Annotated in this window: 104 protein-coding genes, 3 tRNA genes and 3 pseudogenes (2 of these 110 running past the window's edge); 49 read left to right on the top strand and 61 right to left on the bottom strand. The window is 69.2% G+C overall.

Annotation, left to right across the window (positions count from 1 at the left end; all coding sequences use genetic code 11):
* Nucleotides 1-655: the start of a glutamine synthetase family protein gene (locus tag QE416_RS07295; RefSeq protein ID WP_307314834.1), read on the bottom strand. 701 nt of this gene lie to the left of the window's left edge; only the first 655 of its 1,356 coding nucleotides appear in the window; it begins with the start codon at nucleotides 653-655; its stop codon lies beyond the left edge, outside the window.
* Nucleotides 656-801: 146 nt separating this feature from the next.
* On the opposite strand from QE416_RS07295, the gene QE416_RS07290 reads away from it, so the two are divergent.
* A complete protein-coding gene (locus QE416_RS07290) occupies nucleotides 802-2,460 on the top strand; it encodes an amino acid permease (RefSeq protein WP_307314832.1) in 1,659 nt (552 codons plus the stop codon).
* Here the strand turns inward: QE416_RS07290 and QE416_RS07285 are convergent.
* Both QE416_RS07285 and QE416_RS07280 read right to left on the bottom strand, forming a co-directional pair.
* The gene (locus tag QE416_RS07285) at nucleotides 2,394-3,068 is read right to left on the bottom strand and encodes a hypothetical protein (RefSeq protein ID WP_210072420.1); all 675 of its coding nucleotides are present in this window, start codon (nucleotides 3,066-3,068) and stop codon (nucleotides 2,394-2,396) included. The two genes, QE416_RS07290 and QE416_RS07285, sit on opposite strands and share 67 nt — an antisense overlap.
* 60 nt (nucleotides 3,069-3,128) lie before the next feature.
* On the bottom strand, nucleotides 3,129-3,638 hold the full coding sequence (locus tag QE416_RS07280) for an amino-acid N-acetyltransferase (RefSeq protein WP_307314829.1): 510 nt from the start codon (nucleotides 3,636-3,638) through the stop codon (nucleotides 3,129-3,131).
* 204 nt (nucleotides 3,639-3,842) lie between these two features.
* On the opposite strand from QE416_RS07280, the gene poxB reads away from it, so the two are divergent.
* Nucleotides 3,843-5,567 carry a ubiquinone-dependent pyruvate dehydrogenase gene (gene poxB / locus QE416_RS07275; protein ID WP_307314826.1) on the top strand — a complete coding sequence of 575 codons (1,725 nt, stop codon included), beginning with the start codon at nucleotides 3,843-3,845 and terminating at the stop codon, nucleotides 5,565-5,567.
* Between the two features lie 69 nt (nucleotides 5,568-5,636).
* Here the strand turns inward: poxB and QE416_RS07270 are convergent, their stop codons facing one another.
* Complete coding sequence (locus QE416_RS07270) at nucleotides 5,637-8,162, bottom strand: ATP-dependent Clp protease ATP-binding subunit (RefSeq protein WP_103206859.1); 2,526 nt, start codon at nucleotides 8,160-8,162, stop codon at nucleotides 5,637-5,639.
* A 190-nt stretch (nucleotides 8,163-8,352) separates the two neighbouring features.
* On the opposite strand from QE416_RS07270, the gene QE416_RS07265 reads away from it, so the two are divergent.
* Together QE416_RS07265 and QE416_RS07260 are read left to right on the top strand one after the other, a co-directional pair.
* Nucleotides 8,353-8,979, top strand: coding sequence for a hypothetical protein (locus tag QE416_RS07265; RefSeq protein WP_307314822.1), 627 nt, complete (start codon nucleotides 8,353-8,355; stop codon nucleotides 8,977-8,979).
* On the top strand, nucleotides 8,976-9,209 hold the full coding sequence (locus tag QE416_RS07260; protein ID WP_307314821.1) for a helix-turn-helix transcriptional regulator: 234 nt from the start codon (nucleotides 8,976-8,978) through the stop codon (nucleotides 9,207-9,209). Before QE416_RS07265 ends, QE416_RS07260 begins: the two co-directional genes overlap by 4 nt.
* 14 nt (nucleotides 9,210-9,223) lie before the next feature.
* On the opposite strand, the gene QE416_RS07255 is transcribed toward QE416_RS07260, so the two are convergent.
* The 3 genes from QE416_RS07255 to QE416_RS07245 form a co-directional block, all read right to left on the bottom strand.
* Nucleotides 9,224-9,940, bottom strand: coding sequence for a hypothetical protein (locus QE416_RS07255; RefSeq protein ID WP_307314819.1), 717 nt, complete (start codon nucleotides 9,938-9,940; stop codon nucleotides 9,224-9,226).
* A gap of 89 nt (nucleotides 9,941-10,029) precedes the next feature.
* Nucleotides 10,030-11,496 (bottom strand): cardiolipin synthase, encoded by a 1,467-nt coding sequence (cls, locus tag QE416_RS07250; protein WP_267789299.1) that lies wholly within the window; start codon nucleotides 11,494-11,496, stop codon nucleotides 10,030-10,032.
* Between the two features lie 64 nt (nucleotides 11,497-11,560).
* Complete coding sequence (locus tag QE416_RS07245) at nucleotides 11,561-11,758, bottom strand: hypothetical protein (protein ID WP_103206864.1); 198 nt, start codon at nucleotides 11,756-11,758, stop codon at nucleotides 11,561-11,563.
* 134 nt (nucleotides 11,759-11,892) lie between these two features.
* Here QE416_RS07245 and QE416_RS07240 point away from each other — a divergent pair, with 134 nt between their 5' ends.
* Nucleotides 11,893-13,056: a DUF4192 family protein gene (locus QE416_RS07240; RefSeq protein WP_307314817.1), complete on the top strand. Its 1,164-nt coding sequence runs from the start codon at nucleotides 11,893-11,895 to the stop codon at nucleotides 13,054-13,056.
* Here the strand turns inward: QE416_RS07240 and lysS are convergent.
* The 13 genes from lysS to tilS all read right to left on the bottom strand — a co-directional run bounded on the left by lysS (nucleotide 13,007) and on the right by tilS (nucleotide 24,919).
* Nucleotides 13,007-14,527, bottom strand: coding sequence for a lysine--tRNA ligase (gene lysS / locus QE416_RS07235; RefSeq protein ID WP_307314815.1), 1,521 nt, complete (start codon nucleotides 14,525-14,527; stop codon nucleotides 13,007-13,009). The two genes, QE416_RS07240 and lysS, sit on opposite strands and share 50 nt — an antisense overlap.
* A gap of 78 nt (nucleotides 14,528-14,605) precedes the next feature.
* Complete coding sequence (panC, locus tag QE416_RS07230; RefSeq protein WP_267789297.1) at nucleotides 14,606-15,460, bottom strand: pantoate--beta-alanine ligase; 855 nt, start codon at nucleotides 15,458-15,460, stop codon at nucleotides 14,606-14,608.
* Complete coding sequence (locus QE416_RS07225; protein WP_307314811.1) at nucleotides 15,457-16,179, bottom strand: DUF2520 domain-containing protein; 723 nt, start codon at nucleotides 16,177-16,179, stop codon at nucleotides 15,457-15,459. The genes panC and QE416_RS07225 overlap by 4 nt, the downstream gene beginning before the upstream one ends.
* Nucleotides 16,176-17,759, bottom strand: coding sequence for a PH domain-containing protein (locus tag QE416_RS07220; protein ID WP_267789295.1), 1,584 nt, complete (start codon nucleotides 17,757-17,759; stop codon nucleotides 16,176-16,178). The genes QE416_RS07225 and QE416_RS07220 overlap by 4 nt, the downstream gene beginning before the upstream one ends.
* Nucleotides 17,756-18,274: a PH domain-containing protein gene (locus QE416_RS07215; protein WP_307317882.1), complete on the bottom strand. Its 519-nt coding sequence runs from the start codon at nucleotides 18,272-18,274 to the stop codon at nucleotides 17,756-17,758. The genes QE416_RS07220 and QE416_RS07215 overlap by 4 nt, the downstream gene beginning before the upstream one ends.
* A 166-nt stretch (nucleotides 18,275-18,440) precedes the next feature.
* Nucleotides 18,441-18,926, bottom strand: a complete 486-nt coding sequence (locus QE416_RS07210) for a DUF3180 domain-containing protein (protein ID WP_307314808.1) — start codon at nucleotides 18,924-18,926, stop codon at nucleotides 18,441-18,443.
* Entirely contained in the window at nucleotides 18,923-19,450 is a 528-nt protein-coding gene (gene folK, locus QE416_RS07205) for a 2-amino-4-hydroxy-6-hydroxymethyldihydropteridine diphosphokinase (protein WP_307314805.1), read from the bottom strand. The genes QE416_RS07210 and folK overlap by 4 nt, the downstream gene beginning before the upstream one ends.
* Entirely contained in the window at nucleotides 19,447-19,812 is a 366-nt protein-coding gene (gene folB, locus QE416_RS07200; protein ID WP_307314804.1) for a dihydroneopterin aldolase, read from the bottom strand. The genes folK and folB overlap by 4 nt, the downstream gene beginning before the upstream one ends.
* Nucleotides 19,812-20,603, bottom strand: a complete 792-nt coding sequence (folP, locus tag QE416_RS07195; RefSeq protein WP_307314802.1) for a dihydropteroate synthase — start codon at nucleotides 20,601-20,603, stop codon at nucleotides 19,812-19,814. The genes folB and folP overlap by 1 nt, the downstream gene beginning before the upstream one ends.
* Nucleotides 20,600-21,187, bottom strand: coding sequence for a GTP cyclohydrolase I (gene folE / locus QE416_RS07190; RefSeq protein WP_267789291.1), 588 nt, complete (start codon nucleotides 21,185-21,187; stop codon nucleotides 20,600-20,602). Before folE ends, folP begins: the two co-directional genes overlap by 4 nt.
* Nucleotides 21,188-21,193: 6 nt before the next feature.
* Complete coding sequence (ftsH, locus tag QE416_RS07185) at nucleotides 21,194-23,197, bottom strand: ATP-dependent zinc metalloprotease FtsH (RefSeq protein WP_307314797.1); 2,004 nt, start codon at nucleotides 23,195-23,197, stop codon at nucleotides 21,194-21,196.
* Between the two features lie 148 nt (nucleotides 23,198-23,345).
* Nucleotides 23,346-23,897 carry a hypoxanthine phosphoribosyltransferase gene (hpt, locus tag QE416_RS07180; RefSeq protein ID WP_267789290.1) on the bottom strand — a complete coding sequence of 184 codons (552 nt, stop codon included), beginning with the start codon at nucleotides 23,895-23,897 and terminating at the stop codon, nucleotides 23,346-23,348.
* 23 nt (nucleotides 23,898-23,920) lie between these two features.
* Nucleotides 23,921-24,919 (bottom strand): tRNA lysidine(34) synthetase TilS, encoded by a 999-nt coding sequence (gene tilS / locus QE416_RS07175; protein WP_307314793.1) that lies wholly within the window; start codon nucleotides 24,917-24,919, stop codon nucleotides 23,921-23,923.
* 90 nt (nucleotides 24,920-25,009) lie between these two features.
* Here tilS and QE416_RS07170 point away from each other — a divergent pair, with 90 nt between their 5' ends.
* The gene (locus QE416_RS07170; protein ID WP_307314789.1) at nucleotides 25,010-25,543 is read left to right on the top strand and encodes an inorganic diphosphatase; all 534 of its coding nucleotides are present in this window, start codon (nucleotides 25,010-25,012) and stop codon (nucleotides 25,541-25,543) included.
* A gap of 63 nt (nucleotides 25,544-25,606) precedes the next feature.
* On the opposite strand, the gene QE416_RS07165 is transcribed toward QE416_RS07170, so the two are convergent.
* Nucleotides 25,607-27,049 (bottom strand): M23 family metallopeptidase, encoded by a 1,443-nt coding sequence (locus tag QE416_RS07165; protein ID WP_307314787.1) that lies wholly within the window; start codon nucleotides 27,047-27,049, stop codon nucleotides 25,607-25,609.
* 213 nt (nucleotides 27,050-27,262) lie between these two features.
* Between QE416_RS07165 and QE416_RS07160 the strand changes: the two genes are divergently transcribed.
* The 4 genes from QE416_RS07160 to QE416_RS07145 all read left to right on the top strand — a co-directional run bounded on the left by QE416_RS07160 (nucleotide 27,263) and on the right by QE416_RS07145 (nucleotide 28,522).
* A tRNA-Glu gene (locus QE416_RS07160) sits at nucleotides 27,263-27,335 on the top strand.
* Nucleotides 27,336-27,365: 30 nt separating this feature from the next.
* Nucleotides 27,366-27,439 (top strand) — tRNA-Asp (locus QE416_RS07155).
* A 64-nt stretch (nucleotides 27,440-27,503) separates the two neighbouring features.
* A tRNA-Phe gene (locus tag QE416_RS07150) sits at nucleotides 27,504-27,576 on the top strand.
* Nucleotides 27,577-27,955: 379 nt separating this feature from the next.
* Nucleotides 27,956-28,522 carry a hypothetical protein gene (locus QE416_RS07145; RefSeq protein ID WP_307314785.1) on the top strand — a complete coding sequence of 189 codons (567 nt, stop codon included), beginning with the start codon at nucleotides 27,956-27,958 and terminating at the stop codon, nucleotides 28,520-28,522.
* 36 nt (nucleotides 28,523-28,558) lie between these two features.
* Here the strand turns inward: QE416_RS07145 and QE416_RS07140 are convergent, their stop codons facing one another.
* The 10 genes from QE416_RS07140 to QE416_RS07095 form a co-directional block, all read right to left on the bottom strand.
* Nucleotides 28,559-29,077, bottom strand: coding sequence for a DUF1643 domain-containing protein (locus QE416_RS07140; RefSeq protein WP_307314782.1), 519 nt, complete (start codon nucleotides 29,075-29,077; stop codon nucleotides 28,559-28,561).
* A gap of 321 nt (nucleotides 29,078-29,398) precedes the next feature.
* Nucleotides 29,399-30,127: a hypothetical protein gene (locus tag QE416_RS07135; protein ID WP_307314780.1), complete on the bottom strand. Its 729-nt coding sequence runs from the start codon at nucleotides 30,125-30,127 to the stop codon at nucleotides 29,399-29,401.
* A 74-nt stretch (nucleotides 30,128-30,201) separates the two neighbouring features.
* Nucleotides 30,202-30,510 carry a hypothetical protein gene (locus tag QE416_RS07130; RefSeq protein ID WP_307314778.1) on the bottom strand — a complete coding sequence of 103 codons (309 nt, stop codon included), beginning with the start codon at nucleotides 30,508-30,510 and terminating at the stop codon, nucleotides 30,202-30,204.
* A gap of 1 nt (nucleotide 30,511) precedes the next feature.
* A complete protein-coding gene (locus QE416_RS07125) occupies nucleotides 30,512-31,123 on the bottom strand; it encodes a hypothetical protein (protein ID WP_307314776.1) in 612 nt (203 codons plus the stop codon).
* Entirely contained in the window at nucleotides 31,120-32,268 is a 1,149-nt protein-coding gene (locus tag QE416_RS07120) for a site-specific integrase (RefSeq protein ID WP_307314772.1), read from the bottom strand. The genes QE416_RS07125 and QE416_RS07120 overlap by 4 nt, the downstream gene beginning before the upstream one ends.
* Complete coding sequence (locus QE416_RS07115; RefSeq protein WP_307314770.1) at nucleotides 32,258-32,500, bottom strand: AlpA family transcriptional regulator; 243 nt, start codon at nucleotides 32,498-32,500, stop codon at nucleotides 32,258-32,260. The genes QE416_RS07120 and QE416_RS07115 overlap by 11 nt, the downstream gene beginning before the upstream one ends.
* Nucleotides 32,497-33,843 (bottom strand): replication initiator, encoded by a 1,347-nt coding sequence (locus tag QE416_RS07110; protein ID WP_307314768.1) that lies wholly within the window; start codon nucleotides 33,841-33,843, stop codon nucleotides 32,497-32,499. The genes QE416_RS07115 and QE416_RS07110 overlap by 4 nt, the downstream gene beginning before the upstream one ends.
* A 43-nt stretch (nucleotides 33,844-33,886) precedes the next feature.
* Nucleotides 33,887-34,132: a hypothetical protein gene (locus tag QE416_RS07105; protein ID WP_307314766.1), complete on the bottom strand. Its 246-nt coding sequence runs from the start codon at nucleotides 34,130-34,132 to the stop codon at nucleotides 33,887-33,889.
* A 180-nt stretch (nucleotides 34,133-34,312) separates the two neighbouring features.
* Nucleotides 34,313-35,731 (bottom strand): FtsK/SpoIIIE domain-containing protein, encoded by a 1,419-nt coding sequence (locus QE416_RS07100; RefSeq protein WP_307314764.1) that lies wholly within the window; start codon nucleotides 35,729-35,731, stop codon nucleotides 34,313-34,315.
* Nucleotides 35,731-36,129 carry a plasmid replication, integration and excision activator gene (locus tag QE416_RS07095; RefSeq protein WP_307314761.1) on the bottom strand — a complete coding sequence of 133 codons (399 nt, stop codon included), beginning with the start codon at nucleotides 36,127-36,129 and terminating at the stop codon, nucleotides 35,731-35,733. Before QE416_RS07095 ends, QE416_RS07100 begins: the two co-directional genes overlap by 1 nt.
* 870 nt (nucleotides 36,130-36,999) lie before the next feature.
* Between QE416_RS07095 and QE416_RS07090 the strand changes: the two genes are divergently transcribed.
* The gene (locus tag QE416_RS07090) at nucleotides 37,000-38,400 is read left to right on the top strand and encodes a hypothetical protein (protein WP_307314759.1); all 1,401 of its coding nucleotides are present in this window, start codon (nucleotides 37,000-37,002) and stop codon (nucleotides 38,398-38,400) included.
* Nucleotides 38,400-39,278, top strand: coding sequence for a DNA adenine methylase (locus tag QE416_RS07085; RefSeq protein ID WP_307314757.1), 879 nt, complete (start codon nucleotides 38,400-38,402; stop codon nucleotides 39,276-39,278). Before QE416_RS07090 ends, QE416_RS07085 begins: the two co-directional genes overlap by 1 nt.
* Before the next feature lie 50 nt (nucleotides 39,279-39,328).
* Here the strand turns inward: QE416_RS07085 and QE416_RS07080 are convergent, their stop codons facing one another.
* Both QE416_RS07080 and QE416_RS07075 read right to left on the bottom strand, forming a co-directional pair.
* On the bottom strand, nucleotides 39,329-39,697 hold the full coding sequence (locus QE416_RS07080) for a hypothetical protein (RefSeq protein ID WP_307314754.1): 369 nt from the start codon (nucleotides 39,695-39,697) through the stop codon (nucleotides 39,329-39,331).
* Complete coding sequence (locus tag QE416_RS07075; protein ID WP_307314753.1) at nucleotides 39,694-39,972, bottom strand: hypothetical protein; 279 nt, start codon at nucleotides 39,970-39,972, stop codon at nucleotides 39,694-39,696. Before QE416_RS07075 ends, QE416_RS07080 begins: the two co-directional genes overlap by 4 nt.
* Nucleotides 39,973-40,673: 701 nt before the next feature.
* Between QE416_RS07075 and QE416_RS07070 the strand changes: the two genes are divergently transcribed.
* The gene (locus tag QE416_RS07070) at nucleotides 40,674-42,680 is read left to right on the top strand and encodes an MDR family MFS transporter (RefSeq protein WP_307314752.1); all 2,007 of its coding nucleotides are present in this window, start codon (nucleotides 40,674-40,676) and stop codon (nucleotides 42,678-42,680) included.
* 73 nt (nucleotides 42,681-42,753) lie between these two features.
* On the opposite strand, the gene QE416_RS07065 is transcribed toward QE416_RS07070, so the two are convergent.
* The 3 genes from QE416_RS07065 to QE416_RS07055 form a co-directional block, all read right to left on the bottom strand.
* Nucleotides 42,754-44,337, bottom strand: a complete 1,584-nt coding sequence (locus QE416_RS07065; RefSeq protein ID WP_307314750.1) for an AMP-binding protein — start codon at nucleotides 44,335-44,337, stop codon at nucleotides 42,754-42,756.
* Between the two features lie 103 nt (nucleotides 44,338-44,440).
* Entirely contained in the window at nucleotides 44,441-45,634 is a 1,194-nt protein-coding gene (gene chrA, locus QE416_RS07060) for a chromate efflux transporter (RefSeq protein WP_307314748.1), read from the bottom strand.
* A gap of 41 nt (nucleotides 45,635-45,675) precedes the next feature.
* Nucleotides 45,676-46,632: a Gfo/Idh/MocA family protein gene (locus QE416_RS07055; protein WP_307314745.1), complete on the bottom strand. Its 957-nt coding sequence runs from the start codon at nucleotides 46,630-46,632 to the stop codon at nucleotides 45,676-45,678.
* Between the two features lie 105 nt (nucleotides 46,633-46,737).
* Here QE416_RS07055 and QE416_RS07050 point away from each other — a divergent pair, with 105 nt between their 5' ends.
* The 8 genes from QE416_RS07050 (at nucleotide 46,738) to QE416_RS07015 (ending at nucleotide 55,147) form a co-directional block, all read left to right on the top strand.
* Nucleotides 46,738-47,892 carry a polysaccharide deacetylase family protein gene (locus tag QE416_RS07050; protein ID WP_307314742.1) on the top strand — a complete coding sequence of 385 codons (1,155 nt, stop codon included), beginning with the start codon at nucleotides 46,738-46,740 and terminating at the stop codon, nucleotides 47,890-47,892.
* A 175-nt stretch (nucleotides 47,893-48,067) separates the two neighbouring features.
* Nucleotides 48,068-49,195 (top strand): glycosyltransferase family 2 protein, encoded by a 1,128-nt coding sequence (locus QE416_RS07045; protein WP_307314741.1) that lies wholly within the window; start codon nucleotides 48,068-48,070, stop codon nucleotides 49,193-49,195.
* A gap of 41 nt (nucleotides 49,196-49,236) precedes the next feature.
* Entirely contained in the window at nucleotides 49,237-49,494 is a 258-nt protein-coding gene (locus QE416_RS07040) for a glutaredoxin domain-containing protein (RefSeq protein WP_307314739.1), read from the top strand.
* Nucleotides 49,495-49,504: 10 nt separating this feature from the next.
* Entirely contained in the window at nucleotides 49,505-50,440 is a 936-nt protein-coding gene (locus tag QE416_RS07035) for a hypothetical protein (protein WP_307314737.1), read from the top strand.
* A gap of 22 nt (nucleotides 50,441-50,462) precedes the next feature.
* Complete coding sequence (locus QE416_RS07030) at nucleotides 50,463-51,716, top strand: kynureninase (RefSeq protein ID WP_307317880.1); 1,254 nt, start codon at nucleotides 50,463-50,465, stop codon at nucleotides 51,714-51,716.
* Between the two features lie 62 nt (nucleotides 51,717-51,778).
* Entirely contained in the window at nucleotides 51,779-53,527 is a 1,749-nt protein-coding gene (locus tag QE416_RS07025) for a sodium:proton antiporter (protein WP_210072447.1), read from the top strand.
* Between the two features lie 93 nt (nucleotides 53,528-53,620).
* Nucleotides 53,621-54,373, top strand: a complete 753-nt coding sequence (locus QE416_RS07020; protein WP_307314734.1) for an SDR family NAD(P)-dependent oxidoreductase — start codon at nucleotides 53,621-53,623, stop codon at nucleotides 54,371-54,373.
* Nucleotides 54,374-54,670: 297 nt separating this feature from the next.
* Nucleotides 54,671-55,147 carry a dehydrogenase gene (locus tag QE416_RS07015; protein WP_210072449.1) on the top strand — a complete coding sequence of 159 codons (477 nt, stop codon included), beginning with the start codon at nucleotides 54,671-54,673 and terminating at the stop codon, nucleotides 55,145-55,147.
* A 331-nt stretch (nucleotides 55,148-55,478) separates the two neighbouring features.
* Here QE416_RS07015 and QE416_RS07010 read toward each other — a convergent pair whose 3' ends face one another.
* The 7 genes from QE416_RS07010 to QE416_RS06980 form a co-directional block, all read right to left on the bottom strand.
* Nucleotides 55,479-57,026 (bottom strand): DEAD/DEAH box helicase, encoded by a 1,548-nt coding sequence (locus tag QE416_RS07010; protein WP_210072450.1) that lies wholly within the window; start codon nucleotides 57,024-57,026, stop codon nucleotides 55,479-55,481.
* Between the two features lie 217 nt (nucleotides 57,027-57,243).
* A complete protein-coding gene (locus tag QE416_RS07005) occupies nucleotides 57,244-57,819 on the bottom strand; it encodes a DNA-3-methyladenine glycosylase I (RefSeq protein ID WP_307314731.1) in 576 nt (191 codons plus the stop codon).
* Between the two features lie 97 nt (nucleotides 57,820-57,916).
* Nucleotides 57,917-60,019 (bottom strand): acyl-CoA dehydrogenase, encoded by a 2,103-nt coding sequence (locus QE416_RS07000; RefSeq protein WP_267789273.1) that lies wholly within the window; start codon nucleotides 60,017-60,019, stop codon nucleotides 57,917-57,919.
* A gap of 378 nt (nucleotides 60,020-60,397) precedes the next feature.
* Nucleotides 60,398-62,437 carry a DNA helicase RecQ gene (gene recQ, locus QE416_RS06995; RefSeq protein ID WP_307314726.1) on the bottom strand — a complete coding sequence of 680 codons (2,040 nt, stop codon included), beginning with the start codon at nucleotides 62,435-62,437 and terminating at the stop codon, nucleotides 60,398-60,400.
* Between the two features lie 95 nt (nucleotides 62,438-62,532).
* Nucleotides 62,533-66,537 carry a type VII secretion protein EccCa gene (eccCa, locus tag QE416_RS06990; RefSeq protein WP_267789271.1) on the bottom strand — a complete coding sequence of 1,335 codons (4,005 nt, stop codon included), beginning with the start codon at nucleotides 66,535-66,537 and terminating at the stop codon, nucleotides 62,533-62,535.
* Complete coding sequence (locus tag QE416_RS06985; protein ID WP_307314724.1) at nucleotides 66,534-67,541, bottom strand: RDD family protein; 1,008 nt, start codon at nucleotides 67,539-67,541, stop codon at nucleotides 66,534-66,536. The genes eccCa and QE416_RS06985 overlap by 4 nt, the downstream gene beginning before the upstream one ends.
* Entirely contained in the window at nucleotides 67,538-68,902 is a 1,365-nt protein-coding gene (locus QE416_RS06980) for a hypothetical protein (protein WP_307314722.1), read from the bottom strand. Before QE416_RS06980 ends, QE416_RS06985 begins: the two co-directional genes overlap by 4 nt.
* Before the next feature lie 291 nt (nucleotides 68,903-69,193).
* Between QE416_RS06980 and QE416_RS06975 the strand changes: the two genes are divergently transcribed.
* The 11 genes from QE416_RS06975 (at nucleotide 69,194) to QE416_RS06925 (ending at nucleotide 77,826) form a co-directional block, all read left to right on the top strand.
* A complete protein-coding gene (locus QE416_RS06975; protein WP_055831852.1) occupies nucleotides 69,194-69,505 on the top strand; it encodes a WXG100 family type VII secretion target in 312 nt (103 codons plus the stop codon).
* 29 nt (nucleotides 69,506-69,534) lie between these two features.
* On the top strand, nucleotides 69,535-69,822 hold the full coding sequence (locus tag QE416_RS06970) for a WXG100 family type VII secretion target (RefSeq protein WP_246078051.1): 288 nt from the start codon (nucleotides 69,535-69,537) through the stop codon (nucleotides 69,820-69,822).
* Between the two features lie 126 nt (nucleotides 69,823-69,948).
* Nucleotides 69,949-70,344, top strand: a complete 396-nt coding sequence (locus QE416_RS06965; RefSeq protein ID WP_267789255.1) for a hypothetical protein — start codon at nucleotides 69,949-69,951, stop codon at nucleotides 70,342-70,344.
* Nucleotides 70,341-71,645: a S8 family serine peptidase gene (locus QE416_RS06960; protein ID WP_307314719.1), complete on the top strand. Its 1,305-nt coding sequence runs from the start codon at nucleotides 70,341-70,343 to the stop codon at nucleotides 71,643-71,645. The genes QE416_RS06965 and QE416_RS06960 overlap by 4 nt, the downstream gene beginning before the upstream one ends.
* 356 nt (nucleotides 71,646-72,001) lie before the next feature.
* Entirely contained in the window at nucleotides 72,002-73,051 is a 1,050-nt protein-coding gene (locus QE416_RS06955) for a hypothetical protein (protein ID WP_307314717.1), read from the top strand.
* 45 nt (nucleotides 73,052-73,096) lie between these two features.
* A complete protein-coding gene (locus tag QE416_RS06950) occupies nucleotides 73,097-73,417 on the top strand; it encodes a WXG100 family type VII secretion target (RefSeq protein WP_074695998.1) in 321 nt (106 codons plus the stop codon).
* Nucleotides 73,414-73,701 carry a WXG100 family type VII secretion target gene (locus tag QE416_RS06945; protein ID WP_103206899.1) on the top strand — a complete coding sequence of 96 codons (288 nt, stop codon included), beginning with the start codon at nucleotides 73,414-73,416 and terminating at the stop codon, nucleotides 73,699-73,701. The genes QE416_RS06950 and QE416_RS06945 overlap by 4 nt, the downstream gene beginning before the upstream one ends.
* Nucleotides 73,702-73,778: 77 nt before the next feature.
* Nucleotides 73,779-75,113: a type VII secretion integral membrane protein EccD gene (eccD, locus tag QE416_RS06940; protein ID WP_267789250.1), complete on the top strand. Its 1,335-nt coding sequence runs from the start codon at nucleotides 73,779-73,781 to the stop codon at nucleotides 75,111-75,113.
* 3 nt (nucleotides 75,114-75,116) lie between these two features.
* Nucleotides 75,117-76,445, top strand: a complete 1,329-nt coding sequence (gene eccB, locus QE416_RS06935) for a type VII secretion protein EccB (protein ID WP_307314713.1) — start codon at nucleotides 75,117-75,119, stop codon at nucleotides 76,443-76,445.
* On the top strand, nucleotides 76,442-77,233 hold the full coding sequence (locus QE416_RS06930; protein WP_307314711.1) for a S8 family serine peptidase: 792 nt from the start codon (nucleotides 76,442-76,444) through the stop codon (nucleotides 77,231-77,233). Before eccB ends, QE416_RS06930 begins: the two co-directional genes overlap by 4 nt.
* The gene (locus QE416_RS06925) at nucleotides 77,167-77,826 is read left to right on the top strand and encodes a S8 family serine peptidase (RefSeq protein ID WP_307317878.1); all 660 of its coding nucleotides are present in this window, start codon (nucleotides 77,167-77,169) and stop codon (nucleotides 77,824-77,826) included. Before QE416_RS06930 ends, QE416_RS06925 begins: the two co-directional genes overlap by 67 nt.
* A gap of 17 nt (nucleotides 77,827-77,843) precedes the next feature.
* On the opposite strand, the gene QE416_RS06920 is transcribed toward QE416_RS06925, so the two are convergent.
* Complete coding sequence (locus tag QE416_RS06920; RefSeq protein WP_307317875.1) at nucleotides 77,844-79,100, bottom strand: FHA domain-containing protein; 1,257 nt, start codon at nucleotides 79,098-79,100, stop codon at nucleotides 77,844-77,846.
* A 185-nt stretch (nucleotides 79,101-79,285) separates the two neighbouring features.
* Nucleotides 79,286-79,480: a hypothetical protein gene (locus QE416_RS06915; RefSeq protein ID WP_210072464.1), complete on the bottom strand. Its 195-nt coding sequence runs from the start codon at nucleotides 79,478-79,480 to the stop codon at nucleotides 79,286-79,288.
* A gap of 25 nt (nucleotides 79,481-79,505) precedes the next feature.
* On the opposite strand from QE416_RS06915, the gene QE416_RS06910 reads away from it, so the two are divergent.
* The 3 genes from QE416_RS06910 to QE416_RS06900 all read left to right on the top strand — a co-directional run bounded on the left by QE416_RS06910 (nucleotide 79,506) and on the right by QE416_RS06900 (nucleotide 81,470).
* Complete coding sequence (locus QE416_RS06910; RefSeq protein WP_307314709.1) at nucleotides 79,506-80,027, top strand: CGNR zinc finger domain-containing protein; 522 nt, start codon at nucleotides 79,506-79,508, stop codon at nucleotides 80,025-80,027.
* An 85-nt stretch (nucleotides 80,028-80,112) separates the two neighbouring features.
* Nucleotides 80,113-80,451, top strand: coding sequence for a GNAT family N-acetyltransferase (locus tag QE416_RS06905; protein WP_210072466.1), 339 nt, complete (start codon nucleotides 80,113-80,115; stop codon nucleotides 80,449-80,451).
* The gene (locus tag QE416_RS06900) at nucleotides 80,448-81,470 is read left to right on the top strand and encodes a pirin family protein (RefSeq protein WP_307314706.1); all 1,023 of its coding nucleotides are present in this window, start codon (nucleotides 80,448-80,450) and stop codon (nucleotides 81,468-81,470) included. Before QE416_RS06905 ends, QE416_RS06900 begins: the two co-directional genes overlap by 4 nt.
* A gap of 58 nt (nucleotides 81,471-81,528) precedes the next feature.
* Here QE416_RS06900 and QE416_RS06895 read toward each other — a convergent pair whose 3' ends face one another.
* Nucleotides 81,529-85,101 (bottom strand): S8 family serine peptidase, encoded by a 3,573-nt coding sequence (locus QE416_RS06895; RefSeq protein ID WP_307314704.1) that lies wholly within the window; start codon nucleotides 85,099-85,101, stop codon nucleotides 81,529-81,531.
* 206 nt (nucleotides 85,102-85,307) lie between these two features.
* Here QE416_RS06895 and QE416_RS06890 point away from each other — a divergent pair, with 206 nt between their 5' ends.
* Together QE416_RS06890 and QE416_RS06885 are read left to right on the top strand one after the other, a co-directional pair.
* On the top strand, nucleotides 85,308-85,640 hold the full coding sequence (locus QE416_RS06890) for a hypothetical protein (RefSeq protein WP_307314700.1): 333 nt from the start codon (nucleotides 85,308-85,310) through the stop codon (nucleotides 85,638-85,640).
* A gap of 5 nt (nucleotides 85,641-85,645) precedes the next feature.
* Nucleotides 85,646-86,557 (top strand): LCP family protein, encoded by a 912-nt coding sequence (locus QE416_RS06885; RefSeq protein WP_307314698.1) that lies wholly within the window; start codon nucleotides 85,646-85,648, stop codon nucleotides 86,555-86,557.
* 1 nt (nucleotide 86,558) lies between these two features.
* Here QE416_RS06885 and QE416_RS06880 read toward each other — a convergent pair whose 3' ends face one another.
* Nucleotides 86,559-87,446: a M15 family metallopeptidase gene (locus QE416_RS06880; RefSeq protein WP_307314696.1), complete on the bottom strand. Its 888-nt coding sequence runs from the start codon at nucleotides 87,444-87,446 to the stop codon at nucleotides 86,559-86,561.
* 360 nt (nucleotides 87,447-87,806) lie between these two features.
* Between QE416_RS06880 and QE416_RS06875 the strand changes: the two genes are divergently transcribed.
* Nucleotides 87,807-89,942: an intein-containing Rv2578c family radical SAM protein gene (locus QE416_RS06875; RefSeq protein ID WP_307314694.1), complete on the top strand. Its 2,136-nt coding sequence runs from the start codon at nucleotides 87,807-87,809 to the stop codon at nucleotides 89,940-89,942.
* A 104-nt stretch (nucleotides 89,943-90,046) separates the two neighbouring features.
* Here the strand turns inward: QE416_RS06875 and QE416_RS06870 are convergent, their stop codons facing one another.
* Nucleotides 90,047-92,281, bottom strand: a complete 2,235-nt coding sequence (locus tag QE416_RS06870; protein ID WP_307314691.1) for a DEAD/DEAH box helicase — start codon at nucleotides 92,279-92,281, stop codon at nucleotides 90,047-90,049.
* A 388-nt stretch (nucleotides 92,282-92,669) separates the two neighbouring features.
* Between QE416_RS06870 and QE416_RS16490 the strand changes: the two are divergent.
* The 3 genes and pseudogenes from QE416_RS16490 to QE416_RS06860 form a co-directional block, all read left to right on the top strand.
* Nucleotides 92,670-93,303: pseudogene (locus QE416_RS16490) on the top strand (antibiotic biosynthesis monooxygenase).
* A complete protein-coding gene (locus tag QE416_RS16485) occupies nucleotides 93,300-94,205 on the top strand; it encodes an aldose 1-epimerase family protein (RefSeq protein ID WP_369358086.1) in 906 nt (301 codons plus the stop codon). Before QE416_RS16490 ends, QE416_RS16485 begins: the two are co-directional and overlap by 4 nt.
* A 241-nt stretch (nucleotides 94,206-94,446) precedes the next feature.
* Nucleotides 94,447-95,070 (top strand): annotated as a pseudogene (locus QE416_RS06860) (DUF998 domain-containing protein); the annotation flags it as partial.
* A 319-nt stretch (nucleotides 95,071-95,389) separates the two neighbouring features.
* Here QE416_RS06860 and QE416_RS06855 read toward each other — a convergent pair.
* The 6 genes from QE416_RS06855 to QE416_RS06830 form a co-directional block, all read right to left on the bottom strand.
* Nucleotides 95,390-98,551, bottom strand: a complete 3,162-nt coding sequence (locus tag QE416_RS06855; RefSeq protein ID WP_307314686.1) for an efflux RND transporter permease subunit — start codon at nucleotides 98,549-98,551, stop codon at nucleotides 95,390-95,392.
* An 84-nt stretch (nucleotides 98,552-98,635) separates the two neighbouring features.
* Nucleotides 98,636-99,001: a fluoride efflux transporter CrcB gene (gene crcB / locus QE416_RS06850; protein ID WP_307314683.1), complete on the bottom strand. Its 366-nt coding sequence runs from the start codon at nucleotides 98,999-99,001 to the stop codon at nucleotides 98,636-98,638.
* Nucleotides 98,998-99,360, bottom strand: coding sequence for a CrcB family protein (locus QE416_RS06845; protein ID WP_210072754.1), 363 nt, complete (start codon nucleotides 99,358-99,360; stop codon nucleotides 98,998-99,000). The genes crcB and QE416_RS06845 overlap by 4 nt, the downstream gene beginning before the upstream one ends.
* Before the next feature lie 37 nt (nucleotides 99,361-99,397).
* On the bottom strand, nucleotides 99,398-100,456 hold the full coding sequence (locus tag QE416_RS06840) for a hypothetical protein (RefSeq protein ID WP_307314681.1): 1,059 nt from the start codon (nucleotides 100,454-100,456) through the stop codon (nucleotides 99,398-99,400).
* Between the two features lie 73 nt (nucleotides 100,457-100,529).
* On the bottom strand, nucleotides 100,530-101,495 hold the full coding sequence (locus tag QE416_RS06835; protein ID WP_307314680.1) for a DNA topoisomerase IB: 966 nt from the start codon (nucleotides 101,493-101,495) through the stop codon (nucleotides 100,530-100,532).
* A gap of 4 nt (nucleotides 101,496-101,499) precedes the next feature.
* Entirely contained in the window at nucleotides 101,500-101,757 is a 258-nt protein-coding gene (locus QE416_RS06830) for a Rho termination factor N-terminal domain-containing protein (RefSeq protein WP_307314677.1), read from the bottom strand.
* A gap of 201 nt (nucleotides 101,758-101,958) precedes the next feature.
* Here QE416_RS06830 and QE416_RS06825 point away from each other — a divergent pair, with 201 nt between their 5' ends.
* The gene (locus QE416_RS06825) at nucleotides 101,959-102,804 is read left to right on the top strand and encodes a DUF4097 family beta strand repeat-containing protein (protein ID WP_210072483.1); all 846 of its coding nucleotides are present in this window, start codon (nucleotides 101,959-101,961) and stop codon (nucleotides 102,802-102,804) included.
* A pseudogene (locus tag QE416_RS06820) lies at nucleotides 102,804-103,410 on the top strand (PadR family transcriptional regulator). The gene QE416_RS06825 and the pseudogene QE416_RS06820 overlap by 1 nt, the downstream one beginning before the upstream one ends.
* 4 nt (nucleotides 103,411-103,414) lie before the next feature.
* On the opposite strand, the gene QE416_RS06815 reads toward QE416_RS06820, so the two are convergent.
* A complete protein-coding gene (locus QE416_RS06815; RefSeq protein ID WP_210072485.1) occupies nucleotides 103,415-103,930 on the bottom strand; it encodes a universal stress protein in 516 nt (171 codons plus the stop codon).
* A 163-nt stretch (nucleotides 103,931-104,093) separates the two neighbouring features.
* On the opposite strand from QE416_RS06815, the gene QE416_RS06810 reads away from it, so the two are divergent.
* The gene (locus tag QE416_RS06810) at nucleotides 104,094-104,276 is read left to right on the top strand and encodes a DUF3073 domain-containing protein (protein ID WP_056225789.1); all 183 of its coding nucleotides are present in this window, start codon (nucleotides 104,094-104,096) and stop codon (nucleotides 104,274-104,276) included.
* 131 nt (nucleotides 104,277-104,407) lie between these two features.
* Here QE416_RS06810 and QE416_RS06805 read toward each other — a convergent pair whose 3' ends face one another.
* The 3 genes from QE416_RS06805 to purM are packed head-to-tail and all read right to left on the bottom strand — an operon-like array spanning nucleotide 104,408 to nucleotide 108,249.
* Nucleotides 104,408-105,625 carry a CynX/NimT family MFS transporter gene (locus tag QE416_RS06805; RefSeq protein ID WP_307314672.1) on the bottom strand — a complete coding sequence of 406 codons (1,218 nt, stop codon included), beginning with the start codon at nucleotides 105,623-105,625 and terminating at the stop codon, nucleotides 104,408-104,410.
* Nucleotides 105,622-107,100 (bottom strand): amidophosphoribosyltransferase, encoded by a 1,479-nt coding sequence (gene purF, locus QE416_RS06800; RefSeq protein WP_307314669.1) that lies wholly within the window; start codon nucleotides 107,098-107,100, stop codon nucleotides 105,622-105,624. The genes QE416_RS06805 and purF overlap by 4 nt, the downstream gene beginning before the upstream one ends.
* 6 nt (nucleotides 107,101-107,106) lie before the next feature.
* Nucleotides 107,107-108,249 carry a phosphoribosylformylglycinamidine cyclo-ligase gene (purM, locus tag QE416_RS06795; protein WP_210072490.1) on the bottom strand — a complete coding sequence of 381 codons (1,143 nt, stop codon included), beginning with the start codon at nucleotides 108,247-108,249 and terminating at the stop codon, nucleotides 107,107-107,109.
* A gap of 92 nt (nucleotides 108,250-108,341) precedes the next feature.
* On the opposite strand from purM, the gene QE416_RS06790 reads away from it, so the two are divergent.
* Nucleotides 108,342-108,953: a zinc-binding alcohol dehydrogenase gene (locus QE416_RS06790; protein ID WP_267789187.1), complete on the top strand. Its 612-nt coding sequence runs from the start codon at nucleotides 108,342-108,344 to the stop codon at nucleotides 108,951-108,953.
* 15 nt (nucleotides 108,954-108,968) lie between these two features.
* Here QE416_RS06790 and QE416_RS06785 read toward each other — a convergent pair whose 3' ends face one another.
* On the bottom strand, nucleotides 108,969-109,109 hold the full coding sequence (locus QE416_RS06785; RefSeq protein ID WP_307314665.1) for a hypothetical protein: 141 nt from the start codon (nucleotides 109,107-109,109) through the stop codon (nucleotides 108,969-108,971).
* A gap of 475 nt (nucleotides 109,110-109,584) precedes the next feature.
* The gene (locus QE416_RS06780) at nucleotides 109,585-109,941 is read right to left on the bottom strand and encodes a sterol carrier family protein (protein WP_210072493.1); all 357 of its coding nucleotides are present in this window, start codon (nucleotides 109,939-109,941) and stop codon (nucleotides 109,585-109,587) included.
* Between the two features lie 193 nt (nucleotides 109,942-110,134).
* Here QE416_RS06780 and purD point away from each other — a divergent pair, with 193 nt between their 5' ends.
* Genes purD through QE416_RS06760 form a run of 4 tightly spaced genes read left to right on the top strand, consistent with a single transcriptional unit; the run spans nucleotide 110,135 to nucleotide 113,322 of the window.
* A complete protein-coding gene (purD, locus tag QE416_RS06775; RefSeq protein ID WP_307314662.1) occupies nucleotides 110,135-111,406 on the top strand; it encodes a phosphoribosylamine--glycine ligase in 1,272 nt (423 codons plus the stop codon).
* A gap of 31 nt (nucleotides 111,407-111,437) precedes the next feature.
* The gene (locus tag QE416_RS06770) at nucleotides 111,438-112,241 is read left to right on the top strand and encodes an alpha/beta fold hydrolase (protein ID WP_307314660.1); all 804 of its coding nucleotides are present in this window, start codon (nucleotides 111,438-111,440) and stop codon (nucleotides 112,239-112,241) included.
* Nucleotides 112,238-112,831 carry a class I SAM-dependent methyltransferase gene (locus tag QE416_RS06765; protein ID WP_307314657.1) on the top strand — a complete coding sequence of 198 codons (594 nt, stop codon included), beginning with the start codon at nucleotides 112,238-112,240 and terminating at the stop codon, nucleotides 112,829-112,831. Before QE416_RS06770 ends, QE416_RS06765 begins: the two co-directional genes overlap by 4 nt.
* Nucleotides 112,828-113,322: a GNAT family N-acetyltransferase gene (locus QE416_RS06760; RefSeq protein ID WP_307314654.1), complete on the top strand. Its 495-nt coding sequence runs from the start codon at nucleotides 112,828-112,830 to the stop codon at nucleotides 113,320-113,322. The genes QE416_RS06765 and QE416_RS06760 overlap by 4 nt, the downstream gene beginning before the upstream one ends.
* 22 nt (nucleotides 113,323-113,344) lie before the next feature.
* On the opposite strand, the gene QE416_RS06755 is transcribed toward QE416_RS06760, so the two are convergent.
* Nucleotides 113,345-114,596, bottom strand: the 3' portion of a protein-coding gene (locus QE416_RS06755; RefSeq protein WP_307314652.1) for an ATP-binding protein. 413 nt of this gene lie beyond the right edge of the window; 1,252 of the gene's 1,665 nt are visible here — the last part of the coding sequence; its start codon lies beyond the right edge, outside the window; the stop codon is at nucleotides 113,345-113,347.

The raw sequence follows: 114,596 nt of genomic DNA, 5'->3' as shown, positions 1-114,596 counted from the left end.
CGTAGCGGAACGCGATCTCCTGCTGGCCGAAGTTGCACTCGCCCTTCACGCCCTCGCAGTACATGCCCGCGCCGTCCATGCCGAGGCGGATGTCGCGCAGCAGGGGCTCGAGCCGCGTCGTGGCGAGCAGGTTGTAGTCGACGTTGTAGTCGGTGGAGGGGGTCAGTCCCGTGTAGCCCTTCGCCCAGGCGTCGCGGAACGAGTCGTCGAAGACGATGAACTCCAGCTCCGTCCCGGCGTAGGCGGTGAGTCCACGCTCGGCGAGACGAGCACGCTGGGCGTTCAGGATGCCACGGGGCGACTGCGCGACATGCGCGCGATCTGCCCACGCGAGGTCGGCGAAGACGAGCGCGGTTCCGGGCTGCCAAGGGATCGTCCGGAGGGTCTCGAGGTCGGGGACGAGCAGCATGTCGCCGTAGCCCTTCTCCCAGCTCGACATCGCGTACCCGTCGACGGTGTTCAGGTCGACATCGACCGAGAGCAGGTAGTTGCACGCCTCCGCGCCGTGGCCCCGCACCTCGTCGCGCCAGAAGCGCGCCGCGACGCGCTTGCCGACGAGCCGGCCCTGGGCGTCGGGGAAGGCCACGACGACGGTGTCGATCTCGCCCGCCTGGATCGCGGCATCCAATTCTTCGCTGCTGAGATTGCCCGCCATGGTCTCCCTCTCGCGGTGTCGACGTCTCCTCGTGCGAAGGACGTAACGAGGAACTTACACGTCAAAGGTAGACAGGTCGACCAATAGAAGGCCATGATTTCGGGCAAGGCGACCCCGAAGCCTGTCCGCATCCATCTGGAGGCCCCATGTCCACGTCGAGCAACTCCCGCAAAAAGGTCGCCGGAGCCACCTATACGGCCACCGATGCCTCGTACTTCGAAAAACGCACGCTGAAACGCTCGGCCGGCGTCTGGGGCCTGTGGGGTCTCGCCGTCGCCGCCGTCATCTCGGGCGACTTCTCGGGCTGGAACTTCGGTATCGGATTCGCTGGTTTCGGCGGCATGCTCATCGCGTTCGTCATTCTCGTGGTGATGTACTACGGCCTGACGTTCTCGATCGGCGAGATGGCCGCCGCCATGCCGCACACCGGCGGCGCCTACTCGTTCGCCCGGTCGGCGATGGGGCCGTGGGGCGGCCTGGCGACGGGGCTCGCCGAGACCATCGAGTACGTCGCCACGACCGCCGTCGTCGTCTACTTCTCGGGGCAGTACGCCGACTCGGCGCTTGAGCTGCTGACGGGGGTGAGCCTTCCCTCGTTCGTCTGGTGGATCATCCTGTACGCGCTGTTCATCGCCCTCAACGCCGCCGGCGCGAACATCTCCTTCGGTTTCGCGATCGTCGTGTCGATCATCTCGATCGGCATCATCGTGGTCTTCGGCGCGATGTCGCTTCTGACGGGCGCGTTCGACTGGAGCTCGCTCTGGAACATCGCCCCCACCGACGGCAACTCCGAGTTCCTGCCCTTCGGCGTCGGATCGATCCTGCTGGCGCTGCCCTTCGCGATGTGGTTCTTCCTGGGCATCGAGGAGCTCCCCCTCGCCGCCGAGGAATCCCACGACCCCGCTCGCGACATCCCCCGCGCCGGCCTCTGGGCCCGCGGCACGCTCATCGTCACCGGCCTCATCGTGCTGTTCCTGAACACCGGCGTACTCGGCGCCGACGCCACCGGCAGCTCGCTCGAACCCCTGCTCGACGGTTTCCGCGCGATGGTCGGAGACCAGGCCGCGGCCCTTCTCTCGCTGCTCGCTCTCGTCGGACTCCTGGCATCCCTGATGGGCATCATGTTCGCCTACGGGCGCAACATGTACTCGCTCTCGCGCGCCGGGTACTACCCGCGCTGGTTGTCGCTCACGGGCGCACGCAAGACACCCTGGGTCGCGCTGGTGTTCGGCGCCGTTCTCGGCTTCGTCGCACTCGTCGTCGTACAGGCGGCCGGCGGCGACACCAGCCCGGCGGGCGCGATCGTGCTGAACATCGCCGTGTGGGGCGCGGTGCTGGCGTACTTCCTGCAGATGGTGTCGTTCATCATCCTTCGACGCAAGTTCCCGAACGCGGTGCGGCCCTACAGAAGCCCCTGGGGTCTGTTCGGCGCCTACTCGGCGGCGATCATCGCCGCGGTCGTCTTCTTCGGCCTGCTGTTGAACCTCCGCGTATCTGCTCGCGATCGTGGCGATCATCGTGGTCTACGCCGTGATCTTCGTCGCCTTCGCGGTCTACGGTCGCCACCGCCTCGTCCTCTCCCCCGAGGAGGAGTACGCCCTGTCCGGCGGCCTGCACGGCGACCCGCAGGCGGAGGGCTACGACGCCATGCAGAACGAGGTGTTCGGCAAGAAGCCCGGCGCCTGAGCCGCGAACGCACGAGGGGCGGATGCCGACCGGCATCCGCCCCTCGTCCAGTTCAGCGCAGAATGAACGACGCCGTGCCCGACGACGGAATGCCGCCGATGGACACGCTCAGGTGGTAGGTCGCTCCCCCGCCGGGCGCGTAGGGCCGCTCTCCGCCGCACGAGTTCACCGAGGAGCGCGTACGGTCCCAGGTCAGCGGTGCGGAGCTGGTGACGACCTGGCCCGCGGCCAGCGTCACCTCCATGTCGCTCGGCTCGGCCTGGCAGTCCGTCGACCGCCACCACACGTCCGACCCGCTGGTCACGGTGAACGACTGCGCGCTCGTCCCGACGTTCATGGTGCAGGGGTTCGCGCTCGTGTTCGTGAGCTTGATCGACAGCTGAGGGTTCTCACCCTGGGCGTACTCGCTCTTGTCCGACAGTGCCGCGACGGTGATGTCGGATGCCGTGCACTCGACGGGCCCCGCGGGCGCGGTCGGAGTAGGCGAGACGGAGGGAGACGCCGAGGGGGCGCCGGACGCCACCGGCGCGGTCGTCGTCGCCGTGGCAACGGGAGCGCTCGCAGCGGGAGCAGGAGTCGCCTCGGCGGTGGGGGCGGCACGCCACGGGGGAGCCGCGACGAGCCACACGACGAGGCCGATCACCAGCAGGGCGAGGAGCCCTGCGGCGAGACGACGACGACGGTAGACCGCCGGGGACTGCCTCCGCCTACGGGGGGCATCGGTCATGGTTCCAGGGTAGGCGGCGCGGCTGTGCGCTCACGCCACGGCACGCTCAGGAGCGCAGGCTCACAGCTGCTTCAGCATCCGGGTGTTGCCCAGGGTGTTCGGCTTCACGTGCGCGAGGTCGAGGAACTCCGCGACACCCTCGTCGGGGCTGCGCACCAGCTGCGAGTACACGTCGGGGTCCACGACCTGCTCGCCGATCTCGGCGAAACCGCGACGGGTGAAGAAGCCGACCTCGAATGTGAGGCAGAACAGTCGCGAGACGCCGAGCTCGCGCGCGCGGTCCTCGAGAGTCTCGACGATGGCGCGACCCACGCCATGGTGCAGCCAGTCGTCGTGGACGATGAGCGTGCGGATCTCGGCGAGGTCCTCCCACATCACGTGCAGAGCGCCGCACCCGATGACCACGCCGTCCGCCTCTGCGACGACGAACTGCTGCACGGAGCCGTAGAGCACGACCAGGTCTTTGCCCAGCAGGATGCGCTTCTGCACGAACGGCTCGAGGAGCTCGTGGATGCGTCGGACGTCGGCGGTTCCGGCGGGGCGGACGACGAACGGCGCGGATGAGGTCATGGTCCCAGGGTACGCCGGTCGGGTCGGCGGTCCGCGAAGAAGCGGCGTCCACGCCGAGTGCGCAGCTGTGTGTTCGACGCATAGCCCGCTCAGAGGCGAGGCAGGGGAAAGCCTCGACGACGGGAGTAGCGTGGGCGATGGTGACGCGCGATCGTCACGAGCGGTCGCGCGATTCGTCCCCTTCTTCGATGAAAGGACTGCCTCGTGCCTACCGTTGCCGAGAACATCGTCTCCGCCCTCCGCCATCACGGCGTGCAGCGCATCTACGGCCTGCCCGGCGATTCCCTGAACGGCTTCACCGACGCGATCCGTCGAGATGGCGGAATCCGCTGGATGCACGTGCGGCATGAAGAGGCAGCGGCCTTCGCCGCCTCGGCCGAGGCGGAGCTGACGGGGGAGCTCACCGTCTGCGCGGGAAGCTGCGGGCCGGGCAACCTGCACCTCATCAACGGTCTCTACGACGCCAACCGCTCGCGCGTGCCGGTCCTCGCGATCGCCGCGCACATCCCCACCGCGGAGATCGGATCGACCTACTTCCAAGAGACGCACCCGCAGGAACTCTTCCGCGAGTGCTCGGTCTACGTCGAATACGTCGCCGACCCGGTGCAGATGCCGAGACTGCTCGAGATCGCCATGCGGGAGGCGATCGAGAAGCGCGGTGTCGCCGTGCTCGTCATCCCGGGCGACGTGCTGCTCGCCAAAGCGAAGAACGACCGCGTGGCGACCGTGTCGCGCGCGACTCCGCGCATCCTTCCGTCCGACGACGAACTGCGCCGCACCGCCGATGTCTTGAACGCCGCCGAGAAGGTGACGATTCTCGCCGGAGCCGGTGTCGCCGACGCCCACGACGAGGTCGTCGACCTGGCACGCCGCCTGCAGGCACCGATCGTGCACGCGCTGCGCGGCAAGGAGCACATCGAGTGGGACAACCCGTTCGACGTGGGGATGACCGGGCTTCTCGGCTTCTCGTCGGGGTACCGGGCGATGGAAGATGCCGATGTCGTCCTAATGCTGGGCACGGACTTCCCGTACCAGCAGTTCTACCCGAGTCGCGCGACGCACATCCAGGTCGACGTCCGAGGAGAACAGCTCGGACGCCGGCATTCCGTCGACATCGGACTCGTCGGCACGGTGCGCGACACCGCCCGCGCGCTCCTCCCGCTGCTGGCCGAGGGGCGATCGACGCGGCACGCCGACGACGCCCGTTCCCACTACCGGACCACGCGCGCGAAGCTCGACGACCTCGCGGTCCCCGCAGCCTCCGGCAAGCCGCTGCACCCGCAGTTCGTCGCGCGCACGCTCGACCGTTTCGCCGCCGATGACGCGGTCTTCATCCCCGATGTGGGATCTCCCGTGGTGTGGGCGGCGCGCTATCTCACGATGACGAAGGAGCGCCGTCTGATCGGATCGTTCGCGCACGGCACGATGGCGAACGCCGTCTCCCACGCGATCGGCGCGCAAGCCGCCTTCCCCGACCGCCAGATCGTCGCTCTCGCGGGCGACGGCGGGCTGGCGATGCTGCTCGGCGAGCTGATCACGATCGTCCAGAACGACCTTCCCGTGAAGATCGTCGTCTTCGACAACTCCTCGCTCAATTTCGTCGAGCTGGAGATGAAGGCGGCCGGGTTCGTCAACTACGGCACCGACCTGCGTAACCCCGACTTCGCGGCCGTCGCCGAAGCCATCGGCATCACGTCGTTCCGCGTCGACGAGTCCGCCGACCTCGAGACCTCGCTCGCCGCGGCCCTCGCGCACCCCGGCCCGGCGCTCGTGTCGGTGAGGACGGCTCGCCAGGAACTGTCGATGCCCCCGTCCGTGACTCTCGAACAGGCCAAGGGCTTCACGCTGTACGCGATCCGAACGGTCCTCTCCGGTCGCGGCGACGAGCTGATCGACCTCGCCGCGACGAACGCGCGCCAGCTGTTCTGACCAGCCGCGGCACACGACGACAAGGGGCCCGGATGCCATGGCATCCGGGCCCCTTCTTGTTCTACGCGATCAGCTGCCCGCGAGGGTGTCGGGGGTGGCGGCGATCTCTCCCGCCGTTCCGACGCCGATCGCGACCTTCTCGCCGCGCGGGCTGGTCTCGAACGAGAACTGACCGTTCTCGACGCCGACCTTCACGTGGTCGCCCGACTCGAGCTCGCCGTGCAGGATCTTCTCACTGAGCCGGTCCTCGACCTCGCGCTGCATGGCGCGGCGCAGGGGGCGAGCTCCGAGGGTCGGGTCGAAACCGATCTCGATGAGCTTGTCCTTCGCGTCGTCCGACAGCTCGACGGTCATGTCGCGATCGAGCAGCCGGTCGGCGAGGCGCTTCACGAACAGGCCGACGATCTGGCGGAGCTCGTCCTTGTTCAGCTGCGGGAAGACGATGACATCGTCGACACGGTTGAGGAACTCGGGCTTGAAGTGACGCTTGAGCTCCTCGTCGACCTTGCCCTTCATCCGCTCGTACGAGGTCTGCGCGCTGCCCTCGACCTGGAAGCCGACCGGGCCACCGGCGATCGCCGACGAACCGAGATTCGTCGTCATGATGATCACGGTGTTCTTGAAGTCGATGACGCGACCCTGACCATCGGTCAGACGACCCTCTTCGAGGATCTGCAGGAGCGAGTTGAAGATGTCCGGGTGGGCCTTCTCGATCTCGTCGAAGAGCACGACCGAGAAGGGCTTGCGACGCACCTTCTCGGTGAGCTGGCCGCCCTCTTCGAAGCCGACGAACCCGGGAGGGGCACCGAACAGACGCGAGACCGTGTGCTTCTCGCCGAACTCCGACATGTCGAGGGAGATCAACGCGCCCTCGTCGTCGAACAGGAACTCGGCGAGTGCCTTGGCGAGCTCGGTCTTTCCGACACCGGTGGGGCCGGCGAAGATGAACGAGCCCGAGGGGCGCTTCGGGTCCTTGAGACCCGCACGCTGACGACGGATCGTGCGCGAGAGGGCCGCGATCGCCTCTTCCTGGCCGATGACGCGCTGGTGCAGCGCCTTCTCCATGAACATGAGGCGGCTGGACTCTTCTTCGGTGAGCTTGAACACCGGGATGCCGGTCGCCTGCGCGAGGACCTCGGCGATCAGGCCCTCGTCGACCACCGCGTGGGAGGCGACGTCGCCCGAGCGCCACTGCTTCTCGAGACGCAGGCGCTCCGCGAGGAGCGACTTCTCCTCGTCGCGCAGCGCGGCGGCCTTCTCGAAGTCCTGGTCCTCGGAGGCCTGCTCCTTCTGCTCGCGGACCTTGGCGATCTTCTCGTCGAACTCGCGCAGCTCCGGCGGGCTCGACAGGATCGACAGACGAAGGCGGGCGCCGGCCTCGTCGATCAGGTCGATGGCCTTGTCAGGGAGGAACCGGTCGCTGATGTAGCGGTCGGCCAGGTTCGCCGCGGCGACGATGGCGCCGTCGGTGATCTGCACCTTGTGGTGCGCCTCGTAGCGGTCGCGCAGCCCCTTCAGGATGTTGATCGCGTGGGGCAGGCTCGGCTCGGCGACCTGGATCGGCTGGAAGCGGCGCTCGAGAGCGGCGTCCTTCTCGAAGTGCTTGCGGTACTCGTCGAGCGTGGTGGCACCGATGGTCTGGAGCTCACCGCGCGCGAGGAGCGGCTTGAGGATGGATGCCGCGTCGATCGCGCCCTCTGCGGCGCCCGCGCCCACGAGGGTGTGGATCTCGTCGATGAAGACGATGATGTCGCCGCGCGTGCGGATCTCTTTCGTGACCTTCTTCAGGCGCTCTTCGAAGTCGCCGCGGTAGCGCGACCCGGCGATGAGGGAGCCGAGGTCGAGCGAGTAGACCTGCTTGTCCTTCAGCGTCTCGGGGACATCGCCCTTGACGATGGCCTGCGCGAGTCCCTCGACGACGGCGGTCTTGCCGACGCCGGGCTCTCCGATGAGGACGGGGTTGTTCTTCGACCGGCGCGACAGGATCTGCATCACGCGCTCGATCTCCTTCTCGCGCCCGATGACGGGGTCGAGCTTGTTGTCGCGCGCAGCCTGCGTGAGGTTGCGTCCGAACTGGTCGAGCACGGCCGACCCGCCCTGGGCCGCGCCCTGGGTCTGCTCGCCGGCACCCGAGGCGACGCCCGCGGGCTCCTTGCCCTGGTAGCCCGAGAGCAACTGGATGACCTGCTGGCGCACCTTGTTCAGGTCGGCACCGAGCTTGACGAGGACCTGGGCGGCGACGCCCTCACCCTCGCGGATGAGACCGAGCAGGATGTGCTCGGTTCCGATGTAGTTGTGGCCGAGCTGGAGCGCTTCGCGCAACGACAGCTCGAGGACCTTCTTCGCACGGGGCGTGAAGGGGATGTGGCCGGTCGGCTGCTGCTGACCCTGGCCGATGATGTCCTGCACCTGCTCGCGGACGGCATCGAGCGAGATGCCCAGCGACTCCAGCGCCTTGGCAGCCACACCCTCACCCTCGTGGATGAGGCCCAGAAGGATGTGCTCCGTGCCGATGTAGTTGTGGTTCAACATCTTCGCCTCTTCTTGGGCGAGCACGACCACACGACGAGCACGATCGGTGAATCTTTCGAACATCCTCAGTCCCTCCAAAAATGGGCTGACAGGCACGCCTCCGCGCGCCGTACATCGAGAGTAACCAGCGGCCGGATGCCAGAGCCCCGTGTTCGCCGTGGGCATACCGCCTCGCCGGTCGGGGTTGCAAAACCCATCGACAGTCGATACCTTATCGAACATCGATAATAACGATCATCGATAAGGAGTCTCCGTGACACCCACGCGTACACAGCCGCGCATCCTCTCGCGCGGCGACACCATCGGCTTCACCCTCTTCCTCATCGGCGGTGTCGCCATCGCCGTGTCCGCCGTCGTGCAGACGATCATCGACCTCGCGAGCGTCCTGCCGAATCGCGACATCACACTGCTCGCGCCGTTCGTCGCGACCGAGGCACAGGCCCCGCTCGGTCCTGGCGGATCGCCGGTGACCGTTCAGCTGGACTCCGCCTCGGTGACGGTGGCGTCGCTGCAGCCCGCATCTCTCGCCGCGCTCGTCATCAGCCACGTCCTGTTCGCCGTCGCGATGGTGACGGTGGTCGCCCTGCTGCTCGTACTGTGCTTCGGCATCCTGCGCGGCCGCATCTTCTCGCGCGCGCACACCGTGCTCGTGACCACCGCGGGCCTCGTCGCCCTCGCGGGGATGTATCTCGTGCCGTTCTTCCACAACATGGCCGTCAACGGCGCCCTCGCGCGAGTGTCCGACGGCACGTACGACCGTGCCGTCGTGGGAACGGTCGACGTCTTCACGATCTTCGCCGTCGCTTTCGTCGTCGCCCTCGCCGGCACCGTCTTCGCGGTCGGCGACCGCCTCCAGCGCGACACCGAAGGCCTCGTATGACCCCGGCCGCCACGGAGGACGGGCCCACCGGCATCCACTGTCGCCTCGATGAACTCCTCGAGGCGCGGGGCATGACGTTGACGCGACTCAGCGAGCTCGTCGGGGTGTCGGTGGTCAACCTGTCGGTGCTGAAGAACGACCGTGCCCGCGCGATCCGTTACTCGACGCTGTCCGCGATCTGCCGCGTGCTGGAGTGCGAGGTCGGCGACCTCCTCGTCGTGGAGCGCTGACGCCCCCGCCGCGGTCAGCGCGTGCCGAGTACGGGGACGGGCGCGCTCACATCGACGCCACCGCCGGAGAGCACGAGCGACACCGCGCCCGAGCCGGCCTCGCGGCCGATGTCGGCGAGCGTCACGCGCGGTGCGATGTCCATGGTGCAGATCTGATCTGCCGGCGGCGTCGCGAACTGCACGGCGACATCGCCGCCGGCGGCGGTGATCGTCTCGACGGAGGGGACGCACGTGGAGCTGCCGTAGGTGACGATCGCGACCAGCGAGTCGTTCACCCAGCCCGCGGAGGGCGAGAATTCGCTCGGGGCCGCGGGCGTGGTCGCAAGCCCCGCGAGGCTCGCCTCGCCCTGCGCCGCACCCGTCACGGCGACGGCGAGGTCCTTGGCGGGGTCGACACCCGCGGGCAGCGCGACCAGCGTGGCCCGCGGAGCCATGTCGCGCGTGCACTCCTGCTGAGAGGACTCGGCGAGCTGCACCGTGATCGCGGCTCCGGCGACGCTCGGCTGGCCGCTGACGACTGGCGGGCACGAGGAGCTTCCGTTCGTGACCACGGCGATCGACCGGCCGCCGTCGACCCACGCGGCCCCGATCTCGGCGGACGGCGTCGCGCTCGTGGTATCCGGGCTGGGGGACACTCCCCCCGACATCGAGGGCGATGACGCGCCCGTGGCGCATCCGGCGAGAGCACCGGCGACGACGAAACCGGCGCCGATCATTGCGATCAGGGTCAAGCGGGGACGTGACATGAGAACCTCCGGGGGCGAGTTCTGCCCCATGATGTCGGAGAATCCTGGATGCCGGCGGCGAACGCCGCGGCGCGTCACTGCAGGGCAGAGGTGAGGCGGGCCAGGTTGTCGAGGATCGTCGAGCGCAACGGCTGGCGGCGCCACTCCTCGATCGTCAGCTGCCGGCTGAGGGTGCGGTAGGCGTCCTCGACGTCGCGCATGTCGCGGACGAACTCCTCGCCGCGCACGAGCAGCGACACCTCGAGATTCAGACCGAACGATCGCATGTCCATGTTGCTGGAACCGATGACGGCGACCTCGTCGTCGATCGTGACGCTCTTGCTGTGCAGGATGTAGGGCTTGCGGTACATCCAGATCGTGACGCCCGCGTGCAGCAGAGCCTCGTAGTAGCTGCGCTGGGCGTGGTAGACCATCGCCTGATCGCCCTCTTCCGAGACGAAGAGCTCGACGTGCACGCCGCGCTGGCACGCGGTCGTGATCGCGAGCAGCAGCGCTTCGTCGGGGACGAAGTAGGGGCTGACGATGATGATGCGTTCTTTCGCGGCGAACAGCAGGCCGAGGAACAGCTTGAGGTTGTTCTGGAAATCGAATCCGGGGCCCGAGGGCACGACCTGACAGTCGAGATCGCCCGGGCCCGACGTCACGCTGAACAGATCGATCTCGTCGCGGAGGGTCTCGTCGGTCTCGCTGTACCAGTCGGAGAGGAACACCGCGTTGATGCTCGCGACGACGGGGCCCTCGACGCGGACCATCAGGTCCACCCAGTGCAGACCGCGGCGGATGTTCTTTCGCAGGTTGTACGACGAGTCGGTGACGTTCTGCGAACCCATGTAGGCGACATCGCCGTCGATCACGAGGAGTTTGCGGTGATTACGCAGGTCGGGACGCTGATATCGGCCGCGCAGCGGTTGGACGGGCAGCATGAGGTGCCAGTGAGCGCCCATCGCATCGAGGCGTCGAAGCGTCTGCCGGTAGAACGGCTTGCCACGGTTCGCCCAGTGATCCAGCAGGACGCGCACGACGACGCCGCGCTGCGCGGCCTCTTCGAGGGCGCGGAAGAAGTTGTCGGTCGAGTCGTCGGTCTGCAGGATGTAGAACTCGACATGCACGTAACGCTGCGCCTGCCGGATGGCCTCGGCCATGGCATCCAGGCTCTGCTGGTAGTCGGCGATCAGGGTGGCGGCGTTGTCTCCTGCGATCGGCATGGCCCCCAGATTGCGGTTGAGCTGAACGAGCGCGCGGAACCACTGGGGGGCGTTGGGGCGGAGGGTGCCGAACTCGAGCGAAGCGCTCGTGTCGTGGATGTACTCATTGATCGCCGCCTGCTTGCGACGGCGCTTTCGCGGCAGCCGCGGGTTGCCGATGAGCAGGAAGAGGAAGACCCCGACGAAGGGGATGAAGTAGATCGCGAGCAGCCAGGCCATCGCGGCGGTGGGCCGCCGGTTGCGCGGAACGATGATGATCGCGGCGATGCGCACCACCAGGTCGACGACGAAGAGCGTGATGACGAGCCAGCTCGCGTCGAACGTGGCGTTGAGCACGGGTCCTCCTGCACGGGTTGTGGACCCAGCGTAGCGACGGCCTCCGACAGGGGCCGCCGGGTTGTCAGGCCGCGGGCCCCTCGCCCGTGCGCGCGACGGGGGGAAGACCGCGCTTGGCACGCTCCTCCGCTTCGATGCGCGCGTAGGCCTTGCGCTCGGTGCGATCCATCCGGATGACGTTGCGGAGGATGAAGAAGAAGACCACCGACACCACGAGGGTCGGCAGGATCGCCCACAGCATCGCAGTCCAGGTCTCGTCCATGGCTTCGAGGATACCCGCGCTGCCTGAGCGCGCGGTCTCAAGGGACTCCTCCCCAGGCCGCTGATGCGCGGATTCATCCACGATCGAGCTATTCCGCACGGCGGGAGGGTGACCGTTTTGGCCACCCTCGAGGCATGACACCCGCCGTCGTCCCCGTCACTTCGTCCGCCTCGTTCCTCGCCCTCGTCCCACGCCTGCTCGAATGCACCCCGCGCCAGAGCCTCGTCCTCGTGCCGTTCGCCGAGTCCCGCTCGCTCGGCGCGATGCGCGTCGATCTCCCCCCGACCGACCGGTCCGTCTCGGATGAGAGCATCGCCTCGACGGTCATCGGCATGGCGTGCAAGGTCGCGCGAACCGATGCCGTGGCGATCGTCGTCTACGCCGACGGCGCGCTCGCCGACCTCGCGGACCTGCCGCACCGCGCACTCGTCGATGCAGCCATCGCCCGGGCCGACATCTGCGGGCTCCGTGTCATCGACGCCCTCGTCGTCGGCGCGGACGGCTGGAAGAGCTACCTGTCGCCCTCGTCAGCGGTGCCACACCCGCTGAGCGAGCTCACCGCGCCGCCGCTGGGCGAACCCGAGTTTCCGTGCGACGACGACCAGTTCGCCGCGGCGGGTCTCCCGCAGGTCGATCCCGCCGTCTCCCGCGGCATGCTCGCCGTGCTGCGGAAGATCGAGCGCGTACTCGGCGGCGCGCACGAGCGGCGAGGGCTCCCCCTGTTGAAACGTGCCGCCACAGCCGACCCGGCCGCAGCGTTCATCGCGGATCCACCTGTGCTTCTCGAGGACGCTCTGGCCTGCGCACCCTCCGACCTCGACGCCGCACAGCTCGCCGCGGTCGCCTTCTGCCTCGCCCGCCCTTCGCTGCGCGACGTGGCGCTCTTGCAGTGGGCGGCCGACCTCGCCACGGGTGACGCCGTTCTCCACGCGCAAACGGCGTTCCACCGCGGGAAGCCGTTCCCCGACGACCTCGCTCGGCCGATGTGGGGAGAGGGAGCTCACCCCGACCCCGATCGTCTTCGCCGCGCCCTCGAGCTCTGCCGGTTCGTGGCCGCAGCCCTCCCCCAGGAGCGTCGCACGGGTGCCCTGTCGGCGTGCGCCTGGCTCGCATGGGCGCGGGGAAGAGGCTCCCACGCCGCCACCTACGCCGAGACGGCACTCGAGATCGACGCGGACCACGGTCTGAGCGCGATCATGCTCGACATCATCGACGCCGGGCGCCTCCCGGAGTGGGTCTTCGAGCGTCCTACTTCACCAGCGGGAACAGGATCGTCTCCCGGATTCCCAACCCGGTGATCGCCATGAGCAGACGGTCGATTCCCATGCCCATGCCGCCGGTGGGGGGCATACCGTGCTCGAGGGCACGCAAGAACTCCTCGTCGATGGGCATCGCTTCGACGTCGCCCCGAGCGGCCAGCTTCGCCTGCTCGGTGAAGCGGTGACGCTGGATCACGGGGTCGACGAGCTCGGAGTACCCGGTCGCGAGCTCGAAGCCGCGCACGTAGAGATCCCATTTCTCGACGACGCCCGCGATCGAGCGGTGCTCGCGCACGAGGGGGCTGGTGTCGACGGGGAAGTCCATGACGAAGGTCGGCCGTGTCAGGCCGCCCTTCACGAAGTGCTCCCACAGCTCTTCGACCCACTTGCCGTGGGTGTCCTGGGGCGGGGCGTCGACGCCGGCCTCGCCGCCGAGTGCGCGCAGCTCGTCGAGCGAGGTCTCGGGGGTGATCTCACGACCGGACGCCGCCGACAGCGATTCGTACATCGAGATGCGGTCCCACTCGCCGCCCAGGTCGTACTCGGTGCCGTCTGCCCACGTGACGGTGGTCGACCCCGCCACGGCGACGGCGGCGTCCTGGATCAGGGTCTGGGTCAGGTCGGCGATGCCGTTGTAGTCGGTGTAGGCCTGGTACGCCTCGAGCATCGCGAACTCGGGGCTGTGCGTCGTGTCGGCACCTTCGTTGCGGAAGTTGCGGTTGATCTCGTAGACCCGGTCGATGCCGCCCACGACGGCGCGCTTGAGGTAGAGCTCGGGCGCGATGCGCAAGAACAGCTCGGTGTCGAAGGCGTTCGAGTGCGTCGTGAACGGACGGGCGCTCGCACCGCCGTGCTGCACCTGCAGCATCGGGGTCTCGACCTCGACGAAGTCACGCTCGGTGAAGGTGCGACGCAGGCTCGCGTTCACCTTGGCACGGGCCAGGACCGTCTCGCGGGCGCGGTCGCGCACGATCAGGTCGAGGAAGCGGCTGCGAACGCGGCTCTCCTCGCTGAGCTCCGTGTGGAGGTTCGGCAGGGGCAGCACAGCCTTGGCGGCGATCGTCCACTCGGCGACCATGATCGACAGCTCGCCCCGGCGGCTCGAGATGACCTCACCCGAGACGAAGACGTGGTCGCCGAGATCGACGAGCTCCTTCCACGCCTGGAGCGACTCCTCCCCCACGTTCGCGAGCGAGATCATGGCCTGGATGCGGCTTCCGTCGCCGGACTGCAAAGACGCGAAGCAGAGCTTGCCCGTGTTACGGCTGAACACCACGCGGCCGGCGACCCCGGCCGTCTCGCCCGTCTCGGCGCCGGCTTCGAGATCGCCGAAACGCGCGCGCAGCTCGGGGATCGTCGTGGTGACGGGGACGACGACCGGATACGGACCGCCCGCGGCGTCGACACGTTCCGCGAGCAGGCGCTCGCGCTTGGCCAGGCGCACCGCCTTCTGTTCGAAGACCTCGTCTTCGGTCGGTTCGGCAGCGTCGTTCGCGGGCGCGTCGGTCATCAGGGAGGCTCCTCGGGGTCTCCCCCAGTCTATTCGTCGTCCCCGACCGCCCCGGAGTCGCGACCGGGGCGACCGCCGTCAGCGCAGCGAGATCTCGGCGTTGTCGATGAATCGGTGGCCGCCCACGGTGGCGGCGATGAGGGCGAACGCGCGACCGCGGTGCCCGTCGTCCACGGGCAGGAAGGTCTCGGGATCGACCACGCTCAGGTATTCCAGGGTGATGCGTTGCTCGCCCATCAGCGACGACTGAGCCGCCGCGATGCACGCATCGACCCCGAGATCGGAGTTCGATGCCGCCGCCTCGAGGGCGCGCGGAAGAGCCGCGGCCGCGCGCCGATCGGCCGCATCGAGCAGCGCCACACGGCTCGACACGGGCAGGCCGTCGTCGGTCCGCACGGTCGGCACCGTCGCGATGTCGATCGAGAAGTCGAGATCGCGCACCATCCGACGCACGAGGAAGATGCGCTGCAGATCGCGCTCGCCGTACACCGCGACGTCGGGGCGCACGAGGTGGAAGAGCTTCGCTTCGACGGTAAGGACCCCGTCGAAGTAGAACGGGCGCACGCGACCCTCGTAACGCAGACCGATATCGCCCGCCGAGACGCGCGTCGTGGCCGTCCCCGCCGGGAGGAACACCTCGATCGTGGGAGCGAAGACGACATCCACGCCCAGGTCGGCGAGAACCCGCGCGTCGGATTCCGGCGAGCGGGGATAAGCCGCCGTGTCGTCGGCCGTGCGGAAGCGCAGAGGATTGACGAAGGTCGACACCACGACCACGTCGGCGAGGTCGCGGGCTTCGCGGATCAGGTCGACGTGACCGTCGTGCAGAGCACCGAGGGTCGATACCAGGGCGACGCTCGGGCCGGCGTCCGATCGATCTGCGCCTCGGATCTGTCCGAGTCGGGTGCGCAGATCCTCGAGGGTGCGGATCATCCGTCGATCGTAGCGGTGCCGTCGAGGTCGTCGCGGCGCCCGCCCTCGACCAGAGCCTGGTCGACGCTCGATCGGACGAGCGCGGACAGGTACGCGCCGGGATTCTCGACCCCGATGCGATCCAAGAGCGCCGACGACTGGCGCACGATCGAACGCGAGAACTCCGTCGCCGTCGCGATGGCCTCGGCGTACGTCGCCCGATCGTCCTCGGCGACCAAGACCGGTTCGCACCCGAGCTCGACCGCGAGCGCTTGCGCGATCGGCAGCACCGGAGCGGGGGCCGTGACGGCGGCATACGACTGGGCGAGTTGGCGCAGATCGATCGACGACACTCCCGTGAAGACCATGGCGGGATGGATGGCCAGCGGAATCGCACCGCTACGGGCGGCGGGATCCAGCACCCGCGACCCGTACGCGGCGTCGGTGTGCAGGACCAGCTGGCCGGGCTGCCAGGCGCCGACCTCAGCGAGACCCGAGACCAGACCCGGAAGCTGGTCGTGCGGCACCGCCACGACCACGAGCTCGCTGCGTCGCGCGACCTCGTCGGCCGTGAGCACCGGGAGTCCCGGCAGGATCGCCTCGACGCGGTCGTCGTCGGAGCCCGACGTGATCCCCGTCAGGGCGTGGCCCGCTCCCGCCAATGCCGCCGCGATGACCGGCCCGACGCGTCCGGCCCCGATCACCCCGACGCCGAGGCGTCCGTCACGACCGGGGCTCATCCGGCCCACCGGTGGGTGCGGTCGATCGCCGCCGCATCGACGCCGGCTCGAGCCGTCCGCTCGAACAGCCCCAGGGCGTCGTCGCGGTCGAGAACACCGACCGACGTCTGCACGGTGCCGGCGATCACGTGGGCGATGAGGGTGGCTGTCCCCGTGGCGCGCGCGAGCGGCCCCTGGTGCAAGCCGATCGACTGCAGTCGAGCGAGGGGGACGATGCTCAGCGAACGCCACACCCACCCGCGACGCATCAGCAACGCGTCGGTGGTCAGCAGCGCTCCGTTACGGCGCCAGGACAGCGGGCGCAGCCACCGAGCGCGTCTCGGGGTCGTCACGTACGGGTCGTCATCCACCGGACCCAGGATGCCGTCACGGAACACGAGTGTCCATTCGTCGGCCGACAGGCCGGGGGCGAGGATCCGCAGGACGCGCTCGACATCGGCGCGCGTTCCGATCGGGAGCACCGCCGCCAGCTGATCGTTGCTCGTGTCGGTCGAGGCCCGCCCCGAGAGACGGTTCACCGAGATCGCCCACCATCCGAACGGACGCCACATCAGGGGCTGTCGCACCTCGATCGCGTGCACGCGGCCGGGCGGCACGACCTCCGAGACCGTCGTGAACAGACCGAACGTCACGCGGACGCCGTCGGGGGTCGGGGCGATGGAGTACCGCAGCCCCTGGGCGATCGACCGCACGTAGTACGCGCCGAAGGCAAGGAACATCGGAACGATCGTGAACAGCAGCCACAGCGTCGACACCGACGCGGCCACGACGATCCCGACGACGAAGGCGATGAGGATGAGGCTCGATCCACTCAGAACACGGGATGCCACGAGCCGGCCGAACGGAATACGCACGATGCTCTCCGGCTCGGCGTCGGAGAGGTCCTCCCCGTCGACGATCCCCTGCAGGCCAGATCCCACGGCCTCGGCCGCCTGCCGAGCGAGGGACGAGCGTCCACCGGGTTCTGCTCGCGCTTCGGCGAGACGCCGCCCCGACGCAAGGCGGAGGATGTCGCCGCGGATGGCCTCGGCATCCTTGCCCGAGAGGTACTCCAGCTTGACGTTGGCATCGAGGCCTGCGCCGACCACCTCGAGCTTCGCGAGCCCCAGGAGACGGGCGACCATCGGACGCGTCAGGTTGACCCCCTGCACGCGGTCCAGCGGAGCGCGCCGGTGTGTGCGGAACAGCACGCCCGAGCGCACCTCGACGTCGTCCTCGCCGATGCGCAGGGTGTGGAACCGCCAGGACAGCCGGAACAGCACCAGCAGCACGATGAGCACGACGAGAGCCGCAGCCGCCGCGATGAGGATCAGATTGTTCGCGAGGAGGAAATCGACCGGGTCGGGGGGAAGCTCCCCCGGGGGCAGATCGGTGAAGACCGGGAAGATCCACTCGACGAGACGTTCCCGCAGGTTCGCCACGATGACGCCCACGAGCACAAGAAGGGTGAGCCCACCGCGCAACAACGGCGTCAGAGGGTGGAGCCGATGCCACTCCCCGTCGCTGTACGGCGACCGGACGATCGTCCGTTGCCGAGGCTGCGACTCCGGGGGCGAGCCCGCCGTGTCCGGATCGGTCACAGCCCGGTCCGGCGGGTCTCGGCGACGGCCACGAGCGTGTCGCGCAGCTGTTCGGCCGCCTCCTGGGTGAGCCCGGGGATGGTTACGCCCGTTGACGCCGCAGCGGTGACGAGCTTCAGCTGGGCGATGCCGAAGCCCCGGTCGAGGGGGCCGTGGGTGATGTCGACGAGCTGCATGCGGCCGTACGGCACCGCCACCACCCGCTGCCACAAGATTCCTCGACGGAACACGAGGTCGTCGCGACGCAGTTGATAGCCGAAGGAGCGCGCCTGACGCGGCGTGATGACGAGCCCGATGACGGTGACGAGCAGAACCACTCCCGCCGGAATCCACTGCCACATGAATCCCGTGAGCACCTGCACGACGACGGCGGCAGCCAGCACCAGGACGAACACCGCCCCCTGCGAGATCAGCTGCACCCGCACGTACGCGCGGGCCAGCTGATGCCACGTGCCCTCTCCGAGGGGCAGGCGACGCTCCGAGCGCGGTTCGAGGATGCGATCGTACGTGCCCACGCCGAGGACGGCCTCGTCGGCCGCTGGATCGCCCTCGGCGGGTCGTCGAGCGTCGGCGGGGCGAGCGTCGGCCGGGCGAGCGTCGGAGGGGTCCGCATCCGCACGAGGAGCACGAGATCGCTCGGCCGCGACCCCCTCCGAGACCCCCGCCTGCGTCTGCGGAACGTCAGATCCCCACGGGTCCTGCGGGGGTGTTCCCTGGGGCGTCGTCATCGTCGTCCTTCCGGATGGTGCAGAGCTGCTCGGCCACGAGTCCCGCGACGACGAGGATGACGGCGCAAACGAGTGTCGCGATGATCGATCCCATCGAGCCTACCGAGGGCACCACGGGCCGACTCACCAGGAACGCGAGCAGACCGCCCGCGAATCCCGCCGCGGCTGCCCCGAGGATCGACGACGCTTTCGCCAGCATCGCGATCCGCAGGGCGTGGAACGGATCGATCCGACGGGGGCTCCGCCCGCGCGTCGACCGATAGACCGGCACGGCGAGGACCACGATCACGGCACCGAGCAGGGCGAGGATCGTGGGCAAGCTCGCCGCGGGAGCGAACGTCGAACGCCCCATGGCGGTGAGCGAGGTGTCGAGCAAGAACCCCACGACCAGCCCGACGATGACGGCGATCGTGAGGATGCCGGCGCCCGTGCGCTTCATGCGACTCCTCCGCTCAGCTTCTCGAGCAGATCGGCGACGCGTCCGCGGCCGGGGAGCTCGGCATCCGGATCCACGTCGAGCCACGGCGCGAGCACGAACTCCCGCTCGTGCGCGCGAGGGTGCGGGACGACGAGGTCGTCGCGGTCGATGCGTTCGTCGCCGTAGGCGATCAGGTCGAGATCGAGGGTCCGGTCGCCCCAGCGCTCCCGCCGGACGCGGCCGTGCCGCGCCTCGATCCGGTGCAGCGACGCGAGCAGCTCGCCCGGCGACAGACGCGTCTCGAGGACGGCCACCGCGTTCAGATACCGAGGCGCGTGCTCGTCCTCGCCCCGGAGCGTCACGGCCACCGTCTCGATCGGAGCAGAGACGCGCACGTGCGTGGTGAGGGGCAACCGCCGCAGTTCGTCGACAGCCGCCGCGAGGGTCTCCTGTCGCTGCCCGAGATTGGCTCCGAGCGCGACGACCGCGTGCACGGGCGTGGGACGCGGAGCTCCGTCGATCCCGTGCGCCAACCGCACGTTCACGATCGGGACCTCGAGATGGTCACGGCCACATCACCGAAGGCGACGGTGATGGGCGCCTGCGGCTTGTGGACGGTGATCGTGACGGCATCCACCCGCTGGTCGGCGAGAACCGCGTCCGCCAAACGCTGGGCCAGCGTCTCGAGCAGGTCGACCGGATCGCCCTCGACGATCTCGACGAGCCGCTCGGCGAGCTCGCCGTAGTGCACCGTGTCGGCGACGTCGTCGGTCTCCGCCGCCCGTCGCAGCGACAGGGAGAGCGTCGCGTCGACCACGAACTCCTGCCCGTCGCGCTTCTCGTCGGGGTAGACCCCGTGGTGGCCCACGGCGCGCACCCCCGTCAGTGTGATCCGATCGGCATCCATCAGGCCTCCCAAGCGTGGGCGACGGCGAGCGCGTCGCGGGTGGTCGGCACATCGTGCACGCGGACGGCCCACGCACCGGAGCGAGCGGACAGCGCACTCGTGACAGCGGTGGCGAGATCGCGACGGGCGAGGTCGGCGTCGTCGCCAATCACCTCCGCGAGGAACCTCTTGCGGCTCGTCCCCACCAGGACGCGGATTCCGAGCTCGGCGATCTCGGGCAGCGCGCGCAGCGTCTGCCAGTTCTGCGCCCCCCGCTTGCCGAAACCGATACCGGGATCGACGACCAGTCGCGACCGGTCGATGCCCGCGGACACAGCAGCCTCGACCCGCTCGGCGAGTTCCGCCGAGACCTCTCGAGCGACGTCCGCGTAGTCGGCCCGCGCGTACATCTCGGCCGACGGCCCGCGCCAGTGGCCGAGGGCGATCTCGGCCTCCGTCTCGGCGACCGCGGCGAGCATGTCGGGGTCGGCGAGTCCACCCGAGACGTCGTTGACGAGGCGAGCTCCAGCCCTCACTGCGGCGACCGCCGTGGCGGCGTTCATCGTGTCGATGCTCACGAACGAGCCCTCGGATGCCAGTGCCTCGACGACCGGCAGCACGCGCTGCTGCTCGACGCGCGGCGCCACCCGCTCCGCGCCGGGTCTGGTCGATTCCCCGCCGACGTCGAGGATCTCGGCGCCCTGCTCACGGAGGAGCCGCGCGTGAGCGAGGGCCGCATCGGGGTCGAGGAAGCGTCCCCCGTCGCTGAAGGAGTCGGGGGTGACGTTGACGATCCCCATGATGAGGGTCACGCGCGCGCCCCGATCAGCGCGACGAGCTCGGCCCGGGCGGCGGGGTCGCCGTACGCTCCGCGCGCGGCGATCGTCACCGTAGAGGCGTCCAGCTGGCGCCCACCGCGCATCGTGACGCACTCGTGCACCGCGTCCAGGACGACGAGCACGCCGCGCGCATCGAGCGCCGAGGCGATCGTGTCGGCGACCTGCTCGCCCAGACGCTCCTGCACCTGCGGGCGGGCGGCGAGGATGTCGATCACCCGCGGCAGCGCCCCGAGGCCCACCACTTCCTCACCCGGAAGATAGGCGACGTGCGCGCGGCCCCGGAACGGCAGCAGGTGATGCTCGCACATCGACCGGAAGGCGATGTCGCGCAGCATCACGGCTCCCGAGGGGAGGGTGTCGGGCGCCGGCCCGCGCGACACCGAGATGGTGTGCTGCAGCGGGGCGCCGGCATCCTGATTCACTCCCCCGAAGAACTCGGCCCAGGAGTCGGCGACGCGCGTCGGAGTCTGGCGAAGCCCGGGGCGATCGGGGTCCTCCCCGATCGCCTCCAGGAGCTCTCGCACCAGGACGGCGACGCGTTCACGATCGACGGCCACGGCGCCTCAGGCGGTGGCCGGGCGCGTCTGTCCGCTCGGACGGGCCTGCGCCTTCGTCGCGGCCTGCGATTCCGCCTCGGTGGATGCCGCGATGCCGGCGGGCTGCTGACGACGGGGCACCTCGATCGGCGGCTGGTCCGACACCGGACGATCCCCCGACGACAGCCACTGCGGGCGCGGCGTCAGGCGCTTGACGTCGGTGAAGATCTCGGCCAGCTCGTTGTGGTCGAGGGTCTCCTTCTCGAGCAGCGCCAGCGCGAGACGATCGAGCACCTCGCGGTTGTCGTTGATGACCTGGTAGGCCTCGTTGTGCGCCTGCTCGATCAGCGCCCGCACCTGCGCGTCGACGCGCTCGGCGATGCGCTCCGAGAAGTCGCGGCCGTGGCCCATGTCGCGACCCATGAAGACCTCGCCCGACGAGCCGCCGAGCTTGACCGGGCCGACCTCGTTGGTCATGCCGTACTCGGTGACCATCTTGCGAGCGATGCTCGTCGCCTTCTCGATGTCGTTCGACGCACCCGTGGTGGGGTCGTGGAAGACGATCTCCTCGGCCACACGGCCGCCCATCGCGTACGTCAGCTGGTCCTGCAGCTCGTTGCGGGTGACGGAGTACTTGTCGTCGAGGGGAAGCACCATCGTGTATCCGAGCGCCTTGCCGCGCGGGAGGATCGTGACCTTGGTGACGGGGTCGGTGTGGTTCATCGCGGCGGCGGCCAGGGCGTGACCTCCCTCGTGGTACGCCGTGATGAGCTTCTCTTTGTCCTTCATCACGCGGGTACGACGCTGGGGACCTGCGATCACGCGGTCGATGGCCTCGTCGAGGGCGCGGTTGTCGATCAGCTGCGCGTTGGAGCGGGCGGTCAGCAGGGCCGCCTCGTTGAGCACGTTGGCCAGGTCGGCGCCGGTGAAGCCGGGCGTCTTGCGAGCCACGACCTCGAGGTCGACCGAGTCCGAGAGCGGCTTGCCGCGACCGTGCACCTCGAGGATGCGCTGGCGACCCTTCAGGTCGGGAGCATCGACACCGATCTGACGGTCGAAGCGACCGGGGCGCAGCAGGGCGGGGTCGAGGATGTCGGGGCGGTTGGTCGCCGCGATGACGATGACGTTGACCTTGGGGTCGAATCCGTCCATCTCGACGAGCATCTGGTTCAGCGTCTGCTCGCGCTCGTCGTGACCGCCGCCCATGCCGGCGCCGCGATGGCGGCCGACGGCGTCGATCTCGTCGATGAAGATGATGGCCGGGGAGCTCTCCTTGGCCTGGTTGAACAGATCGCGGACACGACTCGCACCGACGCCGACGAACATCTCGACGAAGTCCGAGCCCGAGATCGAATAGAACGGCACGCCGGCCTCGCCGGCGACGGCGCGGGCGAGCAGGGTCTTGCCGGTTCCGGGAGGGCCGTAGAGCAGGACACCCTTCGGAATGCGGGCGCCGACCTCCTCGAACTTCTTCGGGTCCTTGAGGAATTCCTTGATCTCGTCGAGCTCTTCGATGGCCTCGTCGGAGCCCGCGACGTCCCGGAACGTGACCGTGGGGGTTTCTTTCGTCACGAGCTTTGCCCGCGACTTGCCGAACTGCATGACCTTGCTACCGCCGCCCTGGGCGCTGGAGAGCAGCCACCAGAAGAGCAGACCGAGGAGGACGAGCGGCAGCATCAGGCCGAGGATGCTGTCGAACCAGCTGGGCTTGGGCACGACGTCGTTGAAGCCGTCGGAGGGGTTCGCCGCGTCGATCGCGCTCGCGACCTCGTTCGCACGGGCCTGGCTGAAGTAGAACTGCACGTCGTTGGCGCCCTCGAAGGGCTGCGACAGCTTCAGGTCGACGCGCTGATCGGGATCGTTCGTCACGACCTGGCTCACGGTGCCGCCCTTGAGCAGGTCCAAGCCCTCCTTGGTGGAGACCTGACGGGCACCACTCAGGTTGGAGATGAGGGAGAAACCGATGACCAGAAGCAGACCGACCAGCAGAACGTAGATGATCGGATTTCGCGTGATCTTCTTGAAATTCATGGTGGGCGAGCCCAGCCCTTTCGTGATCCTCCGCAGAAATGCGGTCGCAACAGGCTAACGCCCACGGACTATGCCGGGCCTGTGCGTTCGTCATGGGCGTACAAGGCTCGGGATGCCACCCGCCCGGCGTCGTGCGGTCGAGGTGCTCTCAGGAGTAGACGTGGGGGGCGAGCACCGCGACGTCGCGGAGGTTGCGGTAGCGCTCGGCGTAGTCGAGGCCGTACCCGATGACGAAGTCGTTGGGGATGTCGAAACCGACGTAACGGCAGTCGACCTCGACCTTCATGGCGTCGGGCTTGCGCAGCAGCGCGAGCACCTCGACGGACTCGGCACCGCGCGAGGCGAAGTTCTCGAGCAGCCAGCTGAGGGTGAGGCCCGAGTCGATGATGTCCTCGACGATCAACACGTGCTTACCCGTGATGTCGGTGTCGAGGTCCTTGCGGATCTGCACCACACCGCTCGAGCGCGTACTCGCGCCGTACGAGGACACCGCCATCCAGTCCATCGACACGTGGATGGGAAGGTGACGCGCGAAGTCGGCCATGACCATGACCGCGCCCTTGAGCACACCCACGAGGACGACGTCGCGCCCCTCGTAATCGGTGGCCACCTGTTTCGCGAGTTCCCCGAGCTTCTCGTGGATCTGCTCCTCGGTGAGGAGGACTTCGCTGATGTCGTCGGAGATGTCGGCGGCGCGCATTGGGAAAGTCTACGTCGGCGGAATCAGGATGCCGTCCGCGCGACGACCTCGATGCGCGCACCGACGCGGCGGGCGAGGCATCCGGGAAGATCGATGGGCCCCTGCCCCGTCCAGTCGGTGGCGAGGCGGGCGACCTCGAGAGTCTGCGCGCGGGACAGGGAGACGCCGAACTCGCTGTCGACCACGTAGCGGACGATCCTGTTGCGCAGGGCTGCCGGGTTCGCAGCGAGCGCGGCGACCGAGATCGAGATGCCCGCCTCGGCGTGCTCGACGATGTCCTCGATGGTCTCGTCGATCATGTCCTGGAACGCATCGGCGTCCTCGCGCAGCTGCTCGGCGGTGCGGGCGAGGGCCTCGGCCACACCGGGTCCGAGCTCGGACTCGAGCACCGGCATCACCCGGTCGCGCACGCGCACCCGGGAGTACGCGGGGTTCGCATTGTGCGGATCGGTCCACGGCTCCAGCCCCTCGGCTGCGCAGGCGGCGACGGTCGTGCGCCGGCGCACCGAGAGCAGGGGGCGCGCCCAGACCGGGCCCGTGGCATCCCGCCTCTGCGTGGGCATTCCGGCGAGGCTCAGCCCCCCGGAACCGCGCGCGAGACCGAGCAGGACGGTCTCGGCCTGGTCGTCGAGCGTGTGCCCGAGCAGGACGACATCGGCCCCGATCTCGGCGGCCGCCGCAGCGAGACCCGCATAGCGCGCCGTCCGCGCCGCTGCCTCGGGGCCACCGGTCGACCCGACCTCGACGCGGACGACGCGGGCGCCGAGACCGAGAGCACGCGCCTTCTCGGCGGCGGCCGCCGCCACGGCATCCGACCCCTTTTGCAGTCCGTGGTCGACGACGACGGCCTCGGCCAGGATGCCGGCGCGGGCCGCCTCGAACGAGGTGGCCGCCGCGAGGGCCAGCGAATCCGGGCCGCCCGACAGCGCCACCACGACGGGTCCGTCGACGCGACCGAGAGCGGCACGGACGGCGCGGCGCACCTCGGCGACGGACGGGTCGAGCCCTGGGCGGTGATCCATGTCTCCACGCTAGCGGGGGTCCGACTCCGGTCCGCAGCGGCCTCCGACTAGGCTGGGCCGCGGAAATCCACAGATCTAAGGAGCACGAGTATGGGCGCGTACGACGCCGTCATCGAGATCCCCCGCGGCAGCCGCGTGAAGTACGAGGTCGACCACGGCACCGGCCGCGTCTACCTCGACCGCATCCTCTACACGGTGTTCGGCTACCCCGCGAACTACGGCTTCTTCGAGAACACCCTCGGCGAAGACGGCGACCCGCTCGACGTGCTCGTGCTGCTCGACCGTGAGCTGCACCCCGGCATCCTCGCGAAGGTGCGCCCCGTCGGCGTGCTCAAGATGAGCGACGAGGCCGGCGGCGACGACAAGGTCGTGGCCGTGCTCGCGAAGGACCCGCGCTGGGACCACATCCAGGACGTCAGCGACATCGACGAGTGGACCAAGAAGGAGATCACGCACTTCTTCGAGCACTACAAGGACCTCGAGCCCAACAAGTGGGTCAAGGTCGACGAGTGGGCCGGTGCCGCCGAGGCCGAGCGCCTGGTCGGCGAGGCGTTCACCCGCTTCGACGAGCACGACGCGCAGACCAAGACGCAGGGTTCGGGCGAGGCTCCCAACACGCTCTGATCCACAGAACGCGAGAAGCCCCCGGTCCGCTGACCGGGGGCTTCTCGTATAAATCGAGGGGTGTCAGACCGAGACGCCGCGGGCGCGCAGCCAGGGCGCGGGGTCGGTGGTCCCACCGGACGGCGGGTAGACCTCGAAGTGCAGGTGGCAGCCGAACGAGTTGCCGGTCTGACCGGTCGCGGCGATCTGCTGGCCCGCTTCGACGCGCTGACCGTATGAGACGTAGATGCCGCCGTCGACGATGTGGCCGTAACCGGTGCCCGAGCCGTCGTCGTGAGCGATACGGATGTAGTTTCCGAAGCCGCCGTTGCGGCCGGCGTAGGTGACGCGGCCGGAAGCTGCCGCGTAGATGGGCGACCAGCAGCTGGCGCCGAAGTCGAGGCCGAGGTGCCAGGTGCTCGCGCAGTAGCTCGAGTTGCACTGACCGGAACGGGGGCCGTAGCCCGACGACGTGTAGGCCGACGAGGGGCGAGCCCAGCCGGAGCCGCCGACGCTTCCGCCGCCGCCGCCGCCTCCACCGCCGCCGCCTCCGCCGCCACCGCCACCGCCGCCGCCGCTGTTGTTGCTCTGGTTGTTGCGGGCTTCCTGCTCGCGGCGCGCGCGCTCAGCCGCGTCACGGGCCGCAGCCTCTTCCCGCGCCTTGCGCTCGCGCTCTTCGCGCGCCTTGCGCTCAGCCTCAACGCCCGCCTGGTACTCGGCGACGGTCTTGGCGGTGGTGTCCTGGAGCGCGGCGAGCTGCGCCTCGAGCACGGCCTGGTTGGCCTGCTGGGCGGCGAGGGCTTCCTGCGCGGCCTGGGCCGCCTGCTGAGCCGCGGCCATCTTGTCTTCGGCGATCGTCTTCAGACGGTCGCGCTCGGCGCGGGCGTCGTTCGCCTGGTTGCTGAGGTTCTTCGCGTTGTCGCGGGCCGCCACAGCCGAGGCGTACACCGACTTGTTGCGCTCGAGGAGCTTGTCCATCGTGCCGAGCTTGGCCAGCAGGTCGTCGGCCGAAGCGGCGGAGCCCGAGAAGAACAGGTCGAGAGAGGTGTCGTCGCCGCCGGAGCGGTACAGCTGGGCGGCGACCTTGCCGGCCTTGCTGGCGGCATCGGTTGCCTTGGCGGCTTCGGCATCTGCCTGCTGCTGGATGAGCTGGGCGCGGTAGTCCGCGTCCTGGTAGGCCTGCTGCGCGGCGTAGTACTCGTCGGAGCGCGCCTGCACCTCGGCCTGCGTGCGGGCGACCTCGGACTGCAGTCCCTGGATCAACCCCTGGATGCGAGAGATCTCACCGGCCTTCGCGGCCTCGTTGGCCTTGGCGGCCTGCACGTCGTCCCACGAGGGGTAGTCGGCGGCCACGGCGGGCGAGTTGAAGCCGGACGTCGCTGCGCCGAAAGCGCCGAGGGCGACCGCACCGAGAGCGCCGTACTTCAGAGCACTGCGCCTGTCGAAGGTGGGCCACAAACGCCGCTGCTCACTGGCCGTGGGGGCGCAGCCGCAGTCGTCGGTCTGATCAGGGGGTACGAGCGTCACGGGCTACCTCATCTCACCGGGTCGCAACTCGGCTAACAGTAGCAACACGAGTCACACGTACAACAGGGCGAGTTCCCGCTGTCGCGGCCCATCCTGCGCCCCCGACACGCGCGGAGGGGGGACGCCACGCCCTCGATTGGCAATCTCGAAGTTTGTGAAGTAGGCTCGGTCGTCGGCAAGCGAGGATGAAATCGCAAGGTTTCAGGCTCATCCGGCCCCATCGTTTAGCGGCCTAGGACGCCGCCCTTTCACGGCGGTAGCACGGGTTCGAATCCCGTTGGGGTCACTCTCCGGTGAAGTACAATTGAAAATGCATGGCCCTGTAGCGCAGTTGGTTAGCGTGCCGCCCTGTCACGGCGGAGGTCGCGGGTTCAAGTCCCGTCAGGGTCGCTCCATAGCGACGGGCCTTCTTTCGAGGAGGCCTTTCGTCTAGGAAGCGGCAGACATGTCGCTCGGCTCTGTAGCTCAGTTGGTAGAGCGCACGACTGAAAATCGTGAGGTCACGGGATCGACGCCCGTCGGAGCCACAGGGTGATCATTACAGTCACCTTAGAAACCCTCGTCTAGCTTCTACATGGCGGGGGTTTCGTCTTTTCCCTGGTGAGAGCCGATTTGCAATCCCGCGAACGAGGCTGCGATCCCCCGGCCCGTAGCGAGCGAAGCGAGTCGAAACGCCCGGAGAGGGTGCTGATTCGTCAGCCGCGACGGCAGCTTGGGCCGGTCTGGGGCCGGTGAGGGCTCCGATACGGTTCGAATGTGGCCCTACCTCCTCTTTCAGTCCGAGAGCTCGCTGACGAACTGACGGTCGACTCGAAGACGATCCGAGCATGGATGCGACGCCAGAACTGGCGACACCCCGTCGAAGCTGGGAGCGCTTGGGTTCTCAGCGCTGAGCAGGCTGATCTCGTGCGCCAGCACTTCAGCGGTGGCCATCAGATACCTTTTATCCGTCCGGCCGCTTCGGCGGGTGGCGACGATCTCGCAACCGTATCGGTCGGTCAGTTACTCGAGCGCTACGCCGGCATCCTGGCGGAGTTGCGGCTTCGTGGACTCGTGCGCACCAATAACGCTCCCATCGGAGACCTCGCCGAGTATTGTGCCGCCATCGTGTACGACGGCCTGCTGGCCCCGAACTCTGAGAAGTCTTACGATCTCGTCGCGCAAGACGGTCGGAAAGTACAGGTCAAGGTTCGCGTGATCAGATCCGACACGAGCCCATCGGCGGTCTTCTCGCCGATCAGGTCGTTCGGCTTCGACGTCGGCGCCTTCCTCCTGATCGATGGTGATCGAGGTGGCGTGCTGGCAGCACGCGAGCTGACTGCGGAGGACGTCCAGCACGCTGGCAAGCACCGCGCGCATACGAATGGTGTGGTGGTGCGAGTCGGCCAGGTCAGATCGACAACAGCTCGGGGAGTCGACCTCACCGACAGGTTCCGGGCAGCGTGGGACGACCTGCTTCAGCAAGTCCGCTGAGCGACAACGCATACAAGTCGCCCTCGGGCAGACCTCTCAATCAACGACGTACTCGTCAATATCGAACGCCTCGAGCTGGACATCCGCCCTCACATAGAGCGGATGCCGAGGGTGCCCTTCCTTCGTCGGCGCACCCAGGGACATCCAACGGCATCGGGCGAGCGCCGTCCCCGCGACGATGTCCTGAAGGAGCGGCCGCAGGTACGGTCGCGAGGTAATCAGCCCGCCCCACGCCGCAAGGACCGTGAGCGGGCGCCCGTCGATCACGCGAGCGATGTGAGTCTCGTTCTTGAGCTTCAGCTGCTCGCGATGGGTGTGGTCCATCAGCTTCGGATCGGTGGAGATCTGAGGGTAGACGTTCAGCATCGTCCAGCTATCGAAAGCATTGTCTTCGGCGAATCGCGCGACGCGCTTAACCGTTGGGTCGAGAGCCCCCGGCTCCGCGGTGCTCGGGTTGATCCCGAAGCACACCAAGGGGTTGTCGCCTCGCGTGCCCAGCACGAACCGCGCCGCTCCATCGTCCGACCGCTCGTAGATCCAGTTCTCCCTCGTCATGATCGCCCTACGGCTGCTGTGCCGGGTGCACGTCGGGGCAATCAGCGAGGCAGCAACCGCACATCGGATGCGCGACGGAGCCAGCATCTGCTTTGTTCTCGCAGACGCAGACGATGCACGAGCAACCCGTGCCGCGCGCGGGTAGATCCAGCTCAGCACGCCGCTCGTCACCAACCTCAGACGCAAAAACGACGTCGTACTCGATACCGCCAAGCACGACCACTCTGTCTGGATCCTGGATTTTCATAACCGATCAGGATAGCTGCACATGCCTGTATCCGCCTCTTGTGTCGCTGGCGCAGAAGATTGCTCGAGCGCGCGTCACTCCTCCTCGTTCGGAAATCGGCGCCGTTCTGGAGGGAGGTGCGTATCCAGACGCCAAAGAAGCCCCTGAGAAGCGGCGAGTTCGAGTCCCCGCTTGTCACCTTCAATCCGCGCAAGAATCCAGGCGGCAAGACAACAACTCGTCGCGAGAGTGTGGAACACGTCGAGGTCGTGAGCCTCGGACGGCGCGGTCGCAACAGCTACCACCCCGTCCTCCTCCTCTACGAAGTAGTCGGTTACTGCCTGATCAGTAACATGACCTGCTCGCGAAAGGACCATGTATGACCTGGTGAGATAACCAGTCTGATCGAGCTGGGCGATGATGCCGTCCCGGCCGGTGAACTTCGGCATTCCGGGGAGCTGCTTGCCCATCGCGTCTCGTGGGATCTGAGATCTGATGTTTGAAACGACCTCATCCCACTCGGCATCCTCGGGGTCTCGTGATCGATCAGCATAGGAAGCGCGCGCGACAAGCAGTCCAACCTCAAGGCGCGAGATGCCATCTGGTACGAGGAATGCCCACTGTGCCGTGATCGCGTGCTCGAGCGCGCTGCGGACCAGCGCCCGACCTTCCGCCGCGTATCCGCGCTTCTCCAGCAACAAGTACGCACGCGCCGCCCTGCGCACTCGCTCGATGAGTCCCCCTAATACACGGAAGTCCCACGCGTGCTCGTCGAGAACGCGGATTCCGTCCGCGTGCTCCTTGTCCTGCACGAATCGCAGCATCCACGGGAGTAGCTGTTGCCGAGATGGGCGCGGGGACATGGATCCAAACTAGCCGTGTCGCTAAGAGGGATGCCTCAGTCGCTCGACGCCGATGAAGCGCCACGTCCGTTCAAACTTTGCGCACCGAGCTCAGCGCCGTCCAACCGCCCGACGATGCACTCGTAGTCCCCTCCGTCGATCAAGGAGCTGGTGAACGCGTGCACGACGGCATCGAAGCTGTTGTCGCGCAACTCCCAGTCGTCGGCAAGACCGATCGATCTGTGTTGCGGCTCGTAGTCCCAAGACCCAAGAATCCGCACCAGCTGCTCGCGCGAGAGTATGCCGCGTTCGGCGGCACGGACCACCTCCATCGCTGTCGAGAACTCGGAGTTGGACCCACTCACTTCACCACCTCCAGATAGGGTCGGGGATCTCGGCTCCGACTATGAGCGAGAGCTTCCGCTTGGTCTTGTCGAGCGTGTTCCCCAGGTTTGCACGATCCGCGGACGGGATCCGGAGATCCGAGTACCCGTCGAGCGCGACCCACCCACCTAGCAGCGTGAGATCCAGATCCCATTCGGTGTTCGACAGGTCGCGGTAGCGTTCGCGAGATCGCTCGATGTCTGCCTCGGCATCCGCTCGATCCCACCCGTTCACTCGGCAGAGGGTCGTGATGACGGACTCCCACCGGTCATTCAGCTCCGCCAGCCCGGAGTGCTGCGTCTCGTGACAGGCGCCGCACAGGGCGATTACGCCCACGAGTCGCTGAACCGAACGCGATTCCACCTCGTCGAAGGCCCAGATCTCGTGACAGTCCGGATTCCGCGTACCCTCGCCGTAGAACGACGGCTGACCACACACCTCGCACAGTCGACCGGCGCGCTCTGCAGTTCTACGACTTAGCGCTACCCACCTGGACGTCGGCAGGATCGCTCGCAAGTTGGAGCCCCATACGCTGCCTGGCAGCCGGTCAGCGCCGAGCGTCATGGTGCCGTCTTCGTTCCGAATGATTGTCATGAGTCGCCGCCTCTCTCAGCTTGACCGAGGCCTGAGCCGAACAGCGAGTCGATTGCGGCGGCCGCCCGCTTCGCGACGTCGGAGCGAGCGCGGCTGTAGCGGTCAGTCATCTGCATGCTCGAGTGACCGAGCACTGCCTGCACGTCGTTTGCCGAGGCGCCGGCGTCAAAGAGCATCGTCGCGAGTGTGTGGCGCAGATCGTGTAGCCGGAGATCGTCGCGGTGCAGCTTCGAACGAAGCGTCTTCCAGTCGATCGCGCGCCGCACGTTGGAGGCATTGATCCGTCCCCCACGAGGACCGGTGAACACGAGGTCGCCGCGGTGCTTGCCGGCCATCGCGGCGGTCAGCGGAGCGACGAGCGGCGTCGGGATCGGCACGTCCCGCTCCTTGTGGCTTTTCGGGGTCAGCTCGACCCCGCGGCCGTCCGCACCGATGCTGAAAGCTCGGCGCACGTGGATCGTCCGATGCGCAAGATCGACATCTTCCATGCGCAGTGCGGTCGCCTCATTGGCGCGCATGCCGGTGTAGACGAGAGCAGCGATGTAGCGCCGATAGTGCGCATCATCGATCGCCGCGAGAAGCGTCGGCACCTCCGCAGCCGTCAACGCGCGCGATCGCAAACTCGTCGTCGACTCGGACTTCGGGCGACGAGCGAGGCGCGCCTGGTTCAGCGGCACGAGGTGCGCGCGCACGGCACCGTCGAGCAGCCGGCTCAGCACGGCGAGAGCATCGATCCGCGTCGAAACGCTCCCCTCCCAGCCTGCGATCGCTTCTTCGATAACGCCCGCCGTAAGCTTCTCGAGCTTTACATGGCCGAGCCAGGGCTTCACTCGCAGTCGCCAGCCGCGTTCGTAGGCCCGTGCGGTCGACGCGCGTACACTCCCCGCGATCACGGGCCAGTGACGCGAATGCCACTGCGCGAGCGTCATGTCGCCGTCGGGGTAGCGGCGCGTGAGCGTTTCGGCGCGCAGCTTCTTCGCCTCCGCGAGAGTCTCCACGTAAAAGGATCGTTCACGCTGCTCACCGTTCAGGCCGATCGCCCAGACGCGCACCTGGTACTTGCCGCGGTCCTTCCGGAAGCGGACACCCTCCGGCAGCGGGCGCCGGGTCTTCGGGTCGATCCGCTCACCCCGCTCAGCCGACACCGCGAGTACCGCCAGCTTCGAGGAATGCGGCGACCGTGGACGCCCGCCAGAGCATGTGCTTGCCCATGTGCGCGTCGGGGAACGGGAAGCGGTTCTGTCGCCGCAGCGAGTCGAAGGTCGACAGGGGAACCCTGCAGAGAGCAGCGGCCTCCCGTCGAGTCAGGTATCCGTTCGGCTCGGCATGATCGAAGACATCGATCTCCGGGTCGTCGGCAATGGCGTGAGTGGTCATGACGTGCTCCTTTCGGTGGGTGGGTTGTTGCGATCTCGCGCGCGGTCCTGGCGCCATTGGCGAGCGGCATCCGCTGCCTCTCTTGCGAGCGCTTTGTCGCCGTCGGTAAGCCAACCCATGCCCGCGTAAGCCCACGAGCCGATGACCAACACCTCGGAGGGATCAATGTCCTCGGCCGGCTTCGTCTTCGCGAGGAGATGCTTCAGACGCCACGTCCGGCGCGCGCCGCGGAGAGAGCCGAGCGTGATCGAGTAGCGGCGCGACTTGGTGGAGAAGTGACCGCGGAAGCCGAGCATCCCGTCCCAGCGATGGAGCTGCCCATATGGGCCACCAGGATCCTCGCCGACGGCGAGCTCCCGAACCGTCGACTTGATCCGCTTAATGTGTTCGCGGCCGGCACCGGTGGGCTCGAGGTCTTCCGTCGCTTTGGTCGCGTACTTCGCGATGTAGGCGGCGACTGCCCTATCCGAGAGCGGCCCGAAGTCTAGTGATTCGCTAGATTCCCCTAGATTTCCGTAGTCATCGCCTCGACGCACGATCGCTCGCGCATCAAACTGCTTCCCCCACGCCAGCGTGCGCCCTTGCTCCTCCTCCATGAGCGGAGCAGCGACCAGCTGTGTCTTACGGACGGCAGCACTGATCGCCCGCAGGAGATGTTCAGTCGTGACGTACCTGGGCGGCGGAGGGTATGCCTGTTCGGGATCGACGCCGTCGATCCGGACGATCGCATGGAAGTGCACGACCCCGCGGCGCTGGAACTCGGCGACCTTGGCGAACTGCAGTCGCACGACGCGGGCGGCGGCTCGCTGGGTAAGTCCGAGTGAGCGGGCCAGCTCCCGCTGGAGACCGATCGTGAATCGTCGCCAGAGTTCGGGAGCGTGATACTGCCAGACGACGTGACCGACGTAGTCGTAGCACTCGGCACACACGGCGTCGCCGCGGCGGGGATCATCCGTGTCGTGGTGGCAACGGCATCCTCTCGGATTACCGTGCTCGCAGAGGCCGGCACGATGATCGGCCGCAGTGGTGTGCACGGCGCCGAAGGACGGAGCCGTGAGCGTGAGGAAGACCATCGGATGCTCGGCGACGTCCTCGGGCACTTTCTTCATGCCGCCCGCGGCGCCAGCCATGATCATGTGCCAGGTGTCGCCCTTATACTCGTGGCTGCACGACTCGCACCGCGTCGCACGGCGGTTGCCGCACCGGGTGAAGGTGATGCCGTCCGGTTCGTTTGCCGAGGAGTACTCCGAGAGCACCTCGCCGGATGCCTCGTGAAGCGTCGCCGACGATCCGACGAGTCGCACCGGGTTGTGGCAGTAGCCGGTTGCGCCGACGTTGTGCATCCATCGGTCGTAGGTATCGCTGCGGAGTCGGCGCGCGACAGACTCATCGAGACGCATCGGTCACCACCAAAACGGGAACCGCACAGCCGATCGGATACGTGAGACCGGAGAGGTCGTCGTCGTAGTACGTGATGCGGCAGATGAGGTCGCTGTCGCCAGTGTCTCGACGAAGTTCCTGCCACCTGATGATGTCGGCATCCGTGCACGAGTCGTTGGCGACGACCGGTCCATAGATCTCGAGCAGGCTGTCGTCGACAGCTGGGGCGTCGTATCGCGCGACCTTGAGCATTCGGGGTCTGGTCCCACTTCTCCCCCAGGTTGCACGGGGCGAGCAGGTGCGCGGGTCGCGATTCGCTTGCCACGTCGCTCGGCGCACCGTAGGTGGCGTCGGGCTGTGTGGCACAACTTGAGAGTGCAAGCGCGGCGCAGACGCCAACAACAAGGATGGATGCGGAGCCAGGGAGCCGGTTCATGATGCTGATTCCTTTCGGGAGGTGCGTCGCTGTGCACGCGGCGCTCGGGGTGTGCGGGGTTGACGCTCTCCGGGCGCGGGCGCTTCGGGGATGACGACAGGCACTTGCCGCGGTGCGGCAAAGCGCGACGCGACGTCGCGGATCATGTCGTCGGTGATCAAGCCAGCGCGCACGCGTTCCGGAGGACTGCCGTCTTCGGGCAGGACGTAAGCGACACCCGGTGTCGCGGGAGAGATCTCGTGGCAGCGAGCGCCTGCGGCGACTGCTCCATCACCGAGCACCATCGCGGTCTCCATGCGGTCGCGAAGGCGGAGTCCGACGGTTTGTGTGAAGAGGCCTCGGGCGGGCAGCGTCTCTTTCCGCGGATCTTGGAGGCAGGCGAACACGATGAACCCGACCGCCCGGCCCCGAGAGGCGAGCGTCGCCAACGCGGAGTTGGCTCGCCGAAGCAGATCTCGGTCGGTCTCGTAGGCGGTGAGTGCAGCAAGTTCATCGATCAGCACCACGACCGTCGGGCTCTCGATGCTCGGGGTGTGTTGCCGGGTCTTGCCTGCGAGCTCGTTCGCCCGCTGTTGCATCGCGGCGACGGCATCCTCGAGAAGGATGACCGAGCGCTCAGCGTCGGCAGCGAAGCGTGTTAGCAAGGCGCGACCGAGCGCCAGCTCCATTCCGCCCTTGCGGTCGATCCCCCAGACCTCGACGAGTCCGCGGTGGATTGGCTCGGCCAGCCCCAGGAGCAGGCCCCAAACGACTGACGCTTTGCCGCTTCCGGATGAGCCGGCGACGAGCGTGTGCGGTCCGAGGCGCAGCGACCACACTGAGCCGGTCGCGTCCTTGCCCATGGGGATGCTCTTCCCGTCCCAGCCGGCAGGCAGCTCGAGGCTGAACGGATGCTCGAGCGCATCGGCGTACTCGAGCCGCAGCACCAGCGCACCGATGTGCTCGCCGTGAACGGTCGCGCGGCGGGCCGCGAACGCCTGTGCGAGGAGGTCGGCCTGAGCTTGAAGGTGCTCGCGACCGAGGCCCTGCGGAAGAGAGACGCCGACCGCGCAAGTCCAGCCGTTCCAAACGGGCGTGCTGATCGCGGGAACCACCGCACCAGTCGTGCCGTGGCCCGGAACGCTCAGACCGACCCTCGCCGCGACTGTGGTCCAACTCGCGAGGACGTTACGAGAGACATCCCGCTTCCACTTCTCATCCGACCGCCGGGGCATCCGATGCGCCGTGATCGCGACCCAGACGCCTAGGAATGCGACCACCGCCAGGCATCCCGCGGTGAATGCCGCCTGCATGGCAGGCACCGGAGGCAACCACGACAGGATCAGGACGAGTGCGGCGATCCACCACCAGCGACGGAACAGGATGCCGATCTCGTCGCCCCAGCTGCGCAGTTCCCGCGGCACGCCGGTGCGCATTACTCGGCCCCGCGGGGCTTCGGCGCCGGCTTCATCTCGCGGGCGCGGAGCGAGTAGGCAACGCGAGGACGCCCCTGCCCTTCCTTGACGTACGGCGTCACCGTGAGCCCCTCGAACACGGTCGGGCGGAACGGCAGCCCGTTGAGCTCAGGAGGCAGCTGGGGCTCGGAGATGCTCGCGATCTTGACCGTGACCTCGCCCTGCCCCTTCCGCGCATCGGGGTCGGCGTCGATGACGCGAACCTGCCACAGGGGGTGGCCGGAGTTCTTATCGAGGTCTTGCCCCTGCCGTTCGCCGTCGTCGGACCACTTGACGATGGGTTCGACCTCGCCGACGACGAAGGCGCCGCGGGGGAAGAAGGCATCGAAGTTGACCGGGATTGCTGACTGGATTGCCATGGGGTTGTCCTTTCGGTTGGAACTTGGTGGCCCCAGAATCCCACCAACACCCGACCTTGTCAAACATTTGTTTGTAGTTGTAAGGCATGTGAGATACACAACAAGGTCGTTACAAATGCGGTAGCGTTGCCCCATGGCTGACGCTCGCGTCGGCAGAGAAACTGCCGCTCAACACCCGCACTGGGGTCGTGTCCCGGAACCCTTTGTCGCGCTCGTGCGCGCGTTTACCGAGGAAGTCCGAGCAGGCGAAGACAAGTTGGTCAGCATCCCTTGGCCAAGCGATGTCGGGGACGCGGAGCCCCGGTTGGTCACCGCCCTCGAAGCGACTGAGCGAGTGCAGGCAGCATCTCGAGACCTCCGCAGCGCACTCAGTGCATACGCGCACAAGATCCACCAGCCGCGCCCGCGCGTGGGCGCCATCGCCGAAGCACAGAACACATCTACTCAAGGCCTCATTCGCCGCTACACGGATCAAGTAGAGGACTCAGTCCGTGCGCTAATCGACGGAGAGGCAACCGTCGAGCACCTGACTTCGGCCTTTACATCGCTGACCCCCGAGCGAGCGCGGAGCATCATCGACGTAAGCCTCGGCGCCCCGACAGGGATCGAAGTTGGCCCACTTGTCTTCCCCGGAACTCCGGCCGCCGCGCGCCGTTCTGCATCCGACGAGTAGCTGTGAGAACTTTCTTTACTCGTTCAAGGCCGGCCTGCGGCCGGCGTTGCGGGTTCGTGGTGCCTGCGGTGCGTGCGGTCCTCGCTCCGCTGCGGTCCGCGCGCTCCTCGGCAACACGAACCCGCAGGCCGGTTTGCTCTAACTTGATGTGAAGCCGTCGTCAGTTGACGACAACACCTGATGGAAAGTTGCACCGCATGACCCAGAACGAGCCGATCAGTGGATTGCTGCTGGATGAGACCAACCCGCGCTTCGCCGAAGGCGTGTCGGGTCAGGACGACGCCATCACCGCGCTTCTCCTGGACGCCCCCGCAAAGATGATCAACCTCGCGAAGGACATCACCGCACAGGGGAGCCTGAATCCGACCGAGATTCCCGTGGCCATCAACGAGGACGGAGATCTGGTCATCATCGAAGGAAATCGTCGACTTGCGTCCCTCAAACTGCTCGCAAACCCAGAGCTTGCTGGACCTGCGGCCGCGGAACTCGAGCTTGACCTTGTAAAGAGGTTTAAGGACATCGCGAAGTCTGGCACCGCACCGACGAGTATGGACGTGTACCTGGCAGCGGATAGAGACGCCGCCAAACATTGGATCCGACTGCGGCACACCGGCGAGAACGACGGAGTCGGTGTGCTCGAATGGGCGTCTTGGCAGGCGAACAACTTCAGCCGGAAGCGCGGCTCGCAGGCAGATCGCGCCACAATCTTTTGCGACGCGGTCGAGGCGGCATTTCCGCAGGACATCGCGCTGTTGGCTGACGTGGAGAGGGTGCGACGAAACAAGCTCACCACGTTGGGGCGACTTGTGGCTGACCCTGATGTGAGGACCGACTTTGGTTTCGGTTTCGAGGGAGACGACATCGTCTTCTACTACTCGACCATCGACCTGCAAGACGGATTCCGCCGCATTTTCGCGGACCTGGCCGGCAAGCTCACCGTTACGGAAATCAAGACCAAGGAGCAGCGCGCCGCATTCATCCGCGATCGACACGACTCGCTCCCAGACCGGAGCAAGAAGCTCGCCACGCCTCAGATCGCGGGAGCGCAGGTAGGCACCTCCGCACCGGACCAGGAGGAGCCATCAGCGTCTGCCGAGGCCACGGCGGGGGAGCCCTCTTCGGCGGCTGCGTCGAGTGCGCCGAAGTCACAGAAGGCAGAGCCTGTGATCTTCCACGGACTCAAACTCCCCCACGTCAACGCTCGCATCAACAAGCTGCTCAAGGGCGCCCAGAAGATCAATATCGACGACTCGCCTCAGGTCGCGGCCGTTTTGATTCGAATTCTGCTTGAGCTTGTCGTCTCAGAAGGGATCGAAAAGAACGTCGTCGTGGGCGCCGAAACGGCCGCCCTTAAGAAGAAGGTGCGGGAGGCCCTTCTCGCGCTAGACCCCAAGTGTTATGACCCGGTCAACCGCAACAAAGCCCTTGAGATGGCGTGGACACGAACGCAAGACAATGACGGCATGGCGGTCCAGAGTCTTCACGCTTTCGTGCACAATCTCTACGGAGACCCCACCGCTGCGGAGGTACGCAATCTCAGTGCGACGTTCCGGCCAGTACTGCAAGGCGTAGATGGCCTCTTGGGCAGCGTCAAGTAATGTCCTCCCGTTACGTCAGCCCGCTGCGGTACCCAGGTGGCAAGGCACGCTTTGCGCCATACCTTGCCCAGCTGATTCGCAGCCAACCGACTCGGCCAGGAAGCTACGCAGAGCCATTCGCCGGTGGAGCTGGAGCGGCTGTGAAGCTACTGGTTGACGAGACCGTGAAGTCCATCCACATCAACGATCTTGCACCCGGAATCGCCGCGTTCTGGCGATCGGTCTTCTTCGATACTGATGCTCTTGTCAGCCACGTTACGCGGGCAACATTGACCGTTGATGAGTGGCACAAGCAACGAGCAGTGTTTGACAATCCACAAGATCACGACGACCTTTCCCTCGGTTTCGCCACGTTCTTTTTAAACCGAACCAACCGATCGGGAATCTTGACCGCACGTCCAATCGGGGGGCTCGAGCAAACGGGCAATTGGAAGATTGACGCTCGTTTCAACCGCGAAGATCTGGCGCAAAGGATCGCCTTGCTGGGCGAGTATCGGCGACGCGTCTCCGTCACTCAGCTCGACGCCAAAATCTTCATGTCCACAGTCGAAGATCTCGGGAACTCGCTGCTCGCGTATGTGGACCCTCCGTACATAGTTCAGGGCGAAAACCTCTATCTCGACTCGTTGTCGTACGAGGATCACTCAGCCCTCGCTGATTACCTTTCGACCACAAGCGTCCCCTGGCTGCTGACCTACGACACAGCCGAACAGATCACGGCGGAGCTCTACCAAGGCTTCCGCGCTGCGCAGTTCAGCATCTCTCACACGGCCCAAAAACAGCACGTCGGCTCCGAGTACGTGGTGTTTAGCAATCAGTTGATAGTGCCCAGCCTGAACATTGTCCCGCGAGCCAACGCCCAGTGGATTGCGGTCTGAGCTCTAGCAATAAGCACCTGCCGACGGCGGGGGTGAATAGCAAGACCCAGCTAGAGGCGCCCGAGGTTGCGCGCTGCGCGCACGTAGGCGTCAAGACTGGCTCGGTACCCCACGGCGACGGCCTGGACACGGGTGGGGTGCGCCTCATTCGGAAGGAGGCGATACACCAGACGGAACCGCGGCCGCTCTTCGCGGGGGTCGAGATCAAAATAGATCTTGCGGCAGTCGCTCAGATCGGCGGTTCCCTCGCGCTCCTCGAGCGGGAGGCCGCTCAGATCACCACTGGCGACAAGCTTGAGGAGTTCGATGACACGTAGCGCGAGAGGGTGCGGTGTCCCGCTCGTACCCCCTTCGCTTGTGACCAAGTCGGCGAGGTCGTTGCCGAACGCGGGCTTGACGGCGTCAAGCGCGAGGCTCATACCGCGTCGAGATCGATACCAAAGCGGGCGGCGACAGTGGAGAGTGGCTCACTCGCCATGGCGCGACGCTCACGGACGATCGCGGCGATCTCCTCGTCATCAACACGCGAGAGCAGTCGGTCGACGAGCGCATACGGGACGACTGCAGCCTCAGCCTTTCGGTGGGAGCCGAAAACGAGGATCTCGGGATTTGCGCCGTGCCGGTACGTGTCGAGGGCGTGACCAAGCTGTCCACGGGCCTCGCGGAAAGACAGAACTGAAGTGAGGGAAGACATGAGTCCAGTATACGAATGCGGGCGCAAATGCGCGCGCATTTTCAGCTACTGCTCAGCCGGCCAACATCTCGCGGACTGACGCCTCAACGTACGCATCCGGGCCGGTCCCGGGCCGGGAACCCGGCTGAAACCACCCACGACCAACCACCACCAACGAGCACGACTTCCGCGGAATCATGCGCCAAACGAGCACTCACGAGCACCCGTAGACCCGGCGCATACAACTGAAAATCGTGAGGTCACGGGATCGACGCCCGTCGGAGCCACACGGATGATCATTACAGTCATCCCAGAAACCCTCGCCTAGCTTCTACATGGCGGGGGTTTTGCTTTGCCCTGGCGAGAGCGGGTTTCCCCCGCCGCTGATGCGGGCACGCTTTTCGTCCCTGCTCTGCGCCTCTGCCCCGCGACGAAAACAGGGCCCGCCGCGAGAACCGGCTATTCACGGCGATGCCCCCTGCCAGCGCGACGCCCCTGCCCCGGTGTCCACGAAGACGCCGAACGCCGCCCACATAGCCTCTCCACAGCCACGAGTGGTTTCGGACGCCCGCAGACAGCGCTACTATTTGTTGACTTTTAGCAAACACCTGGCGCCCGACTGAGCCACCCCGAGCCGTCCGCCAGGCCTTCTCCTGAAGAGGCCTCCGATGTCAGACATCACTCGAACCAGACGCGCCCATACGGCAGCGACCGACACGGTCATGACGCACCGCATGATCATGTTCGTGATCTTCGGCCTCATGGCCGGCATGTTCCTCTCCGCCCTCGACCAGACCGTGGTCGGCACCTCGATCCGCACGATCGGCGACGACCTGCAGGGCCTGAGCCTGCAGGCGTGGGTCACCACGGCCTACCTGATCGTGTCGACGATCTCGACGCCCATCTACGGCAAGCTCTCCGACATCTTCGGTCGGCGCCCCCTGTTCCTGATCGCCATCCTGATCTTCATCATCGGTTCGGTGCTCGCGAGCTTCTCGACCTCGATGGTCGAGCTCGCGGCCTTCCGCGCCATCCAGGGCCTCGGCGCCGGCGGCCTGATGTCGATGCCGCTCGCGATCATGGGCGACATCCTCGCTCCGCGCGAACGCGCGAAGTACCAGGGCTACTTCCTCGCCGTCTTCGGCATCTCCAGCGTCATCGGCCCCCTCGTCGGCGGACTGTTCGCCGGCGCGAGCCAGATCCTGTTCATCACCGGATGGCGCTGGGTCTTCCTCATCAACGTGCCGATCGGCATCGTCGCGTTGGCGATCGTCTGGCGGTTCCTGCACATCCCGAAGCAGCCGCGTCACTCGGTGCGCATCGACTGGTGGGGCGCGACGACAGTCATCGTCGCCCTCGTCCCGCTCCTGCTCGTGGCCGAGCAGGGTCGCGAATGGGGCTGGGGCTCGCCGATCGCGATCGCTTGCTACGTCGTCGGTGCTCTCGGCATCCTGGCCTTCGTCATCGCCGAGACCGCGATGAAGGACGACGCGCTCATCCCGCTCAAGCTCTTCCGCTCCCCCACGTTCTCGATGGCCACCGTCATCGGCGTCCTCGTCGGATTCGGCATGTTCGGCGCAATGCTCACTCTGCCGCTGTACCTGCAGCTCGTGCTGGGCTCGTCGCCCACGCAGAGCGGGTTCGAGATGCTGCCGATGATCCTCGGCCTCATGATCGCCTCGATCGCGAGCGGCCAGATCATCGCGCGCACGGGCCGTTACCGAATGTTCCCGATCCTCGGCACGGCCCTGATGTCGATCGGCTTCTTCCTGCTGACCTTCCTGAAGTACGACAGCCCGTACTGGCACGTCGCGATCGCGATGCTCGTGATCGGACTGGGCCTCGGGCAGCTGATGCAAACGCTCACGATCGCCAGCCAGAACTCGGTGGGTCTGCGCGACATGGGCGTGGCCACGAGCGGCTCGACGTTCTTCCGTCAGATCGGTGGAACGCTCGGTACCGCGGTGCTGCTGTCGCTGCTGTTCACGCTCATGCCGTCGAACATCACCGGCTCGTTCGCCGACCGCGCGACGCTCACCGACGCCCTCGACGCCGCTCTCGATCCGACGGTCGCCTCGGCGCCGGCGAACGAGAAGATCATGTCGAGCATCTACACCCCGATCGTGTCGAAGATCGTCGACGGTACGACGTCGCAGCTGCAGGCGGGTGTGCAGCAGGCTCAGGATGCCGCGACCCAGGCCGTCTCGGAGCAGGTCGCCGCCGGCCGTATCCCCGCGTCGGCTCAGGCCGCCGCGACCCAGGCCGCGCTCGCTCAGGCCGTTACCGCCGCCACGGCGCAGATCCAGCAGCAGGTGCCGGTCGCGCGCGTCGCCGCCGACGGCACGGTGAGCCTGGACTTCTCGGATGCCACACAGCGCGCGGCCTTCGTCGACACGGCGGCCACGACGATCGAGGATCAGTTCGCCGCGGGCGACGAGAACACCTCGGTCGGCGACTCGACGCTCGACGACACCTCGTTCCTGGTCGGCGCCGACGCGCGTCTGACCAAGCCGTTCCTCGTCGGCTTCAACTCGTCGGCGACGACCGTGTACTGGACCGCGATGGGCGTCGTGCTGCTGGCCTTCGTGCTGTCGCTGTTCTTCCGCACGCCGCCGCTGCGAGCGAAGTCGGCCCTCCAGGAGGCCGCCGACGAGCGCCGCGGCAAGGACGAGGAAGAAAAGCGCGCCGAAGAGGCCGCCGCCCAGGCCGGAGCGCTCATCGCCCCGTAAGAGAACAGCGGAGAAGGGCGGGGTCGTCGGAAGACGCCCCGCCCTTCTTTCGTACCCGCCCGGAACCGCCGACTCAGGCGGCTTCGCGGGCCCGAAGGTCTTTGCGCAGGATCTTGCCCGACGTCGACTTGGGGATCACGTCGATGAACTCGACTCGGCGCACCTTCTTGTGCGGGGCGACCTCGCCGGCGACGAAGGCGATCACGTCGTCGGCGGTCAGTCCCGAGTCGGGGGCGGCCACGACGAACGCCTTGGGGATCTCCTCGCCGTCGTCTCCGCGCACACCGATGACGGCGGCATCCTGGATCTTCGGATGCGAGAGCAGCAGCGCCTCGAGTTCGGCGGGAGCGATCTGGTAGCCGTGGTACTTGATGAGTTCCTTGAGGCGGTCGACGATGGTGAAGAAGCCGTCGACGTGGTGCACGCCGATGTCGCCGGTGTGCAAGAACCCCTCGTCATCGAGCGTCTCGGCGGTCGCGTCGGGGCGGTTCAGATACCCGAGCATCACGTTGGGTCCGCGAACCCAGATCTCTCCGGGGGCGGTGAAGCCGTCGTCGCCGTGCTCTTCGAGGTCGGCGCCGGTCTCGGGGTCGACGAGCCGCGCCTCACAGCCCGGGATGAGCACCCCCACCGAGCTGACGGGCATGTCCGAGCCCGCCGGGATCGCGTGCGAGACGGGGCTCAACTCGCTCATCCCGTAGCCCTGGTAGAAGCGAGCGCCGATCCGTCGGCCGGCGGTCTCGGCCGTCTCCCCGTCGAGAGGGGCCGCGCCCGAGAACACGCTGTGAACGCGGGAGAGGTCGAACTCGTCGACGGCGGGGTGCTTGGCGAGCGCGACGGCGATGGGCGGGGCGATGAAGAGGAAAGTGCAGCGGTGCTCCTGCACGGTGCGCAAGAACTCCCTCAGGTCGAATCTCGGCATGGTGACGAGGGTCGCGCGCTGGCGCAGCGCCAGGTTCAGCAGCACCGTCATGCCGTAGATGTGGAAGAACGGCAGCACCGCGAGCACGCGGTCGTCGCGTCCGATCTCGATGACCGGGCGGCACTGGTGCACGTTCGCGACGAGGTTGCGATGCGAGAGCATGACGCCCTTGGGCACTCCGGTGGTCCCCGACGAGTACGGCAGCACGGCGACGTGGGTGGCGGGGTCGAAGCTCACCTCGGGCGGGGTACGGCCCTCCCCGAGGAGCGAGCGCAGGTCGGGGTGCCCCTCCGCTCCGTCGAGCACGATGACCTGGTCGTCCGGGATGCCGACGGCTCGCGCGGCCTGATGCGCCTGCGGCAGCAGCGGTGACACGGTCACGAGCCAGGTGGCCGCGGCATCCCTCAGCTGCTTCTCGATCTCGTTCGCCGTGTAGAGCGAGTTGATCGTGGTGATGATCGATCCCGCGCGGAGGATCCCGTGGAACACGGTCGCGAAGGCGGGGACGTTGGGGCAGAGCATCGCCACGACCGTCTCGGTGTCGGCGCCGCGGGCGGCCAGGGCCCCGGCGAAGGCGTCCACCTGCGCGCGCAGGGTGCGATACGTGGTCTCGGCCCCGGTGGTGGGGTCGATGAGAGCGGCGCGATCGAGATCGGGCTCCTCGAGGGAGGCGAACAGATAGTCGTAGATGCTCTGGTCGGGGATCTCGATACTCGGGTATGGACTCTGGAACACGGCTTTCTCCCTCGAAAACTGCGGCGGCGACGGTGCCGTGCGCTCATCCTGGCATCCGTGGGACGCGGTGTCATCCCGGACGGGACCGGCTCTCGGTCGCCGCTCAGGTGAAGACGAGCCCCACTCCCCCCGCGGCCCCCACGATCACGACCGCCCACGCCGGAACACGGAACGCGGTGAGCAGGACGAATCCGACCGCGGCGAGCAGGAACGACCCGGGCCCGGTGACGGCGGTCGTGAAGACGGGCGTGTAGAGGGCAGCACCCAGGATGCCGACGACCGCCGCACCCGTCCCGCGCATGACGGCCCGCACGCGGGGCCTGTCGCGCATCGCGTCCCAGAACGGCAGCACGCCGATGAGCACGAGGAACCCGGGCAGGAAGATCGCGACGAGGGCGATCGCCGCACCGGCGATGCCGCCAGGCCCGACGGACGATTCCGCGCCGAGGTAGGCGGAGAAGGCGAAGAGGGGTCCGGGCACCGCCTGTGCGGCGCCGTAGCCGGCGAGGAACGCCTCAGGCGAGACCCAGCCGGTCTCGACGACCCCGGCCTGCAGCAGGGGGAGCACGACGTGACCTCCCCCGAAGACGAGGGCGCCGGAGCGGAAGAAGGCATCGACGAGCGCAGCTGCATCCGACCCGGTCGTCGCCGCGAGGAGCGGGAGTCCCACCAGCCCGATCGCGAGGAGGACGAGGCACGTCACGGCGACGACGCGGGGAACGCCGAACGAGGGCAGAGACGGCGCGGGTGTCTCGGACGCGCCGCGCAGCAGGACGATCCCGCCCAGGAGGCCGACGGCGAGGGCACCGAGCTGCCCCGGCGCTCCGGGAACGAGCAGTGCGAGAGCGAGGCCCGCAACGGCGATGCTCGCACGCGGGGCATCGGGGGCAAGGGTGCGCGCCATGCCCCACACCGCCTGCGCGACGATCGCCACCGCCGTGATCTGCAGGCCCGAGATCACGCCCGCGGCGACCGGTCCGCCGAGCAGGGCCGCTCCCCCGGCGAACGCGACGAGGAGGATCGCGGAGGGCAGGGTGAAGGCGAGGAAGGCGGCGAGCGCCCCCAAGAAACCGGCGCGTTGCAGGCCCATCGCGAAACCCACCTGGCTCGACGCGGGGCCGGGGAGGAACTGGCAGAGCGCCACCAGGTCGGCGTAGGCGCGGTCGTCCATCCACTTCCGCCGCACGACCAGGTCGTCGCGGAAGTAGCCGAGATGCGCGATCGGCCCGCCGAACGAGGTGACGCCGAGGCGCAGGAACGCGAGGAACACCTCGCTCACTCGACCGGGTCGCTCCACCCGCCCATCCTCACCCCGCGGGGGAAACGGCGGGTGAATCGTCACACCGACGCGGCACCCAGGATCTCGTCCACGAGACGCAGCGTGAGGCCGGTGAGACGCTGGTCGTCCGCGATGTCAGCACCGGCGACGGCGTCGCGGAAGCGCTCGACCTCTCCCACCATCGGGTTGGCCGAGGCCTCGACCTCGATCCGTTCGACATCGCCCTCGCGCGGCGACAGCGTCAGGCGCCGGGGGGCATCGATCGCGTCGATGGACAGCGACGCCTCCTCTCCTTGGATCTCACTCGGCAGGGCGGTGTCGGTGATCTTCGACCACGCGATGTCGGCGAGGAAGCCGTCGTAGGCGGCGAGTGCACTCCCCAGCCCGTCCGTTCCCGAGGCGATGCCCACGCGGACGCCGGCGATCGAGCGCGGGGCACCGAAGAGCCGTGCCAGGGCGTGCAGCGGGTACACCCCGAGGTCACGGAGGGCGCTTCCCCCGAGGGCGGGATCGAAGATGTTCGTCTGCTCCCCCGCGAGAACGTGGTCGTAACGCGCCGACCGCTTCTCGTAGCGGAATGAGACCCGGCGGAGCGTCCCCAGCCGTGGCAGCAGCCCGCGGACCACCTCCAGGCCGGGGTCGTATCCCGAGCGCATCGCCTCGAGCACGACGACGCCGCGCTCGCGAGCGTGCAACACCGCGGCATCCCACTCCTGCGCCGACAGGACGGCCGGCTTCTCGACGAGCACCGGGATGCCGGCATCCACGGCTTCGCGCACCTGCTCCGCGTGCAGCGCGTTGGGGCTGGCGAGGTACACGGCATCGACGTCGGGGGCGGCGAGGAGCTCCGTGAGGCCGAGGGCGGTGTGCGGTGCCCCGATCCTGTCGGCGAAGGCTTTCGCGCGCGCGGCGTCGCGAGAGGCCACCCGCTCGATCTCGACGCCCTCGACGACGGCCACCGCCTCCGCGAAGCGCTCGGAGATGGAACTGGTCCCGACGATGCCGATGCGAGTCATACCTTCATCATCGCGCGAGCGCCGCGCCGGGCGATGCCTCGTTCACGGAGCGGGCACGTCGCGTCGATAGGATCGCGCCGACACACCCGTCCGACCCGAGGCACCATGAACACCACCCGAGCCGAGCACCGCCGCCGTGCCTCCCGCCGTCTTCGTCGCAAACGCACGATCAGCGCCGTCATCGCCGTCGCGTTGATCGGAGCCGGCGTCGCCGCCGTCGCCCTGACCCGCATCCCCGAGGCACCCCCCGTCACCGAGGACACCTCGGCGAGCGCGACGCCCTCGGAAACGCCGACCCCGACGCCCACACCCCTCACTCCCGCCCAGGCTCTCTTGGCCACCTCGAGCGATCCGCAGTCGTGTGCCGTGTCGTTCGCGGGCGACGGGATCGCGCTTGCTCCGCAGTTGCAGACGCAGGGCGTGCGCTACCAGAACCTTCCGATCCCCCGCGCCGACGGGCGCGTCTTCGCCGGGTGGTACGACGCGGCGACCGACGCCACCGCGATGACGCAGAGCGCGCGGCTGAACGGCGCCGACCTCGTCACATGCACCGACCGGCAGCGGACGCTCCACGCGGGGTGGACGACTCCCGAGGCGAACGCTGCGGAGGCCGCCGGCATCCCGATCCTGATGTATCACCAGTTCACGCGGAACCCGAAGGGCGAAGACAACTGGCTGCGGCTGAACTACGCCTACATCGGCGACTTCGACGCGCAGATGGCGCACATCCAACAATCGGCGTTCTACCTGCCGACCTGGGATGAGCTGAGCGCCTTCATCGACGGGCAGCTGTACCTTCCGAAGCACTCGGTGATCATCACCGACGACGATGCCGACAGCACCTGGCTCGAGATGGCGGCCCCGATCGTCAACGACCGGAAACTGCTCACCACCTCGTTTGTGATCACCTCGGCGCGTACCGAGGGGACGCCCAATCCCTTCGTCCTCCAGCGCTCGCACACTCACGACATGCATCGCGCCGGCGCCAACGGGAAGGGGCGGATGGTCAACGACGACGCCGACACGATCGCCGCAGACCTGAACCGGTCGGCTCAGATCCTCGGGGCGAAGGAAGTCGTGGCCTATCCCTTCGGCCACTACAACGACACGACGAAAGAGGGGGTGCGTCGTGCGGGCTTCGAACTCGGTCGCACCATCGAACACGGGTACGTGCGCATCGGGACCGATAAACTCGCACTGCCCGTCATCCGGATGAATTACGGAATGACGGTCGACGATCTGAGAAAAGAGATCGGCTGACCCGCCGAATATCGGAGGGCACCGCAGAAAATCCCCGCGTCACGGGTCATTTGCTAGGGTCCACCGAGGCGGGCATCCGTGATCTCCCAGGTAAGTGCGCCAGACTTTCAGATCGGGCACGCGCCGGCCGGTCCGCGCTGTTCACTTCCGTCTCACCGAGAAAACGCGAGCATCTATGGACCTTTCCGTCATCGTTCCGACCTTCAACGAGGGTCCGAACGTCGCCGAGCTCGTCCGACGAACGACCCACGCGCTGCTCGGTCGCACCATCGAGGTCATCTTCGTCGACGACTCGACCGACGACACCCCCGACATCATCCGGCAGGTCGCGGCTGCAGCCGACATCCCCGTCCGTCTGATCCACCGCGACGATCCGATGGGCGGCCTCGGTGGTGCGGTGGTCGAGGGAATCCGCGCGGCGGAGTCCGAGTTCTGCGTCGTCATGGACGGCGACCTCCAGCACCCGCCCGAGGTCATCGCCGACATGCTCGCGCGCGCCGAGGTCGGCGACGCCGACGTCGTCGTCGCCTCGCGCTACGTCGCCGGTGGCACCTCCGACGGACTCGCCAATGCCGTGCGCACCACGGTCTCGCGCGCATCCACGCTGCTGACCAAGGCGATGTTCCCGCGCAAGCTCAACAACTGCACCGACCCGATGACGGGCTTCTTCCTCGTCGACCGCCGCACGCTGGACATCGAGACGCTGCAGCCGCGCGGCTTCAAGATCCTGCTCGAGATCCTCGCCCGCAAGCAGATGCGCGTCGTCGAGGTCCCGTTCTCGTTCGCACCCCGCTTCGCCGGCGAGTCGAAGGCATCGTTCAGCCAGGGCATGCGCTTCCTGGTGCAGCTGACCATGCTGCGCTTCGGGCGCATGTCGGCCTTCGCCGTGGTCGGCGGCCTCGGCGCCCTGGCCAACCTCGCGATCATGTGGGCGCTTCAGGCGTTCGGCGTGCAGTACCTGCTCGCCGCGGTGATCGCGAGCATCGTCACGATCGTCGCGAACTTCATCGCCCTCGAATACCTCGTCTTCGCCGACATGCGGGCCGAGTCGGGGCTCATGCGGCATCGCTTCATCAAGTCGTTCACGTTCAACGGCGTCGAGGCGATCATCCGCATCCCCGTGATCTGGGTCCTGGTCAGCCAGGCGCACATGCCCAGCGTCATCGCGGCGGCCCTCACCCTCATCGCCGCCTTCTTCGTGCGCTTCGTCTTCCACGCCCTCGTGGTCTACGCACCCAAGAAGAGCCGTGTCGGCAAGGCCGTGCGTGCCATCGAGCCTCTCGAAGACGAAGTCACCGCCTGACTCGCGGCGCTGCTCGCCGCCCCGCGGCGTACGCTGGAAGCATGTCCTCCGACGCAACCATCCGTATGTTCGGCGCCGACTGGTGCCGTGACTGCATCCGTACGAAGAAGCAGCTCGACGAGCTCGGCATCGACTACGAGTACATCGATCTCGTGGCCGACCCCGCCGCCGCTGACATCGCCAAAGAGATCTCCGGGCGCACCAGCATCCCCGTGGTCGTCTACCCCGACTCCAGCCACCACGTCGAGCCGTCGAACGCCGACGTCGAGACCAAACTGCGCGAGCTGTCGCTGATCTGATCGCGCCGGCGTGACACTCTCCGCCGCGTGGCGCGTGCGCCGCGCGCTCACCGCCGAGGCGGGAACCGCGTTGCCCGCGTTCGTCGATCACCACGTGCATCTGCACCTGATCGACTCCACCTCGCTGGCTCGGCGGGGGATCGCCGCCGTCGTCGACCTCGGCGGCGATCCCTTCTCACTCGCTCGACGGCCGCAGGGCCTTCCCCGCACCGCGTTCGCCGGGGCGTTCCTCACCGTTCCCGGTGGGTACCCCGACGGCCGGTCCTGGGCTCCCCGGTCGATCGTGAGATTCGTCACCGATGCCTCACGGCATCCGGGGATCGAGGGCGGCGCGCGCACCGCGGTGGACGAGCAGGCGGATGCCGGGGCCTCGGTCATCAAGGTCGCGCTCCATGCCGACGCCGGACCGGTGATCTCCGACGACGCCCTCGCCGCCGTGGTCGCCTCGGCCGCCGAACGGGGTCTGCCCGTCGTCGCGCACGCCCAGGGACCCGGGCAGGTGGACCGCGCGATCGAGGCGGGCGTCTCCGTGCTCGCGCACACGCCTTTTGACGCTCCGGTCGCGCGGCGCACCCTGGCGCGAGCCGTCGCCGCGGGACAGGCCTGGATCTCGACGCTCGACATCCACCGCGGCGCCGACCGTGAGCGCGCGATCGCCAACCTGCGCGCCTTCGCGGCGCGGGGCGGACGCGTGCTGTATGGAACCGACCTGGGCAACGGCTCCCTCCCCGTGGGCGTGAACCGCCGCGAGCTGCTCGCGATGACCGAGGCGGGTGTGCGCGGGGACGCTCTCGTGGCCGCGCTCACCGACCCCTGGCCCCGCACGACCCCCATCGACGCCGTGTCGAGCTTCGTCGCCGGCGACACCCCCACCGACGACGAGGTCGCGACGTGGCTGAGCCGCGCCAGCGTCGTACCGACCGAGGAGCTGACCCGTGTCGACTGACCCCTCCCCCGACTTCGGCTCCGTGGACCCGCTCGAGCCTCCCCACCACAGCTTCCGGGCCGAGGCGCAGCGCCTCGACGCCGCCGACCCCCTGGCACCTCACCGCGACGCGTTCGTCGGCAGCGAGAGCCCGCTGGTCTACTTCGACGGCAACTCGCTGGGTCGCCCGCCCCGCGCCACCGCCGACCGGCTCGCGCGCTTCGTCACCGACGAGTGGGGCGGCCGCCTCATCCGCGGGTGGGATGAAGCGTGGATGGAGCTCCCCTTCGTCATCGGCGATCGGATCGGAGCACTGACGCTGGGCGCGGCATCCGGTCAGACCGTCATCGGCGACTCGACCACCGTGCTGCTGTACAAGATGCTGCGCGCGGCCCTCGACGCGCAGACGGCCCGCGACCCCGAGCGCGTCGAGATCGTCGTCGGGCGCGACGACTTCCCCACCGATCGTTACCTCGTCGAGGGCATCGCCGCCGAGCGGGGAGCGCGCGTGGTCTGGATCGACGTCGACACGACACGGGGAGTGGATGCCGACCTGCTCCGCGCCGCGGTCGGACCACGCACGGCGGTGGTCCTGCTGAGCCACGTCTCGTACCGTTCGGGCTTCCTCGCCGACGGCGCCGAACTCACCGCGATCGCCCGCCGCGCCGGTGCGCTCGTGCTGTGGGACCTCTGCCACTCGGCGGGTTCGGTCCCGGTCGAGCTCGACGCGTGGGGCGCCGATCTCGCGGTCGGCTGCACCTACAAGTACCTCAACGGCGGACCCGGGTCGCCCGCCTTCGCCTACGTCGCCGCGCGTCACCACGCCACCCTGACCCAGCCCGTGCAGGGGTGGATGGGTGCCGCCGACGTCTTCTCGATGGGCCCGCGATACCTCCCCGCCGAGGGCATGCGCCGCTTCCTCTCCGGCACCCCTCCGGTGCTCGCGATGATCGCGATGCAGGACACCCTCGACCTCCTCGCCGACGCCGGTATCGCGGCGGTACGCGCGAAGTCGGTTGCGCTCACCGAATTCGCGGTGCGGGTGGCCGATGGCATCCTGAGTCCGCTCGGCGTGCGTCTCGCCTCGCCGCGCGACCCGGCAGAGCGCGGCGGACACGTGACGCTCTCGCACCCCGCGATGCGGGCCGTGACCGCACGCCTGTGGAAGGACGATGTCATCCCCGACTATCGCGACCCGCACGGGCTTCGGATCGGTCTCTCGCCGCTGTCCACGAGCTTCACCGAAACCCTGGCGGGAATGCAGGCCGTGGCTGCGGCGGTGCGCGCCGAGAGCTGAGTCTCAGCCTGTTGCCACCTCATCGATCGGGGCCGCCACGCACGGACGGCTAGCCTCGGAGGATGATCGATCCCCTCCTCCTCGTCCTCGCCGGGGTGGTGGTCGTCGCTCTCGCCACGGTGATCGGGCCGCGTTTCAACGTCGCCGGGCCTCTCGTCCTGCTCGCCATCGGTGCGGGAGTGAGCCTGCTGCCGTTCGTCGCGCCCTTCTCGGTGAACCCCGAGGTCATCCTCGTCGGAGTGCTTCCGCCGCTGCTGTACTCCGCTGCGGTGCAGGTGCCCGCCATCGAATTCCGCCGCGACTTCGCGCCCATCGCCGGGCTCTCGGTGCTCTTGGTCGTGTTCAGCTCGCTCGTTCTCGGCCTCTTCTTCTGGGCCGTCATCCCGGGTCTCGGCCTCGCCCTCGCCATCGCCCTGGGCGCGATCCTGAGTCCCACGGATGCCGTAGCCACCTCGATAGCCAAGCGCTTGGGCATCTCGCCTCGCGTGGTGACGATGCTCGAGGGCGAGAGTCTGCTCAATGACGCCACGGCGCTCGTCCTCCTGCGCACGGCCGTGGCCGCTGTGGCATCCGGTTTCGCGTTCGGCGACGCCCTCGCCGACTTCGCCTGGGCCGTCGTCATCGCGCTCGTGCTCGGCGCGGTGATCGGGTGGGTGAACCTGCGCGTGCGGGAACGCGTGTCGAACTCCGCGGCGAACACCGCGCTGAGCTTCACGATCCCGTTCCTCGCCTATCTGCCGACCGAACACCTGGGTGGGTCGGGCCTGGTCGCGGCGGTGGTCGCGGGCATCGTCACGGGTCAGGGAGCCGCGCGGCGGTTCACGCCCGAGCAGCGCATCAGCGACCGCCTGAACTGGCGCACCGTCGAGTTGATCCTCGAGGGAGGGGTCTTCCTCGTCTTCGGTCTCGAGCTGAAGGACATCGTCGTCGCCAACCTCCGAGAGCACGAGGGGCTCTGGCACGGCACCTGGTTGGCGCTGTCGGCTCTCGGCATCGTGCTGCTCGTGCGCGCGCTCTACGTCGCGGGCCTGATCGGCCTCCAGGCCCGACGCAGCCGCCGCCACGCCCGCCACCAGGACCGGATCGAAGGCGCGCAGGACCGGCTCGATCGTTTCGAACAGGCCTACCGCGAAGCGCCCGAGCAGTTCGGCGAGCGCGGCGCCGACCCCGCCCGGACCGAGCGGCGCATCGGGTGGATGCGCTCGCGCATCTCGCGCACGATGGCCGATCTCGATTACTACCGTGACTCCCCGCTCACCGCGCGCCACGGCGCGGTGATCGTGTGGGCCGGCATGAGGGGCGTCGTGACCCTGGCGGCGGCTCAGACACTGCCGGAGGGCACGACGCAGCGTCCCCTTCTGATCTTCGTCGCGTTCCTCGTGGCGCTGTTCAGCCTGGTGCTGCAGGGGCTGACACTGTCGCCCGTCGTGCGGTCCGTCGGCCTCTCCGGCGACGGCGGCGAGGGTCCCTCGCACGACGAGCAGCGTGCCCTGACGTCGGAGCTCCGAGATGCCGCGAGTGCGGCCGTGCAATCGGGTTCGCTCGCCCGGCGCAACGGCGACCCCTTCCCCGCCGACCTGATCGAGCAGGCCGGCGCGCGTCTCGTGCAGCCACCCGACGACGACGCGACCGTGCGTCGTCGCGACCTGCTCGAACTGCGGCTCGCCTCGATCGAGGCGATGCGCAAGCGGCTGCAAGACGTGAGCCGAGACGGGCGCTTCAGCACCGCGGCCCTGCGTCACGCGCTCGCCGAGCTCGATGCCGATCAGCTGAGCCTCGAGTTGCGCCTCGGCGACGACGACGGCGACTGAGGCGGAATACCGCGCACCCGGGGATCGTTTTCATTCACGCGCATGCGGTCACCGCGAAAGCCGGGGCGACTCGACGGCGAGAGAGAAGCACCCATGAGCAGGTTCACTCGGAAAGTCGCCCTCGTCACCGGCGGAGGAAGCGGAATCGGAGCCGCGATCGCGCGGCAGCTCGGCCGGGAGGGCGCGTCGGTGGTCGTCACCGATATCAACCTGGATGCCGCGGAGCGCGTCGCCCAGGAGATCACCGTCGTCGGAGGTAGCGCCACCGCGTTCGCCCAGAACACCGCGAAGTGGCAGGACTCCGAGTCTGCCGTGGAGTTCGCGAAGAAGACCTACGGCGGTCTTCACCTCGCCGTGAACAACGCCGGCATCGGCGCCGCGCCCCAGAACATCGGCGACTACGACATCGAGGCGTGGGATCGCGTGCGCGCCGTCGACCTCGATGGCGTCTTCTACGGGCTCCGATTCCAGCTCCCCGCGATCGTGGCCTCCGGGGGCGGAGCGGTCGTGAACATGGCATCCGTGCTGGGTTCCGTGGGCATCGCCCAGAACGCCGCATACGTCGCGAGCAAGCACGCCCTCGTGGGCCTGACGAAGGTCGCGGCCCTGGAGTACACCGCCCAGGGCGTCCGCACGAACGCCGTCGGCCCCGGCTTCATCGACACCCCTCTCGTGCGTTCGGGGCTCTCGCCCGAGGCGCTGACCCACCTCGAGGGCGAGCACGCGACGGGCCGGCTCGGCACCGACACCGAGGTCGCCGCGCTCACCCTGTTCCTCCTGAGCGACGAGGCCTCGTTCATCTCGGGCAGCTACCACCTCGTCGACGGCGGCTACTCCGCCCACTGAGCCGACCGCGTGCGGGCCCGTCGCGCACGCGGCGGGCCCACCGTGCGTGTTCCGGAGTCCGTGTCCCACTTCGTGCCGCCGGCGGCGGGGCCGCACCTCGTGGGACATGCCGGCGCCAGGAGGTGGATGCGCCCCGCAGGCAGTCGTCCAGGCGAGCCGTGCCCCTTTGCACCGCCGGGAGGGTGGCAGGCCGCACCCTGCGCGACATGCCGGCGACGGGGAACGGGACATCGCGCTCCGGAGCAGCACGCGGGACGTTTCGCAGGATCATGCGGCAGAATGAACGCGGAGGTTTCCATGAGCGATCCGATCCCGACGATGCCGTCATCTGCGGATGCCGCCGGGACCAGCCCCGTGCCGCTCGCGCACGCGGCGGCCGAGTGCCCGAAATGCTTCACCGAGCTGCAGAGCGACCGTGATTGGTGGCGTGCGCGGCCCGCGGGCTCACGCCTGGTCGGGCTGGTGGTCTCGCGCCCCGACATGGAGACCGTCAAGCAGCAGCGCGACGACCTCACACGTTTCGGCGTGCCGATCGAGGGCTTCCGTCACCCCGCGCCCGAGACGCTCGAGGGCTGGGCGAACCGGCTCGACCGCTTCTTCGGGACGCTGACCCGCGGCGATGTGCTCGTCGTCGCGAGCATCCACGCGCTCGGGCTGACGCGCGAAGACGAGACCCGCGCGGTCGCCGATCTCCGTCGGCGCGGCGTCATCGTCAAGGTGCTCTCGCACGGCGACCGTCACCTGCACGACGCGACGCTTCCCCCGCGCGGCTGAGGGCCGGCTTCGACTCCGGGCCGTCAGGCGGAGTCCAGGCCGAAACGCCGGGCGCGCGGCATCCTGAACCGGTGCGTCGGGACCGCACTCCGCACGACGGCACGCGACCCCACCCCGGCGCCCGCGGCATCCTGAACCGGTGCGTCGGGACCGCACTCCGCACGACGGCACGCGACCCGGCCCCGGTGGCCACGGCATCCTGAACCGGTGCGTCGGAACCGCACTCCGCACGACGGCACGCGACCCCGCGCCGGCGACCACGGCACACGACCGTCCGTAGACGCGACGGTGCCCCCGTGGACGAATCCACGGGGGCACCGAGAAGCAAGGATCAGCCCTGGGCGCGACGGTTGGTGCGGGGGCTGCGTGCTCCCACGACCATGCCCGTCGTCGGGCTGCCGGATGCCGAGCGGCCCGCGCCCTGTGAACGCGAGGCGCCCGCACCGGCTCGCTGTCCGCCACCGGCACCCGCACCGCGGCCGGCGCCGGAACGCTGGCCCTGTCCACGGCCGCCCTGGGGCGCGTGACCGGCTGCGGCGGGAGCGTCGGTCGACTGGCCACCGGCACCACGGCCACGACGACGGCGTCCGCCACCGGCGGAGGCGGCATCCCCACCCTGCGCGCGCTCGGCGCGCTTGCGCTGAGCGTTGGCGCCCTGCGAGCGTCCCCCACCCTGCGGCTGAGCGACGACCGGCTCGGGCTTGACGTACGGGGCGACCTCGCCGACGAGGGCGACGACCTCGGGAGAGGTCGGGGTCACCGCGGTGGGCGTGGCCGAGATCTTGGCCTTGCGGAGGATGTCGAGGGTGTCACGACGCTGCTCGGGGAGCATGATCGTGACGACGTCGCCGGCGGTACCGGCGCGCGCCGTACGACCCGAGCGGTGCAGGTACGCCTTGTGCTCGACGGGCGGGTCGACGTGGACGACCAGCTCGACACCGTCGACGTGCACGCCGCGGGCGGCGACGTCGGTGGCGACGAGGACCTTGGCGCGGCCGTCGCCGAAGGCGGCCAGGTTGCGGTCGCGCTGCGGCTGCGAAAGGTTGCCGTGCAGGTCGACCGAGGGGATGCCGGCGGCGGTGAGCGCCTTGGCGAGCTTCTTGGCCTGGTGCTTGGTGCGCATGAAGAGGATGCGACGGGCGGTGCCCGAGGCGAGCGTCTGCACGAGGTCCTTTTTCGCGTCGGCATCGGCGGGGGCGAAGACGTGGTGGGTCATGGCCGCGACGTGCGAGTGCGCCTCGTCGACCGAGTGCAGGACCTCGTTGCGCAAGAAGCGCTTCACCAGCTTGTCGACGCCGTTGTCGAGCGTCGCCGAGAACAGCAGACGCTGTCCGCCGGCGGGCGTGCGCGACAGCAGGCGCGTGACGCCCGGCAGGAAGCCGAGGTCGGCCATGTGGTCGGCCTCGTCGAGCACGGTGATCTCGACGTCGTCGAGGCTCGCGTGGCCCTGGCCGATGAGGTCTTCGAGGCGACCGGGGCACGCGACGAGGATGTCGACACCGCCGTTGAACGCGTCGACCTGACGCTTCTGGTTGACGCCGCCGTAGACGGTGGTGGTGACCAGGCCGTAGGCCGCGGCGAGGGGCTTGATGACCTCGTCGATCTGGTTCGCGAGCTCACGGGTGGGGGCGAGCACGAGCGCGCGGGGCTTGCGTCCACGGCGACGGTCGTTCTTGCCGGCGAGACGCGCGACGAGGGGCAGGGAGAAGGCGAGGGTCTTTCCCGAGCCGGTCTTGCCGCGACCGAGCACATCGCGCCCGGCGAGCGTGTCGGGCAGGGTGTCGGCCTGGATGGGGAACGCGTCGTTCTTGCCCTGCGAGGCGAGAACGTCGACGAGGGGGGCGGGCACGCCGAGGTCGGCGAAAGTCTGGGACGTCATGAATACTCCAGCCGCGGCGCACGCGCGCACGGCGATTCGGGATGCCGCGATGCTGCGGCTGCATGGGCGAAGGCGCCGGGTGGCGCATCCGTTCGCCGTGAAGGTCAAAGGCCCGAGAAGAAGGGGCCGGTGCGTTCGACGACGCTGGGAGCGAAAGCTCCACGCTGCAGTCTACCCGTGCGAGGCGGCCCGGAGCACATCGACCCCGCCGAACCGGTCAGGAGGCGGCGGCGCGCCAGCACCCGGCGACGTGGTCGTCGACCATGCCCGAGGACTGCATGAGCGCGTACATGGTGGTGGGACCGACGAACCGGAAGCCACGGCGACGCAGTTCTTTGCTCATCGCGGTCGACTCTGGTGTCACCGCGGGAACCTCGGCGAAGGTCGCCGGCGGCGTGTGCTCCGCGGGTGCAAAGGACCACAGCAGGGCATCGAGTTCGCCCTCCCCCATCCGGGTGACCAGGGCGGCGTTGCCGATCACGGCCTCGATCTTCGCGCGGTTGCGGACGATGCCGGCATCCTGCATCAGACGCTCTATGTCATCGGACCCGAAAGCCGCGACCTCCGCGGGGTCGAAGTCGAGGAAGACCTCGCGGAAGCGCGGGCGTTTGCGAAGGATCGTGATCCAGGCGAGACCGGCCTGAAAGCCCTCGAGGCTCATCTTCTCGAATAGCCTGCGGTCACCGCGCAGGGCAGTGCCCCACTCTTCGTCGTGGTACCGCTGGTACTCGGCATCGGCACCTGCCCACGCGCAGCGAGCGGTGCCGTCGACGCCGATCAGAAGGTCGCTCATCCCCCCAGGCTAGAGCGGAGCTCCGACATCGCTCTGCGCGAGTCGGAGCGCGAAGCGGACGGCGGTGCCCCCCTCTGACCACCGCCCGCCTCGCGCGTCACTTGGCGGGCTTCTTCTCCGGGATCGGAGCGGTGCCCGCGGCCTTCTGCGCGGCGTAGTACGCCGCGGCTTCGTTCTGACGGTCGTTCTCGACACCCGATGCGATGGAGGCGCGGATGTGCTCGGGACCGTAGCCGAAGGCGTCGACGAGGTCCTGCGCGTGCGGGCGGAGACGAGCGCAGAGCCGGTCGATGTAGCTCGACACGGCCGCACCCCGCTGTGCCGAGAGGCGCCCGTTGATGAGGTACCAGGCGAGGTGCTTCTCGACGAGCTGGAGGCCGAAGAGATCGCGCAACCAGGTCAGCACCGTGAGGGTGTCGCGGTCGGTGATGCGGTTGATGGCGTCGGTGAACGCCTCCCATTGCAGCAACTCACCGTGGGCACGCGCGGCCTCGATCAGCTGCGCCTGGTTCTCGTTGAACAGCGCGGCCGCGTCTTCACGGGAGAGCTTGGATGCCGGGCGCAGACGCCCCGCGATGTCGGCGATCATCTGCTGCACGCGACCGGCGAGCAACTCGTGCTGCTGTTCGGCACGCAGGCCCTTCTCGACGGAGCGGGCGGTAGAACCGAAGTCGCTGACGGCCTGCCCGAGCTGGCGCATTCCGGCACCGTGGAAGAGCTTGCCGGCGGTCTGACCGACCGCGAAGGCGGCGAGCTGCTTGGCATCCTTGCCCTTGAACTGCTTCGCGTAATCGGCGAGCAGTCGCTTGCCGACGAGCTGCAGCAGGATGTTGTTGTCGCCCTCGAAAGTGACGTAGATGTCGAGGTCGGCGCGCAGGCCCACAAGACGGTTCTCGAAGAGGAACCCCTGGCCGCCGCACGCTTCGCGAGACTCCTGCAGGGTGTCGAGGGCGTGCCAGGTCGACAACGGCTTGAGCGCGGCGGCGAGCGTCTCGAGGTCTTCGCGATCGGCGTCCGTGTCGAGGCGCCCGCTAAAGACGCCGTCGAACTTCTGCAGGAACTCGTCGTGCGCGAAGATCTCGGCGTAGGTCGTCGCCAGGCGCGGCAGGAGCCGACGCTGGTGCTTGCCGTAGTCGAGCAGGGTGACCTCGGGGGTGCCGTTGCCCGAGTCGAACTGGCGCCGCTGGTTGCCGTAGGTGACGGCGATGATGAGGCCGATGGCCGAGGCCCACGCGGCGGCCCCGTCGAGCGAGACGCGGCCCTGGACGAGCGTGCCGAGCATGGTGAAGAAGCGACGGCCGGGGCTGGCGATGTCGCTCGAGTACGTTCCGTCGGCGGCGACGTCGCCGTAGCGGTTGAGCAGGTTCGTGCGGGGGACGCGCACCTGGTCGAAGTGCAGGCGCCCGTTGTCGATGCCGTTCAGCCCGCCCTTGAGACCGTCGTCCTCGCCGCCGATACCGGGGAGGAAGTCGCCTTGTTCGTTGCGCAGGGGCACGTAGAAGCAGTGCACGCCGTGGTTGACGCCCTGGGTAATGAGCTGTGCGAACACGGTGGCCGCCTTGCCGTGGAGGGCGGCGTTGCCGAGATAGTCCTTCCACGCCCCGCGGAACGGCGTGTGGATGACGAACTCCTCGGTCTCGGGGTCGTATGTCGCGGTGGTGCCGATCGCCGAGACATCGGATCCGTGACCGGTCTCGGTCATCGCGAAGGCGCCCGGGATCTCGAGGCTCATGATGCCCGGAAGCCACTTGTCGTGGTGCTCGCGGGTACCGAGCTGGAGAACGGCCGAACCGAAGAGACCCCACTGCACGCCGGATTTGATCTGCAGGCTGGGGTCGGCGGCGACGAGCTCCTCGAAGCCCGCGATGTTGGCACCGTTGTTCTCCTCGCCCCCCAGGCGCTTGGGGAACGCACGGTGCACGGCCTTGTTCTGAACGAGCAGGTGCAGCTGGCTGAGCGTGCGCTCGCGGTGCGCGTCCATTCCCAAGCTGTCGTCGCGCCACAGCGCGGGGTCCTTGATCATCTCGCGCGCCTGGCGGCGTGTGTCACCCCAGGTACCGAGCAGGAGGTCGGTGACACGCTCGGTGTCGATGCGGCCTTCGGCCGCTTCGGCGGCGGTGTGCGGCGCGGTGGGCGCGCCTCCGACGGGAGTACGCGTGCTCGTGGCGGGCGTGGTGGGACGGACGGCGGCGTCGGTCATCTTCGGCACCTTTCGACGTTGCAAAGGACGCTTCATACGGTAGGTCTTCCACAACGTGCACCCAAACGACCTGTGAGATGTGCACAACGCCCCCGCCTCCCGTTTCGACGAGTCGTTGTGGGTGGTCAACATTCCCGTGAGCGCGCTGAGCGCGGCGGATGCCGTGGGGTCGGTGCGTACCGCTCGCCCGGGTCGCGCGGTCGAGCCCCCGAGACGGCATCTCGCTGACGAGTCGCTAGCGAGGTGTCGCCGGTTTGTCAGCGAGATGCCGTTTCGCAGTAGCTCGCGGCGGGAGCAGGGTCCGAGCGAAGGCGCGCGACCGCGGCGGGATCCGGGCCGCCGGGTACGGGGCGTCCAGACCACCCGGGCGCGGCGCCGTCAGTTCGCGGCGACCACCGTCAGGATGCCGTCGCCATACGCCTCGCGCTTCTTGGCGCCGATGCCGGTGATCCCGTCGAGGTCGCCCACGGAGCTCGGGCGTGCGGCGGCGATCGCCCGCAGGGTGGCGTCGCCGAACACGATGTACGCGGGGACGCCCTGCTCGCGCGCTCTCTCGGCACGCCACGCGCGCAGCGCCTCGAACAGGTCGCGGTCACCGGCGGCCACGTCGTCGGCGCTGCTTTTGCGTGCGCGACTCGAGCCACCGCCGCCGCCCGTGCGACCGAGGGCATCGCGACGAAGCGGAACCGCGGTCTCACCGCGCAGGACACCGGCGGACGCCTCGCTGAGGGCGAGGGTGCCGTAATCTCCCTGGGCAGCGATGATCCCTCGAGCCAGGAGCTGACGGATGACGCTGCGCCAGTCCTGGTCCGACAGGTCGGCCCCGAGCCCGTAGGTGCTGAGCCGATCGTGTCCCTGCTGGGCGATGCGCTCGGTCTTCGCACCGCGGAGGATGTCGATCAGATGGCCCGCGCCGAAGGCCTGACCACGCTCGCGCTGGAGGCGCACGATCGTCGACAGCAGCTTCTGCGCCGCGACGAGGCCGTCCCACGTGTCGGGCGGGGTGAGACAGGTGTCGCAGTTGCCGCAGGGCTCGGATCGCTGCCCGAAGTAGTCGAGGAGGTTCTGCCGTCGGCATCCGACCGTCTCGCACAGGGCCAGCATCGCGTCGAGGTGCTGCCCGAGCCTCATCTTGTACGAACGGTCGCCGGGCGACTGATCGATCATGCGGCGCTGCTGCACGACGTCGCCGAGCCCGTAGGCCATCCACACGGTCGACGGGTCGCCGTCGCGGCCGGCGCGACCGGTCTCTTGGTAGTAGCCCTCGACGGACTTGGGCAGATCGATGTGAGCGACGAAGCGCACGTCGGGCTTGTCGATGCCCATGCCGAAGGCGATCGTGGCGACCATGATGACGCCGTCGTCGCGGAGGAACCGTGACTGGTTCGCTGCGCGCACCGAGGCGTCGAGACCCGCGTGATACGGCAGGGCGTCGAGACCCTGCGAGCTGAGGTAGGCCGCCGTCTGCTCGACGCTCTTACGGCTCAGGGCGTAGACGATGCCCGCAGAGCCCTCGGGCTGCGACCGGATGAACTGGACGAGCTGGCGACGCGGATCGACCTTGGCGTCGATGCGGTACTGGATGTTGGGTCGGTCGAAGCTGGCGACGAACCCGCGGGCGTCGCGCAGGCGCAGACGCTCGACGATCTCTTGGGCGGTGGCCGGGGTGGCCGTCGCCGTGAGCGCCATACGCGGGACGTCGGGGAAGCGGTCGGCGAGGTCGCCGAGGGCGAGGTAGTCGGGCCGGAAGTCGTGGCCCCACTGCGACACGCAGTGCGCTTCGTCGATGGCGATGACGCTGAGGCGACCGCGAGCGAGAAACGCGAGGGTCGGCGCGCCGTTGAGCCGCTCGGGGGCGACGTAGAGCAGGTCGAGTTCTCCGGCGAGGTAGGCCTGCTCGACGGCCTGCCGCTCGGCGGGCGCCTGTGTCGAGTTGAGGTAGCCCGCGCGAACGCCGTTGGCGATCAGGGCCTCTACCTGGTCGTGCATGAGCGCGATCAGCGGGCTGACCACGAGACCGGTGCCCGGCCGCACGAGCGCGGGCACCTGGTACGTGACGCTCTTGCCGCCGCCGGTCGGCATGAGCACGACGGCGTCTCCGCCGCCGACCACGTGCTGCACGATCTCGGCCTGGTCGCCGCGGAAGGCGTCGTACCCGTAGACCTCGTGCAGGACCTCGCGCGGGTCGCGACCCGTGAAGTCGCGGACGGCGGGGAGCTCTCGTGCGGTGCCGGTGACCGCGGCGGCACGAGCGAATGACGACGACGGGTCGACGGGCGGCGGCGGCGCGTCGAAGTCCTCGGGAGGTGCGAACTGATCGGGGTCCCAATCGGCCCCGGCATAGGGATCTTCGGGGAGGTCGTACGGCTCGGGCGGCGCGTCGGCGTACGACTCGGATGCGGCGCCGGGATAACTCACCCCCCAACGGTAACCCGGGCCACCGACACGCACACCGCCCCGGCATCCGTCGGGGGACACCGGGGCGGGAATCGCTCCTGGGGAGGAACGACGGATCAGTGCGACGGCGGGGAGAACACCAGCTGGGAGGCGAGCAGTCCCTGCTCGCGGCTGACGATCTGAGCACGGCCGGGCGCCGCCCGCTCCGGCTTCACGCGCCCGATGAGCGCCCCCTCTTCCGGGTTGCCGCCGAGCAGGATGCCGGTGACGCCCAGGTCGGTGAAGCGCTGGATGATCGGATCGTACGCGGCACGGCTCGCCCCACCCGACCGCCGGGTCAGGATGACGTGCAGCCCCAGGTCGCCTGCCTGTGCCAGCAGCGGCTGCAGCACCGCGATCGGGTTGCCCTGACTGGTGGCGACCAGGTCGTAGTCGTCGATGAGGATGAAGCCCTCGGCGCCCTTCCACCAGCTGCGCTCGCGCAGCTGGGTCGGCGTGACGTCGGGCCCGGGGATGCGCGTCGCGAAGTACTGCGACAGGTCGTTCATGCCGCCCGTGGCCAGGTCGTGAGAGGTCAGGTACGCGCCGAGGTACTCGTCGGGGATCTCGCCGAGCAGAGCGCGCCGGTAGTCGACGACGAAGATCTTCGCCTCGGCCGGGGTGTACAGCCGCTGGATCTCTTTGGCCACACCGCGCAGGAACGACGACTTGCCCATCCCCGAATCGCCGTAGACGAAGAGGTGCGGCTCCACCCGCGGGTCGATCCCGAAGGGCGACAGCTGCGCCTCCTCGATACCGAGAAGCATGCGACGATCCCCCGGTTCGGCGAGAGCGCGCACCTCGTCGAGCGAGATGTTCTCGGGCAGCAGGCGAAGCTTGGGACCCGGCTCCCCGTGCCAGGCGTTCGTGATCTTGCCGATCATGTCGGCGACGCCGTCCGCGATGGTCGAGGGGTCGTCCGACCCGTCGATGCGAGGGACCGAGGTGAGCATCTGCAGCTTCGACGTGGCGAGCCCGCGGCCCGGTTGCCCCACCGGCACGTTGGCCGCCTGCTTGCGGTCGACGTCGGAGTCCGTGGGATCTCCCAAGCGCAGCTCGAGACGCGTCTGGATGAGGTCCTTCAGGTTGGCGCGGATTTCGAGCCACCGGTTCGCGGTGACGACGACGTGCACGCCGAAGCTCAGGCCGCGCGCGGCGATGGTCTGCACGCGCGCTTCGAGCGGTTCGAACTCCGACCGCAGCGTCGACCACCCGTCGATGATGAGGAAGACGTCGCCGAAGCCGTCGTCGAGACGCCCCTCGCGCCGACGCGAGCGGTAGGTCTCGATCGAGTCGACCGCATTGCGGCGGAAGTACTGCTCGCGCGCATCGAGCACGGCCTCGACCTCGGCGATCGCACGGCGGACGGCCTCGGGCTCGGTGCGGGTGGCCACACCGGAGATGTGCGGGTGCTGCTGCATGGCGGTGAAGCCACCGCCGCCGAAGTCGAGCACGAAGAACTGGAACTCCTGCGGGGTTCCCGTCAGCGCCAGGGCCGAGACGAGCGTGCGCGCGAGGGTCGACTTGCCGCTCAGCGGCGAACCGACGATCGCGACGTGACCGGCCGCACCTCCGAGCGACACCGTGAGGTGGTCGCGGCGCTGCTCGAGCGGGATGTCGACGACACCGATCGGCACCGTGAGGGCGCCGGCGTCGCGCCAGCGTCGCGAGACGAGACCGAGGGCGGGGTCCTCCGCGAGGTCGGGCATGAGCTCGTCGAGCGGGGCGGGGTCCGCGAGCGGCGGGAGCCACACCTGGTGCGCCTCGGGACCGCGGTCCTTCATGCGGTCGACGGCGATCTGGAAGGTCGAACGCTTGTCGGTCGCCGGGGTCGCGATGGCTGCGGGGCTGGCATCCGTCGTCTCTTCGACCGGGTCGTCGTCGGGCTGGGCGAGAGCGGTGAAGACCTCGACGCGTGCGGGCCCAGTCGCCTCCGACTCGGGGTCGTCGACGTTCAGACGGGCGTTGCCCTTCGGCCGCCCCGAGACGTACGCCGCGCGGAACTGCACGAGGTTCTCGGTGTCGCTCTTGAGGAAGCCGACGCCGGGCTCCTGCGGCAGCGTGTACGCATCGGGCGTGCCGATGATCGTGCGCGATTCGGCGGCCGAGAAGGTGCGCAGACCGATCCGGTACGACAGGTACGTGTCGAGACCGCGCAGCTTGCCCTCTTCGAGACGCTGGGATGCCAGCAGCAGATGGACGTGCAGAGATCGACCGACGCGACCGATGTTGAGGAAGCTGTCGACGAACTCGGGCTTGGCCGTCAGCAGCTCGGAGAACTCGTCGACGACGACGAGGAGGGCCGGAAGGGGAGCGAGGTCGGACCGACCGCCCAAACGCGCGGTCTCGTACTCGCCGACGTTCGCGAAGTTGCCCGCGGCGCGCAGCAGCTCCTGCCGCCGCACCACCTCGCCCTGCAGGGCGTCCTGGAAGCGGTCGACGAGAGCCAGCTCGCTGCCGAGGTTGGTGATGACCGCCGACACGTGCGGCATCTCGGCCATACCGGCGAAGGTCGCACCACCCTTGAAGTCGACGAGCACGAAGTTGAGCTGTTCGGGAGAGTGCGTCATGGCGAGGGCCAGCACGAGCGTGCGCAGCACCTCGGACTTTCCCGAACCGGTCGCGCCGACCATCACGCCGTGCGGGCCCATGCCCTGCGACGCGGACTCCTTCAGGTCGAGGACGAGGGGCGCGCCCGAGGGCTCCTGGCCGATCGGCACGCGCAGGCGGTCGCGCTCGAGACGGCGGGTCCACGCCTGGTCGAAGTTCACCGTCCGCACATCGGGCAGGCCGAGGAGCTCGGTGAGCTCCAGCTGACCCTGCGTGGTCGGCGCATCGACGACGACCATGGGCGCCGGCCGCAGCGGCATGAGCCGTCGGGCGGTGGCCTCGGCCTCGGCGACGGTCATGGCATCCGGGATGAAGGTCTGGGCCCGACCCGCTCCGTCGATGAACTCGGCGGGAACAGAGACGGGCTTCTTCTCGGTGCGGCGGCCTCGCGCGACCACGGGTGCTTCGGCGAGCGCGACACGGGCAACGTGGGGGTCGTCGAGTTCGTCCCAACGCGTGGGGAGGTCGATCACGGTGACACCCTGCGCACCCTCGAGCCCGACGAGCGGGCTGTTCGTGGGGGTCTCGACGCCGTCGACGATCAGCACCACGTGCGGTGTCACCCCGCCACCGGGCGTGAATCGCGGACGTGTGGAGAGCTGCGGCGGCAGCATGTCGACGAGTTCGTCGAGGGATGCCGAGATCATGCGCGCGGGCCCGAGCCGGTCCTGCACGCGCGAGGACATCGCGTGCGGGAGCCACTTCGCCCAGTCCCACGCGGGCATCTGCGCGGGACCGGCGAGGATCGCGATGATGACGTCCTCGGGGTCGTGCAGAGTGGCCGCGGAGGCCACGAGCGAGCGAGCCAGGCTGCGGACGGCGTCTTCGTCGGAGCCCACGAGCTCGATGCGCGAGTAGTCGCCGAGGGGGAAGCCCAGCGGCAGGTCGCGCTGCATCTCGTGCGTGAGCATGAAGCGGTGCGCGGCCGAAGCGGCGACCGGGTCGAGCTGGGCCAGCGGCGGGAGCTCGGGCGCCTCGAGCGTGAGGCTGAGCGGCTGGTCGGTCACCCCGATACGGGCAAGGAGGAACGTCTCGTCGCCGGGCTGGCGCTCCCAGACGCGCGAGCGCTCTTCGGCGATGAAGGGCAGCGCGGCCGGAGCCGGCATGATCCACCCACCGTGACGGCGCTGCTTGCGGGCGGCGACACGCACGGTGTCACGCAGGTCGGAGAGGTAGGCGAGGTACTCGCGCCGGTTGCCGAGCACCTGCGCATTGCGCTGGGCGCGCTGACGCCACCCGTTCACCGCGACGAAGCCGAGCGACGACAGCAGGAACATGCCGCCGATGAGAAAGCCCGTCGGCCCGCTGTTCGAGATGGTCACCATCACGATGGCGCCCACGCTGCCGAGCATCGGCAGGAGGGAGGTCAGGATGCCGCTGCCCCCCTCGTTCGGGACGAGCTCGGGCGGCGGCTGGAGCACGATCCGCCCGTTGGGCAGGGACGGCGGGGCGATGCGCGGACCCGTGCTCACACCGGACCTCCGATCAGACGACTCAGGGTGAAGACGCGTTCGCTGAGGCGCACGCGGGTGCCCTCCTCGAGCAGGGTGCGCGAACCGGGGCGGAGAACGTGGACGGTGCCGTCGTCGTCGATCAGCTCGGATCCGTTGGTGGACCCCGCGTCGGTGACCCACGCCGTCTCGCCGTCATGCTCGAGGCGCAGGTGCGTTTTCGAGATCAGACGGTCCGGGTCGTCGACCGAGATCAGCACGTCGTTCGGCTGGTCGGCCACGGGGGCGCGACCGAAGTTCACGGCCGCGGGCAGGTCGAACTGCTCGCGCTGCCCCGTGTCGAAGACGACGAGCAGTTGCGCACGGCCGACACCCGTGGTTCGCACCGGAGCGCTCGGCGTCGGGGCGGCGGGCTCGGGGGCGATGGTCGCGGGCCGCTCACCCGCGACGCTGGGCGCCTCGATCGCGACGATGGGGGCGTCCCAGGACGGCGCGAGAGGCAGGGCCGCCGCCGAGGCGTCCATCCGCAGGGGCTCGCGGGAAGCGCCGGTGCGTTGCACCGTCGGCTCCGACAGGGCGCGGGGCTCATCGGCATCCGGAGCCTGTCTTCCGCGGGGAACGGACAGCAGAACGGTTCCCGCGGCACGATCGGCCCAGGAACGCCGACGGCCCGATCTGTCGAACGCCGCCGAGGCCACGACGACCCAGGCGCCGGCCAGCAGCACGAAGCCGCCGAGCACCACGAGAAGGCCGCGGACGAAGGCCCGCCCGGCGCCCGGGACGACGGGCTCCTCGACGCGCGCGGTGCGCAGACCGAAGAGCAGGGCGCCGGGGGTGAGGCCGCGTCGCGCCTGCAGGATCCACAGGCCGAGTAACGCCTCGGCGGCGACCGCCGCGCCCAACACGGGAGATGCCAGGAGGGATGCCACGACCGAGACGATGACCACGAGGGCCGCGTCGACGCTGAAGGCTCCGATGCGCACCCCCACCGTCGCGGGCGCGCCGAATGGCGTCAGCTGCGTCATGTCGCCATCATCGCACGCGCGATCTCCACCGCTCCGGCGGCGAGCATGCCCGCCGGAAGAGACAGGGCCGTGGCCAGCGCCTCGAAGATGTCGCCGGTGCGAGACCAGCCGAGAGAACGCAGGCCGCGACCCACCGGGACGACCAACAGGGAAGACCCGAGACCGACCAGCAGAAGGATGCCGGCGAAGACGACGAGCATGTCGGAGGACACCCTCGGCAACAACGCCATCAGCACGGCGACCACCACGGCGGCAGCCCCCAGACGTTCCACCCAGCGCAGGAACGGCACGGTGCTGCGACGCGAGCTGAGCAAGAGAGCGAGGACGACCGTGGCGGCGAGCCCGATGCGCCCGCCGAGCACGACCGGGTTGTCGGTGTCGAAGGTCGGCAGCGCGGTGAAGGCACTGGCAGCCCCGGCGGCGATCAGGAGCACCACGCCGATCGTGAGGCGGGCCGTGGAGCGCTCGACCAGCGCGTCGGCGTCGTCGGCTTCGATCGTGCGCACCTCGTCGGGGAGGTTCTGCCGCACCGTCCACCGCGTGCTCTGGAAGCGGCCGTAGTCGATGAAGGTACCCGGGGCCACGTCGACGAGGCTCGACTGCAGCACGCGTTGCGCGACCGGCACGAGGCCGAGAGTCACGGCCGCCGGCGCCGATGGATCGAGGTGCATCAGCAGCGAGAGGCCCCACACGGCGGCGAGCACCGCGAGGACGATCGTCGCGGTACGGCTCTGCGCGCGCAGCGTCTCGGTGGCCCCGAGCACGCCGATGACTCCGGCGACGACGGCGGCGGCGAGCAGCCCCGTGAAGACCGCGACGAGGGGGGCGGCGGCAGGAAGGCCCGGGACGACGGCGACCCCGCCGCCGAACGCCAACGCGATGACGCCCACGACGGGGGCGAGGATCGCCGTTCGCGAGCGAGCGCGCAGGGCGAAGACGGCGCCCGCGACGAGAGCCGCGAGAAGGGCCAGCATCGCAACGGGCACGCGCACCGAGGGGGACAGACCGTCACCGCCGACCAGACGAAGCAGGGCCAGGATGCCGCCTCCCGCCGCGAGCACCCACCATACGGCCGAGACACGCCTGGCGTTCGGCGCCGCGGCGGCGCGAGCGACGGCGTCGGGCAACGAGGCGCCGGGGTCGACGAGGACGAGGATGACGCCGTCGTCGAGCGAGGTCATCACGGTCGCCCGGTCGATCTCGCGGCCGGAGATGCCCACCACGCGAGTGCCGTGCGCGGTGTCGGAACCGGCGGCGCGCAGCACGTCGTCGACGCGGGCTCGCAACGGAACCACCAGATCGAAGCGGGAATCACCGTCGATCAACGCGACGCGTCGCCCCTGCATCACTTCCGCGCTCAACGGTCCCCCTCGTTCTCGCGCCCTCCGGCCCACGGGCCGCAACCGCACCAGCGTATCCGTCTCGCGCGGGCCCGTGTTGCTCTTTCCGCGGTTCACCGGGGATAAAGATGAGAGTTTTGTCATCTTTCAAATTGCGCAAGAGGCTTGAACCGGGGGGCCGGTTTACGTATGTTCGAAGTCCGGTGGGGGGCTCCGGTTCCTCCGCCGACGCCGTGTGCGGGTCCTCTATTCCCGTGCGCGTAACCGATCCGCAACGCCCGGGCGCGCCCGGAGGAACATCGAGGAGACACAGTGGCAGATCTCATCGCAGCCCAGGAGGGTGCGCTTCGTCGAGGGGCCGAAGCGGTCAACACCGCCAAGTCGGGCATCGACGAGCAGGTGCGCAAGGTTCGCACCGAACTCGACCAGGTGGCCGGCTTCTGGACCGGCGCAGCCGCCGGTTCGTACACGCAGCTCATGCAGCGTTGGAACGAAGAGACCACCAAGCTCAACAACGTGCTCGTCACGCTCGAGGACGCCCTCCGCGGCACCGAGCGCGACCAGGCCGCGTCGGAAGAGTCGCACCAGCAGACCATCGGCAACCTGGGCTCCCTGCTCGGCTGACCCCGCTCGACACGAAAGAAGGAACTCTCATGCAGTCCATGTCCGTTCGTCCCGAGCAGGTCATCGCGCTCTCGGGTCAGATCCGCAACGGTGCCTCCGGCATCCGCACCCGCCTCGACGAGCTCGAGTCGCAGGTCAACGCCCTCCGCTCCTCGTGGGATGGTGACGCCCAGACCGCGTACGACCAGGCCCAGGCCCAGTGGACCCAGTCCATCACGCGTCTGAACGAACTCCTGCAGCAGATCGCCGGCAAGACCGACGAGATCGCTCAGGGCTACACCTCGACCGACAAGTCCGCCGCCGGCCGCTTCGTCTGAGTCGTCTCGAGCCGGCGGTCGCTGAGGCGGCCGCCGGCTCTTGCGGCCCGTGAGGGCCGCCGCAAGTTTTCCGCGCGGCAACATCGTCGCGTGCTCGCCGCACGCGCGTGAAGAAATGAGTGAAGTATGGGCTCCGTCATTCGGCTCGACAGCGAGTTCGTTCGCGCGAACGTGAGCAAAGTCGTTCAAACAAGCGACGAGCTCCCCGCAGCGACCATCATTAGCGTCGTCGACGGCAATGGAACCGAGCCTGCGGCCTCCCAGTTCACGCAGCTTCTCCGCACCCGTGCCGAGACACTCGGTGCACGTGTCGAAGAGGTGAGGCAATACATCGCGCAGAACGCAGCTGCCCTCTCGCAGGCCGTTCAGACGTTGGAGGAGCGGGACGAGATGAATGCGAGCGACGCACAACAGGTCACGGCGATCATCGACGCGGCATCGACGGCACCTCCGGCGGGCGTCTCGCCGGGTGCCTCTGCCGGGGGGCAGGCCGGCGTGCGCGGCGCCCTTGGCCTGCAGTGAAGCGGCATCCGCTCCGAACGTTCGGAGCAGTTCTCCTCGTCGCCGGGTTCATATCTCTGAGCGCTGCGTCCCCGACTTCGGCGGCGACCACCTCAGGGACGACCGGCCTCGACTTCTGGTGGGACAAGTACGGCGTTGATGCCGCGCATTCGGAGGGCATCACCGGCCGCGGCGTGAAGGTGGCCGTGCTGGAAGAGCAGATCAACCCGTCCCTTCCGGTGTTTGAAGGGCAGAATTTGCGCATCTCGGACAAGCCGGTATGCAAGGACCACCCTTCGATGACGTCTACCAACCCCGACAAGGGCACACGTCACGGCACGACAATGACAGCTTTGCTCATCGGCAACGGCACAGGATCCGGGGGAGTTCGCGGGATCGCTCCCGACGCTGAGGTCACTTTCTATGGGTACGGCCCGGACGATCGCCCGTGCTACCCAGATTCAGCGACCGAGACGGATATGACCGCGTGGGGCTATGGCGTCAAGCTCGCGGTCGATGACGGCGCGAAGATCGTTTACACGGCGGTAGGCATGGAGCGGCACGAAGCGGACGCACCTGCCATCGCGTACGCCATCGCCCGGGGAGTGGCACTTGTTTCTGCGACGGCCAATCCCAGCGCCGCTGACTTGCTCGGCGCACCGATCACCGATGGCGGAGACTCGCTGAATGGGGTCGTCGCCGTATCTGCGATCGGACCGGACGGAGCCCTACAGACCAGTGCGGACGGATCACCCTGGATCATTCCACAAACGACCGTGGTCGCCGGGGGCGACCGGTTCCCAGAGATCGGTACCGAATCCGGGTGGGACGGATCAGCGACGGCCACCGGGTCGTCGAATGCATCTCCCATAGTCGCAGGCATGCTTGCGCTCGCGGCTCAGAAGTTTCCGGAGAGCACGGGAAATCAACTGATCCAGGCGATGCTCGCAACGACGAACGGCGAACGACACGAGCCCTCTCGGACGGAAGACGGTTTCGGCTACGGAGCGGCGTGGCTCCCGACCCTGCTCGCCGTCGACCCGACGACGTTCCCCGATGAGACACCTCTCATGAATAAGAGCGCAGGGTTTCCGACAGCCGATCAGATCGCGGCAGCTAAGACGAACGGATATGTGGCTCCGGATCGAGGCCGAAGCTTCGACCAATACGCCGATGACAGCCCGACCAGCGGTTTCGATTTCTCATCCCTCGTGATGTGGGCCGTCATCGGGATCGTGGCCCTTGTCCTCATCGCGGCGGTCATCACCGTGCTCATCATCGTCACTCAACGCCGTAAGGCGAGAAAGGGGACATCGCCGTGACCGGTACCTGGGAACAGCGTTTGACGAACTTCGCCGAGGGAGGCCAGCCGTGGGACGTTCCCACGCGAGGCTCACTCGTCAACGGCTTGAACGCATTGCGGGAGGTTCTGAACCGCGTCGCAAGCGACCCCGGCATCACAGGAGAGGCCGGATCTGCCGCTCGGGCGAGATTCAGTGCCGCTGCGAGACAGATCGCTCAGCAAGTCACCTACGTCGAGGACGAGCTCGCTCAGCGGCTTGATCAAGCCAACGACGTTCGATCACGCGCGCGAGATGCGCTCGACACACTCCCCTCCGGCTCGCTCTCCGGGGGTCAGGAAGCTGCGGTCCGTGGCGCTGCTACCGGCGCGACTCTCATGCTGGGACCGATCTCCTTCCTCGCGGGAGAGGGGGCCGTCGGGCTGATCAACGGCTATCTGTCCGATCAACGGGAGGCCGCCGCGCGCTCCGCTATGGAGGGTTTCTCCGACGAGATGGATGCCGTCCAGGTCAGCGACCCCCCACCACTCAACTTCACCTTCTCCGAAACTGACACCGTCGAGCCAACCGGAGGCGGTACCGGTGGGGGCGGGGGTGGAGGCGGCGGACGCTCCGGTGGACGGAGTTTCGAGCAGTACCCCGACTGGGACACGTCCCCCGTCGCGACCCCCGGTGGCAACGACAATGGCAACTCGCAGCCCGATTACCACGCGATGCCGCAGCCGGGGGTCATCGGGCCGCGACCGGATGGCCCGATCCACGGCACCACCCCCATCATCGACCTCGACACCATCAAGCCCGAGCCGACTCCGGACGGCTCGATCATCGGCACCCCGAACCTGCCCGGGACCATCCCCTCGGCCCCCGGCGGAGGTCTGCTCGGCGGTTCCGGTTCCGGCGGCGCCGGAGCGGGCATCGGATCCGGTCTCGGTGCGGGCCTGATCGCCGGCGGCGGCGGCGCGGCCGCACTCGGCAGCATCGCGCGTGGCGCGGGTGCCCCCGGAGGCAGCCTGTTCAGCGGTGCGGGCGGCACGGCAGCATCCGGCGCAGCCGGGCGATCGGGCGGCCTGCTCGGCAAGACCGCCGCAGCCGGCTCCGGCCTCGGAACCCGCGGCGTCGGCGGAATGGGCGGTGCCGCCGGCGGCGGCGCACCCGCGGCATCGACGGCCAAGGGTGCCGGTATGCGCGCTGGCGGCACGGCTGGCGGCGGCGCGGCTGGCGGCGGAGCCGCCGGAGGCGGAGCCCGCGGCGCAGGATCCGGTGCCGGCAGCCGCGGCGTCGGCGGAATGGGCGGACCTGGCTCGCGCTCCGACCGTCGCGACGAGGCATCTCGTGGGCTCGGCGGTCCCATCGCGCCCCGCATGGAGGACGATGAAGAGATCGGCCCCCGGTCCGAGAACGCCCAGGCCGGCGGACGCGACGAGTGATCACGTCTTTCGACACACTGAACGGTTCCGACAGGAGAACACGACATGTCTGACCGCATTTCCGCGGAAGAGGGAGCCCTTGCCCGGGGCTCCGAGGTGGTGAACGGCGCGCACGCCGACATCGCCGACAGCACCAGGCGGGTGCTCGCGGAACTCGACGAGCTGCGCGGCAACTGGTCGGGCGACGCGGCGAGCTCGTACGGCATCCTCGTCGAGGAGTGGACGGCGGGCGCGCGGAAGCTGAACGACGTGCTCATCACCCTCAGTGCCGCGCTGCAGGCCACGGCCCGCGACCAGGAAGCCGTCGAAGAAGAGCACCGCACGACCATCCACGGTCTCGGAACGATGCTGGGAGGCCAGTCGTGAGCGACTTCCGTGTCACGCCCGAATCGCTGCACGCTGCGGCTGCCCGACTCCGCTCGGAGAGTGCGCGTATCGACGCGACCCTGGGCGGCCTCGACAGCGAGGTCGCTCGCCTGCGGGGACAGTGGGAGGGCGCCGCGCAGGCGGCGTACAACAACGCCCAGCAGCAGTGGAGCGCCACGCTCGAGCAGATGCGCGACGTGCTCCAACGCATCTCGAACGCCACCGACTCGATCGCCGACGACTACGTCTCCGCCGATCGTGCGTCGGCGGCGCGTTTCCACTGACATCCGACCCCTGACCCACCGATAGGATTTCGGGGTCTGACCGCAGGGGGCTTCGGTCCGGAAAGAGGGGGCCGCAGATGGCTGACGTCATGAATGCGACACGAGCGCTGCTGCGGCTGTCGGTGCAGAGCGAGGGACGCAGGCTCGACATTGCGATTCCGGCGCAGGTGCCGGTGATCGAGTTCCTCCCGGGCTTCGCCCGGTCCCTCGGCGTGCTCGATCCGTCGATGACCTCGGCGGGGTACGCGCTCCAGCGCTCGGACGGCACCAGCGTCGACCCGTCTCGCGGGGCCGCGGCGCAGGGCATCGTCGACGGCGAAGTGCTGACCCTCGTGCGCGGAGGTCTCGTCGCCCAGCCGCGCGTCTACGACGACATCGTCGAGGCCGTCATCGACGCCACCAGCCAGCAGAACCGTCCCTGGACCACCCGCGACAACGCGCGCACAGCCCTCGCGGTCAGCCTCGCGCTGCTCGGCGTGTGCGCCGTCCTCCTGCTCGCGGCCGGTCGCGCCCTCCCCTTCGGCGCTCTCGTCGCGGGCGGCGGAGCCGTCGTCCTGCTCGTCGTCTCGGCGGTCGTCTCACGACTCGGCCAGCGCGAGGCAGGTCAGGGCCTGGGGATGGCGGCATCCCTCTTCGCCGCCGTCGCCGGCTTCATCGCGATGCCCGCCTCCCTCGACATGTGGGGATTGCCGATGGCCGCCGCCGGCGGCGGAGCCTTCGTCATCGCCGGTGTCTCGCTCGCCCTCACCCGGGAGCGGGCCGAGCTGCAGCTCGCGCCCCTCGTTGCCGGCGGAGCGTTGGGCGTCACCGGAACCCTCGCCGCCTTCTTTCCCGCCCCCACCGTCTGGACCCTGATGGTCGGCGTCGTCGCCACGCTCGCGGGGGCGCTGCCCTGGCTGGCCATCGGCACCACGCGTCTTCGCGTGGTGTCGCCCCAGAGCGACGCCGAGATGTTCGCCGACCCGCAGCCGATCGACGCCGACGACGTGGCCGCCCGCGTGGCACAGGGCAAGCGCGTCCTGATGGGACTGCGCCTGGCCCTGGCCGCCGCCATCCTGGTGGCGACTCCTCTCGTCGCCGCGCAGAACGCCACCGGCGCTCTCGTGTGCGCCCTGGCGTTCGCGGGCATGATGTTCCCCTCGCGCCAGACCTTCGCCCGCTCCGGCGTGCTCACCGTCATGGCCACCGGCATCATCGGTCTCGTCGTGGCCGGGGTCGTGGCCTCGCTCGCCCAGCCGGGTCTGCGTGTGGGCATCCTCGTCGTCCTGGCCATCGCCACCGTCTGCGTCGTCACCGTCACGTTGCTCGCCCCCAAGACGCGCCTGCGGCTGATCCGCCTCGCCGACACCGCCGAGCTGCTCGTCCTGGCAGCGCTCCTGCCCCTCGCGGTCATCTCGTCCGGTCTGGCCTGACGCATGGCCACCAAGGGCGACCTGATCGAGGCGCAGAACTTCTCGCGCCGCCGCCTGCTCACCGCATTCGTCAGCGGCGCCCCCGGCGGTAAAGAGCTGCAGCCGAGCTCGCCGTTGCGCGCGGTCATCGCCGCGATCGCCCTCACCGTGATCGTGGTGCTCGTCGGCGTCTTCTACGGGCTCATCCGCCCCGGCCTGCCGACCGGCTGGGAGAACGGCAAGCTCGTCCTCGTGTCCGACACCGGTGCCCGCTTCGTCACCGTCGACGGCGTGCTGCACCCCGTGATCAACACGGCCAGCGCCCGCCTGCTGCTCCCGGCGAACGAGTACGGCGTCATCTCCACCGACTCCTCGACCCTCGGCGGTACCCCCGTCGGCGACACCGTCGGCATCACCGGGGCTCCGGATGAGCTGCCTCCGGTTTCAGGGCTCATCAACACCGGCTGGAGCGCCTGCGTCTCCGACGACGCCGGTCTCGACGTGCGCATCTCCTCGGCCGCGGGCCCGACCCCCGCCACCGACCGCGCGGTCGTCGTATCGGTCGACGGCATCCTGCACGTGGTGCAGGGCGGCCGGAGCTTTGCGGTCTCGAGCGAGGTGGCGGACGCCGTGCTCCGCGCCGCCGGGATCTCGTCCCTCTCCCCCGTGACCGTGCCGGCGTCGTGGCTCGACCTGTTCACGGCCGGTACGGCCCTCACCCCGATCACGCTGCAGAACTACGGCCAGCCCGTCGCGAACACCTCACTGCGCGTCGGCCAGGTCATCCGACAGGCCGGCGCCGCCGAAGACGAGCGTTTCCTCGTGCAGACCGGCGGCGTGCTCGAATCGCTCTCGCCCCTCGCCTGGCAGCTGTACCAGTTGGGCAGCGGCGAAGCCCTCAAGGGCAAGGTGACCGAGGTGACCGCGGACGAGATCCGCAGCCTCCCCACCGCGACGCAGGGCCTCGGCGACGAGTGGCCCCGGGTCGGCTTCGAGACCGTCCCCTCGGGCCAGCGTCCCTGCGCCGTGCTCACCGCTGGCGAGGGCCAGGCCACGACGACCCTGGCCACGCAACCGACCTCGACCGCCGTCACCACCGGCATCCGGGTCGATCCCAGCCACGGGGCTCTCGTGCGCGCCGGCGGACGAGGCGCCGACAACACGAGCATCCTGACACTGGTGGATGCCACGGGCACGGCGTTCCCCCTCCCGGGTGCGACCGACGACACCATCGCGCGCCTGGGCTACTCGACGAACGACGTCGGCTCGATCCCCGATGGGTGGACCGCTCTCCTGCGCACCGGCCCCTCGCTGAGCGAGAGCGCGGCGCAGCAGACGCCGGAGACGAAGTGACCCTGCGCTCCCGCGCCGCTCGCCTCGCAGCCCTCGCTGCCGCGGCGGGGGTGGTGCTGATCGGCATCCCGTCGCCGGCATCCGCCGTCGGTCCCTCGACCGGCGTGCGGACGGCGACGACGCAGAGCCAGTGCACCGCCTCGACGCGTATCCCCGACGCGCCCACCGCGCTCACGTCGCTGCAGAGCTCGTCGGCGTGGCCCCTCACCCGCGGGGCGGGCGTGACCGTCGCCGTCGTCGATTCGGGCGTCGCGGTCAACCCGCACCTCGACGCGTCGGTGCTTCCGGGCGTCAACCTCGTCCCCGACGGCACCGACGCCTCCGGACGCACCGACAACTACGCGCACGGCACCGTGATCGCCGGTCAGATCGCCGCCCAGCTGATCTCCGGTTCAGGAGTCGAGGGACTGGCACCCGACGCGAAGATCCTGCCCGTGCGGGTCTACGCCGGCATCGAGAAACAGCTCGTCGAGGCGGGGTTCGGCCCGAACACCGCGCGGATGGCCGACGGCATCCGCTACGCCGCCGATCAGGGCGCGCAGATCATCAACGTCTCGATCAGCACGAGCGAGAAGAACGCGGCCCTCGCGGATGCCGTGGCCTACGCGCAGCAACGCGGCAGCCTGGTCGTCGCGAGCGCCGGCAACCGCTCGAACAACGACTCCCCCGAGCAGGACGACAAGGACGGCGCGCGCGTTACCCCGCGGGCTTCTCCGGCGTCATCGGGGTCGCCGCCGTCGGGTCGGGCGGTGTCGTCACGAAGGCGAGCATCCACGGCCCCCACGTGAGCCTCTCCGCTCCCGGTCAGGCGGTCGCCTCGTCATGGCCCCTGGGCGGCGATTGCGTCGTCGGGGCCGACGAACCCGCGACGAGCTGGGCCACGGCCTACGTATCGGCCGCCGCGGCGCTCGTGGCGTCCGCGCACCCCACCGAGACCCCCGCCCAGTGGGCGTACCGGCTCGAGGCGACCGCCGTCCGCGCGCAGCCCGACACGCGCTCCAACATCTCCGGATGGGGCGTCGTGCAGCCCTACGACGCGATCGTGATGGTTCCGGGGACGGGCCTGCGGGGTCCGAAGAGCCCCTTCGTCGCCGCCAGCCCCTCCGCCTCCCCCACCGCGACCCCCGAGGCGGTCTCGGTGGTCATCGGACCGGGACCGGATGCCGCGGCCATCACGACCGCGACGGGCATCGGGCGTGGCCGGACTCGTCGCACTCGGCGCGATCGGTGCTCTCGCGATCTACGTCAGTCGCCGTCGCGAGGAGGCGGCTCCCCGCCGCGCCGCCCCCACGGGCCGCGGGCTCTACGGGCCCGAAGAGCAGGAATAGCTCAGCGGCGGCAGGAGCCCACCGGCCGCGAGCCCCATCGGCACGATCCGTGAATCGGTCGCCGTCGAATTCAGACGGTCGCCGGCCGCAGCTCGACACGCGCGTCTCCGAGACGGAAGCGCGAGGTCGCGATCGCGGAGGCACCTCCCGGAACGCGCTCGGTGCGCCCGTCGTCGTGGATGAGGGTCACCCCGTTCGTCGAGTCGAGGTCGGTGATGCTCCAGCCCGTGACCGTCCACTCGAGTCGTGCGTGCTGCTTCGACATCGTCCGGGTGTCGTCGGCGACGGCGATGTATTGCACCGCGTCTTCGCCGTTCCCCGGCTTGCGCCCCAGAATCACCGTGCGACTGGTCAGCGCGACGCGGCTGCCGTCGGGCAGAGCGAGGGTCCACTCGCCGCGGCGGCGCGAGCGCGGACGGGCCGTCTGCGTCAGCTCGTCGAGGGGAGCCGCCGCCGCATCGCCGTCGGTCTGAGGGGCGGCCGTGGCGTCCGTGGTCTCGGCCACACGGTCGAAGCCGGTGTCATCGGGCGAGGGCGCCGCAGACGCGTCGGAGGAAGCCTGCTGCGCGGTCGCAGCGGTCGGAACGGGCGACGAGGTCGCGGCGGGAGCGGCCTCTGCCGGTGCGGGAGCCGTGGGCGCCTGCACGCCGGGGGCGGCTGCGGAAACCGGCTGAGCCGCAGCCGGAGACGCCGAAGCAGGTGCCGACGCAGACGGGGGAGCCGCGACCCCCGCCGCCCCCGTGTCGAGGGCCGCGGCAGCGATCGGTGTCGCCGGTGCGCGGGTCAGCGCCGGCTCGGACTCCCCGTTCGACGCGGGCGTGTGCGCCGCGCCCGCCGGGACGACGCCCGGATCGGCGTCCTCCGCAGCCGTCGACCGGCGTCGCGAGGGGTGGAGGGACGTGCGCTCGAGGTCCTCGTCGATGTCGACCGGCCCGGGCAGCACGGGCACCGCGACCGGCTCGACCACGGCGGCGGTCGAGCGGCGCCGACCGGCGGTCGCGACCTCGGCCGCGCTCGTCCCGGGAATGGTGGTGATCGGGCCGGATGCCGTCTCACTCAGAACGATCGGACGTTCGTCGGCGGTGTCGCCGGCAGGCGCGGCATCCGTTCGAGGACGCGCCGAGAGGATCGTGGCCCACACGGGCGGAAAGATCACGGCGAGAGCGGTCGTGCCCGCTCCGCGCCCCGCGGCCTGCCCGATGCGGTGGGCGGCGGTCGCCTTGAGGACGAGACCGTAGATGTTGACGCCGGGAACCACGAGGAGGACGGCGCGGACGGGGTCGAGGCGACCGAGGCGGAAGATCTCGGCCTCGTTGAGCAGCGGGATCCAGGCGCGCCAGGGCTCTCCCCCGTGCGCGGCGAAGACGCCGCGACAGTCCGATGGCGTACCAGACGTACAGCGCGATCACCGGCACGAGAATCGCGCCCGCGATCGCGGCGATAAGGCTCAGAACAAGCATGCGTCCCCCGTCGGCAGTCTGCTTCGACGCTACCGTGCGGTGCGGCGCCCCGTCAGCCGATTTCACGCGTCAGCGCGCTCGGGGGAACGACCGACGCCGCGTCGATGTCCACGCGCCGCGCGCAGCAGCGCGTGCACCGCACGTACCGCAGGAGTCCCTCGCTCGTCCGGTGCGTCGACTCCGTGAGCCAGGCGTGCTCGTGGAGGGATGCCGGGGCGATTACCGGGAGGGTGCGCGAGGAGGTCATGACCCCAGCGTGATGTAATGCCGTTATGCACCTCAACCCTTACGGCGAGTACGCGGTCCTGCTCGCCGCCTCGCTCGCGAACGACTGGCCCGCCAATCGCGACGGGATCGAGCGCCGCACGATCGAGATGGGGATGACGATGACGTTCCCCGTGGCATCCGACGATCACGAGCGCACCCGGGCCGTCATCGACGACTGGCTGCACGTCGTCGACGAGACCGATCCCGACGCGCGGGCGGCCCTGCTCAACGCCCAGATGGCAGCCGTCGCCGCCTACCCGCGCCTCACCGATCACGACGGCGAGGGGTGGCACCTGCACTATCGCGACAGCGACGAGGCCCTGCCCCGCGTGCTCGCCGCCGTGATCTCGGTCGGCACCTCGCTGCACCTGGTCACGCGCGGCATGAACCGCCTCTCCCGCTGCGCGGCCGATCCCTGCACGAACGTCGTCGTCGACGTCACCCGCAACGGTCGTCAGCGCTATTGCTCGGTGCGCTGCGCCAACCGCGCCGCCGTGCGGCGACACCGCTCGCGCGAGGCGTCGTAGCAAACTCCCTCGGGTATTCCGCGGGGATGGCGGAACACCCGCACGCGCACGTACGTTGCTGTCGTTACCGACGACAGGAGACCCCATGGCCGACGAACTGACCGTGACCCGCAACGACGACGCCCGCCGCTACGAGATCCACGTGGGCGACGAGCTCGGCGGCTTCCTCGAGTTCCGCGCGATCGACGACGACCGCACCGTGCTCCCCCACACCGAGATCGACCCGTCCTTCAAGGGCCGCGGCCTCGGCTCGGCCCTCGCCGGCGAAGCGCTCTCCGACCTCGCCCGACGCGGCGGCAGCGTCATCCCCTCGTGCCCCTTCGTGGCGCACTACCTGCGCGAGCACGACGTGGCCGGCCTGGTGGTCGAATGGCCGAACGACGACGACGCCGCCGACTCGGCGGCGCCCGGCGAACCCGCGTGACCCGGCTCGACGTCGCTCCCCCCGAGGCCGAGGGACCTGTCGACTGCGACGGCCCGCGCGCCCTCGTGGTGGCGGCGCGAGAGGTGCCGCTGGGCGGCGTGCGCGGCATGGAGGTGCACCGCACCCTCCCCCACCGCGCGCTGCCCATGGTCGGCGCGTGGTGCTTCCTCGACCGCTTCGGCCCGCAGGACACCCTCATGCGCGTCGAACCGCACCCGCACATCGGCCTGCAGACGGTGACGTGGCCGATCGTCGGCGAGGTGAGACATCGGGATGCCGTGGGCAGCGACGTCGTCGTGCGCCCCGGGGCCCTCAACCTCATGACCAGCGGCGCCGGCATCGCGCACTCCGAGTACTCGGTGGGCGAGGGGCCGATCCCGCTCGACGCCCTGCAGCTCTGGGTGGCGCTCCCCGATTCCCGTCGTCACGGCGCACCCGCGTTCGAGCGGCACGAAGACCTTCCCGTGCTCGATCTCGGCGGCGGAGCCGACGCCGTCGTCGTGATGGGCCGGCTCGGCGACGTCGCCTCGCCCGCGACCGTGCACACCCCCCTCGTCGGGGCCGAGCTGCGCCTGCCCGCGGGAGTCACCGTGCGCGTCCCCCTCCGCCCCGACTGGGAGTACGCGGTCTACGGAATGACGGGCACCGTCGAGGTGGTGACGGGGATGGATGCCGTCGACGCCGACGCGGCGAGACGCCCGGGATCTGCGCCGGAGGCGGGGCCCGCGGCATCCGTCGATCACACTCGACTGCTGTACCTCGGAAAGGGGCGCGACCACCTCGAGCTGCGCAGCGACGACGGCGCGCGTATGTTCCTGGTGGGCGGGGAGCCGTTCGAGGCCGACATCGTCATGTGGTGGAACTTCGTGGGCCGCTCGCACGACGAGATCGTCGCAGCTCGCGAAGCCTGGGAAGCGGGTACGGCCCGCTTCGGGCCCGTGATCGACCACGGGCCCGAGCGCATCCCGGCCCCGCCGCTGCCGGCGGTGAAGCTCACACCGCGTCGGCGCCGCAGCTGATCCGATCGACACCGCGGCGCCCGAGCCGAAGCCCGGGCGCCGCCGCGTCGATCGATGGCTACCGCAACACGATGAACGCGCTGCTCGCGCGTGACGACTCCACCGTCGCGCTGCCGCCGTAGACCGCCTTCACGAGCTTGACCCCGCGCGTCTGCGGATCGAGGGCGATGGTCGCCTTCCCGTCCTGCAGGGTTGCGACGTAGTCCTTGCCCGCCACGGTGACGGTCACATCGCCCTGGGGTGCGGGACCGCTGAGCGACCGCACCTTGACAGTCAGCGTGTACGCGTCGCCGGTGCGACCGACCCAGGGGTCGACGGTGACCGTCGTGAACGACCCGACGACGATCGGCACCCCGGCGCTGTCGGCGGTCGCCGTCAGCCCGTTGGCCGGAGACGTCGCCGTGACTCGCACGGCGAGTACGCGCCCGAGGTCGGCGCGCTGCACGCGGTACGACGCCGACGTGGCGCCGTTCACGGGCTCGCCGTCGCGCAGCCACTGGTACGTCGTGGTGACGTCGGCCGGGTTCCACGTGCCGGGGGTGGCCGTGAGGGTGCGTCCGAGCTTCGCCGTGCCCGAGATCGTCGGGGCATCGACGATCGCCGGAGCGGCTTCGCCCGAGTCGACGGTCAGCACCGTCTGCACGTCGGAGTCGCCGTACCGCACGAGGCCGAGGTAGCGGGTCTGCGCCGCGAGTCCCTGCCACGACAGGTCGTACGACACCGCCGCGCCCTGCTCGACGGGGATCGGGTTCGGCGTCGCCGTCAGCTGCCCCTCTCCGCCGGGGGTGACGTTCGCGTAGGTCATGTCCCACGTGAACGGTCCCGTGGACGAGTACAGGTTGGCCTCGATGAGGTACGTCCCCGCAGTGGGGTTCGGCAGCGTCACCCGCTCGTCGGCCGAGGCCGTCGCCGAGGTGAAGCGCTCGTAGTACCGCAGGTCGTCGGGGCTGACCACGCGCGAGACGAACAGATCGAGGTCGCTCCCGGTGTCGTCCGACGAGTCGAGGTCGAAGCGCGAGAGAGTCGTCCCCTCGGGCACGTCGACGGTCCACCGCACATAGCCGTCGGCGTCACCGGAATCCTGGTTTCCGGTGTGACCCTCGACGGGATTGCCCGGGTCGGTCAGCAGCGTCTGAGCCGCGAGGCCCGATACCGTCAGCGGCAGCTCTCCGCCGACGCCCGGGAGGATCTCGACCTTCGTCGAGCCGGACAGGCCCGTACCCGAGACCTCGGCCGGAGCCTCGGCGGTCGCGGGGCGGATGACGATCGGCGAGCGCACCTGCGTGCCGTCGCCGGCCCAGGTGAGGAAGCCGCTCGTCCACTGCTCGGCCGCGGCATCCGTGCGCGAGAACGTCACGGTGAACGTCTTCTGCTCCCCGGCCGCACCGAACTCGAGCGTCGACGGCTCGACCGTGGCATCCACCCCGGGCACGTCGACGGATGCCGAGAACGTGCCGGCCTTCGTCGAGGTGACCGTGCGCGTGACGGTCTGCGGCTTCGCGAGCGAACCGATCGAGATCGACGCGAGGTTGAGGTCGCTGCCGTCGATCGGGGCGACGCCGAAGTCCTCGAGGCCCTTGCCCTGCAGGAACGCCGCCCAGTCGGCCGGACCGTTGAGGTACAGCAGGCCGGGATCGAAATACTTCGTCGGGTCCACGTGCCCCGCGCCCTGCGCGAAGGGGTCCTGCGCGGGAGCGCCCTCGGCGTCGACGGTGTCGTACGCGGTGGTCATCATCGCGGACTTCACCTCGGCCGGCGTCGCGAGCGGACGCTCGCCCAGGTACAGCGCGCCGAGACCGGCGACGTGCGGCGACGACATCGACGTCCCCGAGAGGAACTCGAACGTCGGGGTGGCGCCGGGGGCGTTCGCTGCGGCGGCGAGGATCGCGACACCGGGAGCCGACACGTCGGGCTTCAGGATGTCGCTGCCGTCGGCGAGCATGGGACCGCGGCTCGAGAAGCCCGCGACCTGCGGCGTCGGCGTCTCGACACCCGTGACGTTCTCGCCCACGAGGGTCGCGGTGGCATCCGCCGTGCCGCGCACGTAGGCGAGCAGCGCGTCGCGGTAGCGCGCATCGATGTGCACGGTGGGCACCGAATGGAAGTCGTTGTCCACCGAGGCGGGGGTTACGTTGACGAGGATCATGCCCACACCGCCGGCGTCCTTGACGGCCTGCGACTTCTCGACACGCGCGTTCTGACCGCGGTCGCACACGACGATCTTGCCCGCGGCCTTCGCGGGGTCGAGCGATCCGATCAGGCACAGCGCAGCGCCCGCGGGATCGGCTCCGGATGCCGCGATGTCACCCGCGTAGACCACGGGGGCCGTCACGTCCTGACCTTCGCGGACCGACACCGTGGCACCGGCGGCCTGGAAACCGTCGGCCAGTTTCACGGTTCCCTCGTAGGTGGGGATCGTCGAGGCTGCGACCGTCGTGTACCAGGGCGAGGCGTGGTCGGCGGTCGAGGCGCCGGGACCGGAGTTGCCCGCCGAGACCGAGACGAAGACGCCCGCCGCGGCGGCGTTGAAGAACGCCTGGTCCTCGAGCGAGAGGGTCGTGGTGGCGGCGCCACCGCCGATCGAGTAGTTGATGACGTCGACGCCGTCGGAGACCGCGGCGTTGATCGCGCCGAGCAGGTCGCTCAGGGCGCAGACGTCGTCGGTGGTGACGAGGGGGTCGGGCCCCGCCCAGCACGCCTTGTACGCGGCGACCTTGGCGGCCGGAGCGACCCCGGAGATGGCGCCGAAGTCGACGCCCTCCACGCTGGCGTCGACACCGTTGTTGCCCGCCGCGGTGCTCGCAGTGTGGGAGCCGTGCGCGTCGCCGTCGCGCGGCGAGCGGTAGTCGGCCTCGAAGGTGAACCCGGTGGCCGCGGCACCCTGGTCGAAGTAGCGCGCGCCGACCAGCTTGGTCGAGTAGTCGGAGAGCGACCAGCCGTTGCCCTCCGCCACGCGCGGCGAGCGGAAGTCGGTGCCGTCGCCCTTGCGGAACACCACGTCGTTGCCGGCGAGGTAGGGCTGGGAACCGGCGGCGGTGCCGAGCGGCTCGCCCGCGAACGCCGGGTTCTCAGGGGCGATGCCGGTGTCGACCACGCCGACGACGACGCCTTCGCCCGCGGAGCCGATGCCGCCGATCCGGTTCCAGACGCCGTTGTCGCCCTCGAGGCCGAGGAACTCGGTGGACGGGACCGCGACTGGGTGGCGGATCTCGTCGGGGACGACCTTCTGCACGCCCTTGGTCGCGGCGAGCTTGGCCGCCTGGTTCGGGTTCATGCTCGCACTGAAGCCGTTGACGGCGATCGTGTAGGAGTTGTCGGGGCGGACGCCCGCCTCGTCGGCGACGTTCTGCTGGCGCTCCTCGAGGAAGGCGGAGTATTCGCGCACCTGCGGGGAATCGGTATCGAGCCGCGCCTCGTCGGACTTGGTGGCGTCGAGACCCGGCTCGCTGCCGTCGTAGGTGGCGACGGGGGCCTCGTCGAGCACGACGATGTATCGGCCCGTGGCCGATTCGATGGGTGTGGGAGGGGTCACCCCCTCGCCCACGTCAGCAGCCTGAACGGCTGTGGCTCCGGCAACGGTGAACAGTCCGGCCAGGGAAATGGCCGCGACCGAACGCAGGGTTCGACCCATCGTGCGCTCCAAACGGGGGGATGAATTGAGCGATCTGCGCGGCAACGGTGGCGCGCGTTGCACAAACATAACTCAGAGCGCTTTCATCACCAACGTTCAGTTTGGACGGCGTCCGAAAACGACGATCGTCGGCCCGCCCCGCCAGGCGTCGCGCCGGGGTCTCGGCATCCCGTCCCCCTAGACTCGACGAAACCCGAGGAGGAGCCATGCCCCGGCGCCGTCGCACCGTCGCGCAGCACGCCCGTCTGCGTTCGCCGAACCCGCTCGGCCAGCTCGCGAAGCTCCTCGCCGTCGCCGCGGTGGTCGGTGTCGTCGCAGCGATCGGAGTCGTGTCGTACACGGCGTACGACCTCACGGCCGACTTCGTCGAAGAGGCCGTCGTCGTCGAGAACCAGCCGGCCGTCCCGCCCGACCTCGGGGCGCTCTCGGGCGGGGTGAACATGATGCTCGTCGGCATCGACGAATGCGAAGAAGAGCTCATCGCCCTCTTGGGCGACCGGTGCGGGGGTGCGGGGGTGCGGACGCGGGCGGACGCCTGAACGACGTGAACATCCTCCTGCACATCTCGGAAGAGCCCCGGAAGGTCACGGTCGTCTCGTTCCCGCGCGACCTCATCTTCGACGCCCCCGCGTGCGACACCGCCGACGGGGGTCGCTTCGGCGGCGGCACCCTGCAGATCAACGAGCTCTACACCTACGGCGGACTCTCGTGCGTGATCACCGCCATCTCCGACATGAGCGGCCAGCAGATCCAATTCGGCGCGATGGTCACCTTCGGCGGCGTCATCGAGATCACCAACGCGATCGGCGGCGTCGAGATCTGCCTCGCGAGCGACATGCGCGACGCGAACACGGGCATCGACTGGGAAGCGGGACCGCGGACCATCCAGGGCCTCGAGGCGCTGCAGTTCCTCCGCACCCGATACGGAGTGGGCGGCAGCGACCTGGCCCGCGTGAGCAATCAGCAGCAGTACATGTCTCGCCTGGCGCGCAAGCTCGTCAGCGAGGAGGTGCTGTCGAACCCCTCGACGGTGCTGCGCTTGGCTTCGACGGGCCTTCGAAACGTCACGCCGACGCAGAGCCTGACGAATCCGCTGACCCTCGTCCAGGTCGCGTCCGCGGTGAAGGACGTGCCGTTCGAAGACATCGTCTTCGTTCAGTATCCGACCGTCACCGCCCGCTCGGATGCCAATCGCGTGGAGCCCGACGACGCCGCGGCCGAGGTGCTCTGGGACGCGTTGCGCGAGAACCGTTCCATCGAAGTGACCGGAGGGGTGTCGGTCAACGACGGTACGGTCATCGCCGAACCGACCCCGGGAGAGCAGGTGTCGCCCACGGAAGATCCCGCGGTCGAGCCGGGCGAGGTCGATCCCCGCACGGGCGCCATCGCCCTCCCACCCGCCATCACCGGCTCGAGCGCCGCGCAGCAGACCTGCAGCGCGGGTGTCGTCAACTGAGTCAGTAGGTCGGCGCGGCCGGCAGCCCGAAGAACTCCTCGAGGGTGGTGAAACCGCCCTCGTGATACGCGCGGGCGAGCTCCGGGCCGATGTAGCGCAGGTGCCAGGCCTCGGGCTCGTAACCGCTGACGCTCTCGCGACCCTCGGCGTACCGGGTGATGAAGCCGTACTCCCACGCGTGATCGCGCACCCACGCGCCCTGCGGCGACGCCGCCACGTCGTCGAGGGTCTTGCACGAGCCCTTGCACGGGACGATGTCCACGGCCATCCCCGACTGGTGTTCGCTGTAGCCGGGCCGCGCGCTCTCTCGATCCGCTTCGGCGACACCCCCGACCGCCACCCGCCCGGCGTAGGTCGACTTCTGCGTCGTGTACGAGCGGTAGGCGCTGAGGTAGCCGATCTCGCCGACGCCGGCGTCGGCCGCCGCTTTCACGAGCGAGGTGAGAGCGCGCGCGGCGGGAGCACGCAGGGCCGAGTCCTCGAGGGCGCGCACATCGGCGGGCATGACGAGGTCGCCGGGCTGGTAGTCGACCGGGTCGTACGGGCGCTGCTTGTTGACGACGAGCCACTCGCGGTTCGGGTCGGAGAGCGAGACGCAGGGGGCGATCCCGGATGCCACCGCTGCGCGGAAGGCCCCACCGCCACCGGCGGCGTCGATGACGGCGGCGTCGTCCCCCGCGGCGAGCGCGGTCGTGAAGGCGGGATCGTCGCATGGTGTCGCCGTGGCGGCGACGGCGGCGAGCTGGGGCACGGGGATGCCGTCGTCGGCGACGGCCGGAGGGCCCGCGATCTGCGCGACGGCATCGCTCGCCGACTCGGGTAAACCCCCCGAGGCGGCAGCACCGACCGCGATGGCGCACCCGGCGATCACGACGACGGCCGCGGCCACCCCCGCAAGGCGGCGTCGGAGGAGGACGGGAGCGAGTCGACGGATGCCACGGGTCTCGGACGCTCTTTCCTGAGGGGCGTCGGCATCGCGGCGCAGCGCGCGACGTGTCGATGCCGCGGCGGGGGCGTCGTCGGCGACGACATCAGGAAGGGTGAGGGCCGCGGTCGCGAGCCGCTCGGCCTCCGCGCGCGCGGGCGCGGCGGGGCGAGGTCTCGGGGTCGTGGCTTGTCACCCCTCCATTGTCGCTGGTGCATCCTGAACGGTCGACCCGGGTGGGGTCGGGGCGCGGGTCTCGAACCTGGACTCGAAAGGACCAGGCACGGTGTTGCCGTATCGTCGAACATGTGTTCGACTGTTCTCATGAGATGGCAGGGTCAGCAGCTGGGGGTGGACGACACGGCGGCGCTCCCGGGCATGGAGCGGATGGACGGCCTCGTCCGCTCGGTGACGACGCCGGAGTTCGCCGGGATGACGTTTCACGAGGTGCTCTGCAAGAGCGCGCTGAATCGCGTCCCCGGTGCCTCGGCCATGCCGTTCGACTGGACCGTGAACCCCTATCGCGGCTGCAGCCATGCGTGTTCGTATTGCCTGTCCCCGGACACCCTCATCTTGAAAGCGGACGGCCGACGGGTCCCCCTGTCGCAGATCCGTGTCGGAGACGAGATCATCGGCACCGAGGGGGGATCGCGAGACCGCCGTTATGTGCGAACGACCGTTCGCGCGAAGTGGAGCACTCGCAAACGCCTCCATCGCGTCACCCTCGCGGACGGCACCGAGATCGAGTGCAGCGCAGACCACCGGTTCCTGACGGAGCACGGATGGAAACACGTCACCGACTCCCCCGTCGCGGGCCGACAGCGCCCCCACCTCACGGTGTCGAACCGTCTGCAGGGTTTCGGAACGGGCGCCCCTCCCTCCGTGGAAGCGCCGGATCCGGACTGGCGCAAAGGGTATCTGACGGGCATGGTGCGCGGTGACGCGGCGATCTCCCACAAGACCCACGACGACGAGAATCGAGTCCGAGAAATCCACCGATTTCGCCTCGCCCTGGCCGATCGTGAGGCGCTCGATCTCGCAAAGGAGCTTCTCGAACAGATCGGCATCGTCACGATGGTCCGCCCCGTCTCCGTGCCCGCTCATCGCCGGCCCATGACGGCTCTTCACACGGCGAAGACGGACGATGTCGCGCGCCTCGAGGACTACGTCGCGATACCGCGGACGCGAAGCCGGGAGTGGATGGCTGGCTTCCTCGGGGGCATCTTCGACGCGAAGGGCTCTGACTCGGGCGAAATCCTGCGCATAAGCAACGCGAACGACGAACTTCTCTCGTTGGCCGAAGAGGCCTTCGCCGCGTTCCGATTCGATACCGTTCGCGAACCCTCTCGCCCGGGCACTGTGTCGGATGTCCGCCTGCGCGGAGGGCTCGCCTCGAGACAACGATTCTTCGATATCGCCCACCCGTCCATCACGCGCACACTCGATGTCTGCGGGACAACGGTCGAGACCAGCGTGGACGTGAGAGTCGTGAGCATCGAGGACATCGGCTACGACATCGACATGATCGACATCACGACGGACACCGAGGATTTCGTCGCGAACGGCGTCATCAGCCACAACTGCTTCGCTCGCAAGACTCACGAGTACCTCGACCTGGACTACGGGGCCGACTTCGACTCGCAGATCGTGGTGAAGGTGAACGTGGCCGACGTCCTGCGCACCGAGGTGCGCCGGGGGTCGTGGGCGCGCGAGCCCGTGATGCTCGGGACGAACACCGATCCCTATCAGCGCGCGGAGGGTCGGTACCGCCTCATGCCCGACATCGTCGGGGCCCTCACCGACAACGGCACACCCTTCTCGATCCTCACCAAGGGCACGCTGCTTCGACGGGACCTCCCTCTGCTCGCCGAGGCCTCGAAGCAGGTGAAGGTCACGCTGGCGATGTCGATCGCCGTCTTCGACGACGTCCTCCAGCACTCGATCGAACCGGGCACGCCCAGTGCCGAAGCCCGGCTCGAGACCGTGCGCGCGGCGACCGCGGCAGGATTCCGGGTGACGGTGTTCCTCATGCCGATCATGCCGCACCTCACCGACTCGATCGCCGCCCTCGACGACGCCCTCGCGCGCATTCGCGAGGCCGGTGCCGCACGCGTCGTCTACGGCGCACTCCACCTTCGCCCCGGTGCGAAACAGTGGTTCTTCGACTGGCTCGAGCGCGAGCAGCCGCACCTGGTCTCGTCGTATCTCGGGCTGTACCCGGGGGTCTCGACGACGGCCCCGAAGGCCTACCGTACGTGGCTCGGCAAGCGCATGCGGCCACTCCTGCGCATGCATCGTCTCGACGGGTGGGACGAGGACGACCATCCTCGTGGCCGACCGCAGCCGGGATTGGCCGCGAGGACACCGCCCGCCAGCAGCCTCGGCCCGGTCCGTGTCACCGGCGTTCCGGCATCCGGTCGTCCCCGTGTCGCCCCGGCCAGCGAGCCGACGTTGTTCTGAGGGCCGGCCAGCGGCGCGGGGGCTCGACGGTTCTCGCGGTCCCGGCATCCCGAGGATGCACGAAGCCCCCGTCGCTGAACGTGACGGGGGCTTCGAGCGACGGGTTACGCGTCGACGTTCGAGAGCTGACGACCCGAGAGCTCCTCGAGCACGTCGTCACCGAGCGCGGTCTCTTCGAAGGGAGCCTGGATCTCGGCGCGGTCGAGCAGCTCGGTCATCCGACGGCGACGCTGACGCGTGATCAGCGTGACCACCGTGCCGGCGCGACCCGCGCGGCCGGTGCGGCCCGAGCGGTGCAGGTACGTCTTGTACTCGTCGGGAGCGTCGGCCTGGATGACCAGGTCGATGTCGTCGACGTGGATGCCGCGAGCGGCGACATCGGTGGCGACGAGCACGTTGACGCGACCCGAGGTGAGCTTCTCGAGGTTGCGCGTGCGCTTCTGCTGGTTGAGGTCGCCGTGCAGAGCGACCGCGGCGATGCCGGCGTCGTCGAACTGCTCGGCGAGCATCTCGGCGTAGGCACGGGTGCGGGCGAACACGAGGGTCTTGCCCTCGCGGTCGACGAGCGAGTCGAGGATCTGCGCCTTGTCGCGGTGCTCGATGACGAGGACGCGGTGTTCGATGGTGCTCGAGTCCTGGTCCTCGCCGGCGACCTCGTAGACGGCCGGCTCGACGAGGAACTCGTCGACCAGGGCCGCGACCTCGCGGTCGAGGGTGGCCGAGAAGAGAAGCTTCTGGCTACCCTTCTTGGTCGCACGGAGGATCCGCTGCACGGGCTCGAGGAAGCCGAGCTCACACATGTGATCCGCCTCGTCGAGGACGGCGATCTGCACCTGCGAGAGGTCGAGCTTGCCCTGGTTCAGCAGGTCTTCGATGCGGCCCGGGGTGCCGATGACGATGTCGACGCCCTTCTTGAGCGCACCGACCTGACGCGCCTGGGGCACGCCGCCGTAGACCTGGGTGGTGAACAGGCCCACGCTGCGCGCGAGCACCTGCACGGTGCGGTCGATCTGCAGGGCGAGCTCGCGCGTGGGAGCGAGGATGATCGCCTTGGGGGCGCGTCCGAACTCGCGACGCTGACCCGCCTGCGAGCGCAGGATGCTCTCGACCAGCGGCGCACCGAAGGCGATCGTCTTGCCCGAGCCGGTGCGGCCGCGGGCGAGGACGTCGCGTCCTTCGAGGATCGGGGCGACCGTGGCCGCCTGGATCGGGAAGGGGCTCGCTGCGCCGAGACCGGCGAGGGCGCGGACGAGATTGTCGCCGAGACCCAGCTCGGCGAAGCCTGCGCCGGTGACCGTGGCGGCATCCACGGCCTCGGCCTGCAGGCGCTCGTGCACCACGTCGACGCGCTGCTCGTGCTCCGCGGAGCGCTTCGGAGTGCTGTTCCAATCGCTGCGGCTCGGGCCGTCGTTGCGACGCGGGCGGTCGTCGAACGAGCGTGCCGGGCGGTCGTTGCGGTCGAACGAACGAGCTGGGCGGTCGCTGCGGTCGAACGAACGAGCCGGGCGGTCGTCGCGATCGAACGAACGCGCCGGACGGTCGCTCCGGTCGAACGAACGAGCCGGACGGTCGTTGCGATCGAACGAACGGACCGGACGGTCGCCGGCGTCACGACGGGGACGCTCATCACGGTCGAACGAACGCGCGGGACGATCGTTCCGGTCAAACGAACGAGCCGGACGGTCGTTGCGATCGAACGAACGGACCGGACGGTCGCCGACGTCCCGACGGGGACGCTCATCACGGTCGAACGAACGCGCGGGACGATCGTTCCGGTCAAACGAACGAGCCGGACGGTCGTTGCGATCGAACGAACGGGCGGGACGGTCGCCGACGTCCCGACGGGGACGCTCGTCACGGTCGAACGAGCGAGCCGGGCGGTCGCTCCGGTCGAACGAACGAGCCGGGCGGTCGTCGCGATCGAACGAACGCGCCGGACGATCGTTCCGATCGAACGAACGAGCCGGACGGTCGTCGCGATCGAACGAACGCGCGGGACGGTCGCCGGCGTCACGACGGGGCCGCTCGTCACGGTCGAACGAACGTGCGGGACGATCGTTGCGGTCGAACGACCGGGCGGGCCGATCGTCGCGTGCCGACGAGCGGATGTTGCGGGCCTCGGCACGGCCGGCGCGGTCGGCGGCGTTCCAGCGGCCCTTGTCGGGGGTCGCCTCGGCCTCGGGACGGTACCCGCGGTGGTTGGGGCTCTTGCTCCCGGGCTTGGCGGGACCCTCTGCACCGGGACGACGCTTGCGGTCCTGGAACGAGGTCTTCGCGCCGTAGCGGGGCTCGAAGTTCTTGGCGGCGCGGCCGCCGGCGGGCTTCTTGTTCTTGGGCATGGAAAAACTTCCTGGGTTCTGTTCGCGCGAAACAGCGACACCGCTCGTGGCGGTGCGATACCCGGACTCTCGTCGGCCGGGGGCCAATTCACTAGTGATGGTCGAGGCCGCGATCGCGTCCTGTCCATCGGCCCCTTGGACTCACAAACCCATCCGCGCGTCACGCACGGTGTCCAGAGCCGACCACACCACGTTACCGGTCGCGCCTGGGAATGGCATCCACGTTCCCGCCCTCGGGCACCAGAACAGGAGGATGCCGCCTCAACAGGCCGATCCGGCGGCGAACGGCTGTTCCGTCGCAGCCCTTGCTCTCGATCGCCGTGCGCGGCACCGGACCCTCCGACGGGTTCGGGGATCTCGGCCGCCGGACCTGCACGAAGATAGACGCATGGCAGACACCGACGCCCACCCCATCACGGTGGCGATCGAGCGGCGCATCGACCCGACGCGCACCGCCGAAGCGACCTCCTGGATGCAGGCCGGCACCGACCTCGCGACCACTTTCCCGGGCTTCCTCGGCTCGGGGTGGGTGCGCGCGGGTGAAGACAGCGACCTCTGGTACATGCTGTACCGCTTCCGCGACATCACGACGCTCGAGGAGTGGGAGAGCTCGACGCAGCGCCAGTGGTGGCTCGACTCGGGGCGCCCCTTCGCGCGCGAAGAGCGCAGCGAACGACGCACCGGGATCGAGGGCTGGTTCGACGCCCCGCACGGCTCGATCCTCGAGGCGGCGACAGTGACCGAGGCCGGAACCCAACCGATCCACCAACCGGTGCCGGCGGCTCCCCCGCGGTGGAAGCAGGCCGTGACGATCTGGGTCGGGTTCTTCCCGACGAATCTGGCGGCGTCGTGGCTACTGGGGGTTCGTCCCCGGGTTCGCCGAGATCCCCCTCGTCCTGCGCGTGCTCGCCACCACCCTCATGCTCACTCCCGTCATGACCTACGCGGTCCTCCCGTGGGTCACCCGCATGCTGCAGCCCTGGCTGCAGCGTCCGCGCCGATCGCGAAAGGCCACGTCATGACCGCCGACCCCACCGGATTCCGCTTCCGCCTCCGCGGCGAGCACTCCTCCGCCGAGATCGCTCAGGTGGGTGCCGCGCTTCGCGCGCTGACGGTCGACGGCGTCGACCTCGTGCCGCGCTACCCCGACGACCTGCCCACGCCCGCGGCATCCGGAGTCGTCCTCGTCCCGTGGCCGAACCGCATCCGCGACGGTAAGTACTCCTTCGACGGCGAGGACCAGCAGCTCGCGATCAGCGAGCCGAAGTTCGGCAACGCCAGTCACGGCCTTTTGCGCTTCGGGACCTATCACGCCCTCGAGCACAGCGACGAGCAGCTCGTGCTCGGCGCCGAGGTGGTGCCGCAGACCGGCTATCCCTTCCACCTGCGCACGCGGGTCGCGTACACCCTTCGCGCCGACGGTCTGCACGTGAGCCACGTCATCGAGAACGTCGGGTCGAAGGCCGCCCCCGTCGCCCTGGGCGTGCACCCGTACCTCCACATCGGCGGCGTTCCGACGGAGGATCTGGTGGTGCGATCGACCGGCACGACCACGCTCGTCCTCGACGACCGCAACATCCCCGTCGACGAGGTGCCGGTCGATGCCGCCACCGACCTGCGCGAGGGTCGCCGTCTCGGCGATGCCTCGCTCGACAACGGCTATCGCGGATTGGAGCGGGATGCCGACGGCCGGGCGCACCACACCCTCACCGCTCCCGACGGTCGGTGCGTGCAGCTGTGGCAGGATGACGGGTTCCGCTGGGCGCAGGTGTTCACGACCGATCGCTACCCCGGGCAGTCCCTCGCGGTGGCGATCGAGCCGATGACGGCTCCGGCGAACGCTTTCGCGACCGGGACGGACCTGGAGCGACTCGAACCGGGCGCGAAATTGACCAGGGAATGGGGCATTTCCTACCGCGCGTAAGGCGGTCTTGTCCCCCAAATGGGGGACAAGAAATTGGGCATATGACCTGGGAATTTCCCAGACAAGCCCTTTCCTGAAAAGGCGGCGCGAACGATACCATGTGCCCTGACGGTTTCCGTCAAGGCCGGGGGAGGCAAAGGACCAAGGTTTCTCCTGGCTCATTGCCCGAATGAGCCGACGGGGGCCGAGGGTCCCGCGGTGTGGGGGGATCTTCGTTCCGTCCTGAGGAAAGATCCCCCACATGAGCAACGCGCTCCGCTCCGTTGTCCCCTTTTCGCTCCCGGTGCCGCGTCTGGGCACTCTCGCGCGCCGCCTGGACGCGATCCCGACGATGCACGTCGGCGGGGCGGCCCTGATCGTCCTCGTCAGCGGACTGCTGCTGTCGATCGCCACGACGAGCGACCCTCTGTGGTGGCAGTTGCACTTCAGCCAGCTGGGGATTTTCGGCGACCTCTCGAGCGCATTCTTCAACACCACGCTCAAGGTCAGCGGAATGATCGTCGTGGTCTTCGCCTTCCGCGTCCGTCGCGATGTGCGACGCGTGGGTCGCGGTCCCGTCCGTCGGGGCGCTGCGACGGTGGCCTTTGTCTGCCTGAATGTCGTGGGCGTCAATCTCGCTCTCGTGGGCTGCATTCCTCTGAACACCGACAAAGACCTTCACGACAAGGTCGCGGGCTCGATGGTCCTGGGATTCCTGGCCCTGCTGCTGAGCGCGCCGTTCCTCTTCCACCGTCTCGGCAAGCGGATGGCGATCGGCACGGGGATCGCGACCGTCTGGCTGGTCGTCTCGATCACGCTGTTCGTGTCGGCGACCATCAACCTGGCCCTGTTCGAGACCATCTCGTGCGCGGCGATGTTCGCGTGGTCGGGCATGTTCACCCAGATCCTCGCGTCGGCGGCGACGGCGGCCACGTCGAAGCCGACAGCGCAGACCCCCGCCGAGGTGCACCACGCCCCCCGCCGGCGCCGTCGCCTGCCGCTCGCCCGGCCGACGGCCACCCGTCGACCCGCGCGCTCGGCGGCGCAGCGCGCCCCCCGTGTCGCACCCGCTCACCCCGTCGAGGGCTCGTCGCTCCGCCCCGATCGCGCGTCGACGCCCACCCCGACCGGTGACCGGCGACACCTCGGGATGAGCACCGCGAGAGGGACGGGACGCCGGGTGCCGGCATCCCGCCCGTTCCGCGTCAGTGCTTCTCGCGCAGTTCTCGGCGGCTCAGGGGGTGCCCGTCGTCGGCCGTCGGCTCGACGCGCCCTGCCTCTCGCGCCGCCCGCCGATCACGGCGCCTCTCGCTCGCTCCTTCGATGAGGTTGTAGAGCGTCGGCAGCACCAGCAGCGTCAGGAACGTCGACGACACGAGCCCGCCGATCACCACGACCGCCAGCGGCTGCGAGATGAATCCGCCGTGACCGGTGATCCCCAGGGCCATCGGCACGAGGGCGAAGATCGCCGCGAGGGCCGTCATCAGGATGGGACGCAGGCGTCGGGCGCCTCCCACGACCGTCGCCTCGAAGACGCTGAGACCGCGGGCCCGGTACTGGTTCACGAGGTCGATGAGCACGATCGCGTTGGTCACCACGATGCCGACGAGCATCAGCGCACCGATCATGCCCGCGACCCCGAGCGGGACACCCGTGATCAACAGCATGAGGATCGCTCCGGTCGCCGCGAACGGCACCGACACGAGCAGCTCGAGCGGCTGGCGCAGCGACTTGAAGGTCGCGACCATCACCACGTAGACGATGAGGATCGCCGCGAGCAGCGCGAGGCCGAGCTGACTGAACGCGTCACGCTGGTCGGTGACCGAACCACCGACCTTCGCCGTGGCCCCCTGCGGCAGGGAGGTGTCGGTGAGGGCGGCGGTGACGCTGGCCGACGAACTGCCCAGGTCGTCGGTCGTCGGCGTCACCGTGATCGTGGCCGTGCGCAGCCCGCGCGAGGTCGAGATCGACGGCGGGGTCTGGCTCTGCTCGACGGCGGCGATCTCGTCGAGGCGGACGTTGCCGCGCGCGCTCGGGATCTCGAGGGCGCGCAGGTCGTCGATGGTCTTCGGTGGGTTGGCGGTGGCGACGTACACGGTCACCCCGCGTCCGTCGAGTTCTACCGTGCCGGCCTGCCGCGGCTGCTGCGTCGCCGAGACGAGCGCACCCACGGCGCGTTCGGACAGCCCGCGCTCGGAGGCCGCGTCGCGGTCGACGCGCACGGAGACGAAGGGGAGGGATGCCGAGAGGCTGCTGGTGACCTGACCGATGCCGTCGCGCCCCTGCAGACCCGCGACCACGGCATCGCTCGCCTGCTGCAGCGACTGTCCGTCGGCGGCGGAGACGTCGACGGTGATGCCGGCCGAGCCGAGTCCGCCGCCGGAGGCCGCGACCTCGATCTCGCCCGCGTCGGGAAGCGCCTCGAGTTCGGTGCGGACGCGGTCGCGGAGCTCGACCTGGTCGACGCCCGATTCGGAGGTGATCGAGTACGTGATGCCCGAGCCTCCGCCCGAGAAGGCGTCGCGCAACGCCGACCCGCTCGAGCCGATCGAGGTCTGCACCGTCTGCACGCCGTCGGTGTCGAGCAGAACGGCCTCGACCTTCTGGGCCGCCGCGTCCTCGGCATCCAGGCTCGGGGCGGAGCCGATCTTCTGAGTGACGGTGAAGGTGTTCTGACCGGAGTCGCCGAGGAAGTCCGTCTTGAGCAGGGGGACGGACGCGAGCGTCCCGCCGAGCACGAGCACGGCCAGAGCGAGGGTGACCCACGAGTGCTTCAGCGTCCAGCGCAGCACCGGAACGTAGGCCTTCTGCAAGCGCGAGGGCGGCGCGGTCGGCGACTCGGGGTCGATCGGATTCCCCTCGGCGTCGCGGATGACCTTTCCGGGCTTCAGGAACCACGACGCCAGCACGGGCACGATGGTGAGCGACACGAGCAGCGAGGCCGCCATGGCGATCGTAACGGTCAGCGAGAACGGCCGGAAGAGTTCTCCCGTCACGTCCCCCACGAAGGCGATGGGGAGGAACACTGCAACGGAGGTGATGGTGGATGCCGTGATGGCGGCCGCCACCTCGCGCACCGCGCGCACGATCGTGGGGATCTTGTCGGCGTCACCGACGTAATGGCGCTTGATGTTCTCGATCACCACGATCGAGTCGTCGACGACGCGGCCGATCGCGATCGTGAGCGCGCCGAGCGTCAGGATGTTCAGCGAGTACCCGAAGGCCTGCAGCCCGACGAAGGTGATGAGGACGCTGGTGGGGATCGAGATCGCCGTCACGAGCGTCGACCGCACCGACATGAGGAAGATGAGGATCACCACGACGGCGAAGACGAGACCGAGAAGCCCCTCTTGCGCGAGGGCCTCGATCGACTGCTGGACGAACGGCGCCTGGTCGAAGACGACCGTGAACTTCGCGCCCTGACCGAGCTGCGATTCGAGACCCGGGAGCGCATCGAGAACGCCACGCGAGACGTCGACGGTGTTCGCGGCCGGGAGCTTCGTGACGGCGATGGTCAGGGCCGGCTGCCCGTCGACGCGCGACAGCGTGGTCACGGGGCCGGGCTCGAGGGCGACCGTGGCGACATCACTGATCTTCGTCTGCCCCGCCTGGAACTGGGCGGCGTCGGTGGGCACGAGCGGGAGGGCGGAGATCTCGTCGACGCTGGTCAGCTTCGACCCGGTCTGCACGGTGAGGGTCTGGTCGCCCTCGGTCAGGGAGCCGCCCGGGAAGAGCATGCCGTTGGCACCGAGGGCGTCGGTGATCGCCTGCTGGCTGAAGCCGCGCTCGGCGAGCTTGGCGGTGTCGGGGGTGATCGTGACCCGCTGGGCCGTGCCGCCGACGATCTGCGCGCCGTTCACGCCCGCGACGTCTTCGAGGTCGGGCACGATGCTCGTCTGGAGGATGGACTGCGTCGCCTCGGCGTCGGTGAATCCCGTGACGGCGAGCTGGATGACGGGGAAGTCGTCGATGCTGGCCGACGCGACGGTGGTGTCGGCGGAGTCGGGCAGCTGGTCCTTGATGCGAGCGATCGCGGCGAGGATCTTCTGCTGCGCCCCCGCGAGGTCGGTGCCGTAGGTGAATTTGACCGAGACGATCGACGAGTTCGTCGTGCTCGTCGCGGTGCTCGATTCGAGCCCCTCGACACCGCGGATGGCGTTCTCGATCGGGGTCGAGACATCGGTCTCGACGACCTCGGGCGACGCCCCCGGGTAGGTCGTGACGACGGCGAGCTGCGGGAACTCGATCGAGGGGATGAGCTCCTGCTTGAGGCTGGTGAGCGCGAGCCCGCCGAAGATCGCCGCGACGATCGTGACGAGGGCGATGAGGGCGCGGTTCTTCAGGCTCAGGACGGCCAGGTACGACACGGGGGACCCTCCGGGTAAGTCCGATACAGGAATGTATCGAAGCTCAGTATCCCATGCGCTCCGGACGGTCGGACCGCGCGGGGCTCACAGCGCCGAGCCGATCGAGAGGCCGAGAGCCGCCGCGATCACCGACCCGACGAAGGACGCCACCGCATAGGTCACCGATGCCCGCGTCCGGCCCTCTTCCGCCAGGAGAGCGGTCGTCACCGCCACCGCGCTGAAGGTCGTGTATCCCCCCAGCAGACCGGTTCCCACGATCCAGCGCCATGCTTCGTCCACGGGCAGAGGACTCAGGATGCCGAGAGCCAGGGCGCCCGTGAGGTTCACCGCGAGGATGCCCCAGGGAAAGCGCTCCCCCGTCCGCCGCCGCACCGCCACGTCGAGGAGGTACCGCAGTGCGGCGCCGACGCCGCCGGCGAGCGCGACGACCAGGAAGAGCAGCGGTGTCATCGAGGTGCCCCTCCGCGTCCGAGGAGCACTCCGCCCCAGGCCGCCACCGTCCCCGCGATCACTGTCGCCACGCCCCACCACAGCAGCGCGAGATCAGCCGACTCGACCGCGAGGGAGCTGTAGGTCGTGAACCCGCCGAGGATGCCGGTGCCGATGAACAGCTGCACCCGCTGCGCGCGCGAGGATTCCGGCATCCGGGCCCGCCATCCGTACAGGACGCCGATCGCGAACGCACCGACCACGTTGATGACCGGCACGAGGGCGGGGCCCAGGTCTTCGCCGAACGCGAGGGTGAGTCCGGCGCGTGCGGCGGTGCCGATCGCGCCACCCACGGCGACCAGGCCGACGTCGCGCCACATGCTCACCGCGCCACCTTACGCCCGCGTTCGCGCCGCGTCAGCGCCGTCCGGTCATATCAGCCCACTGCTGCGGCTTCTTCGCCTTCAGCCACGCGGTGAGGTCGGGAAAGTCGTCGGAGACGCTCATGGCCTCGAACAGCGTGCGCCCCCGCGCGTCCTCGCCCCTCAGCCGACCGGCCGAAAGCGGAACGAGCGACGCGATCTCGGACGCCGGGACGACCCGCGCGCGACGCAGCCCCGCGCGAACGACCAGGTGGTCGTCGAAGCCGAGGATGCGCGCGCGCCCGACCGAGAGGGCCCAGACGAAGATGATCGCGCCGAGAACGCCGAGGGTGCCCAGCCACACGGTGACCCCGATGGCGGCGAGCGGGCCGCCCCGGACGATCTCGCCCACGGCGAGGACGACGGCTCCCGCCAGGAAGACCAGACCGGTGCCGCGCGCGATCAGATGCTGCGAGGGGGCGCGCTCGACGACGAAGAGGGGCGGAGGGACGCCGTCGTCCGTCGACGCATCGCCGTCTTCTTCCACAACGGGCTGAGATTCGCGCCCCGGCCGGTTCTCGATGCGTCGTTGCCGGATGAGATACCCCACCACCCCGAGCACCCCCGCCGCTGCGACGCCCGCGAGCCAGGGGATGTTCATCAGGAAGGCCGCGGGGATGAACAACAGCGAATACGTGAAGACCGCCAGAACCGCCGTCTCTGTTTGGCGGCGCTTCTTCCAGGTCGCTCTCCAATCGATCCGCGCGTCCCTCTTGGACATCGCCCGAGCCGCCGCGAGTAGCTGCGGATCCGCGGCCGCGCGAGCGACCTCGTCGTCGGACCATTCGCGGCGCTGCCACCCGCGCGGCTCCGCCGACCCCTGCATGGCGGCGCGGAGCAGGTTGCGGAAGGCGTCGTCCTGCCGGAGTCCTCGCCGGAGCGTTCCCTGCGTGGCACTGGTGGGCCGGAAGAGCTCCTGCGCACCGGGGACGACCTCGTACAGAGCGCACGCTTGCGGGGTCAGGAGGCCGTACAGACGCGTGGGAGATCGGTGCGGGTCTTCGACGCCGTCCTTGCGGCGGGATGCATCCGAGCGCGAGAGATCGCCCTTCACCCGTCGATCCTTTCAGCGCGGCGGCGTTCGACGCCGGAGTGTTCGGGCGGTTCGACCCCGCTGAGAGGCGGACTCACTCGCCGAGGATGAGCCGCCGGATCGCGGCATCCTTCGACCCGCCCAGTTCCATCGTGCGCCCCTTGCGGTACAGCGAGAACACGCGCGGGTCGATGTAGCTCGCCTTGGCGACGGCCGGGGTGTTGCCCAGCGCTTCGGCGGTGGCGCGGACCGCCGCGACCTCGGCTTTCTTGCGCTCGTTCTTGCCGCCCGTGGCGCCCACCTGGGCGAGCGACTCCGCCGCGAGGATGGTTCCGCGCAGCGTCCGGAAGTCCTTGGCGCTGAAAGGCCCTCCCGTGAGCGAGCGTACGTAGCCGTTGACGTCCCCGGGAGTGAGCGGTACGCGCCGGCGCCCGCGCGTGTAGCTGAGCAGCGCCGCCCGCGATCGCCCCAGGGCGAGTTCTTCGACGATGGATGCCAGCTCCGCATCGCGCAGTGAGAGCTCGGCGCGCTTGCCGCTCTTGGCGGGGAACGACAGGCGGATCAGGTCGCCCTCGACCGTGGCATCCCGTCTCTGCAGGGTCGTCAGCCCGCGACTGCCGTTGGTGACGAAGTAGCGCGCGTTGCCGACGCGCGGAGCGACGAGGTCGAGGAATCGGAAGGACACCGCCAGCACCCGCTCGCGGTCCGCCTCGGCTCGACGGAGCGACTGGGTCACCCGCGACCGCGCTCGCGGCAGCGACTCGGCGAGTTGGAGGGCTCGGGCGAACTTGCCCTTGTCCTGACGCTTCGACCAGTCGGCGTGGTAGGTGTACTGGCGACGGCCGGCCTCATCGGTGCCGACGGCCTGGATATGCGCGTTCGGCTCACGGGCGATCCATACCTCACGCCACGCGGGAGGGATCACCAGACCCCGGGCACGCTCGGCGTCGCGCTCGGGGACGGACTCGCCCGTGTGGTCGACGAATCGAAACCCCGAACCGGAGCGCACCCGGCGGTAACCGGGATCTTCGTAGGGGCGGACGCGGACGAGTCGGGCCATCGCGTCAGTGGGTGCGGAGCATGTCGATGAGCTCCGCCTTCTTCTTGCCGGAGTACCCGGTGAGACCGAGTTCTTTCGCACGCTTCCTCAACTCCGCGACGGTGCGGTCCTCGTAGTTCTCGGCGTGACCGCCCTTCTCGCCGACCTTGTCGCGACCCCGCGCGGCGGCGGAGTTCGAGATGCGCGCGGCCTTCTCTTTCGAGTCGCCCTGCTTGCGGAGCTCCTCGTACAGATCCGGGTCTTTCAGGCTGCCCTGCGGCATGGCCGTCTCCTTCCGTTGCGCTTCCCGACGCTACGACCGGGGGCCTTCCGGCGCGCTCGGGGTTGACATCGCGCCCGAGCATCAACCGGCGATGCACCGGGAAGCTTCCGTTCCCTCGCGCCTCGGGTCCCGGTTGACGAACTCGCGATATATCGCGATACTCGAAACAACGCGATATATCGCGAGTGAGGAGAACCTGCCATGGAGAAGTGGATCATCCACCCCGGCGAGACGCGCGTCATCGACATCGACTCGCTGCGTGAACTCAAAGTCGGCCTCGTCGGCGGACAGATCGACGTCATCGCGCACGATGAGCCCGACGCCCGCATCGAGGTGCACGGCGTCACGGTCAAAGACCTGCGCATCGAGATGGTCGACGGCCGCCTCGAGATCGACCACCCGCAGCTACGGTGGGACAACTTCCTCGAGGTCTTCCGCAACTTCGGATCCGGCGGCCCCAAGGCCGAGGTGAGCGTCGCGGTGCCGCGCACGGTCGCCCTCACCCTCGGCGTCGTGAGCGCGAGCGCGCTCGTCTCGGGTCTGCGCACCGACGTACGGCTCAACACCGTGTCGGGCGACATCATCGTCGACGGCCTGCGGGGCGATGTCAGCCTCAACGCCGTCTCGGGCGACGTGCAGGTGCGCGAGCTCGAGGGCGCGCTCAGCGCCAACAGCGTCTCAGGAGACGTCGCGGCCACCGGCCGCATCACGAAGGCCTCGATCGACACCGTCTCGGGCGCCATGCTCGTCGACTCGAGCGGGCCCACCCAGTCGATCACCCTCAACTCCGTCAACGGCACGGCGACCATCCGCCTCGACCGGTCCCTGCCCGCGAACTACGTCTCGCGGTCGGTGAGCGGGCGCGTGCAGATCGACGGCCACGTGCGCTCCGGCTCCGGCCCGACGAACTACACCGGCTCGACCGGCACCCTCGCGGGCTCGTTCGTCGACGTGCGCGCCAACACCGTCTCGGGCGAGATCACCGTGCTGCGCCGCGGCATCTCGGGCCTGCGTCCCGAGGAACTCGCCGGAGAGGAGGAGTGGTGATGAGTCCCGTCTTCTCGCACGGCGACCTGCGCCTGTACATCCTCAGTCTGCTCGACGAGTCCCCGCGGCACGGCTACGACCTCATGCAGGCCCTGTCGGAGCGCACGGGCGGCACGTACTCCCCGTCTGCCGGCACCATCTACCCCCGGCTCTCGAAGCTGGAGGAAGAGGGACTGGTCACCAAGACCGTCGACGGCCGCAAGACCGTCTACGAGATCACCGATGCCGGCCACGCAGAAGTCGCAGCACGCTCGGGCGACCTCGAGGGCATCCAGGCCGGTCTCGCCGACAGCGTCCGCCTGATCGCCGACGAGGTGCGCGGCAGTGTGCGCGACGCCCATGCGGAGCCTGCGCGCCGACCTGGCCGCCGCCTCACGCGACGAACGCGAGCAGGCACAGGCGACCCCGGCCGACGACGCGCGATCGCGCAGCCGCGAGCAGCTGTCGCGCGCCGATGCCGCGATCAACGAGTTCCGCGGGCGCGTGCGCTCCGAGCTGCGGGCGCACGTCGCACGCGGCGGGGAGCTCGCGGCATCCGGAGTCGACGACATCGAGTCGGCGCTGGGCCAGGCCTCCGAAGCCGTCGCGCGGGCGATGCGCGGCTAGAGCGTCACTCCCACGGCAACTCGTCCTCGGGGCCGACCGATTCTCCCTGCGGGATGACGAGAACCGGTCGGCGCTGCCGGTGGCTCAGGCGCGCGGCGACGGAGCCGGTGAGGAACTCGCGTAAGGACTCACCGAGGCCGCGCTTTCGCGTTCCGACCACGATCAGCGAGGCGTCGTTCTCATCGGCGAGCTGGATCAGCGCCAGCGCCGGGTCTCCGATGAGCTGGCGCACGGTCCAGGTGACGGAGCTGCCGGCCAGCACCTCGGCCGTCATGCGGCGCACCTCGTCGAGGGCGGCTTTGGCCGCAGCCCCGGCGACATCGACGGTGGACGAGTGCACGTAGCCGTCGGGATCCTCGAAGGCCACGAAGCGCGTCGTATCGACGTGGGCGACGACCAGCTCGGCGTGAGCGAGAGCTGCGTAGTGGGCTGCCTCGCGCACGATGCGGGCGGACTGCCCGGGTACGACGCCTGCGATCACCATTCCATTGCCGGTGCTCGCGCGGGGCTGGTCGGTCATGACGGCTCCTCTCGACGACGGCGATGGACCCGGCGGCCGCCGCTCGACGGCTCGGCCGGAATACGCCGTGATATCCTGGCTGTTACTCTTACCGGCTCGGTCCGGAACCGCAATACGCAGGGCCCACAGTCGGCCCTCGACGTCGATCGTGAGGGGGTCTCGCATGGGGCGTGGCCGTCAGAAGGCGAAGAACACCAAGATCGCCCGTGAGCTGAAGTACGACACCTATTCGGTGAACTACTCCGCTCTCGAGCGCGAACTGGGTGCACCCGCTCCGGGTGAAGACGCGTACGTCGACAAGTGGGCCGACCAGTACAGCGACGAATACGATAACGAGAAGGCCTGACACCTTCCCGCGCGTTCTCGTACCGCTCGTACCTCGGTGCCACGGTCGTGTGATCGTCGTACCCGCAGAACACATACGCCGAAGGGCGGCGACCTTCCCGTCGCCGCCCTTCGCTCGTGTCCGTAGGGCCTCTACCAGCTCAGGCCGGTCCGGCGTTCCCACGCCTCCTCGATGCTCTCGCGCCGCACCATGATGATCGCCGCCGGAACGACGAGCAGGAGCGCGACTCCGATGAGCGCGAGCCCCGCCGTCCACCCGCCGGTGAACTCGTGGGTCACCCCGATCGCCAGGGGCATGAGAGCAGCGAAGCCGTACCCCACGCTCTGCACGAAGCCGCTCAACGCGACGGTGGTCTCGTGGGAGCGCGTACGAAGCCCGAACAGCACCAGCGCCAGCGGGAACATCAGCGGCGGGATGCCGATCAACACCACCCACAGCACCGTCGCCGCCGCGGGTGCCACCAGCAGGCCGATGACCCCCGCCAATCCGCCCGCGACGGCGACCACATAGAACGGGGTCGTCCGGCCCAGCCTCGCCACGAGCAGGGGCACCAGCAACGACACCGGCAGCCCCATGAACGAGAAGAGCGCGAGCAGTCCGCCGGCTTCCGCGGCATCCACTCCGGCGACATCGATGAGCAGGGGCGGCATCCACGCGAACATCGCGTAGGCGACCGACGAGTTGACGCCGAAGGTGATCACGAGGGCCCACGCCTGCGGCACCCGCACGATCCGCGACAGCACGGCAGCCCGCGGCTCGTCCAGCGCATCGCGCCGCGACGCCCGGGCGCGCAGACTCAGCGCGATCCACGGGGCGACGGCGGCCAGGGCCACCACGGCCCAGGTCACGAACGAGCCGCGCCACCCCACCGCGTCGGCCAAGGGCACCGCGACCAGCGGCGGCGTGAACGTCGCGACCGCCATCGCCGTGCTGTAGACGGTGGTCATGAGGCCGATGCGCTCGGGGAAGTACTTCTTCACCACCGTGGGGATCAGCACATTCGCCACGCCCACCGCGGCGAACACTCCCGCCGTCGCGCCCAGCAGCGACCACGCGTCGACCGCGGCTGCGCGCAGAGCCAGCATGGCCGCGGCGGTGACTGCGGCGATCAGCACCGAGCGCTCGAGGCCGAGGCGGCGCTCGATCGCCGGGGTGACCATGCCGGCCAGAGCGAACGCCACGGGCGGAGCCATGCCGATCAGCCCCACGACGGCCGCCGGGAGGGAGAACTCCTCGCCGATGCGCGTCAGCAGCGGCGAGAGCGAGGCGACCGCGATCCGCAGCGTCAGTGCGAGCAGCACGACGGCGGTCGCGGCGAGGGCGATGGTTCCCGCGCGACGGCGGGTCAAGACTCCTGGCTGCCCTCGACCCAGGCGAGATACTCGTCCGACACCGTGCCCGTGACGTAACGCCCGTCGAAGCAGCTCATGTCGAGGTCGACCAGGTCGGTGCCCTCCATGATCGCCGCTTTGAGGTCGTCGACCTCCTGGTACACCAGATAGTCGCAGCCGAGCTCCTGGGCGATCTCGGGGATCGTGCGGCCGTGCGCGACGAGCTCGTGGCGCGAGGGCATGTTGATGCCGTACACGTGGGGGTAGCGCACCGGCGGGGCGGCCGAGGCGAACGTCACGCTCTTGGCCCCGGCATCCCGAGCCATCTGGATGATCTCGCGGCTGGTGGTGCCGCGCACGATCGAGTCGTCGACCAGCAGCACGTTCTTGCCCTGGAACTCCGTCGACATGGCGTTGAGCTTCTGGCGCACGCTCTTCTTGCGCACCGCCTGGCCGGGCATGATGAACGTGCGGCCGACGTAGCGGTTCTTGTAGAAGCCCTCGCGGTACTCGATGCCGAGCTTGCGGGCCACCTGCATCGCCGCGGGACGCGCCGAGTCGGGGATCGGCATGACCACGTCGATGGCCCCCGCGGGGGTGTACTTCGCGACCGTGTCGGCCAGACGCTCGCCCATGCGCAGACGCGTCTCGTAGACCGAGACGCCGTTCATGACCGAGTCGGGGCGGGCGAGGTAGACGTACTCGAACGAGCACGGTGCGAGCACGGTGTTCCGGGCGCACTGCTGCGCGTGGAGCGTGCCGTCGAGGGTGATGAACACGGCCTCGCCGGGCTCGACGTCGCGCACGATCTCGAAGCCGGCGTTCTCGAGCACGAGCGACTCGGACGCCACGATGTACTCGTCGCGCGGCTCACCGCCGGGCACCTGCGCTGCGGGACGCTTGCCGAGGATGAGGGGACGGATGCCGAACGGGTCGCGGAACGCGAGAAGCCCGTAACCGGCGATGAGGGCGATCGAGGCGTACGAGCCCTCGACCCGCTCGTGCACGCGTCCGACCGCGCGGAAGACCTGCGCGGAGGGGTCGAGATCGGGGCCGGTGATCTCGGACTGCAGCTCGGAGCCGAGGATGTTCACGAGCAGCTCGGTGTCGCTGCTGGTGTTGAGGTGACGGCGGTCCTTGTGGAAGAGCTCGGTCGTCAGCTCGCGCGTGTTCGTGAGGTTGCCGTTGTGCACGAGCACGATGCCGTAGGGCGCGTTGACGTAGAAGGGCTGCGCCTCTTCTTCGTTCGACGCGGTGCCCTTGGTGGCGTAGCGCACGTGTCCCAGACCGATGTCGCCGAGCAGGGCGCGCATGTCGCGCGTGCGGAAGGCCTCGCGCACCTGTCCGCGGGCCTTGTGGATGTGGAAGACGCCGCTGGACTCGGCCGTGGCCATGCCCGTGGAGTCCTGCCCTCGGTGCTGGAGGAGCAGGAGCGCGTCGTAGATCTCCTGGTTGACCGGGCCCTGCCCGGCCATGCCGACGATGCCGCACATGGGGTGTTAGCTTGCTCCGTTCGCCGGCGCACCGGCATCCGCGTAGGTTCCGACCAGGCGCACGGCGCCTCCGTCGACGCCCTTCGCGCCCTGTTCGTACTCGCCCTCGGGCCGGGCGCCGTCGCGGACGACGCCGACCTGCCACGTGGCGATGCCGTCGGCCTGCAGCGCCGCGGTCGCGGCGTCCGCGATCTCGGGCGAGACCACGGCGAGGAAGCCGATACCCAGGTTCCAGGTGCCCTCGGTCGCGATCAGGTCGAGCCCGCCGATGTCGGCGAGCACGCGGAAGACCGGCGAGGGACTCCACGTCGAACGGTCGACATCGACCCAGGTGCCCTGCGGCAGCACGCGCGCGAGGTTGGCGGCGATGCCCCCGCCGGTGACGTGACTGAGCGAGTGGATGCCGACGCCCGCCGATGCGTCGTCGAGCAGACGCAGCAGCGGCGAGGTGTAGAGGCGGGTGGGCTCGAGCAGCGCCTCGCCCCAGGTGCCGCCGAGGTCGGCGGAGGCTGCGCCGTAGGCGATCCCGGCACCCGCGATGATGTGGCGCACGAGCGAGTAGCCGTTGGAGTGCAGGCCGCTCGAGGCGAGGGCCAGCACGACGTCGCCCGCGCGGACGCGCTCGGCGCCGAGCATGCGGTCGGCCTCGACGACGCCGGTCGCCGCTCCCGCGACGTCGTAGTCGTCGACACCCAGCAGACCCGGGTGCTCCGCGGTCTCACCGCCGACGAGCGCGGTCCCGGTCATGGCGCAGCCGCGCGCGATGCCCGCGACGATGTCGGCGATGCGCGGGGGTACGACCTTGCCGCAGGCGATGTAGTCGGTCATGAAGAGCGGACGGGCGCCGACCACGACGATGTCATCGACGACCATGCCGACGAGGTCTTCGCCGATGGTGTCGTGCTTGTCGATGGCCTGCGCGATCGCGACCTTCGTGCCGACGCCGTCGGTGCTGGTCGCGAGCAGAGGCCGCGTGTAGTCGCGGAGCGCGGAGGCGTCGAAGAGACCGGCGAAACCGCCCACCCCACCGAGCACCTCGGGCCCATGCGTGCGACGCACGGCCGACTTCATCAGTTCGACGGCGAGATCTCCGGCGGCGGTATCGACGCCTGCGGCGGAGTACGGGTTTTCGTGGGGAGCTGAGGCCACCCGACCAGAGTACCCGCGGCGGACACGCGCGGGCACCGCCCCGGCGACGCAAGGCCGGCCCCGACGCCTCCCCCCGTCCCTACAATGGCGCCATGACGGGCGGCCAGCCGGAATGGGTGATCCGCGAAGACGCGGCACAATCGGTGCTCGTCGCGCTCTACCTGCGCCAGGTTCTCGGCATCCGTTCTCCCGAGGATCTCCCCGCACTTCGACGCGTCCCGGCTCCCTGGGTGCAGGAGCGGACGGATGCCGCGCACGCGCAGCTCGAACGCGAATGGCGCGAGTACTGGGCGATGACGGTGGAGCCGCAGGCGCACCCCTCCCCCGTTCCTCTCGAGCTGATCGACGGATTCGAGACGCTGGTGACCCTTCCCGTCGAGGGGTCCGAGACGCTCCGCGGGGCCATCCGCGCGCACGCCGACGATGCCGTCGACTTCGCCCGGCTCGCTCACGACCGCTACTCCCGCGAGGCTGCTGCCCGGCCCGGGGTGTCGTACCGCGCGTACGCGAGCGCCATCGCCGCGCACGAGCGGGCCGTGGGCCGACGCGCGCACTCGTTCGAGCTGAACGTGCAGGTGCTTCCGCTCGCTCAGCGGGGCGTGTGGTGGATCGGATCGCTCACGGTGGCGGTGACCGACGGTCTGCGCGGCGACGTCGCGGCCTTCGACACCGCGATCCACCCGATCATCGCCGAACTGGCGTGAGGGGCCGGTGGCCCGTCAGACGCCGTGCTGCTCGTGCTCGACCGTGACCTGGCGCGTGCGACCGCCGACGGTGCGCTCGAAGATGAGGGCGACGATCGCGCCGACCGCGACGCCCAGCACGACGAAGATCAGGGCCGTGAAGCCGAAGACCTGCATCTGCGAGTAGACGACCTGCGTGTAGGGGCTGATGGCGCGGAGCCGTCGACGAAGACGGTGAGAACGAGAGCGATCAGGATGCCGGCGAACGCCCCCGCCGCCAGGAACACGCCGTACTTCGGGGCGCGACGAACCGTCAGCGTCTGTCGCTCATCACGCGGGGAGGACGGTTGTTGGGGGACGGGCTGCTCGGCCATGCCCCCATTGTCCCACCGCTCGTGGATTGGCGGGGCGGGAATGCGCGGGCGTCGAGATACCGGATGCCACCTCCCCGGCCGTGTGGCTCGCTACGGCGGCCGCGGCGGTCCACGACGGCGACCCCGGCCGGCACCGGCCGGGGAGCGTGCGAATCGCGGGCCCGCGGGAAGGGTCGAAGATGCATCCGTGCGACGAGGACACCGCCTGTTCGCGGCAGCCGCCGGCGTCTCCGGCGAACGCACGCGAAGATCCCACGGGCCGAACGCCTCGACCGCGCCTACGGCCGCAGCGGCAGCAGCGCGCTGAGGTCGGCGCGGACGCCCGAGGCGACGATGCGGCCGTCGGTCACGGCATCCGCCCAGTGCTCCTCGCCCGTGGCGACGGCGATCCAGGTCGCGGCGTCGGTCTCAACCACGTTCGGGGGCGTTCCGCGAGTGTGACGCGGCCCCTCGATCACCTGCACGGCGCCGAAGGGCGGCACGCGCATCTCGACCGAATTGCCGGGGGCCTTCTCGACGAGCAGCTGCAGGAGGTACCGCACGGCCGTGGCGGTCGCGGGGCGCGGAGCGTCTCCGGCGCGGACGGCGGCGAGAGCTGCGCGGCCGTCTCCGGTCTCGATACGGCGAGGAGGCATGTCATCCACGGTACCTGCGACGTGGCGACGCGGTCCGGGGCTGCGTCGACCGGCTCGCGCGCACCCTCAGCGATTCGCGCACCCTCAGCGACACCCCGCCGCCGAGGGCTGAGATCCTGCAGATGCCTGAGGTTGTGAACACTCCCGCCCCGCGGCGCGAAAGGGGCGGACCCGCGCTCGGTAGGCTGACCGCGTGAGAATCCTGGTCCTCGGTTCGGGCGCGCGCGAGCACGCCATCATCCTCGCCCTGCGCTCCGAAGAGGAATCGCACGCGATCTTCGCGGCCCCCGGCAACGCGGGCATCGCTCGCGAAGCGCACCTGGTCGACCTCGACCCGATGGATCCCGCCGCGGTCCTGACCTTCGCCAAGAGCGAGGCGATCGACCTGGTCGTCGTCGGCCCCGAGGCGCCCCTGGTCGCCGGAGTCGCCGACCCGCTGCGCGCGCACGGCATCCCGGTGTTCGGCCCGGGCAAGGCCGCCGCCCAGCTCGAGGGCTCGAAGACCTACGCCAAGCGGATCATGGATGCCGCGGGCGTCCCCACCGGCGGATCGGTGCGCGCGCACGACGTCGCCACCGTCGAAGCCGCCCTCGACCAGTTCGGCGCACCGTACGTCGTGAAGGCCGACGGCCTGGCTGCGGGCAAGGGCGTCATCGTGACCTCCGATCGCGCAGCCGCCCTCGCCCACGCCGAGAGCTACCTTCCGAGCGGTGCCGTGCTGATCGAGGAGTTCCTCTCGGGCCCCGAGGTGTCGCTGTTCTTCCTCAGCGACGGCGACCACGTCGCTCCCCTCAGCCCCGCTCAGGACTTCAAGCGCCTGCGCGACGGCGACGAGGGACCCAACACCGGCGGCATGGGCGCGTACTCCCCCCTGCCGTGGCTGACGGAGCGCTTCGGCGGCGAGGACGAGTTCGTCGCGCAGGTCACGCGCGACATCGCCGAGCCCGTCATCCGGCAGATGGATGCCGAGGGCACCCCGTTCATCGGGCTGCTCTACGCCGGGCTCATCCTCACCGAGCAGGGCGTGAAGGTCATCGAGTTCAACGCCCGCTTCGGCGACCCCGAGACGCAGGTCGTCCTGCCGCGACTCATCGATCCCCTGTCCCGCCTTCTGCTGGCGGCGGCTTCAGGCACGCTCGAGGATCAGCCGCGTCCCGCTTTCGCCGAGGCGACCGCGGTCACCGTCGTGCTCGCGAGCGAGGGCTACCCCGAGGCCCCCCTCACCGGTCGCGTGCTGACCGGGATCGACGAGGCCGAGGAGGTCGACGGCGTCCACGTCGCCCACGCCGCGACGGCACTGCGCGACGGCGACCTCGTCGCGACGGGTGGGCGTGTGCTCAGCGTCGTCGCCACCGGCTCGACGTTCGGCGAGGCACGCGAGGCGGCCTACGCCGGACTCGAGCGCATCGGCCTCGAGGGCGGGCAGTACCGCACGGACATCGCGGCGCGGGTGGCTCAGGCCTGAGCGAGCACCCCAGGAGCCGTAGCCTCGAACGGTGATCGCACTCGAGACCGGTAGCGGACGTCCCCTGATCGCTCTTCACGGATTCGGTGTCGATCACCGCATCATGTTGCCGCTCGAGCAGATGACGGACGGCATGCCGTGGCGACGGATCTACATCGACCTGCCGTGGACGGAGGCGGCGGCGGCGACCGCCACGGCCTCCAGCACGCGTGAGGTTGCCACAGCCCTCCTCGAAGAGATCGATGGACATCTCGGCGACGAGCCTTTCGCGGTCATCGGCAACTCCTTCGGTGGCATGCTCGCGCGTCACGTCGCGCACGAACGCCGACAGCGCGTGCTCGGCGTCGCCACGCTGGCCGGAGTGGTCGAGGCGAAGCACACCGCACGCACGGTGCCCGAGCGAACCGTCCTGTGGGCTGATCCCCACGTCCTCCGCCGCGCGGGCGCCGATCGCGACGCCTTCACCGAGGTCAGCGTGATCCAGGATGCCGCCTCGCTCGACGCCTTCCGGCGATACGTCCTGCCCGGCCTGCGCGGGGCCGACGCGACCGTGATGGACCGCATCGCCGGCGACTACTCGTTGGATGCGCTGCCCGAGAACGCCCACCCAGAACCCTTCACCGCGCCCGCGCTGCACCTGTTCGGGCGTCAGGACGACGTCGTGGGCTTTGAGGACGGCCTCGCGCTCCGCGACCACTACCCGCGAGGAAGCTTCGTCGTCGTCGACGGCGCGGGGCACAACGTCCACCTCGAGCGCCCCGGTATCACGGGGGTCGCCGTGCGCGATTGGCTCGATCGGATGGATCTCGAAGCCACGCCGAAACCCGCCGCATGAGCGCACCTCCCGCGTACGACGCCCGGGCCGACGAGTACATCGCGGCTCTGGGATCGATGGATGCCGTGCACCCGGTCGACCGCAGCATCGTCGACGCCTGGGCCGCCTCGGTCACCGGTCCGCTGCTCGACGCCGGATGCGGACCGGGGCACTGGACGGGGCACCTGGCCCGGCAGTGCCTCGACGTGCGGGGTGTCGACCTCTCTCCGCGTTTCGTCGATCACGCGCGGGCGGTGCATGCCGGCATCCGGTTCGATGTCGACACGATCGACGGCCTGGAAGCCGCCGACGGGGAGTTCGGCGGGATCCTGTCGTGGTTCTCGACGATCCACCACGAACCGGCGCGCGTCGACGTGCCGCTGCGGGAGTTCGCGCGAACGCTGCGTCCGGGCGGCCGACTGCTGCTCGGTTTCTTCGTCGGTGCGGAGGTCGAAGCATTCGAGCATGCCGTCGTCCGGGCGTACCGCTGGCCCGCGGCGGAGCTGGGGCGCAGAGCGGATGCCGCGGGCTTCGACGTCGTCGAGACGCACGCGCGCGAGACGCGCGGAGGCCGGCCGGTGGGGGCGCTGGTGTGCGAGCGGCGGGCATGACGGGGATCGCACTGGCGCGGGCACGCCTCGAGGATGCACCGGCGGTGGCCGCCTTCCAGACGCTCGCCTGGCAGCAGACGTACCGGGGGCTGATCGACGATGCTCTCCTCGACGTGCCCGCCGAGGACCGCGTCGGGCGGTGGGCGGAACGGATCGGGTCCGGTTCTCGGTCCGTCACAATCGCGTGGCAGATCCATTCGGTCGTCGGTGTGGCCAGCACCTCGATCGACGATCCGCCGCGCGCAGGGCTTCCCGCGACCGAGCTGAGCACGCTGTACCTGCGGCGCGACGTACAGGGAATCGGTCTGGGATCGCGGCTCCTGCACGCCGCGATCGGCGACGACGACGCGCACCTGCTGGTGTTCGAGGTGAACGAGCGCGCTCGAGCGTTCTACGAACGGCGCGGCTTCCAGCCCGAGGGGGCGGTCCTCCACGACGCCGGGACCGGGCTCGGGGAGCGGCGTTGGGCGCGACGGAGACCGACGGGGTGACGTCGGGGTGATGACCGGCGGATCATCCCTGACGCGCGGGGAGCGCGGAAGCGGCGGGGAGCTCGATCGTCACCGTCGTGCGCGCCCCGGGGGCGCTCTCGAGGTGGATGCGGCCGTCGTGCGCGTGGACGATCGTGCGGACCCGGCTCAGCCCCAGCCCGAAACCCTGGACGGCCAGCGAGCGCGCGCGAGCCGTGCGATAGAAGCGGTCGAAGACACGACGCTGCTCGGGGTGGGACAGCCCCGGGCCATCGTTGGCGACGCTCACCCGCACGCGTTCCTCGTCGGCGTCGCACGTCACGGTGACGGCGAAGTCGGGATCGCCGAACTTCACGGCGTTGGTGAGCAGCTCGGCGATCGCATCCTCCACCTTCCGGACGTCGACCCGCGCCCGCACCGACCGCGCGCCACGCACATCCACCGGGATGACCCGCGCCTGCGCGAGCGCCTTCACCCGCCGCACCGCGGCATCGACCACCTCTCGGACGTCGACCTCGGACAGCCGGAGTTCGTCGTCGCGGGCGGTCGCCGCGACGAGGTCGGACAGGCGCTGGAGCAGGTCGTCGGCCCGTCGGTTGACGACGTCCATGTAGGAACGCAGTTTCGCATCGTGGTGGCCCACGGCATCGTCGATGAGCGAGAGGAACCCGGTGACACCGGTGAGCGGGGTGCGCAGTTCGTGCGAGACCGTGCGCAGGAACTGCTCGCGCACCTCGATCGCATCGGCCAGCTCGGTGACGTCGTGTGCGACCACCACGGTTCCCTGCACCGACCCGTCGGAGCGCCGGAGCTGAGTGGACGACACCAGGATCGCCATCTGCGCGTCGGGCGGTCCGATCCAGGCGAGGTGTCCGCGGATGGCCTCGCCCCGCAACGCCCGGGGGAGGAACTGCTCCTCGGGCGGGACGAGGGTCTGACGATCGGCGGCGAGCACGGAGTCGCTCGTGTGCGGGGGCTCGTCCAGGCGCACCCCGGCCGCCGCGGCGATCTCGTTCGCCGCCGCGTTGGCCAGCTCCAGCCGACCGTGCTCGTCGAAGAACGCCACCCCCGCGGCGACCGTGTCGAGGATGCCTGAGACGAGCGCCTCGGCATCGCGCGCCTCGGCGAGCGCGTTCAGCTGCGCCCCGTGCGCGGCATCCAACAACCGGTCGCGGCGCTCCGAACGACGCGCCGCGAGGAAGGTCACGACCGTCAGCCCGAGAATCACGATGGGCAGACTCGTGACGTTCGCCCACTCGGCGAGCGTGGTCGGCACGACGCCGGAGTACGCGAAC

Origin of the sequence: Microbacterium sp. SORGH_AS_0421, from assembly GCF_030818635.1 — a bacterium.
GTDB lineage: Bacteria > Actinomycetota > Actinomycetes > Actinomycetales > Microbacteriaceae > Microbacterium.
Note: the sequence above shows the minus strand (reverse complement) of the source record. Positions and strands in the feature narration are given on the sequence as shown.

Coding starts and splice junctions, on each gene's coding strand:
- QE416_RS07290 (WP_307314832.1), top strand. CDS start 802: ATGTCCACGTCGAGCAACTCCCGCAAAAAGGTCGCCGGAGCCACCTAT.
- QE416_RS07285 (WP_210072420.1), bottom strand. CDS start 3,068: ATGACCGATGCCCCCCGTAGGCGGAGGCAGTCCCCGGCGGTCTACCGT.
- QE416_RS07280 (WP_307314829.1), bottom strand. CDS start 3,638: ATGACCTCATCCGCGCCGTTCGTCGTCCGCCCCGCCGGAACCGCCGAC.
- QE416_RS07270 (WP_103206859.1), bottom strand. CDS start 8,162: ATGTTCGAAAGATTCACCGATCGTGCTCGTCGTGTGGTCGTGCTCGCC.
- QE416_RS07260 (WP_307314821.1), top strand. CDS start 8,976: ATGACCCCGGCCGCCACGGAGGACGGGCCCACCGGCATCCACTGTCGC.
- QE416_RS07245 (WP_103206864.1), bottom strand. CDS start 11,758: ATGGACGAGACCTGGACTGCGATGCTGTGGGCGATCCTGCCGACCCTC.
- QE416_RS07240 (WP_307314817.1), top strand. CDS start 11,893: ATGACACCCGCCGTCGTCCCCGTCACTTCGTCCGCCTCGTTCCTCGCC.
- lysS (WP_307314815.1), bottom strand. CDS start 14,527: ATGACCGACGCGCCCGCGAACGACGCTGCCGAACCGACCGAAGACGAG.
- panC (WP_267789297.1), bottom strand. CDS start 15,460: ATGATCCGCACCCTCGAGGATCTGCGCACCCGACTCGGACAGATCCGA.
- QE416_RS07225 (WP_307314811.1), bottom strand. CDS start 16,179: ATGAGCCCCGGTCGTGACGGACGCCTCGGCGTCGGGGTGATCGGGGCC.
- QE416_RS07210 (WP_307314808.1), bottom strand. CDS start 18,926: ATGAAGCGCACGGGCGCCGGCATCCTCACGATCGCCGTCATCGTCGGG.
- folB (WP_307314804.1), bottom strand. CDS start 19,812: ATGGATGCCGATCGGATCACACTGACGGGGGTGCGCGCCGTGGGCCAC.
- ftsH (WP_307314797.1), bottom strand. CDS start 23,197: ATGAATTTCAAGAAGATCACGCGAAATCCGATCATCTACGTTCTGCTG.
- hpt (WP_267789290.1), bottom strand. CDS start 23,897: ATGCGCGCCGCCGACATCTCCGACGACATCAGCGAAGTCCTCCTCACC.
- tilS (WP_307314793.1), bottom strand. CDS start 24,919: ATGGATCACCGCCCAGGGCTCGACCCGTCCGTCGCCGAGGTGCGCCGC.
- QE416_RS07170 (WP_307314789.1), top strand. CDS start 25,010: ATGGGCGCGTACGACGCCGTCATCGAGATCCCCCGCGGCAGCCGCGTG.
- QE416_RS07140 (WP_307314782.1), bottom strand. CDS start 29,077: ATGACGAGGGAGAACTGGATCTACGAGCGGTCGGACGATGGAGCGGCG.
- QE416_RS07135 (WP_307314780.1), bottom strand. CDS start 30,127: ATGCTGCGATTCGTGCAGGACAAGGAGCACGCGGACGGAATCCGCGTT.
- QE416_RS07125 (WP_307314776.1), bottom strand. CDS start 31,123: ATGACAATCATTCGGAACGAAGACGGCACCATGACGCTCGGCGCTGAC.
- QE416_RS07115 (WP_307314770.1), bottom strand. CDS start 32,500: ATGACCACTCACGCCATTGCCGACGACCCGGAGATCGATGTCTTCGAT.
- QE416_RS07110 (WP_307314768.1), bottom strand. CDS start 33,843: ATGCACAACGTCGGCGCAACCGGCTACTGCCACAACCCGGTGCGACTC.
- QE416_RS07105 (WP_307314766.1), bottom strand. CDS start 34,132: ATGCTCAAGGTCGCGCGATACGACGCCCCAGCTGTCGACGACAGCCTG.
- QE416_RS07100 (WP_307314764.1), bottom strand. CDS start 35,731: ATGCGCACCGGCGTGCCGCGGGAACTGCGCAGCTGGGGCGACGAGATC.
- QE416_RS07095 (WP_307314761.1), bottom strand. CDS start 36,129: ATGGCAATCCAGTCAGCAATCCCGGTCAACTTCGATGCCTTCTTCCCC.
- QE416_RS07090 (WP_307314759.1), top strand. CDS start 37,000: ATGACCCAGAACGAGCCGATCAGTGGATTGCTGCTGGATGAGACCAAC.
- QE416_RS07085 (WP_307314757.1), top strand. CDS start 38,400: ATGTCCTCCCGTTACGTCAGCCCGCTGCGGTACCCAGGTGGCAAGGCA.
- QE416_RS07080 (WP_307314754.1), bottom strand. CDS start 39,697: ATGAGCCTCGCGCTTGACGCCGTCAAGCCCGCGTTCGGCAACGACCTC.
- QE416_RS07075 (WP_307314753.1), bottom strand. CDS start 39,972: ATGTCTTCCCTCACTTCAGTTCTGTCTTTCCGCGAGGCCCGTGGACAG.
- QE416_RS07070 (WP_307314752.1), top strand. CDS start 40,674: ATGACGCACCGCATGATCATGTTCGTGATCTTCGGCCTCATGGCCGGC.
- QE416_RS07055 (WP_307314745.1), bottom strand. CDS start 46,632: ATGACTCGCATCGGCATCGTCGGGACCAGTTCCATCTCCGAGCGCTTC.
- QE416_RS07050 (WP_307314742.1), top strand. CDS start 46,738: ATGAACACCACCCGAGCCGAGCACCGCCGCCGTGCCTCCCGCCGTCTT.
- QE416_RS07045 (WP_307314741.1), top strand. CDS start 48,068: ATGGACCTTTCCGTCATCGTTCCGACCTTCAACGAGGGTCCGAACGTC.
- QE416_RS07040 (WP_307314739.1), top strand. CDS start 49,237: ATGTCCTCCGACGCAACCATCCGTATGTTCGGCGCCGACTGGTGCCGT.
- QE416_RS07025 (WP_210072447.1), top strand. CDS start 51,779: ATGATCGATCCCCTCCTCCTCGTCCTCGCCGGGGTGGTGGTCGTCGCT.
- QE416_RS07020 (WP_307314734.1), top strand. CDS start 53,621: ATGAGCAGGTTCACTCGGAAAGTCGCCCTCGTCACCGGCGGAGGAAGC.
- QE416_RS07015 (WP_210072449.1), top strand. CDS start 54,671: ATGAGCGATCCGATCCCGACGATGCCGTCATCTGCGGATGCCGCCGGG.
- QE416_RS07010 (WP_210072450.1), bottom strand. CDS start 57,026: ATGACGTCCCAGACTTTCGCCGACCTCGGCGTGCCCGCCCCCCTCGTC.
- QE416_RS07005 (WP_307314731.1), bottom strand. CDS start 57,819: ATGAGCGACCTTCTGATCGGCGTCGACGGCACCGCTCGCTGCGCGTGG.
- QE416_RS07000 (WP_267789273.1), bottom strand. CDS start 60,019: ATGACCGACGCCGCCGTCCGTCCCACCACGCCCGCCACGAGCACGCGT.
- QE416_RS06985 (WP_307314724.1), bottom strand. CDS start 67,541: ATGACGCAGCTGACGCCATTCGGCGCGCCCGCGACGGTGGGGGTGCGC.
- QE416_RS06970 (WP_246078051.1), top strand. CDS start 69,535: ATGCAGTCCATGTCCGTTCGTCCCGAGCAGGTCATCGCGCTCTCGGGT.
- QE416_RS06965 (WP_267789255.1), top strand. CDS start 69,949: ATGGGCTCCGTCATTCGGCTCGACAGCGAGTTCGTTCGCGCGAACGTG.
- QE416_RS06955 (WP_307314717.1), top strand. CDS start 72,002: ATGCTGGGACCGATCTCCTTCCTCGCGGGAGAGGGGGCCGTCGGGCTG.
- QE416_RS06950 (WP_074695998.1), top strand. CDS start 73,097: ATGTCTGACCGCATTTCCGCGGAAGAGGGAGCCCTTGCCCGGGGCTCC.
- eccD (WP_267789250.1), top strand. CDS start 73,779: ATGGCTGACGTCATGAATGCGACACGAGCGCTGCTGCGGCTGTCGGTG.
- eccB (WP_307314713.1), top strand. CDS start 75,117: ATGGCCACCAAGGGCGACCTGATCGAGGCGCAGAACTTCTCGCGCCGC.
- QE416_RS06915 (WP_210072464.1), bottom strand. CDS start 79,480: ATGACCTCCTCGCGCACCCTCCCGGTAATCGCCCCGGCATCCCTCCAC.
- QE416_RS06910 (WP_307314709.1), top strand. CDS start 79,506: ATGCACCTCAACCCTTACGGCGAGTACGCGGTCCTGCTCGCCGCCTCG.
- QE416_RS06905 (WP_210072466.1), top strand. CDS start 80,113: ATGGCCGACGAACTGACCGTGACCCGCAACGACGACGCCCGCCGCTAC.
- QE416_RS06895 (WP_307314704.1), bottom strand. CDS start 85,101: ATGGGTCGAACCCTGCGTTCGGTCGCGGCCATTTCCCTGGCCGGACTG.
- QE416_RS06890 (WP_307314700.1), top strand. CDS start 85,308: ATGCCCCGGCGCCGTCGCACCGTCGCGCAGCACGCCCGTCTGCGTTCG.
- QE416_RS06875 (WP_307314694.1), top strand. CDS start 87,807: ATGAGATGGCAGGGTCAGCAGCTGGGGGTGGACGACACGGCGGCGCTC.
- QE416_RS06870 (WP_307314691.1), bottom strand. CDS start 92,281: ATGCCCAAGAACAAGAAGCCCGCCGGCGGCCGCGCCGCCAAGAACTTC.
- QE416_RS16485 (WP_369358086.1), top strand. CDS start 93,300: ATGACCGCCGACCCCACCGGATTCCGCTTCCGCCTCCGCGGCGAGCAC.
- crcB (WP_307314683.1), bottom strand. CDS start 99,001: ATGACACCGCTGCTCTTCCTGGTCGTCGCGCTCGCCGGCGGCGTCGGC.
- QE416_RS06845 (WP_210072754.1), bottom strand. CDS start 99,360: ATGTGGCGCGACGTCGGCCTGGTCGCCGTGGGTGGCGCGATCGGCACC.
- QE416_RS06835 (WP_307314680.1), bottom strand. CDS start 101,495: ATGGCCCGACTCGTCCGCGTCCGCCCCTACGAAGATCCCGGTTACCGC.
- QE416_RS06830 (WP_307314677.1), bottom strand. CDS start 101,757: ATGCCGCAGGGCAGCCTGAAAGACCCGGATCTGTACGAGGAGCTCCGC.
- QE416_RS06825 (WP_210072483.1), top strand. CDS start 101,959: ATGGAGAAGTGGATCATCCACCCCGGCGAGACGCGCGTCATCGACATC.
- QE416_RS06815 (WP_210072485.1), bottom strand. CDS start 103,930: ATGACCGACCAGCCCCGCGCGAGCACCGGCAATGGAATGGTGATCGCA.
- QE416_RS06810 (WP_056225789.1), top strand. CDS start 104,094: ATGGGGCGTGGCCGTCAGAAGGCGAAGAACACCAAGATCGCCCGTGAG.
- purF (WP_307314669.1), bottom strand. CDS start 107,100: ATGTGCGGCATCGTCGGCATGGCCGGGCAGGGCCCGGTCAACCAGGAG.
- QE416_RS06790 (WP_267789187.1), top strand. CDS start 108,342: ATGACGGGCGGCCAGCCGGAATGGGTGATCCGCGAAGACGCGGCACAA.
- QE416_RS06785 (WP_307314665.1), bottom strand. CDS start 109,109: ATGCAGGTCTTCGGCTTCACGGCCCTGATCTTCGTCGTGCTGGGCGTC.
- QE416_RS06780 (WP_210072493.1), bottom strand. CDS start 109,941: ATGCCTCCTCGCCGTATCGAGACCGGAGACGGCCGCGCAGCTCTCGCC.
- QE416_RS06765 (WP_307314657.1), top strand. CDS start 112,238: ATGAGCGCACCTCCCGCGTACGACGCCCGGGCCGACGAGTACATCGCG.
- QE416_RS06760 (WP_307314654.1), top strand. CDS start 112,828: ATGACGGGGATCGCACTGGCGCGGGCACGCCTCGAGGATGCACCGGCG.